The 114,129-nt window shown below is 62.2% G+C and carries 105 protein-coding genes, 2 tRNA genes and 1 pseudogene (1 of these 108 only partly in view); 81 read left to right on the forward strand and 27 right to left on the reverse strand.

Annotation, left to right across the window (positions count from 1 at the left end; translation table 11 throughout):
• Positions 1 to 113 precede the first annotated feature (113 nt).
• From queA to secF, 5 genes are read left to right on the forward strand one after another with little or no spacing between them, the layout of a single operon-like run.
• Positions 114 to 1,160, forward strand: coding sequence for a tRNA preQ1(34) S-adenosylmethionine ribosyltransferase-isomerase QueA (queA, locus tag E4680_RS06690; protein ID WP_135281635.1), 1,047 nt, complete (start codon positions 114 to 116; stop codon positions 1,158 to 1,160).
• Positions 1,157 to 2,272 carry a tRNA guanosine(34) transglycosylase Tgt gene (gene tgt, locus E4680_RS06695; protein ID WP_135281636.1) on the forward strand — a complete coding sequence of 372 codons (1,116 nt, stop codon included), beginning with the start codon at positions 1,157 to 1,159 and terminating at the stop codon, positions 2,270 to 2,272. Before queA ends, tgt begins: the two co-directional genes overlap by 4 nt.
• A gap of 57 nt (positions 2,273 to 2,329) precedes the next feature.
• Positions 2,330 to 2,659, forward strand: coding sequence for a preprotein translocase subunit YajC (gene yajC / locus E4680_RS06700; protein WP_135281637.1), 330 nt, complete (start codon positions 2,330 to 2,332; stop codon positions 2,657 to 2,659).
• A gap of 25 nt (positions 2,660 to 2,684) precedes the next feature.
• Positions 2,685 to 4,535 (forward strand): protein translocase subunit SecD, encoded by a 1,851-nt coding sequence (gene secD / locus E4680_RS06705; RefSeq protein ID WP_135281638.1) that lies wholly within the window; start codon positions 2,685 to 2,687, stop codon positions 4,533 to 4,535.
• Positions 4,536 to 4,546: 11 nt separating this feature from the next.
• Complete coding sequence (gene secF, locus E4680_RS06710; RefSeq protein ID WP_135281639.1) at positions 4,547 to 5,479, forward strand: protein translocase subunit SecF; 933 nt, start codon at positions 4,547 to 4,549, stop codon at positions 5,477 to 5,479.
• Positions 5,480 to 5,543: 64 nt separating this feature from the next.
• Here the strand turns inward: secF and E4680_RS06715 are convergent, their stop codons facing one another.
• The 3 genes from E4680_RS06715 to E4680_RS06725 all read right to left on the reverse strand — a co-directional run bounded on the left by E4680_RS06715 (position 5,544) and on the right by E4680_RS06725 (position 8,423).
• Positions 5,544 to 6,356, reverse strand: a complete 813-nt coding sequence (locus E4680_RS06715; protein ID WP_135281640.1) for an inositol monophosphatase family protein — start codon at positions 6,354 to 6,356, stop codon at positions 5,544 to 5,546.
• Positions 6,357 to 6,572: 216 nt separating this feature from the next.
• Positions 6,573 to 7,103: a single-stranded DNA-binding protein gene (gene ssb, locus E4680_RS06720; RefSeq protein WP_135281641.1), complete on the reverse strand. Its 531-nt coding sequence runs from the start codon at positions 7,101 to 7,103 to the stop codon at positions 6,573 to 6,575.
• A gap of 93 nt (positions 7,104 to 7,196) precedes the next feature.
• Positions 7,197 to 8,423, reverse strand: a complete 1,227-nt coding sequence (locus E4680_RS06725; RefSeq protein WP_135281642.1) for an MFS transporter — start codon at positions 8,421 to 8,423, stop codon at positions 7,197 to 7,199.
• A gap of 71 nt (positions 8,424 to 8,494) precedes the next feature.
• Between E4680_RS06725 and uvrA the strand changes: the two genes are divergently transcribed.
• From uvrA to lnt, 9 genes and pseudogenes are all read left to right on the forward strand, one after another.
• Positions 8,495 to 11,335, forward strand: a complete 2,841-nt coding sequence (gene uvrA / locus E4680_RS06730) for an excinuclease ABC subunit UvrA (protein ID WP_135281643.1) — start codon at positions 8,495 to 8,497, stop codon at positions 11,333 to 11,335.
• 40 nt (positions 11,336 to 11,375) lie between these two features.
• Positions 11,376 to 12,188: pseudogene (locus E4680_RS14465) on the forward strand (SDR family NAD(P)-dependent oxidoreductase).
• A gap of 27 nt (positions 12,189 to 12,215) precedes the next feature.
• Positions 12,216 to 13,694, forward strand: a complete 1,479-nt coding sequence (locus E4680_RS06745) for a mannose-1-phosphate guanylyltransferase/mannose-6-phosphate isomerase (protein WP_240696143.1) — start codon at positions 12,216 to 12,218, stop codon at positions 13,692 to 13,694.
• Between the two features lie 19 nt (positions 13,695 to 13,713).
• Positions 13,714 to 15,087, forward strand: a complete 1,374-nt coding sequence (locus E4680_RS06750) for a phosphohexomutase domain-containing protein (protein ID WP_240696144.1) — start codon at positions 13,714 to 13,716, stop codon at positions 15,085 to 15,087.
• A gap of 40 nt (positions 15,088 to 15,127) precedes the next feature.
• Complete coding sequence (gene miaB, locus E4680_RS06755) at positions 15,128 to 16,471, forward strand: tRNA (N6-isopentenyl adenosine(37)-C2)-methylthiotransferase MiaB (protein ID WP_135281647.1); 1,344 nt, start codon at positions 15,128 to 15,130, stop codon at positions 16,469 to 16,471.
• On the forward strand, positions 16,464 to 17,459 hold the full coding sequence (locus tag E4680_RS06760) for a PhoH family protein (protein WP_135281648.1): 996 nt from the start codon (positions 16,464 to 16,466) through the stop codon (positions 17,457 to 17,459). Before miaB ends, E4680_RS06760 begins: the two co-directional genes overlap by 8 nt.
• Positions 17,446 to 17,970 (forward strand): rRNA maturation RNase YbeY, encoded by a 525-nt coding sequence (ybeY, locus tag E4680_RS06765; RefSeq protein ID WP_135281649.1) that lies wholly within the window; start codon positions 17,446 to 17,448, stop codon positions 17,968 to 17,970. The genes E4680_RS06760 and ybeY overlap by 14 nt, the downstream gene beginning before the upstream one ends.
• Entirely contained in the window at positions 17,957 to 18,838 is an 882-nt protein-coding gene (locus E4680_RS06770; protein WP_135281650.1) for an HlyC/CorC family transporter, read from the forward strand. Before ybeY ends, E4680_RS06770 begins: the two co-directional genes overlap by 14 nt.
• A 52-nt stretch (positions 18,839 to 18,890) precedes the next feature.
• Positions 18,891 to 20,387: an apolipoprotein N-acyltransferase gene (lnt, locus tag E4680_RS06775; RefSeq protein WP_167792415.1), complete on the forward strand. Its 1,497-nt coding sequence runs from the start codon at positions 18,891 to 18,893 to the stop codon at positions 20,385 to 20,387.
• On the opposite strand, the gene E4680_RS06780 is transcribed toward lnt, so the two are convergent.
• Complete coding sequence (locus E4680_RS06780; protein WP_135281652.1) at positions 20,384 to 22,327, reverse strand: FTR1 family protein; 1,944 nt, start codon at positions 22,325 to 22,327, stop codon at positions 20,384 to 20,386. The genes lnt and E4680_RS06780 overlap by 4 nt on opposite strands.
• 364 nt (positions 22,328 to 22,691) lie before the next feature.
• On the opposite strand from E4680_RS06780, the gene E4680_RS06785 reads away from it, so the two are divergent.
• From E4680_RS06785 to sixA, 3 genes are all read left to right on the forward strand, one after another.
• Positions 22,692 to 22,985, forward strand: coding sequence for a hypothetical protein (locus E4680_RS06785; protein ID WP_135281653.1), 294 nt, complete (start codon positions 22,692 to 22,694; stop codon positions 22,983 to 22,985).
• Positions 22,986 to 23,057: 72 nt separating this feature from the next.
• Positions 23,058 to 23,378: a DUF6763 family protein gene (locus E4680_RS14040; RefSeq protein ID WP_167792416.1), complete on the forward strand. Its 321-nt coding sequence runs from the start codon at positions 23,058 to 23,060 to the stop codon at positions 23,376 to 23,378.
• 18 nt (positions 23,379 to 23,396) lie between these two features.
• Entirely contained in the window at positions 23,397 to 23,897 is a 501-nt protein-coding gene (sixA, locus tag E4680_RS06790; protein ID WP_135281654.1) for a phosphohistidine phosphatase SixA, read from the forward strand.
• Between the two features lie 15 nt (positions 23,898 to 23,912).
• Here sixA and E4680_RS06795 read toward each other — a convergent pair whose 3' ends face one another.
• Together E4680_RS06795 and E4680_RS06800 are read right to left on the reverse strand one after the other, a co-directional pair.
• Positions 23,913 to 24,662, reverse strand: a complete 750-nt coding sequence (locus E4680_RS06795) for a ParA family protein (RefSeq protein WP_135281655.1) — start codon at positions 24,660 to 24,662, stop codon at positions 23,913 to 23,915.
• A 20-nt stretch (positions 24,663 to 24,682) separates the two neighbouring features.
• Positions 24,683 to 25,642, reverse strand: coding sequence for a CHAD domain-containing protein (locus tag E4680_RS06800; RefSeq protein WP_135281656.1), 960 nt, complete (start codon positions 25,640 to 25,642; stop codon positions 24,683 to 24,685).
• A gap of 142 nt (positions 25,643 to 25,784) precedes the next feature.
• On the opposite strand from E4680_RS06800, the gene E4680_RS06805 reads away from it, so the two are divergent.
• Positions 25,785 to 27,647, forward strand: coding sequence for a pyruvate kinase (locus tag E4680_RS06805; protein ID WP_135281657.1), 1,863 nt, complete (start codon positions 25,785 to 25,787; stop codon positions 27,645 to 27,647).
• Between the two features lie 43 nt (positions 27,648 to 27,690).
• Here the strand turns inward: E4680_RS06805 and leuA are convergent, their stop codons facing one another.
• From leuA to E4680_RS06845, 8 genes are all read right to left on the reverse strand, one after another.
• Complete coding sequence (leuA, locus tag E4680_RS06810) at positions 27,691 to 29,430, reverse strand: 2-isopropylmalate synthase (protein ID WP_135281658.1); 1,740 nt, start codon at positions 29,428 to 29,430, stop codon at positions 27,691 to 27,693.
• A gap of 253 nt (positions 29,431 to 29,683) precedes the next feature.
• Positions 29,684 to 31,276: an efflux transporter outer membrane subunit gene (locus tag E4680_RS06815; RefSeq protein WP_135281659.1), complete on the reverse strand. Its 1,593-nt coding sequence runs from the start codon at positions 31,274 to 31,276 to the stop codon at positions 29,684 to 29,686.
• A gap of 10 nt (positions 31,277 to 31,286) precedes the next feature.
• Positions 31,287 to 34,385, reverse strand: a complete 3,099-nt coding sequence (locus E4680_RS06820) for an efflux RND transporter permease subunit (RefSeq protein ID WP_135281660.1) — start codon at positions 34,383 to 34,385, stop codon at positions 31,287 to 31,289.
• Positions 34,382 to 37,474, reverse strand: a complete 3,093-nt coding sequence (locus tag E4680_RS06825) for a multidrug efflux RND transporter permease subunit (protein ID WP_135281661.1) — start codon at positions 37,472 to 37,474, stop codon at positions 34,382 to 34,384. The genes E4680_RS06820 and E4680_RS06825 overlap by 4 nt, the downstream gene beginning before the upstream one ends.
• Positions 37,471 to 38,673, reverse strand: coding sequence for an MdtA/MuxA family multidrug efflux RND transporter periplasmic adaptor subunit (locus E4680_RS06830; protein ID WP_135281662.1), 1,203 nt, complete (start codon positions 38,671 to 38,673; stop codon positions 37,471 to 37,473). The genes E4680_RS06825 and E4680_RS06830 overlap by 4 nt, the downstream gene beginning before the upstream one ends.
• Before the next feature lie 215 nt (positions 38,674 to 38,888).
• Complete coding sequence (locus tag E4680_RS14610) at positions 38,889 to 39,191, reverse strand: EF-hand domain-containing protein (RefSeq protein ID WP_422666669.1); 303 nt, start codon at positions 39,189 to 39,191, stop codon at positions 38,889 to 38,891.
• A gap of 112 nt (positions 39,192 to 39,303) precedes the next feature.
• A complete protein-coding gene (gene metH / locus E4680_RS06840) occupies positions 39,304 to 43,089 on the reverse strand; it encodes a methionine synthase (RefSeq protein WP_135281663.1) in 3,786 nt (1,261 codons plus the stop codon).
• A gap of 137 nt (positions 43,090 to 43,226) precedes the next feature.
• On the reverse strand, positions 43,227 to 43,616 hold the full coding sequence (locus E4680_RS06845) for an SCP2 sterol-binding domain-containing protein (RefSeq protein WP_167792417.1): 390 nt from the start codon (positions 43,614 to 43,616) through the stop codon (positions 43,227 to 43,229).
• A 299-nt stretch (positions 43,617 to 43,915) separates the two neighbouring features.
• Here E4680_RS06845 and E4680_RS06850 point away from each other — a divergent pair, with 299 nt between their 5' ends.
• The 7 genes from E4680_RS06850 to E4680_RS06880 are packed head-to-tail and all read left to right on the forward strand — an operon-like array spanning position 43,916 to position 49,447.
• On the forward strand, positions 43,916 to 44,605 hold the full coding sequence (locus E4680_RS06850; protein ID WP_205688792.1) for an MlaA family lipoprotein: 690 nt from the start codon (positions 43,916 to 43,918) through the stop codon (positions 44,603 to 44,605).
• Positions 44,602 to 45,216, forward strand: a complete 615-nt coding sequence (locus E4680_RS06855) for a nucleotidyltransferase family protein (protein ID WP_135281666.1) — start codon at positions 44,602 to 44,604, stop codon at positions 45,214 to 45,216. Before E4680_RS06850 ends, E4680_RS06855 begins: the two co-directional genes overlap by 4 nt.
• The gene (locus E4680_RS06860; RefSeq protein ID WP_135281667.1) at positions 45,209 to 46,003 is read left to right on the forward strand and encodes an XdhC family protein; all 795 of its coding nucleotides are present in this window, start codon (positions 45,209 to 45,211) and stop codon (positions 46,001 to 46,003) included. Before E4680_RS06855 ends, E4680_RS06860 begins: the two co-directional genes overlap by 8 nt.
• On the forward strand, positions 46,000 to 46,971 hold the full coding sequence (locus E4680_RS06865) for an ABC transporter ATP-binding protein (protein ID WP_135281668.1): 972 nt from the start codon (positions 46,000 to 46,002) through the stop codon (positions 46,969 to 46,971). Before E4680_RS06860 ends, E4680_RS06865 begins: the two co-directional genes overlap by 4 nt.
• The gene (locus E4680_RS06870; protein WP_135281669.1) at positions 46,968 to 47,762 is read left to right on the forward strand and encodes an ABC transporter permease; all 795 of its coding nucleotides are present in this window, start codon (positions 46,968 to 46,970) and stop codon (positions 47,760 to 47,762) included. The genes E4680_RS06865 and E4680_RS06870 overlap by 4 nt, the downstream gene beginning before the upstream one ends.
• A gap of 10 nt (positions 47,763 to 47,772) precedes the next feature.
• Entirely contained in the window at positions 47,773 to 48,522 is a 750-nt protein-coding gene (locus tag E4680_RS06875; protein ID WP_135281670.1) for an SDR family NAD(P)-dependent oxidoreductase, read from the forward strand.
• 25 nt (positions 48,523 to 48,547) lie between these two features.
• The gene (locus tag E4680_RS06880) at positions 48,548 to 49,447 is read left to right on the forward strand and encodes an alpha/beta fold hydrolase (RefSeq protein WP_135281671.1); all 900 of its coding nucleotides are present in this window, start codon (positions 48,548 to 48,550) and stop codon (positions 49,445 to 49,447) included.
• A gap of 18 nt (positions 49,448 to 49,465) precedes the next feature.
• Here the strand turns inward: E4680_RS06880 and E4680_RS06885 are convergent, their stop codons facing one another.
• The 3 genes from E4680_RS06885 to E4680_RS06895 form a co-directional block, all read right to left on the reverse strand.
• Complete coding sequence (locus tag E4680_RS06885; RefSeq protein ID WP_135281672.1) at positions 49,466 to 50,467, reverse strand: zinc-dependent alcohol dehydrogenase family protein; 1,002 nt, start codon at positions 50,465 to 50,467, stop codon at positions 49,466 to 49,468.
• A gap of 88 nt (positions 50,468 to 50,555) precedes the next feature.
• Complete coding sequence (gene corA, locus E4680_RS06890; RefSeq protein ID WP_135281673.1) at positions 50,556 to 51,632, reverse strand: magnesium/cobalt transporter CorA; 1,077 nt, start codon at positions 51,630 to 51,632, stop codon at positions 50,556 to 50,558.
• 109 nt (positions 51,633 to 51,741) lie between these two features.
• The gene (locus E4680_RS06895) at positions 51,742 to 52,035 is read right to left on the reverse strand and encodes a hypothetical protein (protein ID WP_135281674.1); all 294 of its coding nucleotides are present in this window, start codon (positions 52,033 to 52,035) and stop codon (positions 51,742 to 51,744) included.
• A gap of 157 nt (positions 52,036 to 52,192) precedes the next feature.
• Here E4680_RS06895 and prfB point away from each other — a divergent pair.
• The 21 genes from prfB (at position 52,193) to E4680_RS07000 (ending at position 69,840) form a co-directional block, all read left to right on the forward strand.
• Positions 52,193 to 53,300 (forward strand): peptide chain release factor 2 gene (gene prfB / locus E4680_RS06900; protein ID WP_135281675.1). Its coding sequence is split into 2 segments (ribosomal slippage): positions 52,193 to 52,276 and positions 52,278 to 53,300, totalling 1,107 coding nucleotides; the frame shifts between segments, so codons are not numbered across the junction.
• A 158-nt stretch (positions 53,301 to 53,458) separates the two neighbouring features.
• Positions 53,459 to 54,961, forward strand: a complete 1,503-nt coding sequence (gene lysS / locus E4680_RS06905) for a lysine--tRNA ligase (protein WP_135281750.1) — start codon at positions 53,459 to 53,461, stop codon at positions 54,959 to 54,961.
• A 112-nt stretch (positions 54,962 to 55,073) separates the two neighbouring features.
• A tRNA-Val gene (locus E4680_RS06910) sits at positions 55,074 to 55,150 on the forward strand.
• Positions 55,151 to 55,230: 80 nt separating this feature from the next.
• Positions 55,231 to 57,144, forward strand: coding sequence for a threonine--tRNA ligase (thrS, locus tag E4680_RS06915; RefSeq protein WP_135281676.1), 1,914 nt, complete (start codon positions 55,231 to 55,233; stop codon positions 57,142 to 57,144).
• Between the two features lie 12 nt (positions 57,145 to 57,156).
• Positions 57,157 to 57,675, forward strand: coding sequence for a translation initiation factor IF-3 (infC, locus tag E4680_RS06920; protein ID WP_135281677.1), 519 nt, complete (start codon positions 57,157 to 57,159; stop codon positions 57,673 to 57,675).
• 42 nt (positions 57,676 to 57,717) lie between these two features.
• Positions 57,718 to 57,915: a 50S ribosomal protein L35 gene (gene rpmI / locus E4680_RS06925; RefSeq protein ID WP_135281678.1), complete on the forward strand. Its 198-nt coding sequence runs from the start codon at positions 57,718 to 57,720 to the stop codon at positions 57,913 to 57,915.
• 18 nt (positions 57,916 to 57,933) lie between these two features.
• The gene (gene rplT / locus E4680_RS06930) at positions 57,934 to 58,293 is read left to right on the forward strand and encodes a 50S ribosomal protein L20 (protein ID WP_135281679.1); all 360 of its coding nucleotides are present in this window, start codon (positions 57,934 to 57,936) and stop codon (positions 58,291 to 58,293) included.
• 73 nt (positions 58,294 to 58,366) lie between these two features.
• The gene (gene pheS, locus E4680_RS06935; RefSeq protein WP_135281680.1) at positions 58,367 to 59,410 is read left to right on the forward strand and encodes a phenylalanine--tRNA ligase subunit alpha; all 1,044 of its coding nucleotides are present in this window, start codon (positions 58,367 to 58,369) and stop codon (positions 59,408 to 59,410) included.
• A 32-nt stretch (positions 59,411 to 59,442) separates the two neighbouring features.
• Positions 59,443 to 61,818 (forward strand): phenylalanine--tRNA ligase subunit beta, encoded by a 2,376-nt coding sequence (gene pheT, locus E4680_RS06940; protein ID WP_135281681.1) that lies wholly within the window; start codon positions 59,443 to 59,445, stop codon positions 61,816 to 61,818.
• A 6-nt stretch (positions 61,819 to 61,824) separates the two neighbouring features.
• Positions 61,825 to 62,124, forward strand: a complete 300-nt coding sequence (locus tag E4680_RS06945) for an integration host factor subunit alpha (protein WP_135281682.1) — start codon at positions 61,825 to 61,827, stop codon at positions 62,122 to 62,124.
• Positions 62,105 to 62,455: a MerR family transcriptional regulator gene (locus E4680_RS06950; protein WP_135281751.1), complete on the forward strand. Its 351-nt coding sequence runs from the start codon at positions 62,105 to 62,107 to the stop codon at positions 62,453 to 62,455. The genes E4680_RS06945 and E4680_RS06950 overlap by 20 nt, the downstream gene beginning before the upstream one ends.
• Before the next feature lie 101 nt (positions 62,456 to 62,556).
• A tRNA-Pro gene (locus tag E4680_RS06955) sits at positions 62,557 to 62,633 on the forward strand.
• A 120-nt stretch (positions 62,634 to 62,753) separates the two neighbouring features.
• Positions 62,754 to 63,668, forward strand: a complete 915-nt coding sequence (locus E4680_RS06960) for an alpha/beta fold hydrolase (protein WP_167792419.1) — start codon at positions 62,754 to 62,756, stop codon at positions 63,666 to 63,668.
• 30 nt (positions 63,669 to 63,698) lie between these two features.
• The gene (locus tag E4680_RS06965) at positions 63,699 to 64,124 is read left to right on the forward strand and encodes a gamma-glutamylcyclotransferase family protein (RefSeq protein ID WP_135281683.1); all 426 of its coding nucleotides are present in this window, start codon (positions 63,699 to 63,701) and stop codon (positions 64,122 to 64,124) included.
• The gene (locus tag E4680_RS06970; RefSeq protein WP_135281684.1) at positions 64,117 to 65,085 is read left to right on the forward strand and encodes an NUDIX hydrolase; all 969 of its coding nucleotides are present in this window, start codon (positions 64,117 to 64,119) and stop codon (positions 65,083 to 65,085) included. The genes E4680_RS06965 and E4680_RS06970 overlap by 8 nt, the downstream gene beginning before the upstream one ends.
• A 94-nt stretch (positions 65,086 to 65,179) precedes the next feature.
• Positions 65,180 to 66,253, forward strand: a complete 1,074-nt coding sequence (gene nadA / locus E4680_RS06975) for a quinolinate synthase NadA (RefSeq protein WP_135281685.1) — start codon at positions 65,180 to 65,182, stop codon at positions 66,251 to 66,253.
• A gap of 116 nt (positions 66,254 to 66,369) precedes the next feature.
• Complete coding sequence (locus E4680_RS14615) at positions 66,370 to 66,588, forward strand: (2Fe-2S)-binding protein (RefSeq protein ID WP_135281686.1); 219 nt, start codon at positions 66,370 to 66,372, stop codon at positions 66,586 to 66,588.
• Between the two features lie 70 nt (positions 66,589 to 66,658).
• Positions 66,659 to 67,123 carry a bacterioferritin gene (gene bfr, locus E4680_RS06985; RefSeq protein ID WP_135281687.1) on the forward strand — a complete coding sequence of 155 codons (465 nt, stop codon included), beginning with the start codon at positions 66,659 to 66,661 and terminating at the stop codon, positions 67,121 to 67,123.
• 144 nt (positions 67,124 to 67,267) lie between these two features.
• Complete coding sequence (locus E4680_RS06990; RefSeq protein ID WP_276605618.1) at positions 67,268 to 67,639, forward strand: PA2779 family protein; 372 nt, start codon at positions 67,268 to 67,270, stop codon at positions 67,637 to 67,639.
• A gap of 248 nt (positions 67,640 to 67,887) precedes the next feature.
• On the forward strand, positions 67,888 to 68,871 hold the full coding sequence (locus tag E4680_RS06995) for a TerC family protein (protein ID WP_135281689.1): 984 nt from the start codon (positions 67,888 to 67,890) through the stop codon (positions 68,869 to 68,871).
• Between the two features lie 36 nt (positions 68,872 to 68,907).
• Positions 68,908 to 69,840 (forward strand): PA2778 family cysteine peptidase, encoded by a 933-nt coding sequence (locus E4680_RS07000; RefSeq protein ID WP_135281690.1) that lies wholly within the window; start codon positions 68,908 to 68,910, stop codon positions 69,838 to 69,840.
• A 126-nt stretch (positions 69,841 to 69,966) separates the two neighbouring features.
• Here E4680_RS07000 and E4680_RS07005 read toward each other — a convergent pair whose 3' ends face one another.
• Positions 69,967 to 71,139 (reverse strand): alkane 1-monooxygenase, encoded by a 1,173-nt coding sequence (locus E4680_RS07005; protein ID WP_135281691.1) that lies wholly within the window; start codon positions 71,137 to 71,139, stop codon positions 69,967 to 69,969.
• Between the two features lie 275 nt (positions 71,140 to 71,414).
• Between E4680_RS07005 and pfkA the strand changes: the two genes are divergently transcribed.
• The 3 genes from pfkA (at position 71,415) to E4680_RS07020 (ending at position 73,675) form a co-directional block, all read left to right on the forward strand.
• Positions 71,415 to 72,407, forward strand: a complete 993-nt coding sequence (gene pfkA / locus E4680_RS07010) for a 6-phosphofructokinase (RefSeq protein WP_205688793.1) — start codon at positions 71,415 to 71,417, stop codon at positions 72,405 to 72,407.
• Positions 72,408 to 72,410: 3 nt separating this feature from the next.
• The gene (gene nfi / locus E4680_RS07015; RefSeq protein ID WP_135281692.1) at positions 72,411 to 73,178 is read left to right on the forward strand and encodes a deoxyribonuclease V; all 768 of its coding nucleotides are present in this window, start codon (positions 72,411 to 72,413) and stop codon (positions 73,176 to 73,178) included.
• A 119-nt stretch (positions 73,179 to 73,297) separates the two neighbouring features.
• On the forward strand, positions 73,298 to 73,675 hold the full coding sequence (locus tag E4680_RS07020) for a phage holin family protein (RefSeq protein WP_135281693.1): 378 nt from the start codon (positions 73,298 to 73,300) through the stop codon (positions 73,673 to 73,675).
• A gap of 63 nt (positions 73,676 to 73,738) precedes the next feature.
• Here the strand turns inward: E4680_RS07020 and thiI are convergent, their stop codons facing one another.
• Positions 73,739 to 75,037 carry a tRNA uracil 4-sulfurtransferase ThiI gene (thiI, locus tag E4680_RS07025; protein WP_135281694.1) on the reverse strand — a complete coding sequence of 433 codons (1,299 nt, stop codon included), beginning with the start codon at positions 75,035 to 75,037 and terminating at the stop codon, positions 73,739 to 73,741.
• A gap of 317 nt (positions 75,038 to 75,354) precedes the next feature.
• Between thiI and E4680_RS07030 the strand changes: the two genes are divergently transcribed.
• From E4680_RS07030 to grxD, 3 genes are all read left to right on the forward strand, one after another.
• The gene (locus tag E4680_RS07030; protein ID WP_135281695.1) at positions 75,355 to 75,555 is read left to right on the forward strand and encodes a CopZ family metallochaperone; all 201 of its coding nucleotides are present in this window, start codon (positions 75,355 to 75,357) and stop codon (positions 75,553 to 75,555) included.
• Positions 75,556 to 75,658: 103 nt separating this feature from the next.
• Positions 75,659 to 77,866, forward strand: a complete 2,208-nt coding sequence (locus E4680_RS07035) for a heavy metal translocating P-type ATPase (protein WP_167792420.1) — start codon at positions 75,659 to 75,661, stop codon at positions 77,864 to 77,866.
• Positions 77,867 to 77,995: 129 nt separating this feature from the next.
• A complete protein-coding gene (gene grxD / locus E4680_RS07040; RefSeq protein ID WP_135281697.1) occupies positions 77,996 to 78,334 on the forward strand; it encodes a Grx4 family monothiol glutaredoxin in 339 nt (112 codons plus the stop codon).
• Here grxD and rnt read toward each other — a convergent pair.
• Complete coding sequence (gene rnt / locus E4680_RS07045) at positions 78,322 to 78,993, reverse strand: ribonuclease T (RefSeq protein WP_135281698.1); 672 nt, start codon at positions 78,991 to 78,993, stop codon at positions 78,322 to 78,324. The genes grxD and rnt overlap by 13 nt on opposite strands.
• Complete coding sequence (gene pyrC, locus E4680_RS07050; protein ID WP_135281699.1) at positions 78,990 to 80,060, reverse strand: dihydroorotase; 1,071 nt, start codon at positions 80,058 to 80,060, stop codon at positions 78,990 to 78,992. Before pyrC ends, rnt begins: the two co-directional genes overlap by 4 nt.
• A 38-nt stretch (positions 80,061 to 80,098) precedes the next feature.
• Here pyrC and E4680_RS07055 point away from each other — a divergent pair, with 38 nt between their 5' ends.
• The 22 genes from E4680_RS07055 (at position 80,099) to hypE (ending at position 100,053) form a co-directional block, all read left to right on the forward strand.
• Positions 80,099 to 80,680, forward strand: coding sequence for a LemA family protein (locus E4680_RS07055; protein WP_205688797.1), 582 nt, complete (start codon positions 80,099 to 80,101; stop codon positions 80,678 to 80,680).
• 6 nt (positions 80,681 to 80,686) lie between these two features.
• A complete protein-coding gene (locus tag E4680_RS07060; RefSeq protein WP_135281700.1) occupies positions 80,687 to 81,556 on the forward strand; it encodes a GIDE domain-containing protein in 870 nt (289 codons plus the stop codon).
• A gap of 139 nt (positions 81,557 to 81,695) precedes the next feature.
• A complete protein-coding gene (locus E4680_RS07065) occupies positions 81,696 to 82,019 on the forward strand; it encodes a HesB/IscA family protein (protein ID WP_135281701.1) in 324 nt (107 codons plus the stop codon).
• 121 nt (positions 82,020 to 82,140) lie between these two features.
• Entirely contained in the window at positions 82,141 to 82,569 is a 429-nt protein-coding gene (gene ndk, locus E4680_RS07070; RefSeq protein WP_135281702.1) for a nucleoside-diphosphate kinase, read from the forward strand.
• Positions 82,570 to 82,602: 33 nt separating this feature from the next.
• Positions 82,603 to 83,694, forward strand: a complete 1,092-nt coding sequence (gene rlmN / locus E4680_RS07075; RefSeq protein ID WP_135281703.1) for a dual-specificity RNA methyltransferase RlmN — start codon at positions 82,603 to 82,605, stop codon at positions 83,692 to 83,694.
• Positions 83,691 to 84,422 (forward strand): type IV pilus biogenesis/stability protein PilW, encoded by a 732-nt coding sequence (gene pilW / locus E4680_RS07080; protein ID WP_135281704.1) that lies wholly within the window; start codon positions 83,691 to 83,693, stop codon positions 84,420 to 84,422. Before rlmN ends, pilW begins: the two co-directional genes overlap by 4 nt.
• On the forward strand, positions 84,403 to 85,380 hold the full coding sequence (locus E4680_RS07085; RefSeq protein WP_167792421.1) for a RodZ domain-containing protein: 978 nt from the start codon (positions 84,403 to 84,405) through the stop codon (positions 85,378 to 85,380). Before pilW ends, E4680_RS07085 begins: the two co-directional genes overlap by 20 nt.
• Before the next feature lie 65 nt (positions 85,381 to 85,445).
• A complete protein-coding gene (gene hisS, locus E4680_RS07090) occupies positions 85,446 to 86,738 on the forward strand; it encodes a histidine--tRNA ligase (protein WP_135281706.1) in 1,293 nt (430 codons plus the stop codon).
• Positions 86,739 to 86,771: 33 nt separating this feature from the next.
• Entirely contained in the window at positions 86,772 to 87,410 is a 639-nt protein-coding gene (locus E4680_RS07095) for a YfgM family protein (RefSeq protein WP_167792422.1), read from the forward strand.
• Entirely contained in the window at positions 87,407 to 88,564 is a 1,158-nt protein-coding gene (bamB, locus tag E4680_RS07100) for an outer membrane protein assembly factor BamB (protein WP_167792423.1), read from the forward strand. The genes E4680_RS07095 and bamB overlap by 4 nt, the downstream gene beginning before the upstream one ends.
• The gene (gene der, locus E4680_RS07105; RefSeq protein ID WP_240696146.1) at positions 88,557 to 89,972 is read left to right on the forward strand and encodes a ribosome biogenesis GTPase Der; all 1,416 of its coding nucleotides are present in this window, start codon (positions 88,557 to 88,559) and stop codon (positions 89,970 to 89,972) included. Before bamB ends, der begins: the two co-directional genes overlap by 8 nt.
• Positions 89,973 to 90,155: 183 nt before the next feature.
• Complete coding sequence (locus E4680_RS07110) at positions 90,156 to 91,310, forward strand: 4Fe-4S dicluster domain-containing protein (RefSeq protein ID WP_135281756.1); 1,155 nt, start codon at positions 90,156 to 90,158, stop codon at positions 91,308 to 91,310.
• Positions 91,297 to 91,746, forward strand: a complete 450-nt coding sequence (locus E4680_RS07115; RefSeq protein ID WP_135281709.1) for a cyclic nucleotide-binding domain-containing protein — start codon at positions 91,297 to 91,299, stop codon at positions 91,744 to 91,746. The genes E4680_RS07110 and E4680_RS07115 overlap by 14 nt, the downstream gene beginning before the upstream one ends.
• On the forward strand, positions 91,739 to 92,599 hold the full coding sequence (locus E4680_RS07120) for an FAD/NAD(P)-binding protein (RefSeq protein WP_135281710.1): 861 nt from the start codon (positions 91,739 to 91,741) through the stop codon (positions 92,597 to 92,599). The genes E4680_RS07115 and E4680_RS07120 overlap by 8 nt, the downstream gene beginning before the upstream one ends.
• A gap of 1 nt (position 92,600) precedes the next feature.
• Complete coding sequence (locus tag E4680_RS07125; protein ID WP_135281711.1) at positions 92,601 to 93,374, forward strand: NADH-quinone oxidoreductase subunit B family protein; 774 nt, start codon at positions 92,601 to 92,603, stop codon at positions 93,372 to 93,374.
• Entirely contained in the window at positions 93,364 to 94,662 is a 1,299-nt protein-coding gene (locus E4680_RS07130) for a Ni/Fe hydrogenase subunit alpha (RefSeq protein ID WP_135281712.1), read from the forward strand. The genes E4680_RS07125 and E4680_RS07130 overlap by 11 nt, the downstream gene beginning before the upstream one ends.
• Entirely contained in the window at positions 94,659 to 95,123 is a 465-nt protein-coding gene (locus tag E4680_RS07135) for a hydrogenase maturation protease (protein WP_135281713.1), read from the forward strand. Before E4680_RS07130 ends, E4680_RS07135 begins: the two co-directional genes overlap by 4 nt.
• A complete protein-coding gene (locus E4680_RS07140) occupies positions 95,116 to 95,376 on the forward strand; it encodes a hydrogenase/urease maturation nickel metallochaperone HypA (protein ID WP_135281714.1) in 261 nt (86 codons plus the stop codon). Before E4680_RS07135 ends, E4680_RS07140 begins: the two co-directional genes overlap by 8 nt.
• An 8-nt stretch (positions 95,377 to 95,384) precedes the next feature.
• Positions 95,385 to 97,673, forward strand: coding sequence for a carbamoyltransferase HypF (gene hypF / locus E4680_RS07145; protein ID WP_167792424.1), 2,289 nt, complete (start codon positions 95,385 to 95,387; stop codon positions 97,671 to 97,673).
• A gap of 3 nt (positions 97,674 to 97,676) precedes the next feature.
• Positions 97,677 to 97,907 (forward strand): HypC/HybG/HupF family hydrogenase formation chaperone, encoded by a 231-nt coding sequence (locus E4680_RS07150; protein WP_135281716.1) that lies wholly within the window; start codon positions 97,677 to 97,679, stop codon positions 97,905 to 97,907.
• Positions 97,904 to 98,998 carry a hydrogenase formation protein HypD gene (gene hypD, locus E4680_RS07155; protein ID WP_135281717.1) on the forward strand — a complete coding sequence of 365 codons (1,095 nt, stop codon included), beginning with the start codon at positions 97,904 to 97,906 and terminating at the stop codon, positions 98,996 to 98,998. Before E4680_RS07150 ends, hypD begins: the two co-directional genes overlap by 4 nt.
• A gap of 38 nt (positions 98,999 to 99,036) precedes the next feature.
• Positions 99,037 to 100,053 carry a hydrogenase expression/formation protein HypE gene (gene hypE / locus E4680_RS07160; protein ID WP_205688803.1) on the forward strand — a complete coding sequence of 339 codons (1,017 nt, stop codon included), beginning with the start codon at positions 99,037 to 99,039 and terminating at the stop codon, positions 100,051 to 100,053.
• A gap of 9 nt (positions 100,054 to 100,062) precedes the next feature.
• Here hypE and E4680_RS07165 read toward each other — a convergent pair whose 3' ends face one another.
• Complete coding sequence (locus E4680_RS07165; protein WP_135281719.1) at positions 100,063 to 101,322, reverse strand: GGDEF domain-containing protein; 1,260 nt, start codon at positions 101,320 to 101,322, stop codon at positions 100,063 to 100,065.
• A 375-nt stretch (positions 101,323 to 101,697) separates the two neighbouring features.
• Between E4680_RS07165 and E4680_RS07170 the strand changes: the two genes are divergently transcribed.
• The 7 genes from E4680_RS07170 to argB all read left to right on the forward strand — a co-directional run bounded on the left by E4680_RS07170 (position 101,698) and on the right by argB (position 108,670).
• Positions 101,698 to 102,540, forward strand: coding sequence for a glycosyltransferase family 2 protein (locus E4680_RS07170; RefSeq protein ID WP_135281720.1), 843 nt, complete (start codon positions 101,698 to 101,700; stop codon positions 102,538 to 102,540).
• Positions 102,533 to 103,321 carry an MBL fold metallo-hydrolase gene (locus tag E4680_RS07175; protein WP_135281721.1) on the forward strand — a complete coding sequence of 263 codons (789 nt, stop codon included), beginning with the start codon at positions 102,533 to 102,535 and terminating at the stop codon, positions 103,319 to 103,321. The genes E4680_RS07170 and E4680_RS07175 overlap by 8 nt, the downstream gene beginning before the upstream one ends.
• 105 nt (positions 103,322 to 103,426) lie before the next feature.
• Positions 103,427 to 103,807, forward strand: coding sequence for a hypothetical protein (locus tag E4680_RS07180; RefSeq protein WP_135281722.1), 381 nt, complete (start codon positions 103,427 to 103,429; stop codon positions 103,805 to 103,807).
• The gene (locus E4680_RS07185; RefSeq protein ID WP_135281723.1) at positions 103,804 to 104,421 is read left to right on the forward strand and encodes a methyltransferase domain-containing protein; all 618 of its coding nucleotides are present in this window, start codon (positions 103,804 to 103,806) and stop codon (positions 104,419 to 104,421) included. The genes E4680_RS07180 and E4680_RS07185 overlap by 4 nt, the downstream gene beginning before the upstream one ends.
• A 13-nt stretch (positions 104,422 to 104,434) precedes the next feature.
• Positions 104,435 to 105,799 carry a phospholipase D-like domain-containing protein gene (locus tag E4680_RS07190; RefSeq protein WP_135281724.1) on the forward strand — a complete coding sequence of 455 codons (1,365 nt, stop codon included), beginning with the start codon at positions 104,435 to 104,437 and terminating at the stop codon, positions 105,797 to 105,799.
• A 74-nt stretch (positions 105,800 to 105,873) separates the two neighbouring features.
• Positions 105,874 to 107,751, forward strand: a complete 1,878-nt coding sequence (ftsH, locus tag E4680_RS07195; protein WP_135281725.1) for an ATP-dependent zinc metalloprotease FtsH — start codon at positions 105,874 to 105,876, stop codon at positions 107,749 to 107,751.
• 40 nt (positions 107,752 to 107,791) lie between these two features.
• A complete protein-coding gene (gene argB, locus E4680_RS07200; RefSeq protein ID WP_205688799.1) occupies positions 107,792 to 108,670 on the forward strand; it encodes an acetylglutamate kinase in 879 nt (292 codons plus the stop codon).
• Here the strand turns inward: argB and E4680_RS07205 are convergent.
• The 5 genes from E4680_RS07205 to glgA form a co-directional block, all read right to left on the reverse strand.
• Positions 108,633 to 109,262 (reverse strand): DUF4124 domain-containing protein, encoded by a 630-nt coding sequence (locus tag E4680_RS07205; RefSeq protein WP_135281726.1) that lies wholly within the window; start codon positions 109,260 to 109,262, stop codon positions 108,633 to 108,635. The genes argB and E4680_RS07205 overlap by 38 nt on opposite strands.
• Positions 109,263 to 109,337: 75 nt before the next feature.
• Positions 109,338 to 109,988 (reverse strand): orotate phosphoribosyltransferase, encoded by a 651-nt coding sequence (gene pyrE, locus E4680_RS07210; RefSeq protein ID WP_135281727.1) that lies wholly within the window; start codon positions 109,986 to 109,988, stop codon positions 109,338 to 109,340.
• Positions 109,989 to 110,088: 100 nt separating this feature from the next.
• Positions 110,089 to 110,880, reverse strand: a complete 792-nt coding sequence (locus E4680_RS07215; RefSeq protein WP_135281728.1) for a M23 family metallopeptidase — start codon at positions 110,878 to 110,880, stop codon at positions 110,089 to 110,091.
• A gap of 88 nt (positions 110,881 to 110,968) precedes the next feature.
• Positions 110,969 to 112,324 (reverse strand): exodeoxyribonuclease VII large subunit, encoded by a 1,356-nt coding sequence (gene xseA, locus E4680_RS07220; RefSeq protein ID WP_135281729.1) that lies wholly within the window; start codon positions 112,322 to 112,324, stop codon positions 110,969 to 110,971.
• Positions 112,325 to 112,873: 549 nt separating this feature from the next.
• On the reverse strand, positions 112,874 to 114,129 hold the 3' portion of the coding sequence (gene glgA, locus E4680_RS07225; protein WP_135281758.1) for a glycogen synthase GlgA. Its footprint extends 205 nt past the window's final position; 1,256 of the gene's 1,461 nt are visible here — the last part of the coding sequence; its start codon lies beyond the right edge, outside the window; it ends in the stop codon at positions 112,874 to 112,876.

Genomic DNA, 114,129 nt, shown 5'->3' on the forward strand with positions numbered 1-114,129 from the left:
GCGTAAATTATCATCTGACCCGGATCAGTCTGGTGCACATTGCAGAAGCGATGACGGCTCCCGTCGCACGATGAGGCTGCGAAGGTCGGGCCGGACTGTTAAGATGCGCCGCCATGCAAGCTGCTGATTTCGACTTCTACCTTCCACCCGAACAGGTCGCACAATCGCCCCTGCCGGATCGCGCCGCTGCCCGGCTACTCTGCCTGGAGGGTACCTCGGGGCATTGGCAGGATCGGCAGATCCGGGATATCCCCGCGCTGCTGTTGCCGGGTGATCTGCTGGTCTTGAACGACACCCGGGTCATTCCGGCCCGACTGTTCGGGACCAAGTCCACCGGCGGTGCGGTTGAGCTTTTGATCGAGCGAGTGATCGATGCGCGGCGGGCCTTTGCGCACGTGCGGGCCAGCAAATTCCCGCGGGCGGGAACGCGCATCGAGCTGACCGGCGGTGGCGCGCTCGTCATCGGCGAACGGCATGACAGCTTGGTCGAGGTGGCCGTCGACGGGGATGAATCGCTGCCCACGCTGCTCGAGCGCGTCGGGCACACGCCCTTGCCGCCCTATATCCAGCGGCCGGATACGGCGATGGACCGCGAGCGCTATCAAACCGTTTTTTCGACCCACCCTGGCGCTGTGGCCGCTCCGACCGCCGGCCTGCATTTCGATCAGGCGCTGTTGGATCAGGTGGTCTCCGCAGGAGTTCGCCTGGGCCGGCTGACGCTCCACGTCGGTGCGGGTACCTTCCAGCCGGTGCGCGCTGAGCAGCTTGCGGAGCACCAACTGCACGCCGAACAAGTTGAAGTCAGTGCCGAACTGTGTGCGCAGATCGCCGAAACTCGTGCCCGCGGCGGGCGGGTGGTCGCGGTGGGGACTACCGTGGTGCGTGCGCTGGAAACCGCTGCGGAATCGGGGGAGTTGCTGCCCTACCGAGGTGAAACCCGGTTATTCATTCATCCGGGGCGCAACTTTCGTTTCAAGGTTGTGGATACCTTGATGACCAATTTCCATCTGCCCCGTTCGACCCTGTTGATGCTGGTCTGTGCATTTGCCGGACGTGAAGCGGTGCTGGCAGCCTATGCTCATGCCGTGATGTCGGGTTACCGGTTCTACAGTTATGGCGATGCAATGTGGATCACGCCGGCGGCCGGGGTGCGCGCATGAAGTTCGAGCTCCTGGGGCAGAGCGGCGCGGCGCGACGTGGACGCGTGACGCTGGCACATGGCCAGGTCGAAACGCCGGCGTTCATGCCAGTTGGGACCTATGGCACGGTCAAGTCGCTCACGCCCGAGGAAGTCGCCGACTGTGGTGCCAAAATCGTCTTGGGCAACACCTTTCACCTCTGGCTGCGCCCGGGTCTTGATGTCATCGCGGCTCATGGAGGTCTGCACGGCTTCATGAACTGGTCGGGACCGATCCTGACCGATTCAGGTGGCTTTCAGGTGTTCAGTCTGGCGGAACTGCGCCGGCTCACCGAGGAGGGCGTGCATTTTCGCTCGCCGATCGATGGCGATGCCGTGTTCCTTAGCCCGGAACGCTCGATGGAGATCCAGCGAGTGCTGAACTCGGACATCGTCATGGTGTTCGACGAATGCACTCCCTATCCGGCCGATCCCGACCAGGCGCGTCGTTCGATGGAACTGTCGTTGCGCTGGGCGGCGCGCAGCCGGGCGGCACACGAGGGAAACCCGAACGCGCTGTTCGGCATCGTGCAGGGCGGCATGTATCCCGATTTGCGGTATGAGTCGCTGCAGGGACTGCAGGCTATCGGCTTCGATGGCTATGCCATTGGCGGCCTGTCGGTAGGGGAGCCTTTGGTCGAGCGACTCGCGGTGCTTGAGGCGTTATTGCCTGAAATGCCGACGGACAGGCCGCGTTATCTGATGGGGGTTGGCACGCCCAGCGATCTGGTCGATGCCGTGGCGCGCGGGGTGGATCTGTTCGATTGCGTGATGCCCACGCGCAATGCCCGCAATGGTCACCTGTTCACGCACGAAGGGGTCGTCCGGATCCGCAATCAGGTTCACCGGCTGGACACCGGGCCGCTCGATCCGTTGTGCGAGTGCATGACCTGTCGCAACTATTCGCGGGCGTATCTGCGTCATCTGGAGCGCAGCCAGGAAATCCTGTTCGCCCGGCTGGCCAGTTATCACAATACCTACTACTACCAGAATTTGATGGCGCGCATGCGCGCCGCCATTGCCGAGCACCGGTTCGACGCCTTCCGGCGCGAATTTGCGGCCCGCGAGGGGCGCATGGCGGCGGCTGTGCCATAATGGCGACCGATTTCGCGCCCCGACCGGGCATTTCCGATCGTTACAGGGACAGGAACTATGAGCTTTTTCATCAATGACGCGTGGGCCCAGCAGGCGCCCCAGGAACCCAGCCTCTGGCTCAATCTGCTACCGCTGGTGGCGCTGTTCGTTGTCTTCTATTTCATCTTGATTCGGCCGCAGACGCAGCGAGCGAAGAAACATCGCGACATGCTCGGTGCATTGAGTCGGGGTGACGAGGTCATGACCACCGGCGGCTTGGCGGGGCGCATCATCGAGATCGGCGAGAGCTTCGTTGACCTCGAGATTGCCGACAAGGTGGTGGTCAAGGTTCAGAAACAGGCCTTGGGTGCGGTGTTGCCCAAAGGTACGCTGAAAAAGAAGTCCTGATCGCACCGGACAAGGTAGGGAATCGATGAATCGCTATTCGTGGTGGAAGAACGCACTCATCCTGCTGGTTTTGGCGGTGTCGTGCCTCTACGCCCTGCCCAATCTGTTTGGTGAGGATCCATCCATTCAGATCACCGGAATCCGGAACATGCCGGTTTCCGAGGATACAGTCGCGACCATCCGCGAGGTTCTGGCCGAAAATGAACTCACGCCACGCAGGATCGAAATACAGGACGGCAAGGTTCTGGTGCGCTATCTGGACGGCGAGACGCAGTTGCTGGCGCGCCGCAAACTGGCAGAGGCGCTGGGTGGCGATTACATCTTGGCGCTGAATCTCGCGCCCCGCACGCCGTCCTGGTTACTGGCGATCGGTGCGCGCCCGATGAATCTGGGTCTGGATTTGCGGGGCGGCGTTCACTTTCTGCTGGAAGTGGACATGGAAGCTGCAATTGGACAGCGGCTCGAGCGCTACGAGGCGGACCTGCGCCGGGGGTTGCGCGAGCTTGGGGTGCGTTACGCGGGGATCGAGCGCCGTGGCGAGGCATTGACGATCACGCTGCGTGACGTCGCGGATCGTGCCACTGCTCTGGAAGGCTTGCGCAAGTCCTATCCCGAGTTGACGGTGAGGGGTTCTGAGGATCGCCCGGATAGCCTGATTCTGCAGTTGACCGAAGCCGATGAGGCGCAGCTGCAGAGTTTTGCCCTGCAACAGAACCTCAACACACTGCGCAATCGCATCAACGAGTTGGGTGTCGCCGAGCCAGTCGTCCAGCAACAGGGGACGGAGCGCATTGTGGTTCAATTGCCCGGCGTACAGGATACAGCGCGGGCAAAGGAGATTCTGGGCGCGACGGCGACGCTGGAATTTCGTCTGGTCGACATGGATGCCGATGCTCGTCAGGCGGCACAGACCGGGCAGGTTCCGCCGGGCAGCAAGCTGTATAAGACCCGTGACGGTCTTCCTGTCCTGCTCAAGCGTGAGGTCATCGTAACCGGGGATCAGCTTGTGGATGCGTCCTCGGGGTTTGACAGCCAGTCGGGTGGTCCGAGTGTGAATGTCACTCTGGACAGCCGGGGGGCTTCGCGCATGGGCGATACCACGCGGATGAACCTGGGGCGCCAGATGGCGGTGGTCTTCGTCGAGAACCGTACCGATCTGCGTAACGAGAACGGTGAAATGGTTCGGGTGCGCCGCACGGTGGAAGAGGTGGTCAGCATTGCCACCATCCAGGGGATTTTCAGCAAGCGTTTCCAAATTACGGGATTGGAACAGCAGGAAGCCCGGGATCTGGCGCTGTTGCTGCGCGCCGGCGCGCTGGCGGCTCCTGTGGACATCGTGGAAGAGCGGACTGTCGGTCCCAGCCTGGGTCAGCAGAACATCGAACAGGGGTGGAACGCGGCATTGCTCGGTTTCTTCCTGGTCGTGGTGGTGATCGGGATCTATTACAAGGTCTTCGGGCTCATTGCCAATCTGGCGTTGATGTTCAATGTGATCATCCTGGTGGCGTTAATGTCGATCCTGCAGGCGACGCTGACCTTGCCGGGTATCGCGGGAATCGTGCTGACCGTCGGCATGGCGGTGGATGCCAACGTGCTCATTTTTGAGCGTATACGGGAAGAGCTGCGCAACGGCAGCACGCCGCAGGCGGCGATCTATTCCGGCTATGAGAAGGCCTTTGCAACCATTGCCGACTCCAACATCACCACCATCATTGCCGCTGCGTTACTGTTCGGGCTGGGTTCGGGTCCCATCCGCGGCTTCGCCGTGACATTGACGCTTGGCATCATGGCTTCGATGTTCACCGCGATTACCGGAACGCGCGCGCTGGTCAACCTGATCTACGGCAACCGTCGCGTCACCCGTCTTTCCATCTAGGAGCGCGTTTCATGGAACTGTTTCCGCCCAATTCCAAAATCGATTTCATGGGTCAGCGCCGGATTTGGTTCGTCGTTTCGGGTCTGCTGATCCTGCTGTCGATCGTGGGTCTTGCGACGCGCGGGCTCAACTTCGGGATCGATTTCACCGGCGGATTGGTTCTGGAAGCGCGCTATCCGGAGGCCGTGAATCTGGAGCATGTCCGCGAACAGCTGGCCCAAGCTGGATTCGCCGATGCCCAGGCGCAGCGTTTCGGAGCCGATCGGGATGTCATGATCCGGTTGCCCCCCCCGGGTAAGGATGTCGATACCAAGCAATTGGGTGAGCGGGTATTGGCCACACTGGCCGCCCGTGATCCGGGTGTGCAACTGCTGCGGGTAGAATACGTCGGGCCGCAAGTGGGAAGTGAATTGGCCAATCAGGGCGGGTTGGCCTTGCTGATCGCGGTGACGGGGATCCTGCTCTACGTCGGGCTTCGATTCGAATTTCGCCTGGCGTCCGGCGCCATCATTGCCCTGGTGCATGATGTCATCATTACCATCGGCGTTATCGCGTGGACCCAGGTGACATTCGATCTGAGCGTGCTGGCAGCGGTTTTGGGGATCATCGGTTATTCGATCAATGACTCCATCGTCATTTTCGACCGAATTCGTGAGAATTTCATCAAGCTTCGCCGATTGACGCCCGTTGAAGTGATCAATGCATCGGTCAATCAGACACTCTCGCGCACGATCATGACCAACCTGACAGTCTTCGTGGTCTTGATGGCGCTGCTGATTCTCGGTGGCGATACCCTAAGGCCATTCTCCATCGCCATGGTCGTGGGTTCGATCGTCGGAACCTATTCAACGATCTATGTTGCCAGCAGCATGGCGCTGCAGATGGGTGTTCGCCGGGAGCATCTTCTGCCCGTTGTCCGGGAAGGTCCCAAGGATCAGCTCTGAGCTGATCCTTGAGAGACCCGCCCCTGTGGTCGGTCATCCGGCTGATGGGGGGTGATCGCCCTGATCACTGACGGGTCGGGGAAGTGAGCGCCTCATTCAGGTGCGGTTGGATTTCGCGCACCAACGCAGCGAACATCCGCGGATTCCCGCATACCAGATTGCCCGACTCCATGAACCCCGAGGGTTCACCAGCCAAGCCCCCGATAATTCCACCGGCTTCCTGGAGCAGCACGATGCCGGCTGCGATGTCCCAGGGCTTGAGTCCGAGCTCCCAATAACCATCCAGCCGCCCACTGGCTACATAGGCCAGATCCAGTGCTGCCGATCCAGCGCGGCGGATGCCGGCTGTCTTGCTGGCAATCGCCTGAAGCATGCCGTAATAGGCATCGGCATGGGTGAAGTCGCGAAATGGCAGACCGGTCCCGATCAGACTGTTCTCGAGTCCCCGGGCACTGCTTACGCGAATGCGCCGGTCGTTCAGGAACGCGCCGGAGCCGCGGGTCGCTGTATAGATTTCTCCGCGACCCGGGTCGTGGATCACGCCATGTTCCAATCGGCCGCGGATCTGGATACCGATGGAGACCGCATAGTGGGGGAGACCATGAATGAAATTCGTGGTGCCGTCGAGAGGATCGATGATCCAGGTAATTTCATGGTCACCGATCTGGCCGCCCTCCTCACCGAGGATGGCGTGGTCGGGATAAGCCTTGTGGATGATCTGGATGATCTCCTCTTCGGCCTGCCGATCGGTCTCCGTCACGAAATCATTGCGCTGCTTGGTGTCGATGGTCAGGGTGTCACGCTGATTGGCAGCCCGCAGGATGATGTCGCCGGCTCGGCGAGCCGCCCGTACCGCGATGTTGAGCAGAGGATGCATGAGACCAGTTCCGCGTGTCGTGATCGATTGAGTGTGGTTCCCGGCGATGCCGGGCGCGCGAGCATAGCAAAGCCGGGCGGACTGGTCACCCCGTCGCCGCACCCCGCCGGTCGATGCAGGCGATGATGGCCCAACGACCCGCCGCTGGGGTGATCAGGGTCTGGCGGCCGGGCGAACACCGCTCGGGGCGCCGCGGTGGTGGGTAGGCCGAGACCCCTAGAACGGAATGTCGTCGTCGATTTCTTGATCCATCGAGCCCGTCGACCGTGCGGAACTCGGCATGTCCCAGTCGTCCTGGGCTGGACGGTGTGTCTGGGCGGTCGAGCCTCGCGCGGACGTGTCGGTACCCCATTCGCTACGCTCGCCGGCATATGCGCCGCCACTTGGACCGCGTCCGCTGCCTTCAGAGCGGCTGTCGAGCATCTGCATTTCGTTTGCCACGACTTCCGTGGTGTACCGGTCGTTGCCGTCCTTGTCTTGCCACTTGCGGGTCTGCAGGCGACCTTCCAGATAGATCTTGGATCCCTTACGTAAATACTGCCCCGCAATCTCGGCGAGTCGGCCGTAGAGCGTCACCCGATGCCATTCGGTTCGCTCCACGCGCTCGCCGCTTTGGCGGTCGTTCCACGATTCGGACGTTGCGATGCGCAGCGAGGCCACCTGCGAGCCGCTGGTGGTGCTCCGCAATTCCGGATCGGCGCCTAGGTTGCCGATGAGGATGACTTTGTTGACGGAACCTTTGGACATCGGCTTTCTCTTGCTCCCGTTCGATGATCATGCGCCGCCCGGCGCCGGCATCGCGTCATTCTAGCATTGGCGGGCGTAGCTGGCAGGTTGGCTTCAGGTTTCCGCCGTCTGCGAGGTCAGGGTTGCGCCGCGACCGTCCTGCATCGACAGGTGGCGTAACGGCCAGCTTAACGCCAGCCAGGCCAGGCAGATCAGGGCGTGCAGTTCAAACAAGGCCGAAGCGCCCCATCGGCTCGCCAGAGTGCCGCCCAATACGCCGCCGGCGAAGGCACCGAGAAACTGGGCCGTGGAATAGACGCCCAGGGCGGCACCCTTGGCATGGACCGGCGCAGCCTGAGAAACCAGGGCGGGTTGGGAGGCTTCCAGCACGTTGAAGCCTGTAAAGAACAGCCACAGCATGAGCAGCAGCACAGCCCAATGGTGCGGTGCCCACAACAAGCCGAATTGGGCGCATCCCAGCAGGACGATGCTCATCAGGAAGATCGGACCCACCGATCCTCGTCCCGTGCGCATGACCAAGGGTGCCATGGCGAGAAAGGCGGCCAGCATGACCGGCAGATACACCTTCCAGTGATCGCCCTGCGCCAGTCCCATCTGGTCATGCAGCAGGATCGGGATGGCGATGAAACTCGCCGTCAGCATCAGATGCAGAAGAAACACGCCGAGATTCAGCCGCCACAACAGTGGATCGATCAAGTGCCGCCAATCTGCTGTCTCGGTGTGCGGCGCCTCGCTGCGCGGTGGCAGGGGCAGGCGCCAGGCGCCAATCAGGGCGATGGCGGTGAGCAGAGCGGTGAGTAGAAAGATGCCGCGCACGCCCATGACCCGGTCCAGCAGAGGGCCAAGGAACAGCGACAGTGAGAACGACGTGCCAATGGTGACACCGATGATCGCCATGGCCTTGGTCCGCTGGCTGGGGCGGGTCAGATCAGCGAGCAGCGCACTCAGTACGGCCGAGATGGCGCCAGCGCCCTGCAGCGCACGTCCAAGAATGATCGTGTCGATCCCTTGTCCCAGCGCGGCGATCAGGCTGCCAACGCCGAACAGCGCGAGTCCGATCAGCAGCATAGGCTTGCGACCGAAACGGTCGGACAAAGTGCCGAAGGGGATTTGCAGCAGCGCCTGGGTGAGCCCGTAGATGCCCAGCGCAAGTCCGAGCTTGAACGGCGTGGCGCCGGGAAGGCCGCGGGCGTAGAGCGCTAGGACCGGCAGCACCATGAAGAGTCCCAGCATGCGCAAGGCGTAGAGGCTTGCAATTTGCAGGCTTGCGGTGCGCTCAGCGCTGTTCATGCGGTCAGGGGGCGCGGGTGTCGAAGGCAAGGGGAGACCTCCTTTGCCCAGTGTTATTGATGGCGGTTATAGTAACAGGTCGGATTCCCAGCGGTGAGCTTATGCAGAACATCCGGATTCGGGGCGCGCGAACGCACAATCTGAAGAATGTGGATCTCGACTTGCCGCGCGATCGTCTGATCTGCATCACTGGCCTGTCGGGTTCCGGCAAATCCTCGCTGGCTTTCGACACCCTCTACGCCGAGGGGCAGCGTCGCTATGTGGAATCGCTGTCCGCCTACGCGCGCCAGTTCCTGTCGCTCATGGACAAGCCCGACGTCGATCACATCGAAGGATTGTCCCCGGCGATCTCCATCGAACAGAAATCGACCTCGCACAATCCCCGCTCCACCGTCGGAACAGTCACCGAAATCTACGATTACCTGCGCCTCCTCTACGCCCGCGCCGGCGTGCCGCGTTGTCCGCAGCACGGCGTGGAACTGGCCGCGCAGACGGTCAGCCAGATGGTGGACCAGGTGCTGGCGTTGCCCGAGGAACTACGCATCATGATCCTTGCGCCACTGGTGCAGGATCGCAAGGGCGAACATAGTCAGGTGTTCGTGGATCTGCGCAATCAGGGGCTGGTCCGGGCGCGCGTGGACGGCTCAATGCATGAGTTAGAGGCGCTTCCGGTCCTCGATCCGAAGCGCAAGCACCGCATCGAGGCGGTGGTGGATCGCCTCCGGGTTCGCCCCGAGGCGCGCCAGCGGCTGGCCGAAAGTTTCGAGACGGCGCTGCGCCTCGGCGACGGCCTGGCGATGCTGGCTTTCATGGACGAACCGGAGCGTGATGAGCAGCTGTTCTCGGCTCGACTGGCCTGCCCGCATTGCGGGTACAGCTTGCAGGAGCTCGAACCCCGCCAGTTTTCGTTCAATAACCCGGCCGGAGCGTGCCCGGAGTGCGACGGCCTCGGCGTCCAGCAATTCTTTGACCCGTCGCGGGTGGTCGCGCACCCCGAACTGAGCCTCGCCGGCGGTGCCGTGCGTGGGTGGGATCGGCGTACTGCCTACTATTTCCAGATGATCCAGTCGCTGGCAACAGCCTATGGCTTCGATGTCGATACCCCGTTTGCGGAGTTGCCGGTCGCGATCCGGGAGGTGATTCTCCACGGCAGCGGTGAGCGGAAGATCGAGTTTCGCTACCTGTCCGAACGCGGCGGCGAGCTGATCCGGCGTCATCCCTTCGAGGGAATCATTCCCAACCTCGAACGTCGCTACCGGGAGACGGATTCAAACCTGATCCGCGAAGAACTGGCCAAGTTCATCAGCGCACGCCCGTGTCCCGGTTGCGGCGGCGCACGGCTCAACCAGGCGGCCCGGCATGTTTTCATCGACGATGTGGCCTTGCCGGAATTGACTGCCTGGTCGGTCAGTCAGACCCAGGCTTTTTTCGCCCGGCTGGATCTGCCCGGACGGCGGGGTGAAATTGCTCAGCGTATCTGCAAGGAGATCGCGCAGCGCCTGGACTTTCTGGTCAACGTGGGGCTGGACTATCTCAGCCTGGATCGGAGTGCCGAGACACTCTCGGGCGGCGAAGCCCAGCGGATCCGGTTGGCCAGCCAGATCGGCGCCGGCCTGGTGGGTGTCATGTATGTGCTCGACGAGCCATCCATCGGCTTGCACCAGCGCGACAACGATCGGTTGCTCAGCACCCTGACCTATCTGCGTGATCTGGGCAACACCGTCATTGTGGTGGAACACGATCAGGATGCCATTCTCACTGCTGATCACGTGGTGGACATGGGGCCCGGCGCCGGTGTGCATGGTGGGCGCGTGGTGGCTGAGGGAACCCCGGCCGAAATTGCGGCCCATCCGGAATCGCTGACGGGACAATATCTGAGTGGGCGCCGGGTCATCGCGATTCCCAAGCCGCGGCGTCAGCCCGACCCTGAGCGCTGGTTGATCCTGCGCGGCGCGCGCGGACACAATCTCAAGAACGTGACCGTGGAGATCCCGGTCGGTCTTTTCACCTGCGTAACCGGAGTCTCCGGCTCCGGCAAATCCACGCTCATCAACGATACCCTGCATGCCGCAGCCGCGCGCCAACTCCAAGGTGCCGGTGCGGTGCCGGCACCTTTCGAAGGGATCGAGGGGCTTGATCAGTTCGATCACGTCATCGATATCGACCAGAGTCCGATCGGCCGCACGCCCCGATCGAATCCGGCCACCTATACCGGTATTTTCACGCCAATCCGCGAGCTGTTCGCCGGCACTCAGGAAGCACGCAGCCGGGGTTACGGACCCGGCCGGTTCAGTTTCAATGTCAAGGGTGGGCGCTGCGAAGCATGTCAAGGCGACGGGGTGATCCGGGTCGAGATGAATTTTCTGCCCGACGTGTATGTCGCCTGTGATGTCTGCAAAGGCCAACGGTATAACCGGGAGACCCTTGAAGTGGTCTACAAGGGACTGAACGTCCATGAGGTTCTGAACCTGACCGTAGAGGATGCGCTGGCTTTTTTCGCGCCTGTGCCGACGGTGGCGCGCAAGCTGCAGACACTGATGGATGTGGGACTGGGTTACATCCGTCTGGGGCAAAGCGCGACGACCCTGTCGGGGGGCGAGGCGCAGCGGGTGAAGCTGTCGCGAGAATTATCGAAGCGGGATACCGGGCGCACGCTGTACATCCTGGACGAGCCCACGACTGGCCTGCATTTCCATGACATCGAGCAATTGCTGGCGGTGCTTCAGCGGCTGTGCGGACATGGCAATACTGTGGTGGTGATCGAGCACAATCTCGATGTCATCAAAACCGCCGACTGGCTGCTTGATCTTGGGCCGGAAGGCGGCAATGGCGGCGGTCAGCTTCTCGCGGCCGGTCCGCCCGAGGCGGTTGCCGACGTTGCCGCTTCACATACCGGGCGCTACTTGAGGCCGCTTCTGCCGGATTTGGCGGGCGCGGCGTAGACCCGGTCTGACGGGTGAGTGTATGGAGGAGCAGGTCGAGATGGAGTACGCCGATTTGCTTATTGTGGTGATCACCGGATGCTCCAGTGGCATTGGTCTGGCGTTGGCGTTTCATCGCCATGGACGCCGCGTCTTTGCCACGGCCCGGCGATCCGAGGATGTCGAACGGCTGAGGCAGCGGGGACTGCCGGCGCTGCCGCTCGAGGTGATCGACGCTGCCAGCCGCGCCGAGTTCTGGTCCGCGTTCGATCGCGAGGCGGACCGCGTCGACCGGCTGATCAACAACGCGGTCTACCGGGCCATGGGCCCCGGCGTCGAGATGCCGGATCAGGAGCTGGCACGTCAGTTCGCAACCAATGTCTTTGCGCCGGTATAACTCGCGCAGGATGCGGTGCCGCGCATGCGAGCCGGGTCGCGTATCGTGAACGCTGGCAGTGTTTCCGGTGTGCTGACCACCCCGTTTGCGGGGGCGTATCGTGCCACGAAATCCGCTTTGCGCAGTCGGTCCGATGCCTTGCGCTTGAAGCTGAGCCCATTCGGAATCCATGTCATTCTCGTTCAGCCCGGCGCCATCCGTTCGAGTTTCGGCGATCACGCAAGCGAGGCCGTGGATCGCGTGTTGAAGGCCGATTCGCGCTATGCTTTCTGCAAGGGGGCGATTTACGGCCGCGCCCGGGCATCGCAGTGCAGCGCGACGCCCACGGCGCATGTTGCCCGGTATTGCTACCGTGCCGTTACGGCCGTTTGCCCCCGCGCGGTGGTGCAGTCGGGAAGGGCAGTGGCGTGCTGCCCGTGTTGGCACGATTGCCGGTGGCATGGCGCGATTGATTGCTGCGCCGACAGTTTGGCTTAAGGTCCGAGTCATCTCTGGAGGTCCCCCATGAGTTCCACCCCAGCCGAGCTTTCAAATCCGCCGCGACCGGCTGTCTCCCGCATGGTGCCCGTCATTCTGTCGGGCGGTTCCGGTACCCGGTTGTGGCCGCTCTCGCGGGAGCAGCTGCCCAAACAGTGCCTGCCGCTGTGCTCGGATGAAACTTTGTTGCAGGAGACGCTACAGCGCTTGACCGGGGTCCCCGAACTGGCGGCGCCGGTTATCGTCTGCAACGACCAGCACCGGTTTCTGGTGGCGGAACAGTTGCGCCAGATCGGCCGCGAACCGGCCAATATCCTGCTCGAACCGGCCGGTCGCAACACCGCCCCCGCCGTGGCGATCGCGGCGCTGGATGCGGCCCGTCATGACCCGGAGGCCTTGCTTCTGGTTTTGCCGGCCGATCATCTCATTCTCGAACCCGAGCGTTTTCGCGAGACCCTGAAATCCGCGCGTATGGCCGCGCAGCAGGGCCATCTGGTGACCTTTGGCATCGTGCCGACTGCGCCGGAAACCGGCTACGGCTACATCCGCGCTGGAGAGTGCGAGGTGGCAACCGACTGGATGCCAGTCGCGGCGTTCGTTGAAAAGCCGGATTACGCCCGGGCCGAGGCCTATGTGCGTCAGGGCGGGTATTACTGGAACAGCGGCATGTTTTTGTTCCAGGCTCGTTGTGTGATTGACGCATTGGCGCAACACGCCCCGGATATTCTGGACGCGGGCCGTGCGGCACTGGATGGCGCCCGGCGCGATCTCGACTTCACCCGGCTGGATGCGGCTGCGTTTCTCGCCTGCCGCGAGGATTCGCTGGATTATGCCGTGATGGAAAAGACCGATCGCGCGGTGGTGGTGCCGCTCGCTGCCGGCTGGAGCGATATCGGCTCCTGGGCCACGCTGCAAGCGGCTGGCAACGCCGACGCGCAGGGCAACGTGGTCCTGGGCGATGTCCTGCTGCAGGACGTCGCCGGCAGCTATGTGCGCGCCGAAGATCGCCTGGTGGCCGCAGTGGGCGTCACGGATCATGTGATCGTGGAAACGGCAGACGCCGTACTGGTCGCTCACAAGGACCGGGCGCAGGACGTGAAAGCCATCGTTTCGCGTCTCAAGGCCGCGCGGCGTGAAGAGGCGCTGTCTCACCGGCGTGTGTATCGCCCATGGGGGTGGTATGAAGGCATCGGAAGCGGGGAGCGATTTCAGGTCAAGCATATCCGCGTACACCCAGGCGCCACGCTGTCGCTGCAGATGCATCACCATCGGGCCGAACACTGGATCGTCGTCAAGGGGACGGCGCGCGTGGTGCGTGGGGAGGAGAGTTTCTTGTTGGGGGAGGACGAGTCGACCTATATCCCGCTGGGGACCGCTCACCGCTTGGAAAATCCGGGCAAGATCCCGCTCGATCTGATCGAGGTACAAACCGGCAGCTATCTGGGCGAAGACGACATCGTCCGTTACGAGGACCGTTACGGGCGTCGCGACGAGACTTCTACTTAAAGCCGATTGAGGAATGGACGTGGCAGAACCGTTGACCTGTTTCAAGGCCTATGATGTGCGCGGGCGCCTGCCCGATCAGCTCAATGACGAGATTGCCTATCGCATTGGCCGGGCGTACGCCGACTATGTCAAGCCGCGTCGCGTGGTGGTGGGGCGCGACATGCGGTTGTCCAGCCCCGCCCTGGCGCAGTCGCTGATGGCAGGATTGATGGCGCAGGGAGTCGATTGCGAAGACATCGGGCTGTGCGGTACCGAAGAGGTCTACTTCGCCACATTCCACGAGCAGGTTGACGGCGGCATTATGGTCACCGCGAGCCACAATCCGCCCGATTACAACGGCCTCAAGTTCGTGCGCGAACAGGCTCGCCCCCTGAGTGGCGACAGCGGCTTGCCGGAAATCCGGGCGCTGGCCGAGGCCGACCGTTTCGAGAGCGCCGCGACGCCCGGGACCACTCGATCGCTGGCAATTCGTCCCGCCTATGTGGCACACCTGCTGAAGTTTATCGATGGCTCGGCGCTCAAGCCGCTGCGCCTGGTCGTCAATGCCGGCAACGGTTGTGCCGGTCCGGTCATTGATGCGCTGGCCGAACATCTGCCGTTCGAATTCATCCGGCTCCATCATGAACCCGATGGCCGCTTTCCGAACGGTGTCCCGAACCCCATCCTGCCAGAGAACCAGGCGGTGACGGCTCAGGCCGTTCGCGAGCACCAGGCCGACATGGGGATCGCCTGGGATGGGGATTTCGACCGTTGTTTTCTCTTCGACAGCGCCGGGCGCTTCATCGAGGGGTATTACATCGTCGGCCTGCTGGGACGCGCCTTTGCCGAGAAGAATCCCGGCGCGCGCATCGTCTACGATCCGCGCATGATCTGGAACACGGTGGAGATGGTCGAGGCCGCGGGGGGGACGCCGGTCCTGAGCAAGGCGGGCCACGCCTTTATCAAGGCCCGCATGCGCAAGGAAGATGCCGTTTATGGCGGAGAGATGAGCGCGCATCACTATTTCCGCGACTTCTCCTACTGCGACAGTGGCATGGTGCCTTGGTTGCTGGTGGCCGAGATGATTTGCAGGACGGGGCGCTCGCTGGCCGATCTGGTGGAGGAGCGCATGGCGCGCTATCCGGCAAGCGGAGAGATCAACCGGACTCTGGTGCAACCTGCCGAGGTCCTGACGGCCGTGGAAAACCACTATGCCCGAGCGGCCAGGACGGTGGACCATACCGATGGCCTGGGAATGGATTTCGGAGATTGGCGTTTCAACCTCCGTCCATCGAATACCGAGCCGGTAGTCCGGCTCAATGTGGAGTCACGGGGCGATCCGACGCTGATGGCCTCCAAGACGCAGGAGGTCCTTGACCTGATCGCGCGTCTGGATGAAGGTGCTTCAGTGTAGAATAAGCGATTCGCAAGAAGCGGATCGGATCAGGGGAGCGATGGGCAAACTTTATATCCAAACCTGGGGCTGCCAGATGAACAGCTATGACTCGGCGCGCATGGCGGACATGCTGGCCGAATCCCATGGCCTGGTATCCACTGACCAGCCGGAAGAGGCTGACGTGCTGCTGCTGAATACGTGCAGTGTGCGCGAAAAGGCGCAAGAGAAGGTATTCTCGCAACTGGGTCGCTGGCGCGAATGGAAAGAGGCGCGCCCTGATCTGCTGATCGGTGTCGGCGGCTGTGTCGCGAGTCAGGAAGGTGAAAACCTGCTGCGCCGGGCACCTTTCGTCGATCTCGTCTTTGGCCCCCAGACCGTCCATCGCCTGCCCGAGATGATTGAGGCGGTGCGGCGTGAACGCACCGCGCGGATCGATGTGTCCTTTCCCGAAATCGAGAAGTTCGACCGCTTGCCGGAGCCTCGAGCCAAGGGACCGGTCGCCTTCGTGTCGATCATGGAGGGGTGCAGCAAGTTCTGCAGCTTCTGCGTGGTGCCCTATACCCGCGGCCAGGAAGTCAGCCGACCGTTCGACGATGTACTGGCCGAGTGCCTGGCGCTTGCGGATCAGGGCGTGCGGGAAATCACCTTGCTCGGCCAGAACGTGAACGCCTATCGTGGCGCCATGGGTGGCTCGGAAACCGCAGATCTGGCGCTGTTGATCCGGTATCTCGCCGAGATCGAGGGGATCGCCCGTATCCGGTTCACCACCTCGCATCCGCTCGAATTCAGCGACCGCCTGATCGATGCCTATGCCGACGTGGACAAGCTCGCCGACTATCTGCATCTGCCGGTGCAGAGCGGATCGGATCGCATTCTGGCCCTTATGAAACGCGGCTATACCACGCTGGAGTACAAGGCACGGCTGCGGCGGCTGCGGGAGATTCGTCCGGGGATTTCGTTGTCGACGGATTTCATCGTCGGCTTTCCGGGGGAAACCGCCGCTGATTTCGAGGCCAGTATGCGCTTGATCGATGCGGTGGGTTTCGATCAGGCGTTCAGCTTCCTCTATAGCGCCAGACCGGGTACGCCGGCTGCTGCGCTGGTCGACGAGACGCCCATGGCGGAGAAGGAGGCGCGGCTCGCTCGGCTGCAGGTAGCCGTGCAGTCCAATGGCCGACGCTATTGTGAGGGATTGTTGGGTACCCTGCAGCACGTCCTGGTGGAAGGACCGTCGGTGAAAAATCCCACGGAGCTTACCGGTCGCATCGATTGCAACCGATGGGTCAATTTTGCCGGCCCGGCGAATTGGATCGGCCAGATGATCCCGGTCCGTATCGTCGCGCTCAAATCCAATTCGCTGCGCGGTGAAGTGTACGACGCCAAGGCGGCGCTGCATGCCTAGAGCCGCGGTGTCCGAGCGGATCGTCCGGGAAGTCAGGCTCGAGCCCGACGATAATCGTCGTCTGGCCCGGCTGTGCGGTCGCTTTGATGAAAATCTGCGCCGGATCGAAGAGCGACTCGGCGTCGAGATTCGCAATCGGGGAAATGATTTCCGGATTCTCGGTGATGCAGCAGGGGCGGTGCGCGCCGAAGGCTTGCTGAAAGAAATGTACCAGTTGGCTGTGGATGATCCCCTGACGCCCGAACAGGTTCACCTGCTGCTGCAGTCCACGGCTTTGACCGCAGCATCCTCGATGGTGGTCTGCGGGCCGGATGCCGTGGCGATTCGCACGCGCCGCGGAATGGTCCGCGGGCGCGGAGCCAATCAGCAGCAGTATCTGCAGGCCATCCTCACCCACGATATCAATTTCGGAATCGGACCGGCCGGAACGGGCAAGACCTATCTGGCTGTCGCTGCCGCTGTCGAAGCGCTGGAGCGGGGCCAGGTTCGGCGCATCATTCTGGTACGACCGGCAGTCGAGGCTGGCGAGCGCCTGGGATTCTTGCCCGGTGACATGGCACAGAAAGTCGACCCTTATCTGCGACCATTGTTCGATGCACTGCAGGACCTGCTTGGGCCCGAAAAAGTCGAACGCCTGATGGAGCGTGGCCAGATCGAAGTCGCGCCGCTTGCCTTCATGCGCGGGCGGACATTGAACGAAGCCTTCATCATTCTCGACGAGGCGCAGAACACCACGATCGAGCAGATGAAGATGTTCTTGACGCGGCTTGGATTCGGCTCGACCACCGTCATCACGGGCGATACCACCCAGGTGGACTTGCCGCGCCAGGTGACCTCGGGCTTGCGTCATGCCGAATCGGTCCTGAATGAGATTACCGGCATCAGCTTTACCTACTTCACCAGCCAGGATGTGGTGCGTCATCCCCTGGTGCAGCGGATCGTCGACGCCTATGCGCGCGGCGTGGATGGCGGCGATGGATCCGTCTGACCATTGGGGCGTGCAATATGCCGTATCGCGGCGGGGGATTCCCGCATCCATCAGTTTCCGTTACTGGATCGATCGTAGCCTCGCGTTTCTCAAGGTGCGTGGCGCCGGGACGGTACGCATCGTCGACGAACAGGAATCCGCTGCGCTCAATCTGGCCTATCGTGGAAAATCCGCTCCGACCAACGTCCTCTCCTTCGTTTTCGAGCCGCCGATCGGCTGGAGTGGGGACTATCTGGGCGACTTGGTCATCTGCGCGCCGGTCGTTCAGCGTGAAGCGCTCGAACAGCGCAAGTCACCGCGCGCCCATTGGGCGCATCTCACGGTTCACGGTGTTCTGCATCTACTCGGGTACGATCATCTGGATCCCCGCGATGCCCAAGAGATGGAGTCCCGTGAAATCCAGATTCTTCAGATGATGGGGTTTGCCGATCCCTATCAGGATTCAGAGGACGCGATGGCCGGTTCTCGATCAACCCTTGCCGAACTCCAGGAAAATCATGTCTTCCAGTGAAGAACGTCCCAGTCCCAACGCTTCCGCCAATCGATCCTGGCGGGAGCGCTTGCTTCACCTGCTGCAGATTGCGCCGAACGATCGTGATGAGTTGCTGCAGATCTTGCGCAAAGGCCAGCAGGGCGGTTTGTTCGATGCCAATACCCTGGGCATGCTGGAGGGCGTGCTTGATGTGACCGAGATGCAGGTCGAGGAGATCATGATTCCGCGGGCGCAGATGGCGGTGGTGCGCCGGGACGACAATCTGGCGACCTTGCTCTCGGAAGTGGTTGTGTCCGGTTTTTCCCGCTATCCGGTAGTCGGCGAGCATCGTGACGAGATCGTCGGTGTTCTGATCGCCAAGGATCTGTTGCGCTATTTCCCCAGCGCACATGGCGAAGCAGCGTTCAACCTGCAGGATATCCTACGACCGGCCAGTTTCGTGCCCGAGGGCAAGCGCCTGAATGTCCTGTTGCGCGAGTTCCAGAGCAGCCGCAGCCATATCGCCATCGTCGTGGATGAATACGGCGGTGTTTCCGGATTGGTCACCATTGAGGACATCCTCGAGCAGATCGTCGGTGAAATCGAAGATGAGCATGATGAACAGGAAGAAGACAATATCCTCCAGCATGGGGAGCATCGTTATCTGGTCAAGGGATTGACCGATCTTGACGAGTTCAATGCGGCGTTGGGTGCCCAGTTTTCTGATGCGGAATTCGATACCGTTGCCGGCTTGCTCATGAATGCGTTCGGCCATTTGCCCCATCGTGGCGAGCGGGTTCGTCTGGGACACTATGAATTCACCGTGGTGCGGGCGGACAATCGCCGGATCCATCTGGTCCAGGTTTGCATCCTTCCCGAGGCGGATGTCCAGTCCGCCAACGCTTGACGATACCCGTTTCGGCGGTACGTACTCCACCCGTCATCGAGGACATCGACGCATGCGCTGGATTCATGAGGAAGGGCTGCGGATGCTGGGTGCGCTGCTGGCGGGTGCGGTGCTGGTCTTCGCGTTCGCTCCGTGGCAATGGTCCGTGTTGGCGCCGATCTGCCTGTGGAGCTTTCTGTTTCTGATCCGCGAACGATCCGTTGGGCAGGCGTTCCGGATCGGCTACGGTTTCGGGCTGGGTCAGTTTGGTCTCGGGATCAGCTGGGTATTCGTGAGTATCCACGAGCACGGCAATGCCGGTCTGTCCTTGGCCTTGCTGTTGACGGCTCTGTTGATCGCCTTTCTAGCTTCGATCCCGGCCTTGGTCGCTGCGGTGACCACGGCGCTGGCCGGTGCTCGGCGCGCGCGCCTGCTGTGGGTGTTTCCTGCCGTATGGATCGGCGGCGAGTGGGTTCGTAGCTGGGTGTTCACCGGCTTTCCCTGGCTGGCTGTCGGCTATACCCAAAGCGACGGCCTCTTGGCTGGCTATGCACCCCTATGGGGTGTTCTGGGGCTGGGCGCGGGGATTGCGTGGACCGCTGCAGCTATGGAATGCCTGCGAACGGCGAACGGTGTGCGGCGGGTGTGGATCGCGGCCACGCTTCTGGTGGTGTGGATCGCCGGTTCCGGATTGCGGTTCGTCCAGTGGACCCACCCCTCCGGACCGCCAATTCCCGTGGCGCTCGTTCAGGGGAATATTCCCCAGGAAAACAAATGGGACGCTCGCCGGGCCGATGAGATACTGGACCGGTATGCCCAACTGACGGAGCCCTTGCTTGGGACCCCGCTCATCGTCTGGCCGGAAGCGGCATTGCCCCATGTCTACCATGAACTGGCCGGGACCTATTTGACGCGATTGCAGATTGCTGCCGCTGCGGCCGGAAGTGAAATTCTTCTCGGGTTGTTGCGCTTCGATCCAGAGCGGCGCGTCTATCTCAACAGCGCCCTGCTATTGGGGCTGGATCGCCAGTTCTACGATAAGCGCCATCTGGTTCCGTTCGGGGAATATTTCCCGGTCCCGGCGTTCATCCGTCACTGGATGCAGGTCCTGGACATGCCGCACAGTGATCTTGGCGCCGGGCCGAGCCATCCTGATCTGATCCGCTTCCAGGAGCTGCCGCTGGGAGTTTTGATCTGCTATGAGGCTGTCTTCGGCAGCGAGGTGATTCGTGACCTGCCGGAGGCGCAGCTTCTGGTGAATGTCAGCAATGACGCATGGTTCGGGCGCAGTTTCGCGCCTCACCAGCACTTTCAGATCGCCCGCATGCGGTCTCTTGAGGCCGGACGGGACCTGCTGCGGGCCACCAATACCGGAATCACGGCGTTGGTCGATGCCACCGGTCGCGTCACCGCGCAGCTGCCGTCCTTCGAGGTTGGCGTCTTGCGCGGGAACGTGCAGCCTCGCCTCGGCGCTACGCCCTATGTACGCTGGGGCGATTGGCCCGTCTTGGCCTGGCTGGGCGCCAGCTTGGTCCTGGCGACCAGCTTGAGGCTGCGCGAGACCCCTTAGTGAGAAGGTGCGGCAGACGGGGACCGGTGGTTATAGAGGATCCCCGCCAACAGGACCATGAGCACCAGCCCTTGTCCGAGCAGGGTCTGCAAAGTCGGATAGATACCCAGGACCGGCAGGTCGATGAAGTCGACCGGTTGCGCATTGATCCAGCCTGCTGCTTGCAACGCGGCGAGACCTTTTCCGGCAAACACGACAGCCAGAACCCCGATCAGCGCGGCACTGAAGCTGAAGAACTGGCGAATCGGGAGACGAACACTGAAGCGGAACAGGGCGACCGCAATGCCGGCCAGCAAGATGGTGGCGATGACCATTCCCGATAGAACAGCAGTATGCTGTCCTTGGCTCCAGAGCGCCCGGTAGAACAGAACGGTTTCAAATGCCTCGCGATAGACCGCAAGGAACGACACCAGTCCGATGGCGCGCAGCCCCCCCCGGTTCATGGCGGCTTGCATCTGTCCGGCGACGTACTGCTGCCAACGACTGGCGTAGCTCTTGTTGTGCAACCAGAGACCGACACCAATCAGAATGACGGCTGCAAGCAGCGCTGTGAGTCCTTCAGTCAGCTCTCGACTGGCGCCGCTGATATCGATGAGATAGGTCGCGGCAAACCAGGTTGCCAGACCCATGACCAAGGCGCCGATCCATCCCGCGTGCAGATACGCCAAGCCCTCACTGCGACCGGATTTTTTCAGAAAGGCAAACATGGCAGCCAGCACCAGAATGGCTTCCAGGCCTTCCCGGAAGAGAATCAGGAAACTTCCGCTGAATGCGGCAGCAACGCTATGTTCATCGGAATGCAGCCGGTTTTCGGCCTGATTCAAGGCCACTTGCAGCCGTTCGACGCGCTGCGTGACGGCATTGACTGTTTCCTCTTCCCGAATGGCATTGCGTAAGGCCATCATATCGGCTTCGATCTGGGCCATCAGCTTTCTGTCGGTTGCTGCCAGAGTCGCCTCGGCAAGCTCAAAACCATCCAGATAGGCCGACAGGGCGGCGCGTGCGGCCTCTTCCCGGTTGCCGCTTCGGTAGGCTTGGTCCGCCGCATCGAGCATCTGACGTGCCGTTGTCAGCGCGCGGTCCTGTCCCGGTGCGAGGAGCGCCGGACGGTCAATCAACGCAGCAAGCAGCGGCATGGCGTGATCGGGGTGGTTGGCCGCCAAGGCTTCGGGCGTCGTCTGCACCAAGGTTCCCATGTCCGGGACGATCCGGCGCATGTCCGGCGTGTCGGCCCAAAGTGCCCTGCCGGCCTGCTTCTGTGTGTCGTCGAAATACAGTTGGCCGATATGGAATACCAGCGCCCAGCGCTCGGCTTCGCTCAAGTGAGTGTAGCTCGCCATTGCGGTGCCCGGCACGCCGAGGCTCACCGTGTTGTAGTAGCTCAACAAGCTACGCTGGCTACGCCGTCCGGCGTCATGGAAATCAGTGGGCGCAGGTGTGAGCCCTTGGGCGGCTGGCCCATCACCTCGCCCGGTGACCCCATGGCATCCCGCGCATTGCTCCTGGTACAGCCGACTGCCCACGGCCGGGTCGGGCACCTTCACCGGGGTGAGTGAAACCGGATACTGGCGCAACAGGTTTTCGGTCATGTCCGCGGTCAAGTTCTGGATGTACGTGCCATCGGCCTTGCGGGCAATGGCCTGTTCCAGTTCTTGCGCGGATTCGATGAGCTGGGCCTTGCCGTCCACCTCCGGAAGATCGTCCAGACGGCGTCGAATATCTGCCGAAAATTCACGTTGTTCGGCGTATTCCGCTGCATTGAGCACCTGACCATCTTGAACGAATTCGGGATAGTCGACTCCGATGTAATCGACCATCTGCAAGATCGGAAGAATCGCTTCCCGGCTCGCAGCCATGACATGGCTTGCCCAGAGGGAAAACACGCAGACAATCGCGAAACGCAGCCGAATCGGCAGTCGGGGAGGGATCCATGGGTTCATGGCGGGCCTGGCCTGGAAACAAAGCGGAAGGTGTCATTAATGTTAAGGAAACTGAGAATCGATTTCAATAAGACGGGAAACTACGGCAGGTCTTTCAGTTATTTCAATGATCATCGACAGTTGGATCATAAAAAAGGCGGGGCACATGACTTTCGCCACACCACGCGACGAAAGGTCTTGCCGGCAAGTCAGCCAAGCCCCATGATTCTGCCAGATCATCAGGCTGGGTGATCGACCGATCCGGGAGCGAAAAATCAACGACAGGTGGTAAATTCCGTCTTGGATCGTTCAAACTAGTGAGGAGGCCGAATTTGTCGGCCTGATCCCAATCATGAATCTCTTATCTCTCTTAAGGAGAATATCGATGACCAAGACCTCCAAGCTGCGCTGGCTGATGATTGCAGGCCTGGTTGCTGTGTTCGGCCTGTCTGCCTGCGACCGCAAAGAGCGGGAGGAAGCCAAGCAGGAGGCTGAGCAGGCCATGGACACCATGGAGCAGAAGGCCGATGAGCTGATGGACAAGGCCAAGGAGCCCTTCCAGGGTCCGGCCGAAGAAGCGGGTGAGCAGATCGACGATGCGACCGGCGCTGCTGGCGAAAAAGCCGAAGAGCTGGGCGAGAAGATCGACGAAACCACTGAAGATATGAAGTCCGAATAACAGGACTTATGCGGCGAAGGGGATCGGTGGGCGCGAAGCCGCCGATCCCGATTTCCAGCGGGGGGAGAGTCAATGGGTGAGCTGGATCCAATCGTCGGGCAATGGTATTTGGACTTGGAGCAGGATGACCGTTTCAAAGTCGTGGCTGTCGACGAACGCGGCGATGAAATCGACATCGAGTATGAAGACGGCGAAACCCGTACCGTGGGTTTCGACGAATGGTACGACCTGGATCTCGACCTGATGGATGATGAGGAAGCCGGATCGGATGAGCCGGTGGACGAGCCTCCAAACGATTTCTATCGTCCCGCGCGCGCTCGACGCTATCGCGAGGAGGACGATGATGAGGACGACGAGGATGATGCCGACCTGGAAGACGATTGGGATGAGTGACGCCATCCGCACACACCGATGATCGTCTATCTGGTCCGCCATGGTATCGCCGAAGATCGTGGGATGGCGATCCCCGACTCGGATCGCGCCCTGACAACTGATGGTATCCGGAAAATGCACCGGATCGTTTCAGGCCTTCAGCGCCTGGACGTTCAACCGGCAGCGATCTGGACCAGTCCTTTGCGGCGGACCCGTGAAACGGCAGAGATACTCGCTGCCGGTCTCGGCGTCAATGCCGTGCGTCTGTGTGATTCGCTGGCGCCGGCGAGTTCACTGGATGCCGTGTGCGCCGGGTTGGCTGGTGCGCCGGATTCGGTGATGGTGGTGGGCCATCAGCCCGATCTGGGCGAGCTGGCATCGCGTCTTTTGTTTGGAGGCCAGCAGGGAGACTCGTTGCCCTTCAAGAAAGGCGCTGTGGCCAAGATCACATGGAAAGACGGCGATCCGACCGGTCGCAGCCGACTGGAATGGTTCCTTACCCCGGCTCAGCTGCGGCTGCTGGGTCGGTCCGGCGGTTGATGCCGGAATTCCCCCTCATACGAGTCGAAGATAGACGCGCAGTTCTTCCCACAACGCCTGGTAGGCGGCCGCCGCGGGACTGTGCGCCGCGAACTGGTTCACCGGGCTTTGATGCTGTCCCATTTGTTCCACCGCCGAGGCGTAGGGCACATAAGCGCTCAGCAGATTGGGTAGCTCCGCGGGTGGAGCTTCCAGCCACTGCCGATGCAGCATGCGGCGTTTATCCACCATCGAGAAAAATGGGAACAGTTGTCCCCGATCAAGCTGCTTCTGCTGTAGAAATTCGCTAACCTGGGAAAACGCCCGGATCGACAGCGGGGTCGGGATCAATGGAACGGCGACCGCATCGGACAAGGCAAACACGTTTTCCGACAGACGCGAAAAGCTGGGCGGGCAATCGAGCACCAGAAGATGGTAGCGGTCGGCCAGTGGACTGACCAGCTTGGCCAGGATTTCCCGTGGCTTGTCGCTCTGTTCGAACAGCAGATCCAGATGGCGGTAGGTGGTATCGGCCGGGATGAGGTCCAGACCTGGCAATTCGGTCGCGCGAACCTGGTTTTCCAGCGCGTTCTTTCCTTTCAGGAGCTTCTTGGCCTTGACCTCAAGGCCCGTGGTATCACGCAGGTACCAGCTGGCAGCGCCCTGGGGATCGAGGTCCCACAGACAGGTGGTCAGGCCGTCCTGTGCGGCGCACCAGGCGAGATTGACAGCGGCGGCGGTTTTTCCCACTCCGCCCTTGAGGTTGTAGAACGCCAGTGTATGCATCGGCTTGCCTCGTGTTCGGGTCAAGATAACGGAGCGGCGGGATCGGGATGGAATGGTAGCCGTCGTTCGCGAGGCGCATCCTCTTCTTCCCACAGGCGCCAGTAATCGGTGATGCGGCGCGTGAACGATCGAGGCCGTTCCGCATAGATCCGGCGACCGAGAGACAAAGCCTCCTGGCGGAGCTGGGCTTGCCGACGGCCAATGGCGCCGAGCAGCCTTTGCTGCTGGGCATCACTGCCCAGTCGGTCTGACCAGGCCAGCATCTGACTGCGCAGCAGCATCAAGTCGTGGTCGTCGCCCAGCAGATCGGACAGCGTCTTGAGCAGACTCTGGCGCTGCTCGAGATAGACCGGCCACGCGCCGGCGATCAGTCGGGTGTGATACCAGTGATCCTTCACACGCTTGCGCCAGTCGTGGAAATGTTCCGCGGTCGGGGCGTTCTGGACGGCGTCCAGCTGGCGCCGACCAGCCCGGTAGGTTCGCTCGAATCCGGAGCAGATGAGGTCGAATCCTGTTTCAGGCACGTCGATCTCGGGCAGGTGGGTCATGTGCTGGTTCAGCGCGGCGCACAAACGCCGAACGATGCTGTCCAACGCATCGGCATCATGGAGATGGTCATGGGCGTTGTCGATCAGGGCCCGATGGAGCGCCTGCCCGGCGCGCGTTTGCAGCGCCTTGGGGTCGACGGCGTCCAGTTTGTCCCAGCACTCCACCAGCGCCTGGGCGTCGCGGGTTCCGGAAAGCTCCCGACCCGCGTCCCGGAACCATTGCCGCATGGCGCCGGCCGGGAAGGTCTCGGTGTCGCTGACCAGCCGCAAAACGGCCCGGATTTCCTTGAAGCGCTTGCGGGCTTCGTGGATGCCTTCGGCCCGGTCGGCGATGGGCGCGGACAGATGCGTGATCGCCTTTTCCATCCGCTCAAGCAGGATATTCCGGAGGGCGCGGGGTGTATGCCGTGGGGCGGGGAATGCAAAGGCCATGTATCCAAAGCGCTCGGCAGGACGGATGAGTATTTCAACTTACCACATCCACCGCAGCAAATTCCCCCAATGAAGGTGCAGTTGTCATTTTCGAATCGTAGAGTAAGGGGCTTGCGCCGGATGCGATCGGGAGATTGCCCTCGTGACAGAACAGATGCATTCATTGACCGTCTCCGCGCAGACGGAACTGCGCGCCTTGCAGGCCGAACTGCAGGACTTGCGTGATCGTGTGGAGCAGGGGGCCCGGCACGATGCAGTGGAATGGTTGAGACCGGACGCCGATCGAGCCCGGGCGAGTGTGATGAATTTGCTGCGCTATCTGCATTTTCGGCGCAGTGATCTGCGTCTACTGCAAAAACGCCTGAGCAATCAGGGTCTGTCATCACTGGGACGTTCGGAAGGCCATCTGCTGCACGATCTCGATCGTGTACTGGCCCTTCTATCCGGCGTTCTGGATGGACAGTGGCACCCGCCCCAGCCCGATTCCGGGCCGTGTATCGATGAGGGGGAGGCTCTGCTCAGCGGCAACACGCAGCATCTGTTCGGGGCACATCGCGACGGCGCGGGTGTTTACATCATGGTAACGCTGCCGTCTAGTGCGGCCGAAGATGGTGAGCTGGTCAGTGCGATGATCCGTTCGGGAATGGACTGCGCTCGCATCAATGGCGCCCATGATGACCCGGTCGTGTGGAATCGCATGATCGAGCAGGTGAGACAGGCCAGTGCGGCGCTGGGTAGACCATGTCGGATCTACATGGATCTTCCGGGGCCCAAGTTGCGTACGGCGCCGGTCCATGCCGCGCCCATATTCGCGATCCATCCGACCCGCGATGCTTCGGGGCGCGTGATTGCGCCGGCTGAAGTCGTGCTTGCATCGGCCCGCACGCCCGAGTCGACCGACCCTGAGATCCTGCCCGTCACGGCCGAAATCTACGACGACCTGAAGGTCGGTGGACGGATCCGTTTTCGCGATACGCGCGGGCGCATGCGGGAGATCGAGATCATCGGTCGCGATCTCGCGGATCGCTGGAAAGGGCGCATCTGGCACACGGCTTATCTGGAACCGGGCATGCCCTGTCGCTGGTGGGGGCCCAGTGCAACGCCGGGTGACCGCCGAGAAGGTTGTTTCGGTCCGTTTCCGGAACGTCCCGGTTTTCTCCTGGTGCATCCACAGGAGCAACTTCTGCTCACGCGCAACAGCCAGCCTGGGATTCCGGCGCAACCCGATGCCCCGGAGCCGCTGGCGAGGATGGGGCGAATCGGCCTCAGCAGTCCTGAAGTGATCGACGACCTCGCGGTTGGACATCGGGTGTTCATCGATGACGGCAAGATTGGCGCCGTCGTGGAGTCGCTCATTCCCGAGGGCGCCGTCTTGCGCATCACGCGGGCCCGCGCCGAAGGGGAGAAGGTCCGGGGTGAGAAGGGGCTCAATTTCCCGGATAGTCTGCTTCGACTCCCTGCGCTCACCGAACAGGATCTGGAAATGCTTGATTTGGCGGCCCATACCGCCGATATCATCGGCTACTCCTTCATCCGCACGGCCGACGACATGGCCACCCTGATGGCCGAGCTGGATCGGCGTGGCAACCGCTCGGTGCCCGTGGTGGCAAAGATCGAAACAGCCCAGGCGGTGCGGAATCTCCCCGAGATCCTGCTCACGACACTCCCCAGACGCCCCGTCGGTGTCATGGTCGCTCGCGGCGATCTGGCGGTGGAGATTGGCCCGGAACGGCTTGCCGAGATCCAAGAGGAGATTCTTTGGCTGTGCGAGGCTGCTCATGTCCCGGTGATCTGGGCTACTCAGGTGCTCGAATCACTGGCCCGCAAGGGCACACCGACCCGCTCGGAAATCACCGATGCGGCTATGGGTGTGCGCGCCGAGTGCGTGATGCTCAACAAGGGACCGTACATCTGCCGCGCCATCGAGACGCTGCGCGACATCATGCAGCGCATGAATGCCCATCAACACAAAAAGACGGCCCGCTTGCGTGCCCTGCATTGGTAAGTCGCCTCGGGACATGCAAGCGGGTTTTCCGGAAAGAGCTTGTTCAGCCGCTACGGCACTGCTGCGGTGTCGGTGGCACTTCCACTGAGCACGCGCCGCGCTGCTGGGCGTGCCGCGCGTAGGCGCTCAGTATCGCCCGTAACGTGGCGGCGGTGGCGTCCTCATCCAGTCCAACTCCATGCCACGAACGGTCATCACCGCCGATCTTGAGTTCGACATAGGCCGCCGCGCGCGCATCCGACCCCGGCCCGATGGCATGCTCGCGGTAGTCAATCACTTCAATCGGTTTGCCGAACCCTTCGGCGAGCGCATGGACGAAGCCATCCACCGGCCCGCGACCGATCCCGGTCACCACCTGATCGAGACCCGCGGCATCGCGCAACACGGCACGCACCCGCCGCAACCGGTCTTGCTGCCCGTGCGACTCCTCGCGGTAGTCGACCAAACTATGGGCCCCGGGAACCGCGAGATAAATGTGCTCGAAAATGGTCCACAGGTCGGCTGTTTTCACTTCCTTTCCAGTCGAATCGGCGATGATCTGAACCTCATTGCGAAACTCGATCTGCAATCGTCGAGGCAGGTCCAGACCGAACTCGCTGGCCATGACATGGGCGATGCCGCCTTTACCGGATTGGCTGTTGATGCGGATCACGGCTTCGTACGTTCGACCGACGTCTCGGGGATCGATGGGCAGGTAAGGAACCTCCCAGGCCGGCGTTTCTGCGGGATCGTTCTCGCGGGCTGCCAAACCCTTTTTGATGGCGTCCTGATGTGAGCCCGAAAACGCCGTGAACACCAGCTCGCCCGCATAGGGATGGCGAGGATGGACTGGAAGCTGGTTGCAGGTCTCGGCGACGCGCACGACCTCGTTGATCCGCGAGAAGTCGAGGTGTGGGTCAATGCCCTGGGTGTAGAGGTTCAACGCCAGGGTGACGATGTCCACGTTGCCCGTGCGTTCACCGTTGCCGAACAAGGTTCCTTCGACGCGGTCGGCACCGGCCAGGACGGCCAGCTCGGCAGCCGCCACAGCGGTTCCCCGATCATTGTGCGGGTGTACCGAGAGGATCACATGGTCTCGGTAGGGCAGTTGGCGATGCATCCATTCGATCTGATCGGCGTACACGTTGGGCGTGGTCATTTCCACCGTCGCCGGAAGGTTGATGATCGCTTCACGACCCGCGTCGGGTTGCCAGATCTCCAGTACGGCGCCGCAGGTCTCGAGGGCGAAGTCGAGCTCGGTTCCGGTGAAGCTTTCGGGCGAGTATTGAAACACCCAATCGGTGTCCGGCTGCCGCGCGGCATGGTCAGCCACCCAGCGGGCGCCCTGTTCGGCGATGCGCCGGATTCCCGCTCGATCCTGCCGGAATACCAGGCGCCGCTGGGCTTCCGACGTCGAGTTGTAGACATGAATGATGGCGCGGCGCACACCTTGCAGTGCCTGGAACGTCCGAGCGATGAGATCCGTGCGCGCCTGGGTCAGGACCTGAATGGTGACATCGGCCGGAATACGATTCTGTTCGATGATTTCCCGTACGAAGTCGAAGTCGGTCTGGGAGGCGGCCGGGAAACCGACCTCGATCTCCTTGAAGCCAATGGCCACGAGCATCTCGAACATCTGGTGCTTGCGCAGGCTGTCCATGGGTTCGATGAGCGCTTGGTTGCCGTCCCGTAAATCGACACTGCACCATTGCGGTGGACGCGTGATTTGCCGGGATGGCCACTGGCGGTCGGCCAGGTTGACGGGACGGATCGGGCAGTATTTCTGATGCGGATGATCAATCATGACGAAATTCCTGGGTGATTGAGGAGAAATGCGCCCAGGGAGCAACGGGGTCGTCGGGCAGGCGCGCGCTAGGCCCGGCGACCGCGTCGCAGTCGCAGCCCGAGAGGGTTTGACCGGAAATGATTCTTCGATGAGAGGAGGGATTTGGAAAACATGTCATCGGCTCGCTGCAAAAGAAAATGGGGTGCCCCAAACGCTTGGGTCACAGTCGCAGCAGAAGGATAGCCGATTGAATGTTGCTCATGGTTCGACCCTATGGGGTTGCGGCATCGTTGTCAAGTCCGAGCACAGAACGGGGCGATTCAGTCGCGGGCGACCAGCTTCCGCCTACGGCCCGGATGAGGGCGATACTGGCATCAAGGCGCTGATTCATGAGCGCGATACTTGTTCGCTCGCTGTCCAGTAAGACGGTCTGCGCCGCGACTACGTTCAGGTAACTCAACAGACCGGCCTTGTACTGATTGGTAACGACGGCTAGAGACTGTCGGGCCAAGTCCTCGGTTTCCCGTTGCGTCGCAGCTTCTGCTTCCAAAACACGCAATGCAATGAGTTGATCCTCGACCTCCTGGAAAGCACTCAGGACTGTGAGCCGGTAGTTGTCGGCAGTCGCGTCCAGAATGGCCGTGGCTTGTTCGACCTGTGATTTGCGCAGACCCCCGTCGAAAATACCCAGGGCCATGCGGGGTCCGATGGACCAGAAGCGATTCGGCAGACTGATCAGGTCGCCAAGGCTGCTGCTTTGGTAACCGCCACTGGCCGAGAGCGTCAGGTTCGGGTAATAGGCGGCCTGGGCGATGCCGATCTGGGCACTGGCAGCCGCGACGCGGCGTTCCGCCGCAGCGATGTCTCGGCGACGTTCCAGTAAGGTGGAAGGCAAGCCGGGCGGAATCACGGGAATCACCGGATCGGTGAGCGGCGCAACAGGAAACCGGTACTGGGCGGGCGCTTTGCCGAGCAGAACCGCGATGGCGTGTTCGAGTTGGGCGCGCTGGATCTGAAGATCGAGCGCTTGGGCCTGGGCCGATTTCAGTTGGGTTTTGGCTTGCAGCACATCGGCGCGGGAGGTCACGCCCGCCTGATAGCGATTTTCGGTCAGTTTGAGCGACTGTTCGTAGGCGGCCACGCCTTGGTGCAGCTTGTCCTGCAAGGTGTCGTTGGTCCGCAGGGTGAAATAGAGCCGTGCCAGTTGCGCCTGCATGCTCAGTCGCATGGCCTGGAGGTCGGCGGCGCTGGCGTCAAGATTGGCTTGATTGGCTTCGACCTGCCGGCGTACGCGCCCCCATAGGTCGATTTCCCAGCTACTGTTCAAGCTGAGATTGTGTTGCGTCCGTGGATCGAACTCGATCGTTGGCGGCTGAATCGCCGGCGGGCGAACCTGCAGGATGCCGAACGGACCGACCCGTTGAGCCGGGAGTTGCACGGGTTGCCGGTTGAGCCCGGTCAGCGGATCGGGAATCTGACTGCGATTCACGTCGGCCGAGGCGCTCAGCGTCGGGAACAGGTTGGCGCGGCTGGCGGCCAGGACTGCCTGGGCCTGGCGGAACTGACTTTCCGCGATGCGGATGTTCAGATTGTTCGCTGCAAGTTCGCGCTGCAAGGCATCAAGCGCATCATCATGGTAAACCCGCCACCAGGGTCCTGGATCGAGAAGGTCGGCCGGTTCGGCCCGCTTCCAGCCCTCATTTTCCTTGTAGACCGCGGGCGTCTCGATGTCGGGTCGAGCATAGTCCGGACCCACGGTGCAGGCGCTGATCAGCGTGGTGCAGATCAGCAGTCCTCCGCACAGCCGCGCCCGCAGCTGGCGGTCAGCGGAGGTGTGGTCGCGGAGGCGGGGCAGTGTCGACATGGCTCGGCCTTCAATCGGTGAATCGGGCCGAACTGCTCCCCAGGCTCCAGCCGCGCTGGGCCCACTGATGCAGACGATCCATGTAGAGGTAAACGATGGGGGTGGTATAGAGCGTCAAGAGCTGACTGAACAGGAGTCCGCCGACGATGGCGATCCCCAGAGGGCGCCGCAGGTCTGCGCCATAGCCGCTGGCGATCGCCAATGGCAGTGCGCCCAGCGTGGCCGCGAGTGTGGTCATCAGAATGGGCCGTAACCGCAGCAATGCTGCTTCGAAGATGGCTTGCTGCGCGCTGAGGCGCGATTCGCGCTGGGTCTGAATGGCCACATCTACCATCATGATGGCGTTTTTCTTCACGATACCGATCAACAGGAACAGACTGATCAAAGCCATCGCGTTGAGTTCCACGCCCGTTGCGAGCAAGGCCAGGAGGGCACCGACGCCGGCGGATGGCAGGGTGGAGAGGATGGTGACGGGGTGGATGAAGCTCTCATAGAGAATGCCGAGCACCACATAGATAGCCAGCAATGCTCCCAGCAGCAGCCAAGGCTCCGAGGACAGGGATTTCTTGAACGCCAGCGCCTCACCCTGAAAACCACCGCGCACGGATGCGGGTGCACCGATCTGGGTCATGGCGCGGCGGATGACCTGCTCGGCATCGCTGAGCGAGATTCCGGGCGCGAGATCGAAGGAAATCGTGGCAGCGGCGAATTGGCCCTGGTGGTTGACGACAATGGGGCCGGTTGTGGTTTCCACATGGCTGAATGCGCTCAAGGGGACCATCGCGCCGGTCTTCGACGGGATATACAATTTCGCCAATGTCGCCGGGTCCCGGGTGTCCTCCGGTGTTGCCGTCATCACGATGAAATATTGATTTCGCTCGGCATAGAGGGTCGAGATCGGACGTTGCCCGAACGCATCATAGAGTGCCGCATCGACACGCGCTGGATCAACGCCGAGCCGGATGGCGGCATCGCGATCGATGACGACTTTGGCATGTAGCCCTCGGGCCTTGAGGTCATTATTGACGTCTACCAGTTCCGGCTGGCGTTTCAAGGCTTCTTCGAGGCGCGGCGACCATTCGTAAAGATCTTCGAGCTGATCGCTTTCGAGGGTGTATTGATAGCGCGAGTTGCTGGGACGCCCACCGGGGCGGATGTCCTGCGGCCCCTGGAGAAATAATGTGGCGCCGGGAATGTCGTTGATCTGGGTGCGCAACCGCTCCATGACCTTGTGTGCCGGCATCTTTCGCTCATCCAAGGGCTTGAGCGAAACGAAGACAAAACCGGTATTGCCTTGCGATTCGCCGCCGATGAAGGACACCACGCTTTCCACCGCCGGATCTGCGCGCAGAATATCGGTGAATTGCTGCTGCTTTTCACGCATCGATTGAAACGACAAGGCCTGCTCGCCGCTGATGTAACCCAGCAGCTTGCCAATGTCGTATTGTGGCATGAGTCCCTTGGGGACGACCACGAAAAGAACGATGTTCAGTGCGAAGGTCGCAAACAACGACATCAGGGTCACGAATGCGTGGCGCAAGGCCCAATCCAGGCTGATCCGATAGACCGTGGTCAGGCGTGCGAACGCACCGTCGAGCCAGCGATATAGGCGCCCGGGCGTGTCGAATGTCTCCTGGCGAAGCAGTCGGGCGCTCATCATCGGTGTCAATGTCAGCGAGACGACCATGGACACAAGAACTGCCAGCGACAGCGTAGCGCCGAATTCCTGAATCAGCCGCCCGATCATTCCACCCATCAGCACGATGGGAAGAAAAACTGCGACCAGCGACAAGGTCATGGACACCACCGTGAAACTGACCTCGCGTGTGCCCTCCAAGGCAGCTTGGAAAGGGGGGCTGCCCTGTTCGAGGTGGCGGATGATGTTCTCCAGGACCACGATTACATCGTCGACGACGAAGCCGGTGGCAATGGTAATGGCCATGAGCGAGAGGTTATCGATGGAGTAGCCCATCAGATAGAGCGCGCCGAAGGTGCCGATTAGTGAAACCGGCAATGCGACAGCGGGAATCAGCGTGGCACGGGCATTGCGCAGGAACAGGAGCACGACGCCGAGTACCAGGAGGGTCGAGATGACGATCGTGATTTCCACTTCATGGAGCGAGGCGCGAATCGTTTCAGACTGATCGAGTTGGATCTCCAGATCGACCCCGCCGGGGACCGATGCCTTCAATTCGGGCAGCAAGTCCTTCACGCGATCGACGGTCTCGATGACGTTGGCGCCCGGTTGTCGGCGCAACATGATCAATACCGCCGGCTTGCCATTGGCCGTGCCGGCATTGCGCACATCCTGGACGGAATCATGAACTTCGGCGATGTTGTGCAGATAGATGGGAGAGCCATCGTCAAAGGCGATGACCAGATCACGGAATTCCTCGGCCGTCCGGGTCTGGTCATTGGCATGGATCAACCAGCTGTTCGCGCCATCGTCCAGAAACCCCTTGGGTCGATTGGCATTGGCACCAGCCAGCGACTGGCGGATTTGCTCGAGGCTGAGGCCATATTGGTTGGCTGCATCAAGGTTGAGTTCGACGCGGATCGCCGGCAAGGCGGAACCGCCCAGCTCCACTTGGCCGATGCCGTAGACCTGGGCAAGTTTCTGAGCCAGCACCGTGGAGGCGGCGTCGTACATCTGCCCAAGACTCAGGATGTCGGATGTGAGTGAAAGAACCAGGATCGGTGAATCGGCCGGATTGGCCTTGCGATAGATCGGATTGGTCGGGAGATTCGCGGGAAGCAGACTGCGTGCCGCATTGATCGCGGCCTGCACATCCCGCGCGGCGCCGTCGATATTCCGGTTGATATCGAACTGAATGATGATGCGTGTGAACCCGATGGAGCTGGCCGAGCTCATTTCTTCGATGCCGGCGATGCGGCCCAGTTGCCGTTCCAGCGGTGTGGCCACGGTGGTCGCCATCGTTTCGGGGCTTGCTCCTGGCAGACGCGCGATCACAACGATGGTCGGAAAGTCGATCTGCGGCATGGGTGCCACGGGCATCAGGAAAAAGCCCAATAAGCCGGACAGCGTGATGGCCACCGTCAGCAGGGTGGTCGCGACCGGCCGATCGATGAAAAATGCTCCCGGGTTCAAGGATTGTTCTCGACCATTGACCGCGCCCTCTGGCCCAGGCGCTCAGCCAGATCGGCAAAGGCGAGGTAGATGACCGGCGTGGTGAAAAGTGTCAGCAACTGACTCAGCACCAGCCCGCCGACCAGCGTGATTCCGAGGGGGTGCCGCAGCTCTGCGCCGACCCCGGTGCTCAGCATCATGGGCAGCGCGCTCAACAACGCCGCCAGAGTGGTCATCAAAATCGGCCTGAACCGCAACAGGCAGGCTTCGAAGATGGCCTCCCGAGGTGGTTTTCCGCCGGTGCGCTCCGCATCCAGGGCAAAGTCCACCATCATGATGGCGTTTTTCTTGACGATGCCGATGAGCAACACGATTCCGATGATGCCGATCACGTCCAGCGGATGGCCGCTGAGCAGCAAGGCCAACAGGGCTCCCACGCCGGCAGACGGCAGGGTAGAGAGGATGGTGATTGGATGGACATAGCTCTCATAGAGCATGCCCAGCACGATATACATGCAGACAATGGCTGCGAGCAGCAGAAATGTCTGGTTGGCCAGCGAGGCGCGAAATGCCAGCGCATCACCCTGAAAGCGTATCTGCAGACTGGCCGGGGGGGCCAGATCGGCGAGTGCCGCTTCAATATCCGAGACGGCTGCGCCCAGGGAAGTCCCCGGCGGCAGGTTGAACGAGACCGTAGCGGCGGGAAACTGACCGAGATGTTCGATCAGGATGGGTGTCGTGCGCTCTTCCACGCGGGCGACCGCGCGCAGTGGTACTTGCACGCCGTTTGGCGAGGGGACATAGATTCGATCCAGTGCCTCGAGACCCCGTTGCAGAATGGGGTCCACTTCCAGCACCACCCGGTATTGATTCGACTGGGTGAAGATGGTGGAGATGATGCGCTGACCGAAGGCGTTGTAAAGCGCATTGTCGATCGCGGCGGCCGTGATGCCGTAGCGTGCAGCGGCGTTTCGGTCAATGGCCAGATAGGCCTGCAAACCCCCGGTTTGCAGGTTGTGATTCACATCGCGCAGGGACGGCAGCGCTTGAAGTCGCTCGGTGATCGGTGTCACCCAATCATACAGCTCCGTGGGATTCGGATCCTGCAGCGTCAGCTGGTATTGGGTACGCGAGACGAGATTCCCGATGCTGAGATCCTGCAAGGGTTGCAGATACAGCGCGATTCCAGAGACGTTCTGCAGTCGCGATTGCAGGCTGCGCATGATCTCTTCCGCATCGGCACTGCGCTCGGCGTGGGGTTTGAGCTGAATCAGTACCCGTCCGCTATTGAGCGTGGGATTGGCGCTGTCCACGCCGATGAAGGAGGTGACGCCTGCCACGGCAGGCTCCTCGAGCAAGGACGCTACCAGGGCCTGCTGACGCGATGCCATCGCTTCGAACGAAATCGACTGTGGCGCTTCGGAGATTCCTTGAATGAGTCCTGTGTCCTGTGAGGGCAGGAATCCCTTGGGGATGAAGACGTACAGCAGGAGCGTGAGCATCAGGGTGACGACGGCCGTGACCTGCATCGGTCGGGGGCGATCCAGCACGCGGGTCAGGATCCGTCCGTACCCGTCAATGATCCGGTCCAGGAAACGGCCTTGCGCCAGTTCCGAATGGCCCCCGACCGGAATGGCGCGCAGCAGGCGCGCGCACATCATGGGCGTGAGTGTGAGCGAGACCACGGCCGAGATCAGGATCGCCACGGCCAGGGTCACCGCGAACTCCCGGAACAACCGACCAATGACATCACCCATGAACAGAAGCGGGATCAGCACTGCGACCAGGGAAACGGTGAGAGAAATGATGGTAAAGGCAATCTGACGCGAGCCTTTGAGCGCCGCTTCCAATGGTGGTTCGCCGGCCTCGAGATAGCGGCTGATGTTCTCGATGACCACGATGGCATCGTCGACCACGAAGCCGGCGGCGATCGTGAGCGCCATCAGGGTCAGATTGTTGACGCTGAATCCGGCCAGGTACATGAAGGCGAATGTCCCGACCAGAGACAGAGGGACCGCGATACTCGGGATGATGGTAGCGGTGAGATTGCGAAGGAAGAGGAAAATGACCATGACGACCAGTGCGACCGCGAGCATGAGCTCGAACTGCACATCGTGCACCGAGGCACGAATGGTGGTGGTCCGATCGGACACCACCGTTAGCGTGACGGCCGCCGGCAGGGAATCCTGCAGCCGCGGCAACAGTTCCTTGATCCGGTCCACCACTTCGATCACATTGGCGCCGGGTTGGCGTTGAATATTGACCAGCACGGCCGGTGTCTTGCCGAACCAGGCGGCCTGCCGGTTGTTTTCGATGTCGCGGACCACATGCGCAACTTGATGGAGGCGGATGGGCGCGCCGCCGCGGTAGGCCACCACCATCTGCGCAAACTGTTCGGTGCTCAGCAGTTGATCATTGGCATCGATGGTATAGGCGCGATCCGGTCCATCGAAGCTTCCTTTCGCCTGATTCACGTTATTGGCACCGACAGCGGTACGGAGATCCTCGAGACTCAGGTTATAGGCCGTGAGCGCACGCGGATCGGCCTGGATGCGGATGGCGGGGCGCTGCCCTCCGCTGAGCCCGACAAGGCCCACGCCGCTGACCTGGGCAAGCTTCTGGGCCAAGCGAGTATCAGCCAGATCCTCGATTTCCGGCAGCGGCAGGTTTGGTGAGGTCAACGCCAGCGTCATGATCGGTGCGTCGGCGGGGTTGATCTTGTTGTAGGTTGGCGGAGCCGGCAGATCGAAAGGCAGAAAGGTGTTGGCTGCATTGATTGCAGCCTGGACCTGCTGTTCGGCGATATCCAGTGTCAATTCAAGCGAAAACTGCAAGGTGATGACAGACGCTCCACCCGAGCTGGTGGAGGTCATCTGACTGAGCCCCGCCATTTGCCCGAGCTGACGTTCCAAGGGCGCGGTCACGGACGACACCATGACTTCGGGGCTGGCACCCGGATAAAGCGTCACGACCTGGATGGTGGGGTACTCGACTTGGGGCAAGGCCGCAAGCGGCAAGAAACGATAGCCCAACAGCCCTGCAATCAATAGGGCAGCCATGATGAGAGAGGTTGCGACCGGACGGAGGATGAACGGACGCGAAGGATTCATGGGGATTGGGAGGCTTCGTCAGCAGGCTGTGATTTTTTGACGATCTCGACGGCTTTTCCTTCGGCGAGCCGTTCTGTTCCGTCGATCACCACCCGTTCACCGATTTGCAGGCCGGCGGTGATCGCCGTCAGGCCACGGTCCCGGGTCGCGGTCTGGATCGGGCGCGCCGTGACCTTTTGGTCTGGCCCCACCACCCACACGTAGGGCCCATCTGCACCCCGCTGGATGGCCGCATCGGGGATCACACGGCTGTCGCGCGCGACTTCGAGCAGCAGCCGGGCGTTGACGAATTGATTGGGGAACAGCTGTTCGTCCCGATTGGGGAATTGAGCCTTGAGGCGCACCATCCCCGTCGTCGCATTGATGCGATTGTCGATGGCCGTTAATTGTCCCTGGCCGAGCGTGGTCGACTGATCACGATTGAAGGCCGTGACCGGCAGGGACGCTTTGCGCAATCGCTCGCGCACGCGGGAGAGGTCATCTTCCGGGATGTCGAAAACAATGGCGATGGGCTGGGTCTGGGTAATGACGGCAAGCCCGTTCGGATCTGCGGCCCGGACCAGGTTGCCGCGGTCGACGGTGCGCAGGCCAATGCGTCCGCCAATCGGTGCGGTAATTCGGGTGTAATCCAGCTGTAGCCGGGCATTCCCAAGCTGGGCATGATCGCCCTGAAGGGCCGCCTGATACTGGCGAACCAGCGCCTGCTGCGTCGAAACCTGTTGTTGGGCAATGGAATCTTCTTTGAGCAGCTGCTCATAGCGGGCCAGATCTTGCTGGGCATTGGCCAGCAACGCTTGATCCCGTGCCAGTTGGGCTTGTGCCTGTTGTAGCTGGATCTGGAATGGTCGCGGGTCGATTTCAGCCAGCAGGGCACCTTCGCGCACCATCTGACCTTCGGCGAAGTGCAATGCGATGAGCTCGCCATCGACACGGCTGCGTACCGTGACCGAATTGAGTGGTGTCACGGTTCCCAGTCCGTTGAGATAGACCTGCAGATCGCTTGATTGCACGGTTGCAACGGATACCGGCACGGGACGATCCACCGCCGCACTCTGGGCCGAAGGTTGTGGTGTCCGAAGCAGCAAGGTCGCGCCGATGGCCAATGCCAACAGGACGACCGACAAGCCGACGCGGCCGCCGGGTATCGGGATCGGTCGCGATGCCCGATTGGAGGGCGCCGACGCGGTGGATCGCTTCATGACGGTTCCTGGTGAAGACTAGAGGAACGGCCGCCTGACAACCGGCTGGGGATGCAGGAGGCCGGGTCGACTGGTCCTCAACATCGGCACCACTCGTGCGCTTCTTGAGGAAAACCGCGGCGCTGTCACACCAAGGCGATTCAGGGAAAATCAAGTCACTCCGGGCCCGACCGGTGTTTTGAGCCACTTGTCACCGGATGGGCGATCTGTCCGGATCAGGGCGTATCCGGAGTAGGGATGGACTTTCGGAAGCCATCCATCATGTTACGCATGTGTTGCTGCGCCTGTTCGCGTTCGGCCTGGTCGATAAAGCCGTCGCTGTTGGCGTCCATCGTGGAAAAGCGCTTGTCGTGCATCGCCATGAATTCAGCCTTGCTGATGCGGCCGTCCTGATCGGTATCGGCCATCTGCAGCATCCGTTGCATCATGCCACTCCCGCGCTCGCCTGGCTGTGCCAAGGCTGCGAATGACAGGCTGGCCAAAAGCGTGATCAACACCATTGTCGTAAGTCGTGACATCGCTTTTCCCTCTCATCGGTATGAACCGCATTCCGGCTGCCGAACAATGCGCCGGGTCTGTCGCCTTGTGAAGATGTCTCCAGAAGGAGACACCTGGTGTCCGGTTGGACTGTCAATCTTCCGGTTCGTATCCCAGATTCGGCGCCAGCCATTTTTCGGCTTCGACGATGCTCCAGCCCTTGCGGCGCGCGTAATCCGCCACTTGATCGCGATCCAGCCGTCCGACGACGAAATACTGTGATTGCGGATGGGAAAAGTACCAGCCGCTGACCGACGCGCCGGGCCACATGGCTTGGCTTTCAGTGAGCGTGATGCCGCACTGCCGTTCCACGTCCAGCAGTGCCCACAGGGTGGCTTTCTCGGTGTGATCGGGACAGGCGGGATAGCCTGGCGCCGGCCGGATTCCGGCGTACTTTTCGGCGATCAGCGCGGTGTTGTCGAGATGTTCGTCCGGTTGATACCCCCAGAATTCCTGGCGTACGCGTTGATGCAGTCGTTCGGCAAAGGCTTCGGCCAGCCGGTCGGCGAGTGACTCGAGCAGGATCGCGCTGTAGTCGTCCAGATTGCGGCGGAACTCGGCGACGCGTTCGGCACATCCCAGTCCAGCCGTGACCGCGAATCCCCCGATGTAGTCGGCGACGCCGCTCGCCTGCGGCGCGATGTAGTCGGCCAGGCTGCGGTTGGGGACGCCTTCGCGGTGTTCCCCCTGCTGGCGCAGGTAGTGCAGTCGGGTGCGGATCTCGGTACGGTTCTCATCGGTGTAGATGACGATATCGTCGTCATCGACCTGATGGGCCGGAAACAGTCCGATGACGCCACTGGCGCGCAGCCAGCGTTCCGCAATCAGTCGGTCCAGCATGGCCTGCGCATCATCCCAGAGGCGCCGAGCAGCTTCGGCGGTGGCGGGGTTGTGCAGCAGATCGGGGTATCGCCCCTTCAGCTCCCAACTGATGAAAAACGGCTGCCAGTCGATAAATTCACGCAATTCTTCGAGGGGATAGTTCTCGAAGACCTTGGTGAACTGGGTGGCGGCATGGCTGTGGTGATCACAGGCCGGGCCCTGACACACATCCTTGGCTTGCTGCAGCAGCATGCGGGGTCGCGGGGGGCGATAGCCTTCCCAGTCGATGAGCGTGCGGCGTTCACGTGCGTCGGCCAGACGGAGGAACTTGTCCTGACGCTCCTTGTTGGCGTGGCGCGCCCGGATCTGTTCGTATTCATCGTGAATGGCACGGATCGTCTGGGGCTTCTGTTCAGCTGAGAGCAATGAGGCGACCACCGGCACCGAGCGCGATGCGTCCTTGACCCAGACCACAGGCCCCGGATAGGCCGGGTCGATTTTGACGGCGGTGTGCGCGCGGGAGGTGGTGGCGCCGCCGATCAAGAGCGGGAGGTCGAATTCCTGGCGCGCCATTTCCCGCGCCAGCGTGACCATTTCGTCCAGTGAGGGGGTGATCAATCCCGAAAGTCCGATGATATCGGCCTGCTCGGTCCGGGCGGCCTCCAGAATCTTTTGGCCCGGAACCATCACGCCAAGATCGATGACCTCGTAGTTATTGCATTGCAGGACCACCCCGACGATGTTCTTGCCGATATCGTGCACGTCGCCCTTCACGGTTGCCAGAACGATCTTGCCGTTGGACCGCACGGCCTCACCGGGTTGCCGTTCTGCTTCGATGTAGGGGATGAGGTAGGCCACCGCCTTTTTCATCACCCGCGCCGACTTGACCACCTGGGGAAGAAACATCTTGCCCGCACCGAACAGGTCGCCGACGACATTCATGCCCGCCATCAGCGGGCCTTCGATCACCTCGATCGGCCGGCCGCCGCGTGCCGCGATCTCCGCGCGCAGTTCCTCGGTGTCGGCCTCGACGAAGCTGTCGATTCCCTTGACCAGCGCATGGGTGATGCGCTCGCTCACGGGCAGGGTGCGCCAGGCTTGATCTTCGGTTTCCTGGACCTGTCCGGTACTGCGGAAGCGTTCGGCGATTTCCAGCAAGCGCTCGGTGGCATCGTCCCGGCGGTTGAGGACGACGTCCTCGATGCGTTCACGCAGCTCCGGATCGATCTGATCGTAAACCACCAGGGCGCCGGCGTTGACGATGCCCATATCCATGCCGGCGCGGATGGCGTGATAGAGGAATACGGCATGGATGGCTTCACGCACGGCATTGTTGCCGCGGAAGGAGAACGAGACGTTGGAGACGCCGCCGGAGACAAGTGCCCCGGGGAGGTTGGTCTTGATCCACCGCGTGGCTTCGATGAAGTCCACGCCGTAGTTGTTGTGTTCCGCAATGCCGGTCGCGATCGCGAAGATGTTGGGGTCGAAAATGATGTCCTCGGCGGGAAAACCCACCTGCTCGACCAGGATGCGGTAAGCCCGCGCGCAGATCTCCTGGCGGCGTGCCAGCGTATCGGCCTGTCCTTGTTCGTCGAAAGCCATCACCACGATGGCCGCCCCGTATTTGCGGCACAGCCGGGCTTCGCGAATGAATTTCGCCTCGCCTTCCTTCATGGAAATGGAATTGACGATGGGCTTTCCCTGAACACACTGCAATCCAGCCTCGATGACCTCCCACTTCGAGGAATCGATCATGATCGGTACCCGGGCGATGTCCGGTTCGGCAGCGATCAGGTTGAGAAACTGACGCATGGCGGCCACGCCATCGAGCATGCCCTCGTCCATGTTCACGTCAATGATCTGGGCGCCGGCTTCGACCTGTTGCAAGGCAACGGCCAGGGCGGTCGCATAGTCGCCGGACTTGACCAGTTCGCGGAAGCGCGCCGAACCGGTGACGTTGGTGCGTTCGCCGACGTTGACGAATAGCATCTGGGGTGTGATGTTGAACGGTTCGAGGCCGGACAAGCGGCAAGCCGGGTCTGGTCGAGCGACGGACCGCGGTGCTCTGCTGGCGACGGTTTCGGCGATGGCCTGGATGTGCTCGGGTGTCGTGCCGCAGCAGCCGCCGACCAGATTCACCAGCCCGGCATCGGCGAACTCGGCCAGGATGCCGGCGGTGTCCTCCGGCTTTTCGTCGTATTCCCCGAAGGCATTGGGCAGGCCGGCGTTGGGGTAGCAGGAGACGTAGCAATCGGCCAGACGCGAGAGCTCGGCAATGTAGGGGCGCATGTCGCGGCCGCCGAGCGCACAGTTGAGGCCGATGGCCAAGGGTTGGGCGTGCCGAACGCTGTTCCAGAAGGCTTCGGTGGTTTGGCCGGACAGGGTGCGGCCGGAAGCATCGGTAATGGTGCCGGAGATGATCACCGGCCAGCGTTCCCCCAGTTCCTCGAACAGCGTTTCACACGCAAAGATCGCAGCCTTGGCATTGAGGGTGTCGAATATGGTCTCGATGAGCAGCAGATCGGCGCCGCCGGCAATCAATCCCCGCCCCTGCTCCAGATAGGCGGCCACCAGCTCATTGAAGCTGACGTTGCGAAATCCGGCGTCGTTGACATCCGGGCTGATGCTGGCAGTGCGGTTGGTGGGGCCCATGGCGCCAGCGACGAAGCGTGGTCGGTCAGGCGTCGAACAGGCATCTGCCGCCTCACGCGCAAGGGTGGCAGCAGCAACGTTCAGCTCATACGCCAATGCTTCCATGCCGTAGTCATGCAGCGCGACAGTGGTCGAGTTGAACGTGTTGGTCTCGATGATATCCGCGCCCGCCTCAAGGTAGGCCCGATGGATGTCACGAATGATGTCTGGTTGGGTCAGGACCAGCAGGTCATTGTTCCCCTTCACGTCCTGCGGCCAATCTTCGAAACGGGCCCCTCGGTAATGGTGCTCTTCCAGCTTGTGGCGCTGGATCATGGTTCCTGTGGCGCCATCGATCACCAGTATGCGACGGGAAAATGCGTCGAGCAGCTGTGTCCGGCGATGGGGGGATGCGGTTTCGGGCATGGATCCGTCCTGGTGTCGCGGCGGGAAGGGCACCGATCTGCGGGTGCATGGCAGGGCTTCTATTCTACAAAAGGAAAAGGCCCAGCGGGGATCGCCCGCCGGGCCTTTTTCAGAATAAGCCGCAGCAGGGCGGCTTATTACATCAGCATGCCTTCGGGCATCACGTTCTGCAGCTGCATGGCGATGGACATGTCGCCTTCGATCTGGATGCGGCCAGACATGAACAGCTGCTGGGGGTTGGCGGTGCGATCGATCATCAGCTCGCGCCAGGTGGCTTCGTCGGTGACCAGGGTCATCTCGGCATCGTCCACGCCGGGCTTGATTTCGATGTCGCCACCCTTGATGTGGAAGGAATAGGCGGCGTCGGCGTCGGTGATGTTGAAGCCGATCACGGTGGAGAAATCGCCGGCCTTGTCACGGGCTTCCTGCTTCTTGTCTTCGGGCAGGGCAGCGATCTGCTCGGGGATGAACTTCTCGAAGAAGTCCTTCGGGCTGATATCGGAAGGGGGAGTAGGACGATCGGCCATTTTCATCTCCTTAAAAGGAATCAACAAGATCCATTTGGTAGTTTACGATCCAGCGCTCGCTGGATGCGCAATAGCCTAGTGAAGCCCCATTGAAACTGCAAGACGCTTGGAGCCCTGTGTTGACGGGGCATCGGCTCAGGTCGTGAGGTGTCCCCTCCGCCGCAGAACGATTCTGCTAGGATAACCGCCATTCACCCCGGGCTTCGCCCGATTGGCGGGGGTTTTTCGGAGGGTTTGTCATGCGGTGGTCCCGTCATCTGGCCACGATTGGATTTGCGACATGTTTGGCTATGTCTGGAATGGTGGGCCCGCTTCATGCGTCCGAGCAGGATCCGCTGGAGCGGATCAACCGGGTTACGTATCGCTTCAACGAAAAGGCCGATGAATGGGTGCTGCGACCGGTCGCGGTGACCTACGATCGCTATACGCCCACCCCGATGCGGCAGGGGATCGGCAATTTCTTCAGCAACCTGCGCGAACCGCGATACTTCGTGAACAACGTGTTACAGGGCAAACCCGATCGGGCATTGATCGATCTCGGCCGTTTCGTACTGAACAGCACGTTCGGCTTCCTCGGGGTATTCGATCTGGCGACCCATTGGGCCGGCTGGTCGCAAAGCGATGAGGATTTCGGCCAGACCCTGGGCTACTGGGGACTGCCGCAGGGGTGGTACGTGGTGGTTCCGCTCTATGGGGGAACCACGATCCGGGACGGGGTCGGTGCGATTGCCGACTGGCAACTGAACCTGATCGAGACGGTGGACGACGAGGCGCTCGAATGGGGGCTGCTGGCCCTGGATGTGGTCGATATTCGGGCCGGGTTTCTGGATGCCGATCAGACGCTCAAGACGGTCTATGATCCTTACAGCTTCGTTCGCGATGCCTATTTCCAGCGCCGGCTGGCCAAGGTCTACGACGGTAATCCGCCGACGCCGAAGCTGGAAGCGCCGGACAATGGTGACGTGCTTCCGCCCTGGGAAAGCGATTGAATCAGGACCCCGTTGATGGTGTCGGAATTCTGCTCGCTGCTGGACGATCGGTTCGTATGCAGGGACGGGACAAACGCTGGCTGCCGGTGGGCAAGGTACCGATGGCGCTTCGTGTCGCCCAGGCCTTTGCCGCAGTGCCGTTCGGTCGCCGTCTGGCTGTGGTGCGTCCGGATGATACCGCGCTGGTGCAGGAATTCGCTCGATCGGGTTTTGAAAGTCTCATCAACCCCGATCCAGATCGGGGGCGCTGTTCGTCCTTGGCTTGCGCCTGGTCAGCTCTTTCCGAGGCTGCGCCGGTGATGGTTTCGGTTGCCGATCTGCCGGAATTGACGGCAGGGCTGCTGCAGGATCTCTGGCGGCGTTTTGGTGAGATGGATCCAGAGGCGATTCTTATCCCGCGCTACCAGGGACAATGGGGGCATCCCCGCTGCCTGGGCCGGCCCCATGTCGCTGCACTGATGGCGCATGGTGGCCGCGAATCGGTCCCGGTCTATCTCGCAAAAAACCCGCAGGTCATCCAATTTTGGGATGTAAAGGACCCGGCGGTGGTTCGCGACGTGGACACGCCCGATGTCTACGACGCACTGTGCAGGCGGCAGCCCAATGCCTGACTGGTTGACCGCGCTGGTGACGCAGACCGGCACGCGCCAAGCCTGCGCCGTGGCCACGGTGGTTTCCATCGAGGGGTCGGTGTCGGCGCACGTGGGCGCCAAGGCCGTGTTCGACAACCACGGCCGATTGCTGGCCGGCTGGGTGGGCGGCGGATGCGCCCAGGGACGTGTGGCCGAGGCGGCTGTTGAGACACTGAAGGACGGGCAGGGCCGATTGTTGGCTTTGGACCTGCGCAGTGAAGTGTTGGGTGTGGGCATGCCTTGTGGGGGTGAGATGACCGTTTTCGTCGACCCGATTCGACCGTCGCCGATGCTTTGGATCATCGGCGACGGTCCGTTGGCCGAATCGCTGTGCACCCAGGCGGCCCAGGTCGGATTCACCGTGAGCGTGCTGGACGTGCGCGCCGAGCCATCGCGATTTCCGGCTGCGTTCAACGTCGTGAACGATGATCCGGCCTATGCTCGCTTGAAGGAGGCCGATGCGCAGGACTACCTGATCATCGCGACCCAGCACAAGGGCGATCATCTCATCCTGCGTGAAGTTCTGGCACGCTCTTTCGCCTATGTGGGGTTGATTGCCAGCCGTCATCGGGCTGGGCTGATGCGGGACGATCTGATGCAGTCCGGCCTTTCCCCCGCTCGATGGGCGCACCTGCGGGCACCGGCCGGATTGGACCTGGGCGCACGCATGCCGGCCGAAATCGCCACGGCGGTCATTGCCGAACTGCTCGCTGTGCGCAATGGGCATTCGGGCCAGCCGCGATCGATCATCAAGTCAGACCTATGAGCAATCGCATTGTGGACAACGCCCAACCGGCGCTGGTTATCGAGCACTTGACCAAAACCTACGCCAATGGCGTACAGGCGCTCCGGGACGTCAGTTTGACGGTCGCGGCCGGCGATTTCTTCGCCCTGCTGGGCCCGAATGGTGCGGGCAAATCCACGCTGATCGGGATCTTGAGCGCGCTGGTGAACAAAACCAGTGGGCGGGTGTGTGTATTCGGGCACGATTCCGACCGTGATCTGGAGGCCGTCAAGCGGTGTCTGGGCGTGGTGCCCCAGGAGTTCAACTGCAACGGCTTTGAAACGGTCTTCCACGTGCTGCTCAATCAGGCGGGCTACTACGGCGTGCCACGTCCAGTCGCGGAACGCAACGCGGCGCACTATCTCAAGGAACTCGGCCTATGGGATAAGCGGCATGCGGTCGTGCGAAGCCTTTCGGGCGGGATGAAGCGGCGTCTCATGATTGCGCGTGCGCTGGTCCACGAGCCGCGCCTGCTGATTCTCGATGAACCGACCGCCGGCGTGGACATCGAGCTGCGCCGCGGGATGTGGACGTTCCTGCAGGAACTGAACGCCCAAGGGGTCACCATCATCCTGACGACGCACTATCTGGAAGAAGCCGAACAGCTGTGTCGCAACATCGCCATCATCGATCAGGGCCGGATCATCGCCCACACGGCGATGCACGCCCTGCTGGCGCGTCTGGGGACCGAAACGCTGGTATTGACACTGGCCGAGCCGGTGCATGTGCTGCCGGCCAGCGGCGATTTCCCGCTGCGGCTGAAGGACAGCCATACCCTGGAAGTGGATGTGCGCGCCGAGCAGGATCTCAACAGTTTGTTCGCCTGGCTGGATTCCCGGGGGATTTGCGTGCGATTCATGCGCAACAAGGCCAATCGGCTGGAAGAACTCTTCGTTCAATTGACCGGCGCAAACGCCGGGACCGGTGCGCGGATGGGGGCGCGGGCATGAACGGTGCGGCGGCCCCCCGGCGACTGGCCCGGCATGCGATTGCCTTCGAGACCATCTTCCGCAAGGAGGCCCGACGTTTTCTGCGTATCTGGCCGCAGACCCTGGTGCCGCCGGCGATTACCATGACGCTCTATTTCGTTATTTTTGGCAACCTCATCGGCCGGCGTATCGGGACCATGGGCGGGCATGATTACCTCGATTACATCGTGCCGGGATTGATCATGATGTCGGTCATCACCAGCGCGTATGCGAACGTGGTGAGTTCGTTCTTCGGCGCCAAATTTCAGCGCTTCGTCGAGGAATTGCTGGTGGCGCCGGTGCCGGGTTACGTGATTCTGGCCGGATTCGTGGCCGGGGGTATGGTCCGCGCCATGCTGGTGGCGGGTCTGGTTACGGGCGTTTCGCTGTTTTTCACCGACCTGCGTATCGCTCATCCGCTGGTCACGCTGAGCGTGATGCTGCTCACCGCGGCGCTGCTCGCAGTCGCGGGCTTCATCAATGCGCTCTACGCCAAAACCTTCGACGATATCTCGATCGTGCCGACCTTCGTGCTCACGCCGTTGACCTACCTCGGCGGCGTGTTCTATTCCATCGATCTGCTGCCCGCGTTCTGGCAGACCCTTTCCCGGTTCAATCCCATCCTCTATCTGGTCAATGCCTTTCGTTTCGGCATGCTCGGGGATGCCGATATTTCGCTGGCTGTCGCCTACGGCATGATGTTGCTTGCGCTCGCGATTGCGGTAGGTTGGGCGCTATGGCTGTTGAATCGGGGCTTCGGTCTGCGCAGCTGAGGGTGAACGGATGGAAACGGTGATTGTGACGGGCGGTTCTTCCGGGATCGGTCGTGCCTTATGCGCGGCATTGGCGCAGCGCGGTTTTGCGGTGTTGGCCGTGGCGCGGCGAGCCTCGGCATTGCAGAGCCTGGTGGAGGCGTTTCCCGGCGTGATCCAGGCGGTTGTCGCCGATGTCGCGACCCCGGAAGGACGCGACGCGGTTGCAGCCGCGCTCGGACCGGACCAACCGCTGCGGTTTCTGGTCCACAATGCGGGCACACTTGAGCCGATCGGCCCTTTGACCGATCTCAGCGTGAACGCGTTGCGGGCGCATTTCGCTGTGAACCTGGAAGCGCCGCTCTTTCTCAGCCAGCGGCTTTTGCCGCGACTCAGCGGCGGGCGTATCCTGCATGTTTCCTCGGGCGCGGCGCACCATGCCTATGCCGGCTGGGGACCGTATTGCATGAGTAAGGCAGCCTTGCACATGCTCTATCAAACTTGGCGCGAGGAGCTGGCAGACCGAGCGATCCGGGTGGGCAGCGCTCGGCCCGGTGTCGTGGACACGGCGATGCAATCGCTGATCCGGTCGACGCCGGCAGCGCGCTTTCCCCGTGTCGATCGCTTCGAGCGACTCCATCGTGACGGCCAGTTGCGCCGTCCCGAGGACGTGGCACGTTTCCTGGCCTGGCTGCTGCTGGCCTTGGAGGACACGGCGTTCGACGCCGCCGAATGGGACATCGGCGAATGCGAGGATCGCTGGCGCGCATTTATACAGTGACAGGCCCGTTCATCAGGGAGGATGAATGACGGTGGAGATCCTGGATACCGACTCGGCGGAACGGGTCGATGTTTTCGAGACCGACGATGGGCTGCGGCTGTCCATCGGACGCTGGGGCGCGCCGCAGCGTGGAAGTGTGATCCTGTTGCATGGTGGCGGTCAGACCCGCCATGCGTGGGGGGCGAGTGCGGCGCGGTTAGCCGATGCCGGTTGGGAGGCGCTCGCCCTTGATCTGCGCGGGCACGGGGACTCGGACTGGTCCTCCGGCGGCGACTATGCCCTGAGCCGCATGGCTCGGGATGTCGAAGGAATTGCCCGAACGCTGCCCGGTCGACCGGTGATCGTCGGTGCTTCCATGGGCGGCATGACCGCGCTCTATGCCCTCGGCCGAATGAACACCGAGCTGGCCCATGCGCTGGTGCTGGTGGATGTCGTGCCGCGCATGGAGGGTTCCGGCGTGCGCCGCATCGTGCAGTTCATGCAGGCGCATCCAAATGGATTCGCGACTCTGGAAGAGGCCGCCGATGCGGTGGCCGCCTACCGCGGCCAAGGTCGGGAGCGCCCGGCCGATCTGGCCGGTTTGCGTAAAAACCTGCGGCAACGCGCCGATGGGCGCTGGTACTGGCATTGGGATCCGCGAATCCTGCAGCCGCGTGACGCCCAGGCCATGGCCGATTACATGGGCTTGTTCGAGGCGGCCCGGGCGATCCGGGCTCCAACGCTGCTGGTACGGGGGCAGCGCAGCGATGTAGTGAGCGCCAAGGGTGTGGCGGAATTCCTGGAGCTGGTCCCGCACGCCGAGTTCGTCGATGTGGCCGGCGCGGGTCACATGGTGGCCGGGGACGACAACGACGCGTTCAGTGCCGCCATCATCGACTTTCTGGCACGGCATCCGTTGCCGGGGGAAGCGCCCCGGGCCAGGTGACGGCCCACAATCCCGGTGTCAGGGTGCCGAATCGGCGTCCGGCGGAACCAACACCGCCGCGCCGGTCAAGTCGCCGCGGCGCAATGCGTCGAGCGCGGCATTGGCCTGATCGAGGGGAAAGCAGCGAGTCTCGGTCCGGATTGGAATCTTGGGCGCCAGGGCAAGGAATTCACGCGCATCGGCGCGGGTCAGATTGGCCACCGAACGCACCACCCGTTCGCCCCAGAGCAGGGTGTAGGGAAAGCGCGGAATGTCGCTCATGTGGATGCCGCCGCAGACGACGGTCCCACCCTTGCGCACGGCGGCGAGCGCTCGCGGCACCAGTTCACCGATCGGCGCGAACAGAATGGCGGCGTCGAGCGGGTGGGGCGGTGGCCGGTCCGAATCTCCGGTCCAGGCTGCGCCGAGACTGCGCGCAAATGCTTGGGCTGCGGCATCGCCCGGCCGGGTGAAGGCGTAAACCTCGCGATTTTCATGATGTGCCAGCTGGATCACGATATGCGCGGCGGCACCGAAGCCATACAGACCCAGCCGTCGTCCGGGCCCGGCCAGCCGCAGACTGCGATAGCCGATGAGTCCCGCGCAGAGCAGAGGAGCGGCTTCGGCGTCGGTGTAGGCTTCAGGCAGCGGGAAACAGTAGCGTGCATCGGCCAGAACCCGGTCGGCGTAGCCGCCGTCGCGCTGATAGCCGGTGAAGCGCGCCGCATCACAAAGGTTTTCCTGGCCGGTTCGGCAGCATTCGCAGATGCCGCAGGTCCATCCCAGCCACGGCACACCCAGGCGCATCCCGACCGGGAGCGAGACGCCGGATCCGCAGCACAGGACGCGCCCCACGATTTCGTGACCCGGAACGATAGGGGTCGGGACATCGGGCAGTTCGCCATCGACGACGTGCAGGTCGGTACGACACACTGCGCAGGCTTGCACGGCCAGCAGTACTTCTCCCGGGCCGGGCGTCGGATCGGGTCTCTGGACGGCTTCGAGCCGCTGGCCAATTGCTGTCAAGGTCATCGCGTACATGGGACGCTCCCGGCAGAATCATCCGGTGAGTGCCGGGATGTTTCCGGCGCATCGGCGCTTGTCTGGGGCCGGCGGTGATCGGCTGCGATCACTTGAGCCAGCCATAACGCCGGAACAGGGCCAGCATGCCCACGGCGATCGCGACCATCGCCAGCAGCACGACGGGATAGCCGTAGGGGGTGCGAATCTCCGGCATGGCCCACCAGCTGTGTTCGTTGGCGACGAAATTCATGCCGTAGATGCCTGCAATCAGGGTGAGCGGCATGAAGATGGTCGTGATGACGGTCAACACGCGCATGATGTCGTTCAAGCGATGGCTCATGCTGGAAAGGTACACGTCGATCAGGGATGCCGTAATGTCCCGGTAGCTCTCGATGAGATCGATGATCTGGACCGCGTGGTCATGCGTATCGCGCAGATAACTGTGTGTCTCGGATTGCAGGAACGCCAGGTCAGCGCGCATCAGCTGGGCGATGAGATCCCGCGCCGGCCACAGTTGCCGTCGAAGCAGGATGAGTTCGCGCTTGATGGTATGCAGTTTGCCGAGCATGTCGCGATGCGGCCGTTCGAGCAGCTCGATTTCCAACGCCTCGATCGTCTCGCCCAGCGCTTCGAGCACAGGATAGGCATGGTCCACGATGGTGTCGATCAATGCGTACAGCAGAAAGTCCGCGCCGCGCTGGCGCAGCCGTCCACCGCCGTTTTCCAGGCGCTTGCGGACCTCGGCGAAAGGGTCCGTCGCACCTTCGCAGATGCTGATTACGAAGTCAGCGCCCAGAAACAGGTTGATGTCGACGATATGCAACTCGCCGTTGACGAGTTCCGGCATGCCGAGTACGACGAAGAGGTTTTCCTCATAGGGGTCGAGCTTGGGACGCTGGCCGGTATTGGCCACATCCTCCAAGGCCAGAGGGTGAAGCCCAAAATGGCTGCCCAGTTCGTCGAGTTGGCGCGGATCCGGGGTCCCTTGGAAATGGATCCAAAGTTGTTCTCCGAGAGTGGGCACTGGAAGCGCTTTCGGATGACGCAGGGGAAGCGAGCGGGTTTTTCGCGCGTCGTAGAGGATGGCCGTGGCCTGTGCTGCGCCCTCGCGTCCGGCATGTGCGGCGAGTGTTCCCGGCGCAGTCCCGGGGCGGTGATACCGCTTTTTGAACAATCGGGCCATGGTGTTCCCTGCGTCCTCCCTTCTGGCGACCTCATGGATCCGGTAGGCCGACACCGCTCGATGGATGCAGCCGCTGGGCCTGCGCGACGGCGTGGGGCGGTCTGGCGGTTCAGATGGGCTGGATGGCTTTGCGCAACGGTGGATTCGTCACCGCATCGTAACGATGCTGGCCGTCGTCCTTGGCTCGTTCTTCGTAGTCAGCGATGTTGCGTTGCTGCGCCATGAGTTCATCGGCTTCGCGCTTGGTAATCCGGCCTTCGCGCACGCCTTGTTCAATGCGATCCATCTGCTGGGATTGGCGGCGATCGGCGCGGTTGGTATCGTCGGATCCTGCCCAGGCCGGGTTGATGATCAAGCCCAATGCCCGGGCCGCCAGCAGTTTTGCGGGAGTGTCTGTCGACATGGACGGGTTCCTCGACGTTCTGGGTAAGCGGGGGTTCCCGCCTGGGATTCCACGGCGCTCGCGCGAGCGCCGGCGTCCTGTCGGGTGGATTTGCCCGTGATGTGCAATCCAAACGGTATAATACGCTCTTTTTTCAAAAGAGCCCGCCGAGGAAGCCATGGCCGATCTGACCGATTTCAACCTGCCCCGCCAGGACCTGCAAGATCTCAAAAGCCGTTTGAACGACCTTCGGGGGTATCTTTGACTATGCAGAGAAAAAGGACCGGCTGACCGAGGTCGAGCGCGAACTCGAGGTTCCGGAGGTCTGGAACGACGCTGAGCGCGCCCGCAAGCTGGGGCGTGAGCGGGCCGACCTGTTCGAGGTGGTCGATGGTCTGGAACGGCTGACGGCGGGGATCGACGATGCGCTTGAGCTGCTGGAGCTGGCGCGTGAGGAACAGGACGAGGCGGCGCTCGCCGGCATTGCCGAGGATGTGGCGCGCTACCGTCGCGAGGTCGAACAGCTGGAATTTCGCCGCATGTTTTCCGGTGAGCTCGACGGCGCCAATTGTTTCGTCGACATCCAGGCCGGTTCGGGCGGTACCGAAGCGCAGGACTGGGGCGAGATGCTGCTGCGCATGTATCTGCGCTGGGCGGAAAAGCGTGGATTCAAGGCGGAGCTGCTGGAAGTATCGGCAGGCGAAGTGGCGGGCATCAAGAGCGCGACCTTCCGTGTGGAAGGGAGTTATGCCTACGGCTGGCTGCGCACCGAAACCGGCGTGCACCGGCTGGTTCGCAAGTCACCGTTCGATTCCGGCAATCGCCGCCACACCTCGTTCTCCGCCGTGTTCGTTTCCCCTGAGGTGGACGACAACATCGAGATCGACATCAATCCGGCCGACCTGCGGACCGACGTGTACCGGGCCAGCGGCGCCGGTGGTCAGCACGTCAACAAGACCGAATCGGCGGTACGCATCACACACATGCCGACCGGCATCGTCGCCGCCTGTCAGACCGAGCGTTCGCAGCATCAGAACCGCGATCGTGCGATGACCATGCTCAAGGCCAAGCTCTACGAGGTCGAACTGCAAAAGCGGACAGCAGAAAAACAGGCGCTGGAGGACAACAAGTCCGACATCGGCTGGGGCCATCAGATCCGTTCCTACGTACTCGATCAATCACGCATCAAGGATTTGCGTACTGGCGTGGAGATTGCCAACACTCAGGCCGTCCTGGACGGTGATCTCGATCCGTTCATCGAGGCTAGCTTAAAGAGCGGCCTGTGATTCGTCGGGCGCGCTGCGTGTGTATAGGATGATGTTTTTTTACGGGATACCCAGCCGATGCGGCCGTTCCCGCCCGTTTTCAGGAAGTTGTAGTGATGGCCGAAGAACGTCCCGCCAAAACCGTTTCCCTCGAAGGCCACAGCATCAAGTCGCCCGAGATGGAGCCGCAGACGACGATTGCTGATGCCGAGGAAAACGCGCTCATCGCCCTGCGGCGCGAAAAGCTCGCGCGCCTGCGGCAAACGGGGGCGGCATTTCCCAACGATTTTCGCCGCAATGCGCTGGCCGATGACTTGCATGCTCGCTACGGCGGCCTGGATGACGAGGCGCTTGACGCAAACCCGGTGGTGGTCAGCGTTGCCGGGCGACTCGTGGCCCGCCGTGTGATGGGCAAGGCTAGTTTCGGCAGCCTGCAGGACATGAGTGGCCGTATCCAGTTATTCATTCAGCGCGATGCGCTCGGTGAGGCGGTCTACGGCGAGTTCAAGGGGTGGGATGTCGGCGACATCGTGGGCGCGGTCGGCACCCTCTTCAAGACCCGCACCGGCGAGCTGTCGGTGCGGGTCACCGAACTGCGCCTCCTGACGAAATCGCTGCGACCGTTGCCGGAAAAATGGCATGGACTACAGGATCAGGAAACCCGCTACCGGCAGCGGTACCTTGATCTCATCGCCAACCCGGATTCGGCGTCCCGCTTCCGCGTGCGCAGTCGCATCATCCAGCATATTCGCCGCTTTTTCGATGAGCGGGGCTTTCTGGAGGTCGAAACGCCGATGATGCAGCCCATTCCGGGAGGGGCCACGGCAAGGCCGTTCCAGACGCATCATCACGCCCTCGACATGCCGTTGTATTTGCGGATCGCGCCGGAGCTCTATCTCAAGCGCCTGGTGGTGGGCGGTTTCGAACGGGTCTATGAGATCAACCGCAATTTCCGCAACGAAGGCGTTTCTACGCGACACAATCCCGAATTCACCATGTTGGAGTTCTATCAGGCCTATGCGGACTATCGCGACCTGATGGCGCTGACCGAGACACTGCTGCGGGGACTTGCACAGGACATTGTCGGTGGCCTGAGTCTCCGTTATCAGGGCATGGCACTGGATCTGGGCATGCCGTTCGAGCGGCTCAGCGTCATCGAGGCGGTGGCGCGACACAATCCGACGCTGGATGCGGACCGATTGCGTGAGCGCAACTATCTGGCCGAGGTGTGTAAGGCGCGGGGAATCAAGGTGGAGTCCAGCGCCGGCTGGGGTAAATTGCTGACCGAGCTGTTCGAGGCGACGGTTGAGCACCAGCTGATCCAGCCTACCTTCATTACCCACTATCCGGCGGAGGTATCTCCGCTGGCGCGAGTCAGTGACAACGATCCTGAACTCACCGATCGGTTCGAATTTTTTGTCACTGGTCGCGAGATCGCCAATGGGTTCTCGGAACTGAATGATGCCGAAGACCAGGCGGAGCGGTTTCAGGCGCAGGTCGCCCGTAAGGATTCGGGGGATGATGAGGCCATGTACTTCGATGCCGACTATATTGTGGCGTTGGAGCATGGCTTGGCGCCTACGGCCGGCGAGGGGATCGGCATCGATCGTTTGGTGATGCTGTTCACCGATGCAGCGTCGATTCGCGATGTACTCCTGTTCCCGCACATGCGGGCACGCTAGTTGCCAAGATTGTCGGTGGCGACCCGTTGCCTGTGGCGGGTCACTGAATCTTCGATCGATGTAGGGCTTGCCCAATGACCAGATTGCCGATAGAATTCGTGGCCTTCGATACAGGCGCGTAGCTCAGCTGGTTAGAGCACCACCTTGACATGGTGGGGGTCGTTGGTTCGAGTCCAATCGCGCCTACCATATTGATATTCATGGCCTTTTTCAGGTCCTCCCCAGCCATGTGGCCTTTCGTGTGGGCCACCACTGAGACAAGGCCACGCATGCCGACAGTTACCCTTCCCGATGGCAGCCAGCGTCACTACGACGCCGCGCCCACGCTTGCCCAGATCGCCGCAGATATCGGCCCCGGTTTGGCGAAAGCCGCCGTGGCGGGTCGGATCGACGGCCGCGAGGTCGATTTGTGCGTGACCGTTGACCGCGATGCCCGGATCGAACTCATCACGGAGAAGGATCCCGCCGGCATCGATGTGGTGCGACATTCATGTGCCCATCTTCTTGGGCAAGCGGTCAAACAATTGTATCCAGAGGCCAAGATGGCCATCGGGCCCGTCATCGAGGACGGGTTCTATTACGATATCGATTATGTGCGCCCCTTTACGCCGGACGATCTGGATCGCATCGAGGAGCGCATGAAAGCGCTCGCGGCGCATCGCTATGATGTGATTCGCAAGCCAGTGCCGCGCGATGAAGCGATTCGCGTGTTCCAGGAGCGCAACGAGCCGTACAAAGTCGAGATTCTCGGCGGCGTGCCGGCCGACGAGCAGGTTGCGCTGTACGTCCACGAAGAATACATCGACATGTGCCGCGGACCGCATGTGCCCAACATCGGCTTTCTGCGCGCTTTCAAGCTGACCAAGCTAGCCGGCGCCTATTGGCGGGGCGATGCGCAAAATCGCCAGTTGCAGCGCATTTACGGAACGTCCTGGCCCGACCGGAAATCGCTGGATCTGTATCTCAAGCGCCTCGAGGAAGCCGAAAAGCGGGATCACCGGCGCATCGGCAAGGCGCTGGATCTGTTTCATCTCCAAGAAGAAGCACCGGGGATGGTGTTCTGGCATGACAAGGGCTGGCGGATCTATACCCTGATCCAGGACTACATCCGCGACCTGTTGCGTCGCAACGGCTATCAGGAAGTCCATACGCCGCAGGTGGTGGATCGCAGCCTGTGGGAGCGTTCCGGGCACTGGGAGAAATTCAAGGATGCCATGTTCACGACGCTTTCCGAGGAGCGTGAATATGCCATCAAGCCCATGAACTGCCCCTGTCATGTACAGATCTTCAACCATGGCCTGCGCAGTTATCGTGAATTGCCCCTGCGTATGGCGGAGTTCGGTGCCTGCCATCGCAACGAACCGTCCGGAGCCTTGCACGGTCTGATGCGAGTGCGTCATTTCGTTCAGGACGATGCCCATATCTTTTGTACCGAAGACCAGGTCCAGGATGAGGTGGCCGCGTTCATCGATCTGGTCTTTCAGGTCTACCGCGCCTTCGGTTTCGAGGACGTGACGATCGCGCTTTCAACGCGTCCCGAGGCGCGAGTCGGCAGCGATGCTCAGTGGGATCGGGCCGAATCGGCCTTGGCCAGTGCCCTGTCGAGCAAGGGGCTGGCGTATCGTGTGCAGCCGGGCGAGGGCGCGTTCTACGGACCCAAAATCGAATTTGCGCTCAAGGATTGTCTGGGGCGAGTGTGGCAGTTGGGCACGATTCAGCTCGACTTCTCCATGCCGGAGCGACTTGGCGCCGAGTACGTAGCCGAGGACAATTCCCGTCGCGTCCCGGTGATGTTGCACCGCGCCATTTTGGGTTCGCTCGAGCGCTTTATCGGTATTTTGATCGAACACCACGCCGGGGCGTTGCCGGTCTGGCTGGCCCCCGTGCAGGCCGTCGTGATGAATATCACCGATCGCACCAAATCCTATGCGGCGGAGGTCGCGCAAGCCTTGTCAAATCAGGGTGTTCGGGCAGAAGTCGACTTGAGGAATGAGAAGATTGGCTTTAAAATTCGCGAGCACACAATTCAGAAGATTCCCTATCTGCTCGTCGTGGGCGATCGGGAATTGGACGCTGGAACCATTGCCGTACGCACCCGGACCGGGGAAGACTTGGGGGTCATGACGCTTGCCGAACTCGTGCAGCGTCTCCCGTCAGGTCCGGAATCCATGGCGTCGCACTAGGAGGACTGAAATATCGCTGCGGAAAAACTAGCTCGGCGCAATGAAGAAATTACAGCGCCGCGGGTTCGCGTCATTGACGCGGCCGGAGACCAGATCGGAATTCTGATTCGTCGTGAAGCTCTGCAACTTGCCCATGACAGTGGGCTCGACTTGGTTGAGGTTTCACCGAACGCTGAGCCGCCAGTCTGCCGTATTATGGATTATGGCAAGTTCTCATTTGAGAAAAACAAATCTCAGCAGGCGGCCAAGCGCAAGCAAAAGCTGACTCAGATCAAGGAAATCAAGTTTCGTCCGGGAACGGACGAAGGGGACTACCAGGTCAAGCTGCGCAACCTGATTCGGTTCCTCGAAGATGGCGATAAAGCCAAAGTGACCCTGCGTTTTCGGGGTCGGGAAATGCAGCACCAGGACTTGGGTCGAGGGTTGCTCGACCGCCTCCGCACCGATCTCGCAGAACACGCTGTCGTGGAGCAGGATGCGCGAATGGAAGGCCGTCTCATGGTGATGATGCTGGCCCCGAAGAAGAAGTAACGCAGACGATGCATCAGCGTATGCACAATCGCGGAGTACATTATGCCCAAGCTCAAGACTAACCGTGGCGCGGCCAAGCGATTTGCCCGCACCGGCGGAGGCGGCTTCAAGCGAGGCCACGCCTACAAGAACCATATCCTCACCAAGAAATCGCGGAAGCGGAAGCGCGATTTGCGGCCCCATGTCCAGGTAACGGCATCGGATGTCGGCGCCTTGAACCGCTTGTTGCCCTATTTGTGATGCCGCGAGGATATTGATATGCCCAGAGTGAAACGGGGCGTCACGGCCAGCGCCCGGCACCGCAAGGTGCTCAACAAGGCCAAAGGTTATTACGGTGCCCGCAGCCGCGTTTACCGCGTCGCGAAGCAGGCCGTCATCAAGGCCGGACAATATGCCTATCGTGACCGGCGCGTGCGCAAGCGCGACTTCCGCGGCCTGTGGATCGTCCGCATCAATGCCGCAGCCCGTGAATGTGGCTTGTCCTATAGCCGGATGATTCACGGCCTGCACACGGCGGGCATTGAGGTCGATCGCAAGGTCCTGGCCGATCTGGCTGTGAATGACAAGGCTGGTTTTGCCAAGCTGGCTGAGCAGGCCAAGGCCGGTTTGACAGCCTGATCATGCCGGACCCGTGAGGTCCTCTCGATCCGGGCAAGGGGAAAGCGGCTAATGGCTTTCCCCTTTGTCATTCATGACCCATGAAAGCGAAGAGGTGATTGTGGGCGATCTCAACCCGTTTGTGGAATCCGCTCTGGCGGATCTGCGCAAAGCCCGTGATGTGGTGGAACTCGATCAGATCCGTGTGCGCCTGCTGGGCCGCAAGGGAGAGTTGACCGCACAGCTCAAGGCCTTGGGAGATCTTCCGCCAGAGGAGCGCGCGGCAGCGGGCCAGCGGATCAACGTCGACAAGGATCGGTTTCAGCAGGCGTACCGTGAATGCCGGGAGGTGTTGGAACGTGATGCGCTGGCGAAACAGCTGGCTGCCGAACAGATCGATGTGACCTTGCCGGGGGTCGGCATGCCGCGTGGCGGCCGCCACCCGGTGACGCGGACGCTGGAGCGGATCGCGGCATTGTTTTGTTCGATGGGATTCTCGGTGAGCGAAGGGCCCGAAATCGAGACCGAGCATTACAACTTCACGGCGCTCAATATCCCTGAACAGCATCCCGCGCGCGCCATGCATGATACGTTCTACGTGGAGTCCGGGCTGTTGCTGCGAACGCACACTTCGCCGGTTCAGATTCGCGCCATGGAGCGACAGTCGCCGCCTTTGCACCTGATTGCGCCGGGACGCGTATACCGGTGTGATTCTGATTTGACGCACACGCCGATGTTCCATCAGGTGGAAGGTCTGGTGGTTCATGAGCAGGCCAGCTTCAACGAGTTGTATGGCGTACTACAGGATTTTCTGCAGGCTTTTTTCGAGCGTTCCTTGTCGGTTCGGTTCCGGCCGTCCTACTTTCCCTTCACCGAGCCCTCGGCGGAGGTCGATATCGAATGCGTGATGTGCAATGGCGATGGCTGCCGGGTGTGCAAACAGACCGGTTGGTTGGAAGTCTTGGGTTGCGGCATGGTGCATCCTGCCGTCTTCGGACACGTCGGAATCGATGCTGAGCGTTTTACCGGGTATGCCTTCGGGATGGGCGTGGAGCGGCTGGCCATGCTTCGTTATGGAATCAATGACCTGAGATTGTTTTTTGAAAGCGATCTGAGGTTCTTGCGGCAATTCGCCTGACTTCGCTCAGGTTCGCTATGAATGGGTGATGGATGCGTTTCGGAGATGACTGGCTGAAAGAATGGGTGCGCCCGGTCCCCCCGGTTCAGGCGCTGGCGCATACACTGACCATGGGCGGTCTTGAGGTCGATAGCATCGAGCCGGCAGCACCGGGGTTTCAGCAGGTGGTGGTCGCTCGCATCGTGCGGGTAACGCCGCATCCTCAGGCCGATCGCTTGAAGGTGTGCGAGATCGATGATGGGCGCGGCGAAATGCTGCAGGTGGTCTGTGGGGCCGCCAATGCGCGTGAAGAACTGCGGGTCCCGTTGGCACGGGTCGGTGCATCGCTGCCGGGCGATCTGGTGATCAAGGCTGCACGCCTTCGGGGTGTGGAATCCTTCGGGATGCTGTGTTCAGCGCGGGAACTGGGGCTGGCGGAGAGCGCGGATGGCCTGCTGGAATTGCCCGCCGATGCACCGATCGGAAAAGATGTGCGGGCCTATCTGGATCTCGATGCGCATGTCCTGGACATCGATCTGACGCCCAACCGGGGCGATTGCTTGAGTGTGTTGGGCGTCGCCCGTGAAGTGGCCGCGTTGACCGGCGCGCAGTTGGCCGAGCCGGATCTGGTCGGTGCGCCGGTGGGGAATCCAGACGCCACGCAAGCGGTGGTCGTGACCGACGTCGAGGCCTGTCCGGTCTATTTGGGTCGTGTTGTGGACGGGTTCGATCCTCAGGCGCAGACGCCTCTATGGATGCGCGAGCGGCTGCGGCGCGCGGGTTTGCGTAGCCTCGGACCCATGGTGGATGTCACCAACTATGTACTGCTCGAACTCGGGCAACCGCTGCATGCCTTCGATCTGGACCGGATCAGCGGGCATCTTCAGGTGCGCTGGGCCAAGGTCGGGGAAAGTCTTCGACTGCTTACCGGCCCGGAGATCATTCTGAATACGGATGAGCTGGTCATTGCCGATGAGGACGGAGCGGTTGCCCTGGCCGGAATCATGGGAGGTAGCCGGAGCGCCGTGACGGATGAGACGACCCGGGTATTTCTGGAGTGTGCCCATTTCGCGCCGAACGCTGTGGCGGGGCGTGCGCGACGGCATGGTTTGCATACCGAGGCTTCCCAGCGTTACGAGCGGGGTGTTGATCCGACGCTGCAGCGGCGCGCGTTGGAGCGTGCCACCGAGCTGCTGTTGCAGATGGCGGGGGGGCGTGCGGGGCCGGTGATCTGTGCGCATGAAGCGGCGTTTACGGCAATGCCGATCACGCTGCGTCATGCCCGTGTGGAGCGCTTGTTGGGCAGCTCGTTTCCCCGGGAGCAGATCGAAGCGCTGCTGGATCGATTGAACATGAGCTGGCAGCGCGTCGATTCCGGTTGGGATGTGTGTGCTCCTGCCTATCGATTCGACATTAAGATCGAAGTGGATCTTATTGAAGAACTGATTCGTTTGCGGGGTTACGATGCATTGGAAGCGCGTGCGCCCCGCTTCACGCTGAAGCCAATTGCGGCGCCGGAGATCGGGTTGACCGCTGCACGTGTCCGCCATGTTCTGGCGGAGCGGGGCTATCACGAAGCCATTACCTACAGTTTTGTGGATCCCGCGATTCAGTCGGCATTCTTGGGAGACGAGCGGCCCATCGACTTGATCAATCCACTGTCCCGTGATCTCTCCCAGATGCGGACCACCCTCTGGCCGGGGCTGGTCCAGGCATTCAGGAGCAATCTGAAGCGTCAGAGCGAGCGGGTGCGGATCTTCGAAGTCGGCAAAGTGTTTCGTCGAACGGACAGCGGAATCGTCCAGCGCGACCGATTTGCGGGCTTGGTTCATGGACCGACGCTTTCAGAGCAATGGCAGGGCGGCACGCGATCCAATGCGGGCTTCTTTGAGGTCAAGGGAGATCTCGAGGCCTTGGTGGCGATTTCCCGCCTGCCGTCCTTGAGCGCTTCGGTCGATACCCATCCGGCGCTCCACCCCGGAAAGAGTGCACGGTTGACTGTGGCGGGAACCCCGGTCGGCTGGCTGGGAGAACTCCATCCGGCTCTATCGGCTGGATTGGATCTGCCGGCCGGTGTGCTCGTGTTCGAGTGGGATCTGGAAGCCAATCCGCCAGCGATTCCGCTTCATTTTACAGCACTCTCGCGATTCCCGACCGTTCGCCGGGATCTGTCGCTGGTAATTCCCGATGCCGTGCCAGTCGGCGAGTTGACTCGACTCATTCGCGAGGCCGGTGGCGCGTGGTTGAAAGAGTGCATACTGTTCGACGTCTATCGCGGACCCGGTCTAGAAGAAGGATCAAAAAGCGCTGCTTTCGGGTTGATTTTTCAAGATGACGAGCGCACTCTTGAGGACCGCGATGTTGACGAGGTGATCAATGTGATCGTTCGTCATCTGGAACTCAAGGCAGGCGCCCGGATCAGGGAGTAACTATTCATGGCATTGACCAAGGCTGCGATGGCCGAACGTCTGTTCACAGAACTGGGGCTTAACAAGCGGGAAGCAAAGGACATGGTTGACCTGTTTTTCGAAACGGTCCGCCAGTGTTTGGAGCGGGGCGAACAGGTTAAGCTCTCTGGTTTCGGGAATTTCGAGTTGCGGGACAAAGGGGAGCGCCCAGGCCGCAATCCCAAGACGGGCGAGGAAATTCCGATTTCCGCGCGGCGGGTGGTGACCTTCCGTCCGGGCCAGAATCTGCGCGCACGGGTGCATGCGTATGTTGGAAAGCGGCAATAACGACGAGCTGCCTCCGATTCCGGGCAAGCGCTATTTCACCATTGGTGAGGTCAGTGAGCTGTGTGCGGTCAAGCCGCATGTGCTTCGGTATTGGGAGCAGGAATTCGACGAGCTCAGCCCCTCCAAACGGCGCGGCAATCGCCGCTATTATCAGCGCAGTGATGTGCTGCTGATTCGCCAGATCCGCGACCTGCTTTACTATCAGGGATTCACCATCAGTGGGGCGCGCCAGAAACTCGCCAGCCCCGTTGCCGATTCCGATCAGCGGCGCGAGCGCATTCGGGAACTGCGTGTTGAACTCGAGGAAGTGCTGCAGTTTCTGCGCAGTTGATTTTGGTGAAAAGCGCTTCCCAGATACATCCAATGCAGGTATGATTGCGCCCTCGCCGAGGCAGGCTTCGAGACTCGAAGCAGTGTCTCACGGCGTAACGTCGGGGCGTAGCGCAGTTTGGTAGCGCACCAGCATGGGGTGCTGGGGGTCGCAGGTTCAAATCCTGCCGCCCCGACCATCTTCCCCAGTCGCGGTTAAGCACACCGTGGCATGGCTTTTCCATCCCGCATCCTCTACCACGCCATTGCCCTGTGACTCGCCGACAGGCGGTTTTTTCAGGCTGCAGAGGTTGGTTGGCATGGAACAGGAAATCACGCAGGCGCCGGACTGGTTCGTCCGGGCGGTTCAGACCCCTTATCGCGAGCGGCGAATCGAAGTGGAAGGTTGTCCCATCCACTATCTGACATGGGGTGAAACCGGCAAGCCCGGCCTGCTCCTGGTTCATGGCGGTGGCGCACATGCCCATTGGTGGGATTTCATCGCGCCGTTTTTCATTGATCGCTATTCCGTCTGTGCGGTTGACCTGAGCGGCATGGGAGACAGCGGCCATCGCGATCAGTATTCCGGTGATCTGTTTGCCAAGGAATTGATGAGCGTCTGCGAAGATGCGGGCTTCGGCGCCAATACCGTCATCGCCGGGCATAGTTTCGGCGGCCTGGCCACTTTGAAGGCCGGCCTGCACTATGCCAATCGGCTGTCCGGAATCGTGGTGTGCGATTCGGCGATTTTCCCCCCAGGCTTCAGCCCCGGAAACGACATGCGCTCGTCGCCCTTCAAAGAAAAGAAGACCGTATATCCCGACTTCGAGTCAGCCGTCGCCCGCTTCAAGCTGGTTCCCCCGCAGCCCTGCGCCAATCGCTATATCCTGGACTATATCGCCCGGCATTCGTTGATGGCCGTGGAGGGCGGATGGACTTGGAAATTCGACATGCGCTTCCTGCAAAAGACGATCTACGATGATCTGGCGATGGAAGTGAAGCAGCTGAAGATCCCGGCAGCCATGCTTTATGGCGAAAAAAGTATGTTGTTCGGCAAGTTCATGTTGGAAAATACCCGCAAGTGGTATGCCGACGACGTGCCGTTCATTTGCCTGCCCAAGGCACGCCATCATCTGTTCCTGGATGAGCCGCTCGATTTTGTCGATACGCTGGCGGGCATCATCGATCCATGGACCGGGGTGCCCGCTGCAACTCCGGCGAAGCGCTTGCCCTGACGGCAGGCGAGCCGGTCGATTCGGTATCCCATGCGTCGTCCTGCGCTATTTGTATATGGCACCCTGCGTCGCGGCGAGCCTGCCCAGCACTTGCTGGCCGGCGCCGACTACCTGGGGGCCGTAGTCATCTCCCGCCGGTTTGATCTGCGCGCGTTGGCACGCTACCCGATGGCTTGGTCACCGGGGCGTCATGCGGTGGCGGGAGAATGTTACCGCGTTTCACCATTGACGCTGCGTCGCGTGGATCGCTTTGAGCAGATTCCCTGGGCGTATCGTCGTCGCCTGATTCGAACCCTTCTGGGATGGGCTTGGATCTATCTGGGCCATGACGGGGCAGATCTGCCGAGACGCGGACGCCGGTTGCCCCACGGACTGTGGCGGTCCGTTCCCCGCACCCATGAGGGACGACGGGTTTGCCGCACTGGCTTGGCGGCTGCGCGGAGGTACCGTGATTGAGCTGTCTCCGGTGACATCCGAGGGTGCCGATGCGCTTCGGGTCGATCTGTGCGCCATGATCCTCGCCGTGACAGCTGGCGTGCCGCGCATACTGACCATTCAAACCCCGGATTCGGCGCTGGCCGAACAGCCCCTGTTGCATGCACTGCCTTGGGGGCCGCTGGATCCACGAACCGACCGCACCCTGGAGCGGACCTTGCGCAGTTGGGTGGCGCGCCAGTCACGACTGTCGCTGGGTTATGTCGAGCAGCTCTATACCTTCGACGAAGGACGCGCCGGAGAAGGACTGCGGCGCATCAGTGTGGCATACCTGGCCTTGATGCAGGAGCAGGCTATTGCGCAGCCCGGTGCAAACTGGCGGGATGTGTACGCCTTTTTTCCGTGGGAAGACTGGCGTGATGGACGTCCGGCGGTCATCGACGAGCAATTGATTCCGGCACTTCAGCATTGGTTGACTGGTCTGCCTGATCCGATCCAGATCGAACGCGAGCGCGAGCGGATGGATATCCATTTCGGACTGAACGGCGCCCCCTGGGTGCCTGAACGGGTCTTGGAGCGTTACGAGTTGCTCTACCAGGCCGCTCTGGTGCCCGAATGCGGCACCACCGGTGGTCATCCCGCCTTGGGAATGCCCATGGCATTGAATCACCGGCGCGTGGTGGCCACGGCGATGAGTCGTCTGCGCGGCAAGATCCAATATCGGCCGGTCGTTTTCGAGTTGTTACCCGCGCGTTTCACCCTGTGGCAGTTACAGCAGGTGGTGGAGGCGTTGACCGGGATGAGTCTGCACAAGCAGAACTTCCGGCGTCTGGTCGAGCAGGGGGGGCTGGTGGCCAGTACCGGAGAACTGGCCTACGACACCGGAGGTCGCCCCGCGCAATTGTTCCGCTTTCGCAGACGGGTATTGCGCGAGCGTCCGACTCCCGGAGTGGGGTTGCCGGGCGGGTTTCGTGACAGTTGACACCCTTTATGCTCAACTCTAGTATAAGGAGCTAACGAACGACAGAGGAACGCGAAGGCCCCGTTCGCGATGGAGCTTTCGTCGAGGAACAGCCATGAACCGACTCACACCCCATGATTCTTCGGCCGTGCCGACATTGGATGCGACTCAGCGCAAGGCATTGGAACCCATCTATGCCCGCATGCAGCATGTGGTACCCGAAGTCGAGTGGGCCGTGCACGCGCCCTATGTTGCGGCGATCAACCGGCTCAAGCGGGAGCGCAACGCGGTCATTCTCGCCCATAACTATCAGACCCCCGAAGTGTTCTACGGGATTGCCGATTACACCGGGGATTCGCTGGGTCTGGCGCAGCATGCGGCGCACACCGACGCTGATGTGATCGTCCAGTGCGGCGTTCATTTCATGGCCGAGACCTCCAAGGTGTTGAGCCCGGGAAAGACCGTGCTGATCCCTGATACCGAAGCGGGCTGCTCACTGGCTGATTCGATCACACCGGCCGATATTGCGTTGTTGCGCAAGCGCTATCCCGGCGTGCCGGTCGTGACGTATGTGAATACATCGGCGGCCGTCAAGGCAGCTTCTGATATCTGCTGCACCTCGGCCAATGCCGTAGAAGTGGTCGAATCGCTCGGGACCGACCGGGTGATTTTCCTGCCGGATCAGTATCTGGGACGCTGGGTCGCGTCCAAGACCGATGTGCAGGTCATCCTCTGGCAGGGGGCGTGCGAGGTGCACGAGCGCTTTACCGGCCCACAGCTGCGTGAATATCGCCAGCGCCACCCCGGCATCCACATCATCGCCCATCCCGAATGTCCGCCGGATGTCCTGGACGAAGCGGACTATGTGGGGTCCACTACGGGTATGGTGCGCCATATCGAGGAAGCCGGTGCCTCCCGGGTGGTCATGGTCACTGAGTGCTCCATGAGCGACAACGTGGCGGTGCAGTTTCCGAGCGTGGAATTCATTCGTCCCTGCAATCTGTGCCCGCACATGAAACGCATTACGCTGCCCAAGGTGCTGCATGCGCTGCAGACCCTGTCCCCGGCCGTCGAGGTGGATCCCGAGGTCGCCGCGGGTGCGCGTCTTGCCGTGGAACGGATGCTGGCCGTCGGGCGTGGACAGGAGAACGGTCCGGCGCTCATGCCGCGTCAGGCTGCGGTTGGCTGAAGCACAACGGGATAGCGGGTTGCGGCTCGCGTCTCGTCCGCAATTGACAACGATTCTTATTCGCTGCATATTATCCTTCAGTTGCTCATCATTTGAGTGATTGGAGGAACCGAGCCATGTACGTCTGTGTTTGTCGTGCTGTCACCAACCGGGATCTTGCGGAGGCAATGGCCCAGGGGCATCAGACCTTGCCCGCTCTGCAATCGACGCTGGGTGTTGCGACCGGATGCGGCCGCTGTCGCGGTCATGTCTGCCAGATGCTTGAGCGTGCATCCGACATGCCCTTCGCACCGATGACGACCACGACGGATCGCTGTGCTGTTTCCGCAGGCTGACGCGTAACCCTACCGGGGCGACCTCGCTTTCGATTAAGATTGCGAGGTAGATATTCCTCGGAGCGTTGTCATGAAAGGTCATCCTCAGGCCATCGAGTGGCTCAATCGAATCCTCGAAAATGAGCTCACCGCCATCAACCAGTACTTCCTGCATGCACGCATGTGCAAAAACTGGGGATATGAAAGCCTCGGCAAGAAGATCTATGCCGAGTCGATCGACGAGATGAAGCACGCCGATGTCCTGATCGAGCGAATTCTGTTTCTCGAAGGCCTGCCCAATCTTCAGTCGCTCGGCAAGCTGATGATTGGCGAATCGGTTCGCGAGGTGCTGCGCTGCGATCTGGAACTGGAGCGTATTGCCCATCCAGCCCTCAAGGACGCGATTGCCTTCATGGAAGGCATCGGCGACTACATCAGCCGGGAAGTACTTGAAGACATCCTCGAAAGCGAGGAAGAGCACATCGACTGGCTCGAAACCCAGCTCCATCTGATGGACGAGCTGGGCGATCCCAACTATCTTCAGTCAGCGGTTTAACGCCGTCCGTAATCGACAGAGATCCGGCGGACGAGGATGAATCGTTCGCAGATTCGAGTTGTACGCCGCTAAAGCACAATCAGCCAGAATGAAAGGAGCGACGAGATGCTTGGATGGATACGAAAGGGTATGGTTTGGGGGGTGATGGCCCCATTTTTGATAATGACCTTGGCAGTTCCAGCGGCTCATGCCACGGCCGTGGTGACCACCGCACAGGCCATGGCGCAATCCGGTATTGAACAGACACGCTCGGAAAGAGCACGCATCCAAGGTTTTCTGGCCCGGGAAGACGTGGTGAAACAATTGGTTCGACTGGGTGTCAGTCCTGCCGATGCCCAGTCTCGTGTTGCGGCCTTGACCGACGCCGAGATCGCCCGGATTGATCAGCACATCGAACAGTTGCCGGCCGGAGGCAACTCACTGATCGGCGCACTGGTATTCATCTTCGTTCTGTTGTTGATCACCGATATTCTGGGACTCACCAAAGTATTCCCATTTACCCGCTCGGTGCGGTAGAGCGATCCCGATCCTGCCGGCACGAGGCGGTTGACGGACTTCGTCCAACGCGATAGTGTGCCAGCTGAAGGGGAGTAGCTTCTCGTCAAGGTATCGTCATTACGATGACCCATCCGGTACCTTGGGCAACCCGATAAGGGTTGCAAGCAAGACCTTCGCCAGTCAGGCGAAGGCTCCCATGGCGAATCATGGACCCCGATCCTGACCGGATCGGGGTTTTTTTATGATTCGACGGGGAGCAACGTGGCATGGAAACCGTGGGAAATATGTGGCTTTGGGCAGGTTTTTTCGCATTCGCCCTCGCCATGATCGGTATGGATCTTTTTCTGCTGGGTGGCCGCAAGGCACACAAGGTCTCGCTGCGTGAGGCTGGCGCGTGGTCTGTCGCTTGGGTGACCCTGGCGCTCCTGTTCTGCGCGGGATTCTGGTGGTATCTCGACGGCGCCATGGGGCGCGATATCGCGAACCAGAAAGCCACGGAATTCCTGACTGGTTACCTCATCGAGAAGTCGCTCGCGGTCGACAACATCTTTGTCTGGCTCATGCTGTTCAGCTACTTCGCTATCCCGGCCGAGTATCAGCGACGGGTTTTGCTCTTTGGTGTCCTCGGCGCCATCGTTATGCGCACAGTGATGATTCTTCTGGGGGCTTGGCTGCTGGCCCGTTTTCACTGGATTCTGTACGTGTTTGGCGCCTTTTTGCTATTCACGGGCTTCAAGATGGCATTTTTCGCCGAGCACGAGCCCAATCTCGAAAAGAACCCCATGCTTCGCTGGATGCGCGGACATTTGCGGATCACGGATAAACTCGAGGGTGAGTCGTTCTGGGTCATGAAGAATGGCATGCGGTGGTTTACGCCGCTGTTCGTGGTGCTGGTGCTGGTAGAGATCACTGATCTTATCTTTGCAGTCGACAGCATCCCGGCCATTTTTGCCGTCACCTCCGATCCCTTCATCGTGCTGACCTCGAACATCTTCGCTATTCTGGGTCTGCGTGCGATGTATTTCCTTTTGGCTGATTTTGCCGGCCGCTTCAGTTTGCTGAAATATGGCCTGGCGGCTGTGCTGATTTTCATCGGTGCCAAGATGCTGTTGCTCGATGTGTACAAGATTCCTGTTTCGTGGTCTCTCATGGTGGTCGCCGTCTTGATTGTCTCGTCCGTGCTGGCGAGTCTATGGATCACCCGTAATCGACCGCAGCTGGCGCACCCGGCGGCGCGTGATCCGGGATGATGTTATGAAGCAGGTTGCCGGCGAGCCGAAAAGGGCATGAGAAAGAAAGTGATACGACTCGCCGCAGTGCTGGCGGCACTCATCCTCCTCAAGGGTTGTACGCTGACCGTTCCGGCACTGGATCGGCCGACTGAGAGGATGCCGGTTCAGGAATTGACTGATGTCCCATTTTTCCCTCAGCGGGACTACGAATGTGGTCCAGCCGCCTTGGCGGAAGTCCTGACCTACAGCGGAATCGCGCGATCGCCGGATGACCTGGTGGCGCAGGTTTATCTGCCGGGTCGGCAGGGCAGCCTGCAGGCTGAGATGATCGCAGCGGCTCGGCGTCACGGGCGCTTGATCTATCCCGTGAAGACGCCTCGGGAAATGCAAGACCAGCTGCAGGCTGGCTGGCCGGTGCTGGTATTTCAGAATCTGGGATTGCCGCAATATCCACGGTGGCATTATGCCGTTCTGGTGGGCTGGGAACCCGGTCGCAATGTGATCTTGCGGTCGGGGACGACTCGTCGGGCCGTGCTCAACGAGGCGACCTTTCTGCGGACCTGGGAGTGGGGCGGCGCGTGGGCGCAGGTGGTGCTGGCGCCGGGCCAGCTGCCAGCCCGGGCAGATCCAGACCGGTACCTGGCGGCAGCGTGGAATCTGGAGTCGATCGGACAGACCGACGCGGCGCTGAGCGCCTATCAGGCGGCCACCCGCCGCTGGCCGGCGGATGATCTGACCTGGCTTGCCTGGTCGAATCTACTACTCGATGCCCAGGGCGCGGCTGCTGCGCTCGATGCGATCACCCAAGGGCTGCGCCACAATCCGGACAGCGATGCGCTTCGGTTGAACAAGGCGGGAATTCTTCTGGCACTGGGCCAACCGGCGGATGCTCTGCCGATCGCTCGGGAAATTGCGTCGCGCGATGGGGTCTGGCGAGAGCAGGCGGCAGGCTTGCTGCGCCGCATTGAGGCCGGTGATGGCGCGTGAGCCGGATTGACTGGCGAGGTGGGGGGTTGCCGTTTGGTTGAGTCGGTGTCTGTTGGCGTGCAGGAAAAAGGTGGGCCATCCTTGGCCCGATAATCTCATCCATTAGCCCCCTTCGAAGGGATGGGATTACCCTGCGGCGAGCGTCGTGCGCCGCAGTTCCGCGATATCGCTCAGGGCGTTTTCCTTCTGCGCAATTTCCCGCTCCGCCGGTGAGGCTTGCTTGGCGTCCCACTCCAGAAGCAGCGGGGTAATCATCCGGCGCCACAGGGGCGGGCAAAGGGCGGCCAGAAAGGTTCCGGCATAGCCATGGGGCATTTCGGGTGCGTCCGGGTAGGGCTTGAGCACCCAGAACGGCAGGTCGCCCTGCTCGTGATGCGCGGAGTGGCGGGTCAGCGAGTAGAGCACGAAGCTCGACATGCGCTTGTTGGTATTCCAGGAATGCCGCGGCTGGACCGGCTCATCGGGAACGCGCACCAGACCGAAGTGTTCCATGTAGTTGGCTACTTCTAGCGTGAGCTTGCCGACCAAGGCCGTTGCCAAGAATACCGCGACACCGAGCCAGCCGGCGGCAGCGAAGAAAATGCCGGCCAGCGCAAGCACCATGGCATAACCACGCAGCATCGAATTATCGACGGACAGTACCGGCTTGCCGATCTTGCGCAGACGGTCGATTTCGAAACGCCAAGCCGCCACATGCTCATGCCAGATGGCGCCCGGAACCCACAGCCAGAAGTTGGTGTCCTTGCGCCGGGCCGTTGCCGGGTCACCAATCGTCGCGACACGAGCGTGGTGGTTATATACATGCTCCACAGCGAAATCCGGATTGGCGCTGAACGCCAGCATCCAGCGTCCCAGAATCATGTCGCGCCGGCTCCAGGTCCGATGCGTGAGCTCATGACCTACATTGGTTCCGGCTGCGGCGATCAGCACCCCCAACACGACGATGGTGCCCAGGATACTGGCCAGTCCGGTCTGCGCGCGTGCAGCGAAGACATCAAAGCCGGTCATGTTTTGGATGGCCGTACCGATGCCGAGGAAGTCGCCGCTGCCGAGCATCCAGGCTTGTGCCAGGCTACCGGCGGCCAATAGGGGCAATACCAGGTACAGCAGAGCATTGAGAATGCCGGGATGGGCATACTCGGGTTCATCCAGGTAGTCGCCCATGAAGTGATCGCCGAGGAACAGAAAGGCGCCGGCGACGGCCCCCGTCACGAGAATCCAGGGACCCCCTGCGAAGATGCTGACGATGACGGCCAGCAAGGTGAGATGCATCAGTGTGTAGCGTAAATATTTGATCATATGGTCTTCTCCAAGTGCACAACCGAGCCTCTGGGTTGCCAAGAAATGCGTATTCGCCGCACTCTGACGAGCGGTTCGAGTTCAGTGTGACGGAACTGCGGCATAGAAGTATTGACGCCAGTCATGAAAATTATGAATGGCGACATGAGGCGAAGTGGATTTCCGCCGTGGGGCGAAATGCTGGCCCGAAGGGAAGGCCACGGCGTATTCTTGAACCCAATAAATGTTTCCCATGTTCGACGCGCCAATATCTGTGATCAGCCGGGAGCCACACCATGAGTTCGAATTCAGCAGTGAAGCCGATCCAGCGCATTGCGGTCATGACCAGCGGTGGCGATTCGCCGGGCATGAACGCGGCGATCCGAGCCGTGGTCCGGTATGCACTCCATCATGGGATCGAAGTGATGGGCATCCAGCGTGGATTCTTCGGCCTGGTGAATGATGATCTGATTGCGCTCGGACCCCGTGAGGTCGGCGGCAAGATCCAGGAGGGTGGAACCTTTCTGCGCAGCGCGCGCCTGCCGGAATTCAAGCAGACCGAGGTTCAGCAGCGCGCCTTGGAGGTGCTGGCGCGTCGGCGCATCGGTGGCCTGGTCGTCATCGGCGGAGATGGCTCGCTGGCCGGCGCCACCGCCCTGCATCAACAGGGCTTTCCGGTGGTCGGAATCCCGGCCAGCATCGACAACGATATCGTGGGAACCGACGCCACCATTGGCATGGATACGGCGTTGAATACCATTCTGGAAGCGGTGGATCGCCTGCGCGATACCGCCAGCAGTCACGGGCGCATCTTCATCGTCGAGGCCATGGGCCGGCATTGTGGCTATCTCGCCCTGATGGCGGGCTATACCGGCGGCGCCGAGGTGATCCACATTCCCGAGCTGCCGCTGGAACTCGAGGAGATCCTTGCCACGGTCGAGCAGGCCTGGATCCGCGAGAAGGCGCACGTCATCGTGATGGTGGCTGAAGGCGCAGCCCATTCCTTCAGTGAGATTGCTGCGTACATCGAAGAGAAGCACAAGGGTTTCGAATGCCGCGTGACCCAGCTCGGCCACGTGCAGCGCGGCGGGCGACCCACGCATTTCGACCGTCTGTTGGCCAGCCGCTTGGGTGTCAAGGCTGTCGAGTGTCTGCGTGCGGGACAGACCGGTACCATGGTGGGCCTGCAGGGCACGCAACTGGTGGCCGTTCCGCTGGCCGATGTGGTGGGTCACAACAAGCAGGCACCGGCCGAGGAGTACCAGATCATTCGCATCCTCGCGCAGTAGGGCATGTCTTCTCTTCCGCGCGTCCCGTTGCCCTGGCCGGATGAGCTGACCCCGGCCGCCGCGCGCGCGTTACAGAAACAGTGGCGCGGCCGGGTTCAGCGGCACGGGCGCGTCGATGGCATTCGCTGGATCGCCGGCGTGGATGTGGCATTTCCGGCACAGGGGAGCCGGTCGCGTGGCGCCGCAGTGCTCTTTCGGTATCCGGATCTGGTTCCGGTGGCCGGGAGCCTTGCCGAGCTGCCGACCCGGTTTCCCTACGTGCCGGGGCTGCTGTCGTTTCGCGAATTGCCAGCGCTGCTGGCTGCGCTGTCCGGTTTGCCGCAGGTGCCCGATATGATCCTGGTCGACGGCCAGGGGATCGCTCACCCCCGGCGCCTGGGTGTGGCCAGCCACCTGGGCGTGCTCCTGGATCGACCGACCATCGGTGTGGCCAAGTCGGTACTTTGTGGCCGCTATGCCGAACCGGATCGAGCATCTGGCAGTCAGTCGCCGCTCGTTCATGACGGTGAGGTCATCGGGACCGTGCTGCGCACGCGGCAGAACGTTCGGCCGGTCATCGTCTCCTGTGGCCATCGAGTGGGCCTGACCGAAGCCGTTGCATTGGTCCAGTCGTGCTCGCGGGGCTATCGCCTGCCGGAACCGACTCGGCTGGCGGACAAACTGGCCGGTGCCAACCCTGGCCCTTGGCCACTTGGCGAAGGCGTGCCGATTCGGTGCGAATCGACAGTGGATGTTGCGGGCGCGGCTCAGGCGCCCGTTCCGATACGTTGAAAGCCCGCATTCCCGAAAACGTCATCGTTCAGTATCACGCTGACGGGAACGAACGACTGCGCCGACTTTCAAATGAGCAACATGCTTTTGCGGGATCGATGACGAAAGGAGTCTTGAGTATGCCTGGTTTTCTGATTCGTTTGTTTGTCACTGCGCTGGCATTGGGGATCGCTTCTGCGATCGTCCCCGGTATCCAGATCAGTGGATTCTGGACGCTCCTGGGCGCCGCTTTCCTGCTGGGATTGGCCAATGCCATCATCCGGCCGATTTTGGTCATCCTGACCTTGCCGATCACCTTGCTGACACTGGGCTTGTTTCTGTGGGTGATCAATGCCGCCATGCTGGGATTGGTTGCCGCCGTCATGGAAGACTTCACGATCAGCGGATTTTTCCCAGCCATGCTGGCGGCGCTGGTGGTGAGTCTGGTGAGCTGGATGGCATCCTGGTATGTCGGCCCTGCCGGTCGGATCGAGGTGTATACGGCGCAGGGGCGGTGATGGGGTGAACCCGGAGCGATCCGATCGCCTCCGACGCATGCTCCGCCGGCTGCCGAATGCCGGTTAACCCCCGTCGGAATCACCCGGCGCATCGATCCTGCGACCGCAGTCGTAGGTGAGCACGGTTTGTTGATCCAGGGTGCGCTGGATGAGCGCTGGGTAATCCGGGATCAGTTCCTGTTCCAGCGCCGCCAGATGCTTGGCCCGCGAGCGTGTGCGCGGGTTGCGGCTCAGCAGGGCGCAGCAGTCCTTGTACGGCGCCAGGGAAAGCGCGTAGGTGCCCAGCCGCCGCGCCAAGTTGATGATTTCCTGTTTGTCGTCGGCGATCAGGGGCCGCAGGATGGGCATGTCCGTCGCCTGTGAGGTGCTCACCAGGTTTTCCAGTGTCTGCGAGGCGACTTGGCCCAGGCTGTCGCCCGAAACCATGGCGCGCGCCCGAATCTGCCAGGCAAGTGCGGCACCGGCGCGGGCGAGAAAGCGACGGAACAGCAGTAAGCCATAGCCATCCGCATCGCCGGGAATCGCGAGGTCGAAGTGCGTATAGGGCAGCACGAACAGCCGGCAACGCTGGGCGTAGCGGCTGATCTGCTGCGCCAGGGCGGCGACCGGCGTCTCTTCGATCTGTTGCTGGACCAGATGGCTCGGCGTCATGTGCAAGAGATCGACCGTGCAACCGCGCTTGGCCATCAGACAGGCGGCCACGGGCGAGTCGATGCCACCAGACAGAAGCGCCAGCACATGGCCGGCGCTACCGAGTGGCAATCCGCCCAGCCCGGCTTGTGTGCCGATATGGCAGTAAAGGCCGTCCCGCAGGATGTCGACGTGAAAGGTCCGCGCCGGCGTGGTGAGATCGACCCGTTTCCAGGGCGTGTTCAACGCGATTGCGCTTCCCAGTTCCCGCTCCAGTTGGGTCGAAGGAAGCGGGAATTTCTTGTAGGCGCGGTTAACGCGAACGGCGAATCCAGCTCCGGGGGGCGGTGCATCGGCCGCTAGCGCGATTAGTGCGCGCCCCAGCCAGACGCGACCCGCCTCGGGGTCCAGGGCGCTGACTCCGGCATGAAACGCCGGGGCGAAGTTGACGATGCCCGGCACCTCGCGCAACAGGGCAGTGATGTTCGACATGGGTATGGTTTGCGCGGGCGGGAGGCGCACGCAGAGCCGGTCATGGCGCAGTTCGACTGTCGCATCGACGTCGGCCATGCGCAGGCGATGATGCAGCGTGCGCTGCAAGCTCTGCTCGAACTGGATGCGGTTACGGCCTTTGAGCGCGACTTCCCCGTAATGCACGAGAATGCGTCGTTCGAATGGGCTGGCCAGATCAAAGGGATCGGCGACGGCAGGGGCGGGTGACGGAATGGACATGGGCAGGCACTCGGATACGAAAGACGGGATCGTGGGGCAGTACTGGACTGTGCGCGCCTACCGGGCGTCGGCGGAGCGGTTGCCTGGCGGTGAGCCGCGCAGGTGTCAGGGTGGCATTTTTTCAACGAAGGCCGGCGCGCATTATTGCACACACGCTTGCACAGCGCGGACGCGCCGGCATCGCGTCGGGTTGGGCTTGGCGAGATGGTCGGTCAAGATCGACACTCGTCATGAAAAGGATTACGGTCCAAGCCACGAATTCATGAGGCTGGGCAGTTGCCGTTCTGCTCGGAATGCAGCGTAGATGTGAGGATGTCATGGTAGTTCTCAAAATCGATGGGATGACCTGCGGTCATTGTGTGAAGGCCGTTTCCAGCGCGCTGGAACAGATCCCCGGCGTGCGTGCCGTGCGGGTGGACCTGGAGCGTGGCCAGGCCGAGATCGACGGCTCAGCCGAGCTGGCGCAGCTGATCGAGGCGGTTCGCGAGGAAGGATACGACGTCCAGCCGGTTTCCTGAGGCGATGGGAAGGTCCACCGACCCCCGGTCTGGAATCGCGGGTTTTGCTAGCAGCGCTTCACCGCCGCACATGGTGATCACCACCCGGTTCGAGGTTGGTGGCATGACCTGCGCTGCCTGTGTCCGCCGGGTCGAAAAGGCGCTTGAGCGACTCGAGGGTGTCGAGTCCGCACGCGTCAATCTGGCGACTCATCAAGCGACTGTGGACTACCAACCAGCGGGGCAGACCCCTGAAGATCTGGTCGAGGCCATTGCGCGCGCGGGCTATGAGGCCCATGTCTTCGAGCCCCGAACCGGCTCGGGGTCGAGGCCGGTTCCGGCAGGGGCACCGCAAGAGCAATGGCGCCAACCGCTGATTCTGGCGCTTGCCTTCACGGTACCGCTGGTGCTGCTGTCCATGGGCCGGATGCTGCCGGGGATGCATGCGTGGACCGCCGCGCGATTGGATGAGCAGGGATGGCAGCTGCTCGAGTGGGTACTCGCGACGCCCGTGGTGTTCTGGGCCGGACGACGGTTTCATCGCAGTGGTCTGCGCGAGCTGCGTCATGGCAGTCCGGGCATGCACAGTCTGGTGATGATCGGCGCCTTGGCTGCCTATGGGTATTCGCTCGTCGCATTGATTGCACCCGGCGTGTTCCCGCCCGGTTCAGCAACGACCTATTTCGAGGCTGCGGCTGTCATCATCACGCTCGTCATCCTCGGGCGTGGCATGGAGGCGCGCGCTCGCGGTCGGGCGTCCATGGCCATCGCCAAACTGCTTCGCTTGCAGGCCACGACTACCCGTCGATGGACATCCGGTGACTGGCAGGAGGTCGGCATCGACGCGGTGCGTCCGGGCGACCGGTTGCTGGTTCGCCCCGGGGAACGCATTCCCACCGATGCCGTCGTTGTGGACGGCCGCAGCTACGTCGATGAATCCATGGTGACCGGGGAGCCAATTCCGGTGGCCAAGGACGTGGGCGCTGAGCTGATCGGCGGAACCATCAACCGGGATGGGACCTTGACCGTGGCGGCCGTGCGGGTTGGCGCCGATACGACGCTGGCGCGGATTGTCCGAATGGTCGCCGAGGCGCAGGCCGACAAACCGCCTATCCAACAACTCGCCGACCGTATCGCCGGGGTGTTCGTGCCCATTGTGCTGGCACTTTCGGCACTCACCTTTGTGGTCTGGCTGCTGATCGGACCGGATCCTGCGCTCAGCTACGCCTTCACCACGGCCGTGAGCGTGTTGCTCATCGCCTGTCCCTGCGCCATGGGTCTGGCCACGCCGACAGCCATCCTGGTGGCATCTGGGCGCGGGAGCGATCTCGGGATCCTGTTTCGTCGCGGCAGTGCACTGGATTTGCTGGCCGAAGTGGATCTGGTGCTGTTCGATAAGACCGGCACGCTCACCGAAGGGCGCCCGGAGGTGGCCACGCTGAAGGCGCGCAGCGGTGACGCGGCGCTGCTGAGCCGGGCCGCCGCCGTCGAGGCGATGAGCGAACACCCGATCGCCGAGGCAGTGGTGCGTGCGGCGCAGACGCGTGGCCTGTCTTGGCCCGTGGCAAGCGACATTCAGGTGGCAGTCGGGCTGGGCGTCCGCGGCATGGTCGGCGGTGCCGAGGTTGCCGTGGGTGCGCCGCGATACATGGCGCAGCTGGATTGCGAAACCAGCGACTTCACGGCCGCGCTGCAGACCATCGCAGCGGCGGCGCAGACCCCCGTCTGTATCGCGATCAATGGCGTGGTTCAGGGTGTTCTGGGGGTCGCGGACCGGCCGCGAGACGGGGCTACCGAAATGGTTGCGGCATTGCGTGCAATGGGACTGTCGGTCGGTATGGTCACGGGCGATCAGCAAGCGACGGCGCAAGCCATCGCCGGGCGTCTGGGAATCGACCGGATCCACGCGGAGGTGCTGCCGACCGGCAAGGGGGAGGCGGTAGATTCACTCCAGAAGCAGGGACTGCGCGTGGCCTTCGTTGGCGATGGGATCAACGATGCACCCGCACTGGCGCGGGCCGATGTCGGCATCGCCATGGGTACCGGGACGGATATCGCCATCGAGACCGGCGGGGTGGTGTTGATGCGCAGCGATCCGCGCGGGGTGGCTCAGGCGATTGCGCTGGCCCGCCGGACCCGTCGGACCATCCAGCTCAACTTCGTATGGGCTTATGGCTACAACTTGCTGCTGATCCCGGTGGCTGCTGGTGCGTTGTATCCTCTGGCCGGGTTATTGATGAATCCGATGTTGGCGGCCGGGGCAATGAGCCTGTCGAGTGTTCTGGTGGTTTTCAATTCCCTGCGTTTGCAACGCTTTCGTCCTGATCGTTGAAGCGGTCGAGCTGCCCTTTCATCGGTGGCGCGATGAATGGCGTCCCGCTGCGGTTGTGATACGCTGTTGGAGCCGTGTCGTGGTGCCCCGTAATGTCCCCGCACCACAGAGTTTCAAGGAGTTATTGTGATGAACGATGCATTGGTCGGCCAAATCCAGGCCCTGCTCAAGTCGCATCCTGTGCTGCTTTTCATGAAAGGCACGCCGGATTTTCCGCAGTGCGGGTTTTCCGCCAAGGTCAGCGGTATCCTCAAGGAGTGCAAGGCTCCGTTCGCCTCGGTGAACATTCTGGAAGAGCCCGAGCTGCGGGAAGGACTGAAGGTTTATGCCAATTGGCCGACGTTCCCCCAGCTCTACATCGATGGCGAACTGATCGGTGGCTGTGATATCACCATGGGCCTGTACCAGAGTGGCGAACTGAAGCAGATGATCGATGCGGCAGGCGCCCAGGCGACTCAGTCCGCCTGAGCCTCTGCATCAGTGCCGGCTGGTTCGCTGGCATTCAGGATGTTTTGTTCATAAACGCCACGGAAGGCGTTTACCACCTGGCAGAAGAGCTCGGCGGTGCGTGTTGCGTCGTATCCCGCCGAATGGGCCGACACTTGGTCGAAGGGCAAGCCCGCCATCAGCGCTGCCCGGCGCAGCACGGTCTGGCCATAGGCCACTCCGGCAAGGGTCGCCGTATCGAAGCAGCTGAACGGGTGAAACGGATTACGCTTCACGCCGCAGCGAGTCACGGCCGCATTCAAAAACCCCAGATCAAAATGGGCGTTGTGCCCCACCAGTATGGCGCGATGGCAGCCTGCGTCCCGCATATGGCGCCGAACCTCGCCAAAGATACGTCGCAGTGCCTCGACTTCGGCAAGGGCGGGGCGCAACGGGTGGTAGGGATCGATCCCGTTCACGGCAAGCGCGGCCGCCTCGATGTTCGCCCCGGGGAATGGTTGAACATGGAAGGACTGCACCGAACCGGGTTGAAGCAGATCATCCGCGTCGAGTACCAAGGGCACCGCGGCGATTTCCAGCAGAGCATCGGTCGCGGCATTGAAGCCGCCCGTTTCGACATCCACCACCACGGGGAGAAAACCGCGGAAGCGTCGCGCCATGGGTTGATCGACGGAACTCATGCGGTCGATTCCTGCCCATTGCCGGGCTTTGGCGTCGGGGCGACGCGCCAGCGGAGGCGTTCTCCCGCGCGAAGGGGGACCAGTTCGCTCGATCCAAGTGGGTAACTGGCCGGAACAGACCAGTCCTCGCGGATCAGCGTGATGCGTTCCGCGTTGCGCGGCAAGCCGTAAAAGTCGGCGCCATGGAACGCGGCGAAGCCTTCGAGCCGATCCAGCCGTCCCATCTGCTCGAAGGCTTCGGCATACAGCGGCAGGGCGAGCGGTGCCGAGTAGATGCCTGCGCAGCCGCAAGCGCTTTCCTTCGCGCTGCGTGCGTGAGGCGCGCTGTCGGTACCGAGAAAGAATCGGGGGTCGCCCGATGTCGCTGCGTCCAGAACGGCGGCGCGGTGCCGCTCTGCCTTGAGGACCGGCAGGCAGTAGTAGTGAGGCCGCAGCCCACCTTGGAACAGGGCGTTGCGGTTATAGAGCAAATGCTGCGGCGTGATGGTTGCGGCAAGGCCCGTGGCGCGGCTGCGCACGAAGGCCACCGCCTGGGCCGTCGTGATGTGTTCGAACACCACCCGCAAGGTCGGCAGGCGCGAGAGGACCGGTTCGAGCGCAGTATCGATGAACCGCGCTTCCCGATCGAAGACATCGACATCCGGGTCGGTCACCTCGCCATGGACCAGCAGCGGCAGTCCGGTTTCGGCCAACACCTCAAGCGCAGGGAAAATGCGGTCGATATGACGAACACCCGCGTCGCTGTGGGTGGTTGCGCCGGCTGGGTAGAGCTTGACCCCGTGGATGAAGTCCGTATGCGCCGCCAGACGCAGTTCCTCGCCGGTTGTCGCTTCGGTCAGGTAGAGCGTCATCAATGGTGTGAAGCCGGCGCCCGGCGGACAGGCGGCTCTGATGCGGTCTCGGTAGGCGGCAGCCTGCGCGACGGTGGTGACGGGCGGCTGCAGGTTGGGCATGACGATTGCCCGGGCGAAGACCGCTGCGGTGGCCGGCAGCACACGGGCCATCACGACGTCGTCGCGCAGGTGCAGGTGCCAGTCGTCGGGGCGTGTCAGGGTCAGTTCATGCATGGGCACAGATCGGTTGCATGCCGGGAGGAATGATACATATGGATTCGCAGCTGTTCTGGATGATGCTGGCGGGGATTGCGCTGGCGGGAATTATCTATGCCATCGTCCTCTATAACAACCTGATCCGGCTTAAGCACAATGTGTCCAAGGCCTGGTCCAACATCGACGTGGTACTGCGCCAGCGGCACGAAGAGCTTCCCAAACTGGTGGAAGCCTGCCGTCGATATATGCGCCACGAGCAGGAAACCTTGGAACAGGTGGTCCGTGCCCGCGCGGCGGTCGGTCAGGCGCGCGAGCAACGCGACATGGCAGCGCTGGGCAGCGCCGAGTCGAGTCTGCGTGCGGGCCTCGGGCAGCTCTTTGCCGTGGCCGAACAGTACCCCGAGTTGCGCGCCGACCGGGCATTTCGCCATTTGCACGATCGGATCAGCGGCTTGGAAGACACGATTGCTGACCGCCGCGAATTTCATAATGAGTCGGTGAATCGCAATAACATCCGGATCGAAACCTTTCCGGATGTGATACTCGCGCGGCTGTTCGGGTTCGAGGCCGCGGAACTGCTCCGGTTCGAATCCGAACACACCCGGGATGTTGCGCTGCGACCGCTGTTCGATCCTTGAAACGCCATGACCGACCCGCAACTCTGGGGCCTTGCGGCCGCCTTGATCATCGGCGGGTTCAGCCTCTGGTTCGGCAGCCTGCGCCGCCTACGCTGGGTGCGGGATACCCCCACATCGCGCGTTCGCTCAGCCGCTCAGGGGATCGTTGAACTGGTGGGCCATGTACGACCCTTGCCGGGTGAACTCCTGGTCTCGCCGATGAGTGCACAACCCGCGGTCTGGTGGGAATGCAGTGTCTCGCGGCGTGATGAGGGCCGCGCCGGGCGGCGGCGATGGACACGGGTTGCGCAGCGCCGGAGCGATGCCGGTTTTCTGTTGGACGACGGGTCCGGGGTATGCACCATTCAGCCCGATGGCGCGCGGGTCATGGCGCAAACCCGGGTGTGGTACGGATCGACACCTTGGCCGCGGCCGGGCTCACGCGACGTGCGCTGGCGCTGGTTGCGCCCAGCGCCCTATCGCTATACCGAAAAGCTGTTGCCGGTGGGGCAGAAAATCTACGTATTGGGGGAGTTCAAAACCTGTCGGGCGAGCGATGGCGCCACGGCACAATCCACCTTCAAGCGTTTGATGGCAGAATGGAAGCAGGACCAGACCGGGTTGCACGCGCGTTTCGATCGCAATGGTGATGGCCGAATCGACATGGCGGAGTGGGAAATGGCCCGCGATGCGGCGCGCCGCGAGGTCGAGGTGGCGCAAGCGCGGTTGTCGCGCCAGCCGGCGATGAATCGGGTGGTGGCGCCAGCCGATGGGTCTCCCTATCTGTTGTCGGTGAAATCCGGTGAAGACCTGATTCGCCGGGGCCGTCTGGCGGCGCTGTCTGGATTGATTTTGGCACTGCTGGGGTTTGCCCTGTTGGCACAGGCCCTTCGCTAGCTAGGGCTGGTCTGGGCCGTCGCATGCGATCGGTGCTTCGCCGCGCATGGCGGTACTGGGGGTGTGGAACTTCACGAGCGGCGCGTGGCCACACGATAGTGATTGTCCCGATTTGAACGAAATGATGAGGATTCCGGAGATGTCCATTGTTCTGACCGAAGCGGCCGCGGACCAAGTGCGGCGACAGCTGCAGCGGCGCGGCGCCGGGTTCGGCTTGCGGGTGAGCCTCAAGCGAACCGGTTGTTCCGGATGGGCCTATGTGGTGGATTACGCGGATGCGGTTGAAGTGAATGATGAGGTGTTCGAGCAGCACGGCGTGAACGTCGTTGTCGATCGTGACCTTCTGCCGCGGCTGGAGGGCATGTCGCTCGATTATGCTCGCGAGGGGTTGCATGCCGCTTTCAAGTTTCACAACCCCAATGTCAAGGAAAGCTGCGGCTGCGGCGAAAGTGTCAGTTTCTGAATGCTTGGCCGGTGGAAGCGAGAAAGCTAAACTAGCGCCCCACGTGTGACTGGACCGTATCATGCTGTTTACGGTCTTTATCATCGTTCCCGCTTTTTTCAACACCGCCGGAGAAGTTTGAATGCCCGTCGAACGCACCCTGTCCATCATCAAGCCTGACGCTGTCGCCAAGAATGTCGTGGGGCAGATCTATAGCCGTTTCGAGCAGGCCGGACTGCGCATCGTTGCGGCACGCATGATGCAGCTAAGCCAGCAGCAGGCCGAGGGGTTCTATGCCGTTCACCGCGAGCGTCCGTTCTTCAAGGATCTGGTCAGCTTCATGGTGTCCGGTCCGGTCATGGTTCAGGTTCTGGAAGGCGACGATGCCATCGCCAAGAACCGCTCGCTGATGGGTGCCACGGATCCGAAGAAGGCCGATCCCGGTACGATCCGCGCCGATTTTGCCGATAGCATCGACGCCAACGCCGTCCACGGCTCCGATGGCGCGGAGACCGCCGCTGCGGAAATTCGCTACTTCTTCAGTGACCTGGAGCTGTGTCCGCGCTCCTGATGGCGGGCAGCGTGCGGGTGCGGGAGGTGCGGGATGTCGGATAGAACCGCCTTGTTCGGTCTGGACCGGGATGGACTGACCGCCTTTTTCGTGGCGCTCGGCGAAAAGCCCTTCCGCGCCCAGCAGCTCATGCAGTGGATCCACCAGCGCGGCGAGGCCGATTTTGACGCCATGAGCAACCTGGCCAAGCCGCTGCGTCGGCGCTTGGCCGAGGTCGGGGATGTCCATCCTCCGGAGGTTCTGGTCGATCAGCAATCGGCCGATGGCACGCGCAAATGGCTCCTGCGCGTCGACGGTGGCAATGCCATCGAAACGGTCTTCATTCCCGAACAGAACCGGGGGACCTTATGCGTGTCTTCCCAGGTTGGTTGCGCAATGGCTTGCACCTTCTGCGCAACTGGCCATCAGGGGTTCAATCGCAACCTTTCGACGGCGGAAATCATCGGGCAGGTCTGGGTCGCCAACCGGGCGCTCGGCTACACGCCCGATGGTGAGCGTATCATCAGCAATGTGGTGCTGATGGGGATGGGGGAGCCGCTGCTCAATCTGCCCGCGGTGGTGCCGGCACTGAACATCATGCTCGACGACATGGGCTATGGCCTGTCCAAGCGTCGTGTCACTGTCAGCACCTCGGGAATCGTGCCGGCGATCGACCGGCTCAAGGCGCAATGTGATGTAGCCTTGGCGGTGTCCCTGCACGCACCCGATGACGCCCTGCGCGACGAGTTGGTGCCGATCAATCGCAAGTATCCGATCGCCGATCTGATGGCGGCCTGCCGGCGCTACATGTCGGGTAAAAGTGCGCGCAGTCACATCACCTTCGAATACGTGATGCTCGACGGCATCAACGACACACCCGCTCATGCCGACCGGCTTGCCGGCCTTCTGGCGGACGTTCCGGCCAAGATCAACCTGATTCCGTTCAATCCGTTTCCCGGAACATCGTATCGCCGCTCCTCGCCGGCAGCCGTGAGCCGATTCCAGGAATTGCTGCTCAATCGCGGGTACATCGTGACGGTGCGGCGGACGCGCGGCGATGACATCGATGCAGCCTGCGGCCAACTGGCCGGACAGGTGCACAACCGCCTGCGCCGCCTGGATGTGCGCCCGGAGATTCGCGCATGAGTGGCGTTCGCGTATGGGTCATGATGATCGTCACGGCCATGGTCATCGTGGGCTGTTCGGCAAAGGCGCCGCCCCGCGGCAACGAAGCCGACGCCCTGCATTACAGCCTACGACTGGGATACGGCTATCTCGAGAACGGGCAGTATTCCGTGGCGCTGGAGAAGTTCGAGCGGGCCTTGGAGCTCGACCGTCAGTCTTCCGAGGCTTATCTGGGGATGGCTGAAACCTATGCGCGTCTCGCCCAGTATGAAAAGGCGGACGTGAACTACCGGCGGGCCATTGCCTTGGCCAAGAGCGCGGGCGCGGCGCACAACAACTATGGCGCATTCCTGTGCGCCCAGGGCAAGCTGCGCGCGGCAGAATCGGAGTTTCTCGCTGCGATTGCCGATCCCGCCTATTCGACGCCGGCATTTGCCTATACCAATGCCGCCGTCTGTCTGCGCAAACTGCCTGATCTTTCCAAGGCCCGCGCCTATCTGGATCAGGCAACCCGGGCGGATCCGCGATTCGCGCCGGCCTGGTTCGAACTCTCGAGCCTGGCCATGGAGCAGGGGCGGACGGCAATGGCTCGCGACCATCTGGAACGGTATCACCAACTGGTCGCCCCGAACCGCGAATCATTGAAATTGGCGTATCGGATCGAATCCGCACTCGGCAATACCGAGATTGCTGGTCGCTTGGCCGCGAGGCTGAAAAAGGATTATGGCGATGACGTTTTCCTCCCCTGACGCTCCTGGGAATGACAAGCCGGACGGCGCTGTCGGTTTCGGCGCGATATTGCGGGCTGGCCGCGAGGCCCGGGGTCTGGATGCGCTGCACGTCGCCGATGCGCTGCGTCTGTCGCCTCGAATGGTGGAAGCCATCGAGGCGGAAGATCTGGAGCAACTGCCGCCGCCGTTGTTCGTTAAAGGTTATCTGCGCAGTTACGCTGCGTTGGTCGAAATTGACGAAGGCGCTGTGTTGCAGGATTTCGAGCGCCGTATCCCCGATCGGCAAGCTGCGCAGCCGCTTCCCCCGCACCGGCGGCAGGCGATCGATTTGAACGACGTGAAGCGTGGGCGTCAACTGGCATCGGTGATTCTGGTCTTGGTCCTCCTGGGCGGAGCGACCTTCTGGTGGATGCAGCCCGCTTCGGACGTCGATATCGGGGACTCTTCGGGACAAACCGATACGGCGATCCGTCCGGTGGAATCACCGGACGGATCGCCGGCCGTGGATTCGTCTCTCGATTCCCTCGAGCCGTCGTCAGGGGAATCCGCCGCGTCAGCCATCGACTCCGCCCTGGACTCACCCACCAGCGTGACCGCCCCAGACGGGCCACAAAATGAGCCCCCCAGTGCGCTCGAAGCGACCCGGCCCACCCCGATTCCGCCGGCTGACCCTGTTCCTCTCACGGCATCCGCTGAGCTGGCGCCGGCTTTCGAGGCTGACGCGAGCACCGCCGTGCTCAAACTTCGTTATCAGGATGACTGTTGGACGGAAGTGCGTGATGCACGGGGGCGTCAGTTGGTTTATCGCTTGGCCAAGGCCGGCAGTGAACAGGAAGTGCGCGGGACGCCACCGTTCTCGGTCTATCTCGGCTATGCCCCCGGAGTTTCGGTCGAAGTTGACGGGACGCCCGTCGCGATGTCTGCGATCGTGGGCAATTCGACCGTGGCGCGATTCAAGCTGGATCGGCCGCAATGACGACGCCCTGCTGCGCCAGCCGCGCTGTTTGACCACAACCCGATCGCGAATTTCAGGAGTTCACTTTGACCGCCTTGACCGCCGTGCGCGGCATGAACGATATCCTGCCGACCCAAACGCCTCGATGGCGTGATCTGGAGACGGCCGCTGCCGGTTTGCTGCTTGCCCGAGGGTATCAGGAAATCCGCCTGCCCGTCGTGGAACGCACCGCCTTGTTCCAGCACTCCATCGGCGAAGTCACCGATATCGTCGAAAAGGAAATGTACACCTTCATCGACCGGGGCGGAGACAGTCTCAGCCTGCGCCCGGAGGGGACGGCCGGTTGCGTACGCGCGATGATCGAAAACGGCCTGCTGGCGCAGGAAGGTGCGTCCCATCGAGTTTGGTATGCGGGTCCCATGTTTCGCCACGAACGTCCCCAGAAAGGGCGCTACCGGCAGTTCCATCAAATCGGGGTGGAAGCCTTTGGCATGCCCGGACCGGATGTGGACGCCGAGCAGATCGTGTTGTGTGCCAGGCTTTGGGAAACACTGGGCATTTCCGCGGTCGTTTTACAGATCAACAGCTTGGGTACGCCAGCAAGCCGCTTGGCCTATCGCGAGCGCCTGATCGGCTACTTCAGTCGCTATAAAGGCGATCTCGACGAGGACAGTCGTCGCCGGCTTCACACCAATCCGCTCCGGATTCTGGACAGCAAGAATCCTGTTCTCGCTGAGCTGATCGCGGCGGCACCGAGCCTGCCGGACAGTCTGGATGCAGCTTCGCGCGTGCACTTTGACGGGCTATGCGAACTGTTGGACGGTGCCAAGGTGGCCTACGTCCACAACCCGCGTTTGGTCCGCGGCCTGGATTATTACACCCATACGGTGTTCGAGTGGGTGACCGATCGGTTGGGGGCGCAGGATGCGGTGTGCTCCGGCGGCCGCTATGACGGTCTGGTCTCTCGATTGGGTGGCCGTGAGACCGCTGCAGTCGGCTTTGCCTTGGGCGTCGAACGGGTCGTGGCGCTGCTGGAGGAAAGCGGTCATGAGCCGTCGTCCGCCGCGCCGGACTGCTATCTGGTTTGGGCGGGTGAGGGGTTGGCGGCGCCGGCATTGCAGCTCGCAGAGGAGCTGCGGCGCATCAAGGGTGCGCGCGTGATGCAGCACTGTGGTGGCGGCAGCTTCAAGGCCCAGCTCAAGCGGGCCGACCGCAGCGGTGCTCGCTTTGCCGTGATTCTGGGAGAGCAAGAATGGGCGGATCGTCGCGTGCAGGTCAAGCCGTTGCGGGAGAATCTGCCGCAATACAGTATCCCGTTGACGGAACTTGCGCCCTGGCTGGTCGGTCAGGGGATCGGCGACGGTCTGGCATCCGAGTGATCAATCACCACTTTTCGGCAAGGAGCAGCGGTTTTGGCGCAGCAGTATGACGACGATGATTTAGATCGGCTCAAGCACTGGTGGCAGGATTACGGGAATTATCTGCTTGCGGGTCTTGTCTTCGGCTTGGCGCTGGTTCTGGGTTGGCGATTCTATCAGGGCAACCAAACCACCAAATCGATCAAGGCCGCCGAGTATTATGAGCAGTTGAACATCGCCCTCGAGCGAGGTGATGTGGCGTCTGTCCAGTCGCTGGAACAAACCTTGAAGGAGCGGTTTCCCCGTTCTCCTTATGCCGTTCTGGCGGAACTCATGCTAGCCCGGCAGGCCGTGGATCAGGGCGATTTGGATGCTGCGCGTCAGGCCTTGCAGAAAGCGGTCGATATGGCCGAGCAGGCGCCGCTTGGCGCATTGTCGAGGGTCCGTCTGGCGCAGGTCCAGCTGGCACAGCAGATGCCGGAAGCGGCCCTGGATACGTTGCAGGAATTTGACGACGCGTCTTCTTTCCGTCCACTGGTGGAGGAGTTGAAGGGGGATGCGTTGCGCGCGCTTGGGCGCCTGGATGAGGCACGACAGGCTTACCAGGCGGGTCTGCGGGCGGCTGAGGCCGCTGAACTGGATGCGCGTCTCATTGAACTGAAGCTGAATGATCTGGGAGGGGATGCATCGTGAAAGCGCGTTTCGGGTTGATCATCGCGCTGAGCATCGGCCTGGCCGGATGCAATGCCTTGGGTGGGCGCCGCCAAACGGTCGATCTGCCGGCGCCCTTGCCGGAGATCGCGGAAGCACAGTCGGTCCGATGGCTCTGGGATGTCGATGTCGGCGGGAAAAGTGGAGAACGATTCCCTTATTTGGCGCCATCCACCGGTGATGGCCGAATCTACGCTGCCAGCGCGGATGGTCGGGTCATTGCGGTCGATCCCGGGAAAGGGGAGCAGGTGTGGCGGGTGAAGACCAAAACCCGTATCGCGGCTGGCCCGACCTGGGTCGCGGACACGTTGCTGGTGGGAACCCTGGACGGCGAGGTTCTCGCACTGGCAGCTGGTGACGGCGAAGTCCGCTGGCGTCGGCAGATGAGCAGTGAAGTACTGGCCGCACCGCGCGCCGATCAAGGGGTGGTGGTGGTCCGGACCCTGGATGGGCGCGTCACCGGTCTGAACCTTGAGGATGGTTCGACACGATGGGTCTACGAGAGTACGGTCCCGGCACTCACACTGCGTGGCACGGGGGCCCCCCTGCTGGAAAACGGCTTCGCCATGGTGGGGTTGGATAATGGCAAGGTGATCGCGTTGCGGCTCACCGACGGACGTCTGGTGTGGGAGGAGACGGTGGCCTTGCCGACCGGGCGTTCCGAGGTGGAGCGACTGGTCGATATCGATGGTGATCCCGCGCTTCTGGCAGGTGGACTGTTTGTGACGACCTTCCAAGGCAAGATCGCTGGCTTCGATCTGCGTTCCGGACGGCGCGTTTGGGAGCGGGAAGCCTCGTCTTATCAGAGTCTCGCTGCGAGCCGTGAGGAAATCTACGAGGTGGATGATCAGTCGCGGGTCAGTGCGCTCGACCTTCAATCCGGAGATCGGCTGTGGAATCAGGACGCGCTGCGCTATCGTGTGCTGACGGCGCCCGTGATTGTCGGTGGTCATGTCGTCGTGGCCGATGCTGAGGGCTATGTGTTCTGGCTGGATCGGGAAACCGGTCGCGTGGTGGCCGAAGAGCGTGTCGATCGCAAGGGAATCAGTGCCATGCCACTGGTGACCGGCGGGAACACCGTCGTGGTACAAGGCCGAAGCGGCCGGCTAGCGGCATTAAGTATCGCTCGTGAGTAACGTGTCGCTGGCCTCATTGCCGGTTGTCGTTTTGCTGGGGCGCCCCAATGTCGGCAAGTCGACCTTGTTCAATCGGCTCACCCGCAGCCGTGACGCTCTGGTAGCGGATTTCCCTGGCCTGACCCGCGATCGTCAGTATGGTTATGGCCGGATTGGGCCGGTACCTTACCTGGCTGTCGATACCGGTGGTTTGTCGGGAGATACCGAAGGGCTTGATGCGCTGAGTGCATTGCAGGCCCATCAGGCCCTGGACGAGGCGGACGCGATTCTGTTTCTGGTGGATGCCCGGGATGGTCTGAGCGCCCAGGATGAGATCCTGGCGCAGCGGGTGCGTCGTGCCGGCAAGCCCGTATTTCTGGTTGCCAACAAGAGTGAAGGATTATCGGAAGGCAACGTTGACGCCGATTTCGCTTCGTTGGGGCTGGGGTCGGTCCATGCCGTGTCCGCAGCCCACGGGCAGGGCGTCGCAACGCTCATGGAGACCGTTGCCACGGTTTTGCCGTCGGCCGTTGCGCCGGAGCGCAAGTCTTCGGATACCGCGATTCGGGTTGCGGTGGTGGGGCGCCCCAATGTGGGCAAGTCGACCCTCATCAACCGCGTCCTTGGCGAGAACCGACTGGTGGCTTCGGAGATTCCCGGCACCACCCGGGATGCCATCGCCGTACCGTTTACACGAGCCGATCAGGACTATGTCCTGGTCGATACGGCTGGTGTGCGGCGGCGTGCCCGTGTGGATCAGCCGATCGAGAAATTCAGCATCGTCAAAACGCTGCAAGCGATCGATGCGGCTGACGTGGTGCTGTTTCTGTTTGATGGACGTGAAGGGGTCACCGAACAGGACGCCAGTCTGCTGGGTTTGGTCATCGAACGCGGGCGGGCGGTGGTTCTGGCCGTCAACAAATGGGACGGGCTTTCACCGGGGGCCCGGGAGCGCATCCGGGAGGAATTGCTGCGGCGCTTGCCATTTGCTGATTTTGCGCAGACCCATTTCATTTCCGCTCTGCGCGGCTCTGGAATCGGCGGCATCTTTACGTCCATCAAGGCGGCGCATGCCGCAGGTTCGGCAGATCTGTCCACGCCGCAGCTGACCCGGCTGTTGCAGGAAGCCACCACTGTGCATCAACCGCCGCTGGTGCGTGGAAGACGAATCAAGCTGCGCTATGCCCACCAAGGCGGTCGCCAGCCGCCGGTTATCGTTGTTCACGGCAATCAAACTGAAAATATTCCAGATGCTTACAGGAGATTCCTGGTCAACTTCTTTAGAAAATCGCTCCAATTGGCAGGTACGCCGATGCGCATCGAATTCAAATCCGGAGAAAATCCCTACGAAGGGGTCCGTAACCAGTTGAGTGTGCGGCAGATCAACAAGCGGCGGCGCATGATAAAGCACTACAAGAAGCTCGGATAAGTATCTAAATACTTTTTATTCACCGGCAAACCCCCTTCCCACCTACCCAGGCATGTTAGGCTTGGGCATGGCTTGATCCGCCTTGGGCGCAATTGATCTGAATCAAGTCAGTGGTCTCGATGGATCGCCACAATGACCTTCGTGGACGGTAGCCAGAACGGGGAGGTGGATGTGCCTGAAGCCATGCTGGATCTCCCTGGACTCGAGCGTTTGCTGGACAATCTGATGTCCGCCGGGCATGCCGTGGTGGGCCCCACGGTTCGCGACGGCGTCATTGTGTATGACACGTTGACGGGGGTCGAGTCGCTGCCGAGGGGATGGCATGACGAGCAGAGACCCGGCTACTACAGACTCCATCATCGCATCGACGAGAACCGCCTGTTCGATCACACGGTCGGGCCGCACAGCTGGAAACGGTTTACCCATCCGGCCACCGAATCCCAGGTTCGCATCTCCCGCACGCCGGACGGCCGGCTCCATTTCGAATCCCTTGTCAAAAATCCACCGCCGACGGCGTTGATCGGGGTACGACCCTGTGAACTGGCAGCGCTGTCGGTGCAGGATCGCGTTTTGGCGGATGCCGAGCACGCCGATGCAAGCTATCAGCGACGCCGTGCGGCCATGTTTGTCGTAGCCGTGCAGTGCGGCCGAGCGGGGGGAACCTGTTTCTGCGCGGACATGGGCACCGGTCCACGCGCCACGACCGGGTTCGATCTGGCACTGACCGAGCTGGTCTCATCCGCGGGTACCGTGCGCTGGCATGTCGAAGCCGGTTCGGCGCGGGGTGCGGAATTGCTTGGCCAGCTTCCGGCAACGCCTGCGCAGCCTTCGGACCGGCAAGCCGCCGAGCAGGTCTGGGCCGGGACGCGCGACCAGATGGCGACGCGCATGCCGGCCCAGGGTGTGCGCGAATTGCTCTATCAGAAGCTCGATGATCCACACTGGGAAAGCCTGGAATCGCGCTGTCTGGCCTGCGGCAACTGTACGGCGGTGTGTCCAACCTGCTACTGCACCCGCGTGGTGGATGCGGTGGATCCAGTGGGCGGAACCGCGGAGCGCCGCCAGGAATGGGAATCGTGTTTCAATCCGGAGTTTTCCCATTTACCGGGCGGCAGTGTGCGAGGCAGCATCGCGTCGCGTTACCGGCAGTGGATCACCCACAAGCTCGCCAGCTGGCACGATCAGTTCGGCAGTTCAGGATGCGTAGGGTGCGGGCGTTGCATCAGTTGGTGTCCGGTCGGGATCGACATCACGGCGGAAGTGGCGGCCCTGCGTGCCACGCCGGCGCAGACCCACGGCGTCACGGCGCCTTCGGAGAGTGATCATGGATCTTGTTGATCAGCTGGCGAGCCACGCATTCTGCGCCGGCATGGCGCCCCAGGTCCGTGCATCGCTGGCAGCCTGTGGCCGCGAAGAAGCGTTCGAACCCGGTGACTTTCTACTGCGGCAAAACGCGGTGGCGGCGACGTTCTACCTGATTCTGGACGGGCAGGTTGAAATCAAGATCGCCGATGCTCCGGTCGGGCACGCACCGCTGGAGACGCTGGGAAAAGGCGACGCGGTGGGCTGGTCCTGGTTCTTGCCGCCGCATCGCTGGCATTTCGACGCCGTCGCCCGTGTTCCCACCCGCGTGCTGGCCTTTGATGCTGACTGTCTGCGCCAGGCAATGCAGGCGGACAGCGCGGTCGGCTATGCCGTCACGCGCGGCCTGCTCGAGGTCGTCGTCCAGCGCCTGCAGGCAGCCCGCATGCAGCTCTCGGACCTTTATGGCTAATCAGGTGGCCGATTGCAGCCAGTCCAATGCCGCATTGGTGCCGGCGGCGTGGCGCATCGTGTCCCGCCGCGATGAAACCCCCGATGGGAGCGTGTTCACCTGGGAAATCCGTCCTGAAACAGGCGCGGTTCCGGCCTACCGGCCCGGACAGTTCAACATGCTCTATGCCTTCGGCGTGGGCGAGGTGCCGATCTCGATCAGCGGGAACGGGGCCGAATCCGGGACGCTGATGCACACCATGCGCGCAGTGGGGCGGGTCACGCGGGCCATGCAGACCTTGCGCGAGGGCGACACCATCGGCGTGCGTGGACCCTTCGGCACGGCTTGGCCCGTGGAAACCGCCCTCGGGCGCGATCTGGTCTTGGTCGCGGGTGGCATTGGTCTTGCGCCATTGCGTCCCGTGGTGTGCTACGCCATGCGAAACCCGCTGGCTTTCCAGCGCGTGTTTCTGCTGATCGGCTGCCGCGATCCACAAAGCGAGCTGTTCCGGGACGATGTGATTGCCTGGTCGCGCCGTCCGCATCTGCAGGTCGAGGTGACGGTCGATCGTGGCGGGCCGGCCTGGCGCGGCCACGTCGGGGTGGTGACCAAGCGGGTGCAGCGCGCCGATTTCGATTCGGCCAGCGCGATAGCCTTGCTCTGCGGCCCGGAACCGATGATGCGTTTCGCTGTGCTGGCCTTGCAGCAACGCGGTGTCGGCGATGAGCGAATCTTCGTCTCGATGGAGCGCAACATGCAGTGTGGCGTTGGCACCTGCGGGCATTGTCAGTGGGGCCGCTACATCCTGTGCCGCGACGGCCCGGTGCTGCGCTACGACGAGGTGGCTGACATTTTCGACGTGCGGGAGCTGTGACATGGCGGTGTTGCCCCGGTTGGCGGTCTGGAAATTCGCATCCTGCGACGGGTGCCAGCTGAGCCTGCTCGATTGCGAAGACGAACTCCTGTCGCTGGGTGAGCAGGTTCAGTTCGCCAATTTTCCGGAAGCGTCCAGCGACATCCAGCCTGGCCCCTACGACATTTCGCTGGTGGAAGGGTCGGTGTGCACGCCCCATGATGCCGCACGTATCCAGCAGGTGCGGCAGCAATCCCGCATTCTGGTCACCATCGGTGCCTGCGCCACGGCCGGCGGCATCCAGGCGCTGCGCAATTTCGACGATGAAGCGGCCTACCGCCAGGCGGTGTATGCCCATCCTGAATACATCCACAGCCTGGCCACGGCGACGCCGATTGCCGAGCACGTCCCCGTGGATTTCGAACTGCGCGGCTGTCCTGTCCGTAAGGAGCAGTTGCTGGAGGTTTTGGGCGCTCTGCTGCGCGGCCACGCCCCACGGCTGACCCAGGGCAGCGTCTGTGAGTCCTGCAAGGCGGCCGGTCATCCCTGCGTTTTGGTTGCGCACGGGACGGCTTGCCTGGGCCCGGTGACACAGACCGGCTGCGGGGCTTTGTGTCCGGCGGTGGGGCGCGGCTGCTATGGCTGTTTCGGTCCGCGCGAACAGGCCAATACCCAGGCCTTGAGCGCGCAACTCGCGGCGCTGGGCCAAACCGGCCCCGCCCTCAAACGCCTGTACCGAACCTTCAACGCCGCAGCGCCGGCCTTCGAAGCGGAGAGTCATCGCCATGAATCCTGAAAGCCGCACCCTGCGGGTGGATTATCTGGCGCGTGTGGAAGGCGAGGGCGCCTTGCATCTGGATATCGAGGGTGGCCGGGTGACGCGAGCAGAGCTCGCAATCTTCGAGCCGCCGCGCTATTTCGAAGCCTTGTTGCGGGGACGGGATTTCCGCGAGACCCCCGACATCACCGCGCGTATCTGCGGCATCTGTCCCGTGGCTTACCAGATGAGCGCCTGCCAGGCGATGGAGGATGCCTGCGGGGTGGTGCTGCCGCCGCCGGTCCTTGATCTGCGCCGGTTGCTGTATTGCGGTGAATGGCTCGAGAGCCATGGATTGCATGTCCATCTGCTGCATCTGCCCGATTTTCTCGGCTTTCCTGACGCCGTCCAGATGGCTCGGGTCCACCCCGAGGCGGTGCGGCGCGGGCTGCGGCTCAAGAAGCTGGGCAACAGCCTCATTGAGATCGTGGGTGGGCGCGCCATCCATCCGGTGAATGTACGGGTGGGGGGGTTCTATCGAGCGCCGGCGCTTGAAGCCCTGCGCGCGCTCTTGCCGGAACTGGACTGGGCGATCGATGCGGCCGAGGAAACCGTGCGCTTCGTCGCCGGCCTGGATTTTCCGGATCTCCAGATGGATTACGAATTTTTTTCCCTCGTGCATCCGGATGAATATCCCATCTACAGCGGGCGCCTTGCATCGAGTTGCGGTGCCGAGTGGGCTGTGGCCGATTTTTCCGATGCCCTGCGCGAAGGTCAGGTGCCTCATTCGACGGCCCTGCAAAGCGTCCGGCCCGATGGCACGCCGGTTCTGCTCGGCCCCATGGCCCGCTATGTGCTGAATCGCGAGCGCTTGACGCCGCGCGCCCGTGCGGCCGCGGCGGACGCTGGACTGGACCAGGGCTACTGCAATCCCTACCGGGCGATTATCGCGAGGGCGGTCGAAATCCTGTTTGCCTGTGAAGAGGCCAGGCGATTGATCGAGGGCTATCGGCCGTTTGAACCAGCCGCGGTGACGGTGACGCCGCAGGCCGGGGAAGGCCATGGTGCGACCGAGGCGCCACGCGGGACGCTCTATCATCACTATCGCATCCGGGATGACGGCCGCATCGAATACGCGCGCATCGTGCCGCCCACGGCGGTCAATCAGGCGCGTATCGAAGCGGACTTGGTGACCTTGGCGCAAACGCATCTGCATCTGGATGACGACGGCTTGCGAGCCCTGTGTGAGCAGGCGATCCGCAGCTACGACCCCTGTATTTCCTGTGCCACCCACTTCCTCAAACTCGACATCCGCCGGCAACCATGAGCGGCGCGCTGGTCGTCGGCCTGGGGACGCCGGACCGCAGGGACGACGGGGTCGGTCTGATCGTGGTGGAACGGCTGCAGGAGGATGTGCCGGCGGGGGTGGTCATCCGCTCCCTGCCGCGTCAGGCGCTGGATCTGCTGAGTCTGTGGGCCCACTTCGAGCGGGTCTGGGTTGTGGATGCGATCCAGTCCGGCGCACCGGCGGGCACCTGTCACCGGGTGCAGCCGCCGCTTCCGGCCAGTGCATTCGGGCGCGGCGCGCATTCCACTCATGGCCTGGGGCTGGCCGAAAGCATTGCCCTGGCGGAAAGTCTGGACGTTCTGCCGGCGCATCTGGTCGTCTACGGAATCGAGGCGGGCTCCGTGACGCCGGGTGAGGGCCTGACGCCGCCGGTGGCCGCAGCGGTCCCGAAGCTCGTGGCGCAGTTGCGTCAGGAACTCAAGGAGATCCTTCATGCATGAATCAGGATTGATCACCGCCCTGTTGCGGCAGGTCGAGGCGCAGGCCCGGGCTGCATCGGCCAGCCGGGTGGTGGGCATCGAGCTCTGGGTCGGTGCGCTCTGTGGCTTTTCCGAGGCGCATCTGCGGGAGCATTTCGCGCATGAGGCGCAAGGGTCGCTGGCCGAGAATGCAATGCTGAGTGTGGCATGCTCCGAGGACATCACCCATCCCGATGCCGCTCATCTGATGCTCCGGTCCATCGAGATTCGCTGATTCGCCCGATGCATGAGCGCGTCCGTCGGCTGCGTCTGATTTGCCGGGGTCACGTGCAGGGCGTGGGACTGCGTCCCTATGTCTATCGCCGCGCGACCGAACTTGCCCTGGGCGGCTGGGTCGTCAACAGCGCCGGCGAGGTGCGCATCGAAGTTCAGGGAAGCGTATCGGCGATGGCGGCTTTTCTGCGCGACCTGAGGCGTATCCCCCCGCCGGCGCGCATCGATGTGATGATCCGGCAAGCGCGGCCGCTGGAGGCGGCGGCGCCGTTTCGGATTCATTCCAGCGCGGCGGATGACCCTGCCGGCATGGTGATCGCGCCGGATCTGGCCACCTGTCCGGCCTGCCGGGCGGAGCTGTTCGATCCCACCGCCCGCCGTTACCGTTATCCGTTCACCACCTGTAGCCAGTGCGGGCCACGCTGGTCGATCCTGCGACGACTGCCGTTCGATCGGGATCATACCGTCATGGCAGGTTTTCCGCTCTGTGCCCAGTGCCGGGCCGAATATGAGAACCCCGCCGACCGGCGCTTCCATGCCCAGACCCTGGCTTGTCCGGCGTGTGGTCCCGCGCTCACCTGGCATCAGTCCGATGGCGCCATCAGCGCGCGCGGTGGGGACGCGCTGGACCTGGCCGTTGCCGCGCTGCGCCAGGGGCAGATCGTGGCCGTCAAGGGCATCGGCGGCTTTCATCTGTTGACCGATGCGCGGGATGAAGCCGCGGTGGCGCGTTTGCGCGTGCTCAAGGCACGACCGACCAAGCCCTTGGCCGTGCTGTTTCCGGATCTCGACCAGGCCGGCCGCAGTGGTCATATCGGTGCGACAGAGGCGGCCATTCTGACCTCGGCCGCCGCGCCAATCGTGCTGCTCGCGCGGCGAGAGGATGACCCGCTCGGCCGCGCGCTTGCCCCCGGGCTCGATCATCTCGGCGCCCTTTTGCCGTACAGCCCCCTGCACCACCTGCTGATGGCGGCTCTGGGTTTTCCGGTGGTGGCGACCAGCGCCAATCGCAAGGGTGCGCCGCTGTGTTTCGAGAACGGCGAGGCCTTGCGCGAATTATCGGGACTGGCCGATGGCTTTCTGCTGCACGATCGAGCCATTCTGCGGCCAGTTGAAGACAGCGTGGTGCAGGTGTTCGCGCATGAGGCGCTGAGGCTGCGCCTGGGCCGCGGCGATGTTCCCGTGACGTTGACTCTGCCGCGTGCGGCCAGGCCGGTGCTCGGCGTCGGCGGGCAATGGAAGAATACTGTGGCGCTCACGGTCAAGGATCGCCTCGTGATTGGCGGCTATCGCGGCGATCTGGACCATCCCCAGGCGCAAGCGGCCTGGGCGCAGGAATGCGCGACGCTGCCGGCGCTGTTCGGCGCGTTACCCCGCACATGGGCCTGCGACGCGCATCCCGATTACGTCCCCACCCGCGAGGCAAGCCGCCTGGCCATGGGAGGCGGATTCGGCGTTTCGTCGGTTCAGCATCATCATGCCCATCTGGCCGCGGCCATCGTGGAGGGGCGCTGCACTGAACCGCTGCTGGGGGTGGTATGGGACGGTACAGGGCTGGGTTCCGACGGAACGATCTGGGGTGGAGAACTGCTGGCCTGGGAGGCGGGCCAAGTGCGGCGCATCGGTGCGCTGCTTCCCTTCGCCTTGCCCGGGGGTGATGCAGCCGTGCGGGATCCACGCCGCTCGGCCCTGGGTGTTCTAGCCGCGCTCGGCGAACCGCTGGATGGTCCCTTGGCGCGCAGCCTGGGCTACGATGCACAGAGTCTGCACGTCCTGACGCGGATGTTGGAGACCGGCGCCGGCTGCGTCACAACGACCAGCGCCGGGCGACTGTTCGACGCCGTGGCCGCATTGCTGGGCCACCGGGCGCCGGTGAGCTACGAGGGGGAGGCTGCGATGACCTTGGAGGCCTTGGCGCGTCGCCACCCCGAGATGCTGAACCCGTATCTGGTTTCCGGTGTCACGACCGACAACACGTCGGGTTGGATCCGCATGGACTGGCGAGGCGTGCTTGTTGCGGTACTGGCCGAGCAGCAGGCGGGTCGGCCCGCCGGGCACATTGCCGCGCGTTGGCATGCCACGCTTGCTGCGCTGCTTGCGCAGGCCGTGGCCGAGCGACGCGAGCGGGCGGTGGTGCTGACCGGGGGCTGTTTTCAGAACACGCTGCTGCTCGGACAGGCGGTTCAATTATTGCGTGCGCAGGGGCGGGGTGTGTTCTGGCCCCGCCGCCTGCCGGTCAATGACGGCAGTCTGGCGGCGGGGCAGGCGGCTGTGGTCGCGGGCGTTTGGGGAGGATAGGGCATGTGTCTGGCGATTGCGGGGCGGTTGCTGAGCGAGGATGGCGAGGACGCGCTGTTTCGGACCGGGCGGGTCGATTTCGGTGGCGTGGTCAAGGCCGTGAATCTCGCCTGCGTGCCGGAGGCCGAGGTCGGGGATCTGTTGCTGGTCCACGCGGGTCTGGCGATCGGCCGGATCGACCCGGATCGATCCCGGCCGCTGGACCGGAACGTGTCGGGCACGGAGGGCGTATGAACGCCGCGGGTGTGGAAGCCGATGCGATCCGACGCGCGGTGGAGGACATTGCCCATCGGGTGAGCCGCCCCTGGACGCTGATGGAGGTTTGCGGCGGGCAAACCCATGCCATCCTGCGCCATGGCCTCGATCGTTTGCTGGAGCCACTGGGCATTGAACTCCTGCATGGTCCGGGTTGTCCGGTCTGTGTCACGCCGGCTGCGCAGATCGATCAGGCCATTGTGCTGTCGCGCATGCCCGGCGTGGTGTTGTGCTCGTTCGGCGATATGTTGCGCGTGCCGGGCACTACCGAAGACCTCTCCATGGCCCGAGCGCGCGGCGGCCGGGTGCAGGTGGTCTACTCACCGTTGGACGCGGTGCGGCTGGCCGAGGCCAGCCCGAAGGACCAGGTGGTGTTCTTTGCCGTGGGGTTCGAAACGACCGCGCCAGCTACCGCCTTGGCCGTGCGTCAGGCGCAGGCGCTGGGGCTCGACAACTTTTCGTTGCTGGTGGCGCATGTGCGCGTGCCGCCGGCGGTGGAAGTTCTGTTGGCCGCGCCGGATTGCCGCATCCAAGGGCTGCTTGCCGCGGGTCACGTCTGTACGGTGATGGGCTTGAACGAGTATGCCCCTTTGGTAGCGCGATTCGGCGTGCCGATCGTCGCAACCGGATTCGAGCCGCTCGACCTTCTCGAAGGTGTGTCGTGCATCATCCGCCAGCTTGAAGCCAGCCAGGCGCGGCTCGAAAATGCCTATGGGCGCGCCGTGGCCGAGACGGGGCAGACGGCCGCCCGGGATCTGGTGGAAGCCGTGTTCGAACCGGCGACGCGCCCGTGGCGTGGATTGCCCCCCATCCCTGGCGGAGCATGGGTCCTGCGGCCGTCCTGGCAGTCCTTCGATGCGTATCGTCGGTTTGCGCCCGGCGTTCCGGCCGAGCCGGCGCAGACCGAATGTCTGGCCGGGGCGGTTCTGACCGGCCGGATCCAGCCGATCGAATGTCCGGCCTATGGTCACCGCTGCACGCCGGAGCGTCCGCTGGGTGCGCCCATGGTGTCCGCCGAAGGCGCGTGCGCGGCCTACTTCCAATACCGCGCGCCGGAGGGAAACGCATGAAGTCCGATCCGCCCGCGACCGCTGGGCTGTTGTGCCCCATGCCCGTGTCAGCGGTTGGCGAGATCCGCATGGCCCACGGCGGCGGTGGCCGCATGAGCCAGGATTTGCTGGAACGGGTCATCCTGCCGCGCCTTGGCCGGCGCGCTGCCGAGCTGCACGATGCGGCGGTACTGGCGCCGCAGGCCGGTTCCTGGGCAGTGGCGACCGATGCCTTCGTGGTCCGGCCGCTGTTCTTTCCCGGAGGTGATATCGGCTCCTTGGCCGTGTATGGGACAGTCAATGATCTGTTGATGGCGGGTGCCCAGCCCGTGGCGCTGACGCTATCGCTGATTCTCGAGGAAGGACTTCCCCTCGAGGTACTGGAGCGCGTGCTGGACAGCGTTCGGGACGCCAGCCGGCGCTGCGGGATTCATGTGGTGGCCGGGGATACCAAGGTCGTGGGGCGGGGTGAGGCCGACGGTCTGTATCTGACCATGACCGGCTTGGGCCGCGTCGTGCCGGGATACGCGCCGCATCCGCGCCATGTTCGCGCTGGTGACCGGATTCTCGTATCCGGCGATCTGGGGCGGCATGGGCTCGCGATTCTCAACGCGCGGGAGGCCTTGGGCTTTGAAGGTGATCTGAATAGTGATTGCGCGCCATTGAGCGAACCGGTCGAAGCACTGATGGCCGCGGTCGATGCCGCTGATCTGCGGGTGATGCGCGATGTGACCCGTGGCGGATTGTCCGCGGTATTGCATGAGATCGCCGCGGCGGCGGGTTTGTCGTTCCAGATCACGGAGGCAGCGATTCCGGTCGACGCCCCGGTCCGGGCGGCTTGCGCCTTGTTGGGCCTGGACCCGTTGCAGCTGGCTTGCGAAGGGCGCTTCATCGCGATCGTATCGCCGCAGTGCGAGGCAGCTGCGCTGGCAGCGCTCCGCGGCTGCACATCGAGCGTCGGTGCGGTGCGCATCGGTCGAGTGGTTGCCGGTTCGGGTGTTTGCCTGGAAGATCCGCTGGGGATGCGGCGACCCATGCTGTGGGGAAGCGGCGAGATGCTGCCGCGGATCTGTTGATGATGCCGGTCAGCCAGAGACCTGGGCTTGCTGAGCGTAAAAGCGCTGTTTGTCGGCGTACATCCGCTGATCGGCGAGGATCATCAACTGTTCAGGATCGGTTTCGTCGCTGCAGGCGATCCCGATGCTCAGGGTAATGAGCAGTTCTTGGCCGGCGTTCAACTTGAGCGGTTGCCCATCGACCTGATCCCGAATGCGTGCGGCGAGGCGCTGCGCCTGATCGCCTTTGCTTCCCGGGCAAATGATGGCGAATTCGTCGCCACCGATCCGGCAGACGATGTCTTCCGAGCGGCACGTCATTTTGAGTCGTTGAGCGACTCGGATGATGATTTGATCCCCGACACGATGCCCGTGGCCATCATTTGCCGGTTTCAGGCCATTGATGTCGATCATCAGCAGTGAGAAATCCAAAGCTGCGCTTTGTCGTTTGCCCTCTTGGTGTTGGCGAAGCGCCTTTTGGAAATAGGATCGGTTGTAGATCCCCGTGAGTCCGTCGGTGTTGGCCAGCTGGATCAGTTCCAGTCGCAACAGATGATTTTCCACGGCAGCGGCGAGTTGGTCGCGGAACAGCTCAATGGTCCTGCGTGAGTGTTCCGGCAGGCTTGAGCCTTTGATCAGCAGGTGCCCGATGGTCTGATCTTGCCGGTTCCAGAGTGGAAACAGCGCCCATTGCCATGACGATTCTCCGCTCGACGATGCCGCAAGCCGTTCGAAAAGCCGCTCAGGCTGGCCATCCACCAGAAGTTGGCTCTCGGTTAGCAAGAGACGCTGTTCGGCTTCGGAAAATCCCGGTGCCACCAGATGTCGGACCAGATGACGGCGACGCCCGTAGAGCAGCAGGCCAAAATGATGCGCTGGAAACAACTGCTGCAATTGCTGGATGGTCCCTTCCAGGAGATCGAGCAGGTCTTCTTTCTGCTGAATGAGCAGGCTCGCGTCGAGCAGCACGCGCAGGATGTCGCGTTGACGCTCACTATCTGCGCGGCTGCGCGCCGCGACGGCTTGCTGTTCGATCAGCAGATAGGCGATCGAGAGGAACAGCCACATCAGGGGCAGTGCGAGTGCCGTTGACGTTCCGAACGCGGCGATGAAGATACCCGACACCAGCCGGCCTTCCGCCAGATAGTAAAACATCGGGGCAAGGCCAACGGCTGCAGCTACCACGAAGCCGTAGATCCCGACGGCCAGCAACCATCTTGGCTGATTGAACAGCCAGCGCTGCAGCCGGAGCAGGACGCCGGAGGAAGTCGGTGGTCGTAGTTGCTTCATGATCCCCTGGACTCAACCCTGAATGGATATTCGATCTTTAATCGGCCGCTCGTTAATTTTCTTGAATTCTTCGCGAATTGGCGAGCGCAATTGGAAACCGGTACGATGATTGCTTTTGTTAATCCTAGGCGCTTTTTTCTTAATACTCCTATTTACAGGGTTCGTTCGCCTGAGTTAGTTTATATAACTCGCCAAGCTGACCATGTAAGCGCCAAGCCCGGTTGGTGGTAAGGTGCGGTCAAGTGCGTGAATTGCGAGGAGATTGATAATATAAATAGATGCCCGGGCCTGCCCCGGGCTTTTTTTGCCAGTGTCAAATTTCCTTCGCGTTCGCCCGCTAAGCTGTGCGGCATAGTTCGCCGCGGAACGTTGACGATGGCCGAAATTTCCGTTCTCACCCCTGCCTTCGCCGCCCAGCGGCGCTTGCCGTCCAGCATCGCCCGTATCCTGGATCAGGATTTCGAGGACTGGGAGATGCTGATCGTCAGCGATGATGGCGTCGACTACCAGTCGATCCTGGCGCGTGAGGGAATCGCCGATCCGCGCTTGCGTTTTCTTCAGACCGCCGTCCGGGGCAGCGGCCCGAACGTCGCGCGCAATTTGGCCTTGCATGCGGCGCGCGGGCGCTTCATTGCACCGCTTGATCCGGATGATCTGTGCGATCCCAGGCGCTTGGGCTGCTTGCGTGCGCTTGCGGCTGATCATGGGATGGCGGGGGACAATCTCCACGTAATCGACGAGGCCGGCAGCCGGCCAGGTCACCTCGTGTTTCCGCTCGATCCGCCGCTGCATTTTCTGACCATTGACGATCTGTACGGAATTCCAGTGCCGCTGTCGTTCGTCTTTCACCGCTCGCTCGTTGCCGGCGGATGGGATGAGGATATGGGTCCCGGCAGCGATATTCTGTTCACGCTGCGAGCCATGGAACGGGTGGAGCGTGCGGTCATCTACAGCGAGCCCATGCATGAATACCGGTTTCGTCCCGGATCGATCGGGCACGGGTTCGATACCACGGAGGGCGCCGAAACCGCCTACCGCTGTTGTCTGCAGCGCTTGCGCGAAGGCGATCTGGGCTTCCGGAGTCATCGCTTCCGCGAAGCGGTGGCGCGCTTGCTCTGGCACAAGCGGCGATTGAACCGGGCCTACCGCCGGGCCATCCATCAGGGATTTTCCGGCAGTTTTCTGCATTTTCTGGGGCTCTGGGAAAACCATGCGTGAGGCCGGGTGGCAGGCCCGCTTCCTGGGTGTGGGCGCGGCGGGATTCCCGGCGCCCTCGAGCGCGGCATGGGTGCTGGAGCGGCACGAGGCGGCCCTGTTGCTCGTCGATTGCGGCCCCGAAATCCCCGAGGCCTACCATCGGCAGTATGGCCATTGGCCGTGCGCGCTCTATCTGACCCATACCCATTACGACCACATCGGTGGACTGGAATCGCTCTTTTTTGCCCTGCGGTTCGCTGATCCGCCGCCGCCGCTGTGTCGCTTGTTCGTTCCCGCACCGCTGGTCGGAATGTTGCAGCAGCGCGTTGCCGATTACCCGGGCACCCTGGCCGAGGGCATGGCCAACTTCTGGGATGTGTTTCAGCTCATTCCGGTCAGCGCTGGCTTTTGGCATCGAAATCTGGCGTTCCGAGTCTTTCCAGCTCGGCATCATCTTCCCGGATCGGCGTTCGGGCTGGCCTTGCCGGGCGTGTTCTGGTTTAGCGGCGACAGCCGGCCTATTCCGGAGCAAGCCATTGCGCATGCCGGTCAGGGGGAAGTGTTGCTGCACGACTGTCGTCTGATCGGCAATCCCTCTCACAGCGGCATCGACGATCTGGATCGAGAATACCCGCTGGCCCTGCGCGAACGCATGTGCCTCTACCACTACCAGGACGCCCGCGCGGCGATCCAACTCGAGGCTAGCGGATATCGGGCGGCCCGGCCGGCGCAGCCGATCGCACTGGCCGACCCTCTGCAACCAGCATTCGCTCCCCATTCGCTAGCGATCCTGAACCGTTGAGCCCTGCGATCCCGGTCTATCCGCTCCTACCCCGCACACCGTTTGCTCGGATCGCTTGCGACAGCCTTTGGGCGCAGTTAGTCTCGGGGTAAGGAGACCGGAACAATGGTATGGGACAACCGCTATTTCTGGGGCGACCTCATCGCCGATAGTCTGGTGGGCGGCGCGGCAGCGGTGGCCGGATGGTGGCTCGCCGGCAGTGGCTATCCGATCGTGGTCGTGTTCGGCTTGGCCTTTCTGATGGGTGGAATCGGCGGCATGCTGCTCAACATGCTGGTGTTTTCGCATTGGCTTGGCGCCATGGAGACCATGTTCTCTACGCTGCTCGGCGGCGCACTGGGGGGTGTGGTCGGTGCAGCCATGGCCGAGGCTGGATGGATCGGCGCTGGGGTCGCGGGCGTCGGCGCCGGTGTGCTCGTGTTCGCAGCCCTGGCCGTGCTGCAGGCCCGCATTTCGGCTCGAGCCCGGCGAGGCAACTGGTCATGAGTGACACACAGCAGACCCAGCGCAAATGGGACCGCGCCGCACCCCGTTACGATCTCATGGTGGCCGGCGGTCAAGAACGACGCTGGGCGCGGGCGAAGCAGGCGCTCTACAGCACCATGGGCGATGGACCGATCCTGTTCGTGGCCCTCGGAACGGGACTCGACATTACCCACTTCCCACCGGGGCGGGACATTGTTGCACTGGATATCAGCCCGGCGATGCTGAAACGTGCGGCGCCGCGTATTGCGGCCTATTCCGGCCATCTGCGTGCCGATGTGATGGATGTGCGAGCCTTGAACTTCCCCGATGGTCACTTTGACCAGGTGTTTACGGCCTGTACTTTCTGTTCGGTCCCCGACCCGGTGCGCGGCTTGAAGGAGCTGTACCGGGTCCTGCGACCGGGTGGCACGCTGGGCATGTTCGAGCACACCGGAAGCCGCTATTTTCCCTTCAATGTCCTGCTCGATGCACTCACCCCTCTCAGTCGTCTGGTCGGGCCGGATCTGAACCGCGATACGGTGGGCAACGTACTGCGCGCGGGTTTCACTGTGGAGTTGGTCGAACCACTCTATCTCGACATCGTCAAGACGATACGTGCCCGCAAGCCCCGCTGAATCTGGGTGCTGCATGCGCCCCGACGGGCGGGCGGGCTTCGCCGGTCCTCCGCGGCCGGTCGGCGAGCTACAGGTACTGACCGATGTAACCTGGCACGATGCGACCGGGCGACGCCATGCCGAGCAAGCGATTTTCGATGCCCAATTGGCCATGATCCGCGCTGCCAGACGCCTGATCGTGGCCGATCTGTTCCTGTTCAACCCATGGCGAGGGGCGGCGACAGGGGTGTTCCAGGCGCGCTGCCAGGCCTTGACCGAAGCACTGGTGGCCCAGCGCCGCCGCCATCCCGAGCTGCGCGTGGTGCTGATCACCGACCCGATCAATACGGCCTACGGCGCCGAATGGCCCGATCATTTCCGGCAATTGCAGGCGGCTGGTGTGACACTCGTAATTACGCCGCTGAAATACCTCGCCGACAGCAATCCAGCCTGGTCCGGGCTGTGGCGCGGCGCGCTGCGGCATTTCGGGTTGGATGGTCGGGGACGCTTGCCGCATCCGTTCGGCGAGGGCGAGGTGGGGTTCGGAACCTATTTCAGATTGCTGCACTTCAAGGCCAATCATCGCAAGACACTGATCAGTGATGAGGGCGACCGGTGGCTTGGGCTGATTTCATCGGCCAACCCGCATGACGCCAGCTGCTGGCATCACAATCTGGCGCTGCGTTTCGACGGCCCGGCTGTGGCGGATTTGATGGCGACCGAAAATCAGGTCTTGGCGCTGGCCGGAGAAGCGCCGATCGATGTGCCGGCGCTGCCCGCGGAACCCGTCTCCATCGGGATCTTGGCGCCGGCGCTCCAGGTGGCGGTGCTGACCGAAGCCGGGATCCGGGATCGGGTCCTGGCCGAATTACAGAAACTCAGGTCAGGCGACCGTGTCATGCTGGCAATGTTCTACCTTGCCCATCGTCCGATCGTCCGCGCTTTGATTGCAGCGCATCGGCGCGGCGCTGAGGTGCGAATTCTGCTGGATGCAAATCACGATGCCTTCGGGCATCGCAAGGACGGCTTGCCCAATCGGCAGGTGGCCTGGGAGCTGGATCGGGCGGGCATTGCCGTGCGCTGGTTCAAGACCCAGGGCGAGCAGGCTCATGGCAAATGGCTGTTGATTCGGCGTGCCGACGGCGGCGGCTGCCTGGTGAGCGGTTCGGCCAACTTCACACGCCGCAATCTGGATGGCTTCAATCTCGAAACCGATCTCGTGGTGACCGGACCGGCGGCGCACTCGGTTTTCCAGTCGGTCGGAACCTTATTCGAACGGCAGTGGCGCAATGAAGACGGTATCGAGTTTAGCCTGGCCTATGGCGTGTTCGCCGAACGGCGGCTGCTGAAATACTTGCGCTACCGGTTCATGGAATTCTCGGGCTGGAGTACATTCTGAGACGGCTCGTCCAGTACGGGACGCTGGACGCGCAACCTCTCCACCCGCGCGGCGACACGGGAGTGGCTAAGGCAATGGACAAGACCCTGCGATTTCATCTGATCTACTTTTTCTTTGCCTTGATTGCGTTGCTGCTGATGCGGGATGTCTGGCAGCAGGTCGAGCAGGTCGAGACCATCGACTACAGCGTGTTCCAGTCCTACCTCGAGTCGGGCGAGATCGAGGAGGTGACGGTGAAGGGGCAATATCTGACCGGCATCCTGCGCCAGCCAACCGAGTCGGGACGCACGCAGTTCGTAACCACGCGGGTCGAACCGGCGCTGGCCGATGAGCTTTTGAAATCTGGGGTGCGCTTTCGCGGTACCGCAGACAATCCCTGGGTCCGTGAGGTGCTGTCCTGGATCGTACCCATCAGCCTTCTGGTGCTGTTCTGGTCGTTTTTGCTGCGACGGATGGGGCAGGGCCAGAGCGGCTTGATGGCCATCGGTCGCAGCAAGGCCAAAGTCTATGTGGAAAGCAATACGCGGGTGAGCTTCGAAGATGTGGCCGGCGTGGACGAGGCCAAGGAAGAGTTGCGCGAGATTGTGACGTTCCTGAAGCAACCCGCCGGCTACGGCAAGCTCGGCGCGCGCATTCCCAAGGGAATCCTGCTGGTGGGGCCGCCGGGGACTGGCAAGACGCTGTTGGCCCGGGCCTTGGCCGGGGAAGCGCAGGTGCCGTTCTTTTCCATCAGCGGGTCGGAGTTTGTGGAGCTGTTTGTCGGTGTCGGCGCAGCGCGGGTGCGGGATCTGTTCGAACAGGCCCGTAAGTCTGCGCCCGCCATCATCTTCATTGACGAGCTCGATGCGCTGGGTCGCGCGCGCGGCGCCTTTCCCGGTGCCGGCGGACATGATGAACGCGAGCAGACACTCAACCAGTTGCTGGCGGAAATGGATGGATTCGATCCGTCGGGCGGACTGGTTCTGGTGGCGGCGACCAATCGCCCGGAGATTCTTGATCCCGCGCTACTGCGGGCGGGGCGTTTCGATCGGCAGATTCTGGTGGACCGCCCAGACAAACGGGGGCGGGTGCAGATCCTCCAGGTGCATCTGAAGAAAATCCGCCTGGCGTCGGGCCTCGATCCCGAACAGATCGCCAGCCTGACCACCGGATTTTCCGGTGCCGATCTGGCCAATCTGGTTAACGAAGCCGCCCTGTTCGCGACCCGCCGGGGTGCGGAGGCAGTGACCATGGATGATTTCACCGCAGCGGTGGAACGAATCGTGGCGGGCCTGGAAAAGCGCAATCGGCTACTCAATCCGCGCGAACGCGAGATCGTCGCACACCATGAGATGGGTCATGCATTCATCGCCCTGGGATTGGGTGGGAGCGAGCGGGTGCACAAGGTTTCGATCATTCCCCGCGGGGTCGGCGCGCTGGGCTACACCATCCAGCGGCCCACTGAGGATCGCTTTTTGATGAGTCGTGGTGAACTGGAAAACAAGATTGCCGTCCTGCTGGGTGGGCGCGCGGCCGAAGTGTTGATATTCAATGAATTGTCGACAGGCGCTGCGGATGATCTGGTCAAGGCCACCGATATCGCGCGCAACATGGTGATTCGTTACGGCATGGACACGGCGCTTGGCCATGTGGCCTATGCCGCTGAACAGCCCCGTTTTCTGGAAGGGACTGGCGAAATGCCGACCCGATTGCCGGTGAGCGAGCAAACGGCAGAGCGGATCGACGAAGCGGTCCAGCGCATCATGGCCCAGTCTTTCGAGCGCGCCAGCGCGTTTCTGCAGCGCAACCGCTCACTCCTGGAAGCCGCGGCGCAGGAATTGCTGCGCCGTGAAACGCTGGATGAAGCGCACCTCAGCGAATGGGCGCGACAACTGGTACGGGCTGAGCCTGGTGTGGCAACGGCGTCTTCGCCGCTTGCCGGCTCGATGCAGGCCGGCGGGGAGCGATCCTGATTGCCTATAATGTCCCGTTTTCAGCTGCGGAGCTCATCGGATGGCTTTGGACCCTCAAGCTGCCATGAATGTCGCCCGGGTCCTGACCGAGGCGCTGCCCTATATTCGCCGTTTCGCCGGCAAGACCGTTGTGATCAAGTACGGCGGCAATGCCATGGTGGACGAGACCCTCAAGAACGGCTTCGCGCGCGATATCGCGCTGATGAAACTGGTCGGCATCAACCCGGTGGTGGTGCACGGGGGAGGGCCGCAGATCGGTCAACTTCTGGCCCGAATCGGCAAGGAGTCCCGGTTTGTCGACGGCATGCGAGTGACCGATGCTGAGACCATGGATGTCGTCGAGATGGTGCTCGGCGGCCTGGTCAACAAGCAGATCGTCGATCTGATCAACCGCCACGGTGGCCGCGCGGTTGGTTTGTCAGGCAAGGACGCGGGACTGATCCGCGCGCGGCGCATGACGCTGCGCGATGCAGCGGACGATGTAGTGGACATCGGTCAGGTGGGCGAGGTTGCGCACATCGATCCGGGCATCGTGACCCTGCTCGACCAGGCGGATTTTATCCCGGTGATTGCGCCGATCGGGGTGGGTGAGGACGGCTGCGCGTATAACATCAACGCTGATCTCGTCGCAGGCAAGGTGGCGGAGGTAATCGGAGCCGAGAAGCTCATGCTCCTGACCAATACTGCCGGCGTTCTGGATCGGGACGGCCGCTTGCTCACCGGGCTTTCGCCGGAGCAGGTAGCCAGGCTCATTGACGACGGCACCATCCATGGCGGGATGCTGCCCAAGATCGCCTGCGCGCTGTCAGCGGTCCGCAATGGCGTGCGTGCCTCGCACATCGTGGATGGGCGCGTGGAACATGCCGTACTGCTCGAGCTGTTTACGGATGCGGGCGTGGGGACCCTGATTCGGGGTTGACCGACTCCGGGGATCCGGCCGTCTCGCTGGAGACGAGCGCCCGATAGGCTTTCAGATCGGCCGCATAGACGGCCCGGGTGTGAGTCATGTCCGTCTGGCGCTCTGCGATGGCTCGGTCATGGGCATCCAGATCTGCCTTGACCCGCCGGATCTGTGCTTGCAGCAAGGGTGGCGCTGCTTTGCCCGATTCCGCAAAGGTGCGCTGTCGGGTTTTCAGCGCCGCCAGTTGAGCGGTCAGGCTGGCACGCTGGTCTTGGAGAAAGGCCAGACTGGCCTTGAGGTCTTCGATCCGTTGGTCCCTCAGGGCGCTGATTTCCGCTTCCGACGCATACAGCCGGCGCAGTCGATCGGCTTCCCGCGCCTGCGCCTGACGCGCAGCCAGATCATTCGGATCCGGAATCTCTGGTGGCGCGACCTCGCGGATCGGTAGCCCCCTGGCGTTCAGGGCGCGGTAGCTAGTCTGATCAGGCGGAAGCCGGTCACTGACATGGACCCGGCCTTGGTCGTCGACCCAGCGATACAGTTCTGTAGCACCAACCGAGACGCTGCTCACCAGGCACATCAAGACCCAGTGCCAGCTGCCATTTGCCATATCGGCCTCCGCGTCCCCTCATGGACACGGTAGCGACCGCTTCGGCAGAGACTTGAGTTGATTTCCGGACGCGCTTCAGGCGGCGGCTGGATCGCCATAGCGTTCGCGGTAGGCGGTCACGGCGCGACGGATGGTGTCATCCCCCTGCCCGAACAAGTAACTTTCGATGTCGCTCAAGGTGGCGATGCTGATGACTGCGAGGTCCAGGGTTTCGGTCACTTCCCGCACCGCTGAGCGCTCTCCCGTGCCTTTTTCCTGACGGTCCAGGCAGATCAAGACTCCGACTGGAGTGGCGCCGGCATTGCGGATCAACTCGACGGATTCACGCACGGCGGTTCCAGCGGTCATCACATCGTCGACGATCAGGATCCGCCCCTTCAGGGGTGCGCCGACCACGACACCGCCCTCGCCGTGATCCTTGGCTTCCTTGCGGTTGAAGGCCCAGGGCACGTCCCGCTCAAAATCGCGCGCCAACGCGATCGCTGTGGCTGCAGCCAGCGGAATCCCCTTGTAGGCGGGGCCGAACAGCATATCGAAGCCGATTCCCGCCTCCGTCACGGCAGTGGCGTAGAAATGCCCCAATGCCGAAAGCGCCGCGCCGGTCTGGAATTGGCCGGCATTGAAGAAATACGGGCTGATTCTGCCCGACTTGAGCGTGAACTCGCCAAAGCGAAGCGCGCCATGGCCGATGGCAAAACGCACGAAATCCTGGCGGCATTGGGACATGGAATCCTCATGGGGTGGATTCGACACAGGGAGGGCATGATAGCAGTGATCGCGGATCAGGGCCGTGGCGCAGTGTGGCTCGCACGGCCTGATCTCTGTTTCAGGGCTGGGCGGCTGTTTCGGCTGCAAGGAAAAGAGCGGGGTCGACCAAGTTGCCATTGAGGGCTACACCCCAATGCAGATGGGCACCGGTAGCTCTGCCGGTTCGTCCAACCTGACCCAGCAGCTGGCCGGGCTGAAGGGACTCGCCTTTTTGCACCGCGAAGCTGCTGAGGTGACAGTACATCGACACCAGCCCTCCACCATGATCCACGAAGACGGTCTTGCCGTTGAAGTAGAAGTCGCCGATGTCGATCACGATGCCGGCGGCAGGTGTCTGAATCGGCGTGCCTTCCGCTGCGGCGATATCGAGGCCGCTGTGTGGCTTGCGAGGCTTGCCATTGAACAGGCGACGCAATCCGAAGGGGCTCGAAGTTGGTCCGGCCGCCGGTTGCGCCAGCGGCCAGGGAAAATCACCAGAGGTCGGGCGGTAATAGGTCAGCGCCGCGCGGATACGAGACTGTTCCTGGCGAACCCGCTCCAGTGTCGCCACATCCAGATCGACCATCTTGGGCGGGACGGTCAGTTTCTGGGTCGGATAGTGTTTGTCCTCGACCGTAAACGCTAGATGTCGAACGTGACCTTCGGCATCTTGCCAGTTGAGCTGATGTGGGCCTGGCTTGGCGTCGAGCCCAAGACCTACGAGCGCCACGGCACGATCGTCTTCATGGATCAGCCAGATCGGGTAATCCTCATAGGACGCCGATTGCGCATCGGGCGGGAGCGTCAAGACCGCGATCCCACCGGGTGTCGGCGTCGAAGGCATCAATGCCCAGGCAGTGGGGGCTAACATCAGCAGCACTCCGGCGAACAAGGCGATGCGCGACCGAATGGATGCAAAAGCGGACTGAGCGGGGATTCGGCAATACATTGATGACGGCTCACAGGTCGGTGGAAGTTTCGACGAGGCAGGTCAGCAGACCCTGGTGCAGATGGACTTGAACCTGGCTGCCGGGGCAGGCCTGCGCTGCGGCATGAACCACAGCGCCATCGGGCAGCCGTTTGACGATGGCATAGCCACGTTCCAGGGTTCCCAATGGGCTGACCGAGCCGAGTGCCCGGCTCAAGTTGGCCAACTGGCTTGCCTGATGGGCCAATCTCCCGGCCATGCTGCGGTCGAGCGCTTGGCGCAGGTGCTGCAGCTGTTCCCGCCCGCGGCGCAGGCGCAGGAGCGGCCGTTCCGCCCACAAGCGGGCTTGCTGCACGGTGAGGCGCTGCGTTGTGCGATCGAGTCGATAGCGCATAGCCCGATGCAGCCGGCTCTCCAGTTCATCCAGCGCCTGCCGTTGGTGCTCCAGACGACGTTCCGGGTGGCATTGGCCCAGCCGATGGCTCAGCTGTTGGATGCGGAGCCGGTCCCGATCCAGCCGCTGGTGAGTCAGATGCGCCAGCCGCGCTTCCGATTGACGAAAGCGGCGCATCAGATCCGTCCCATCGGGCACCACGCTTTCCGCCGCCGCCGACGGCGTGGGTGCACGCAGATCAGAGACGAAATCGGCAATGGTGAAGTCGATTTCATGACCCACGCCGGTCACGATCGGCAGCGGAAAGGCATTGATGGCGCGAGCGACCTCCTCGAGATTGAACGCCCAGAGATCTTCGAGGGAGCCGCCGCCCCGAGCAAGGATGAGGACATCGATTTCGCGGCGCACACCGGCGAGTTCCAGCGCCCGAATGATCTGTGGCGCAGCATCGACGCCCTGGACTGCGACCGGATACAGCACCACTCGCGCTGCCGGATAACGACGGTTCAAGACATGCAGAATATCGCGCAGTGCGGCACCGGTGGGTGAGGTGATCACACCAATGGTGTGCGGATGGGTCGGCAGCGGGCGCTTGCGGCTCGCCTCGAAAAGTCCTTCTGCTGCGAGCCTGGCCTTGAGCGCTTCGAACGCCATGCGCAGCGCGCCTTCCCCAGCCGGCTGCATCTGGTCGGCGATGAGCTGAAACTCGCCGCGGTTCTCGTACAGGCTGACTTGAGCCCGGAGCTGTACCTGGAGTCCATTGTCCGGACGCAGTGACAGTCCCTGATTTCGATTGCGAAACATCGCGCAGCGGACCTGCGCATGGGCATCTTTGAGTGTGAAATACCAGTGACCCGAGGCTGCCCGGGTAAAATTGGAAAGCTCGCCCATGACCCATAAAGGGGGAAAACCGCTTTCCAGAATTTGCCGGGCTTCCCGATTGAGCTGGGAAACACTGTAGACCGCTTGTGAGACATCGGTGCGAGCAGGCATCCGGCTATCATAGCCACCGGGGGTCGGGTCGCGCCAGCGTTGATCTGCGAATCAGCGCTTCCAATCCGCGCACATGGACTGGCATTCCCCGCGCCATGGACAGTTCTCCGCTCGGCACGAGTAGCGGGCTTCCGTTCCGAAACACGGGCCAAACCCAATCTTTCGCTGAATACCCCATACCTCCCATCGCCGGTCGGAAAAATCCCGCCCGCCATGCAATTCGATAACACGTTCCTGATAGAGCCGGCCGAATTGGGAGTCCTGTCTCATTGCATGTCTCCTGACTGCGGGGTTGGGGCTATAGCGGCAAGGCTTTGAAAATCTTTAAAAGGAAAACGGCCAATGGTCATGCAAGAAATGTTGACGAATGGCACGTGTGTCCTTGAGATCGATACAGCGCTTTAAAGTTCACTTGCGCGGATCAGCAAATGTCATCGGCTCATCAACTCTATGGGAATGCCCAAGCGGCTGAAAGCGTCTTCTTTTGTTGTCACAAAACTGCATAATTCAGGCCAATAAGCGCGTCACTCAACTTCGTCCGTCTCGGTGTCAATTCGATGAGCCACGCCGCAGTAATTGCTGATAGATGGTGTGGTAGAGGCGGGCACTGTTGGTCCAGCTAAAATCCTGTGCCATGGCGGCGTGCACCAGTTTGTGCCATTGGTCCTTTTGCTTGTAATAATTCAGGGCGCGCCGCACGGTATCGAGCAGCGAAGACGCCGTGGCCGGAGCGAACTGGAATCCGGTGGCGGTTCCTGCGGCGAGCGTCGCAGGTGTGGTGTCTATGACGCTGTCCGCCAGTCCCCCGCAACGGTGGACGATGGGCGGCGTGCCGTATCGCAGACTGTAGAGCTGATTCAGGCCGCATGGTTCGAAGCGCGATGGCATGAGGAACAGGTCGCAGCCGGCCTCGATGCGATGGGCCAGCCTTTCATCGAAACCGATTCGGCAGGCGACATATCCCGGCAGTTGCGCGCACGCCTGTTGAAGGCGTGCTTCCAGTTCAGGCATCCCGGATCCCAGAAATGCCAGCTGGACGGGCAAGCGAACGAGTTCGGGCAGGATGTCCAGAATCAGATCGATTCCCTTTTGCGGAACCAGCCTGGCGATGAATCCCAACAGAGGGATATCAGCCTGAACCGTCAGGCCCATTTCGGCTTGAAGGGCGCGTTTGATCGCGGCTTTTCCGGTCAGATCGTCGGCATCGTAGTGCGCGGGGAGGTGTGGATCGCCGACAGGATCCCAGAGCGCGGTATCGATGCCATTGAGCACCCCATGCAGGACGGCCCGGCGGTGCCGGAGCAGTCCATCAAGCCCTTCGCCCAAGGCTGGGGTCTGGATTTCCTCGGCGTAGGTGGGGCTGACGGTGCTCAGCGCATCGGCAAAGACCAGCCCTCCCTTGATCAGGCTCGTCTGGCCGTAGAATTCGAGTGCATCGGCATGATGGAGCCAGAACGGCAAACCCAGTTCATTCAGGATCCCGGGCGGGAAATCGCCGCGATATTGCAGATTGTGAATGGTGAACAGCACCGGCTGCGCCACACGTTCGAGCAACATCCATACGGGGATCAAGCCCGTCTGCCAGTCATTGGCGTGGACGAGGTCAGGTTTCCAGGACAGACCAGCTCGGCCGGCGGCGAGGCGCGCTGCGACGCGGCAAAGCCGGTTGAAGCGTTGCGCGTTGTCGGGCCAGTCGCGTCCCCCCTCATCCAGATAGGGGTTGCCGGGCCGGTCGCTGAAGCCGGGGCTGTCCAGTAACCAAACCGGCACACCGAGGACCTTGGCGGGCAAGATGTGCAGCTGGC

It is taken from the genome of Candidatus Macondimonas diazotrophica (genome assembly GCF_004684205.1).
Classification (GTDB): domain Bacteria; phylum Pseudomonadota; class Gammaproteobacteria; order UBA5335; family UBA5335; genus Macondimonas; species Macondimonas diazotrophica.

Excerpts from the sequence above, each read along its gene's own strand:
- queA (WP_135281635.1), top strand. The coding sequence starts at position 114 with ATGCAAGCTGCTGATTTCGACTTCTACCTTCCACCCGAACAGGTCGCA.
- tgt (WP_135281636.1), top strand. The coding sequence starts at position 1,157 with ATGAAGTTCGAGCTCCTGGGGCAGAGCGGCGCGGCGCGACGTGGACGC.
- yajC (WP_135281637.1), top strand. The coding sequence starts at position 2,330 with ATGAGCTTTTTCATCAATGACGCGTGGGCCCAGCAGGCGCCCCAGGAA.
- secD (WP_135281638.1), top strand. The coding sequence starts at position 2,685 with ATGAATCGCTATTCGTGGTGGAAGAACGCACTCATCCTGCTGGTTTTG.
- secF (WP_135281639.1), top strand. The coding sequence starts at position 4,547 with ATGGAACTGTTTCCGCCCAATTCCAAAATCGATTTCATGGGTCAGCGC.
- E4680_RS06715 (WP_135281640.1), bottom strand. The coding sequence starts at position 6,356 with ATGCATCCTCTGCTCAACATCGCGGTACGGGCGGCTCGCCGAGCCGGC.
- ssb (WP_135281641.1), bottom strand. The coding sequence starts at position 7,103 with ATGTCCAAAGGTTCCGTCAACAAAGTCATCCTCATCGGCAACCTAGGC.
- uvrA (WP_135281643.1), top strand. The coding sequence starts at position 8,495 with ATGCAGAACATCCGGATTCGGGGCGCGCGAACGCACAATCTGAAGAAT.
- E4680_RS06745 (WP_240696143.1), top strand. The coding sequence starts at position 12,216 with ATGAGTTCCACCCCAGCCGAGCTTTCAAATCCGCCGCGACCGGCTGTC.
- miaB (WP_135281647.1), top strand. The coding sequence starts at position 15,128 with ATGGGCAAACTTTATATCCAAACCTGGGGCTGCCAGATGAACAGCTAT.
- E4680_RS06760 (WP_135281648.1), top strand. The coding sequence starts at position 16,464 with ATGCCTAGAGCCGCGGTGTCCGAGCGGATCGTCCGGGAAGTCAGGCTC.
- ybeY (WP_135281649.1), top strand. The coding sequence starts at position 17,446 with ATGGATCCGTCTGACCATTGGGGCGTGCAATATGCCGTATCGCGGCGG.
- E4680_RS06770 (WP_135281650.1), top strand. The coding sequence starts at position 17,957 with ATGTCTTCCAGTGAAGAACGTCCCAGTCCCAACGCTTCCGCCAATCGA.
- lnt (WP_167792415.1), top strand. The coding sequence starts at position 18,891 with ATGCGCTGGATTCATGAGGAAGGGCTGCGGATGCTGGGTGCGCTGCTG.
- E4680_RS06780 (WP_135281652.1), bottom strand. The coding sequence starts at position 22,327 with ATGAACCCATGGATCCCTCCCCGACTGCCGATTCGGCTGCGTTTCGCG.
- E4680_RS06785 (WP_135281653.1), top strand. The coding sequence starts at position 22,692 with ATGACCAAGACCTCCAAGCTGCGCTGGCTGATGATTGCAGGCCTGGTT.
- E4680_RS14040 (WP_167792416.1), top strand. The coding sequence starts at position 23,058 with ATGGGTGAGCTGGATCCAATCGTCGGGCAATGGTATTTGGACTTGGAG.
- sixA (WP_135281654.1), top strand. The coding sequence starts at position 23,397 with ATGATCGTCTATCTGGTCCGCCATGGTATCGCCGAAGATCGTGGGATG.
- E4680_RS06795 (WP_135281655.1), bottom strand. The coding sequence starts at position 24,662 with ATGCATACACTGGCGTTCTACAACCTCAAGGGCGGAGTGGGAAAAACC.
- E4680_RS06800 (WP_135281656.1), bottom strand. The coding sequence starts at position 25,642 with ATGGCCTTTGCATTCCCCGCCCCACGGCATACACCCCGCGCCCTCCGG.
- leuA (WP_135281658.1), bottom strand. The coding sequence starts at position 29,430 with ATGATTGATCATCCGCATCAGAAATACTGCCCGATCCGTCCCGTCAAC.
- E4680_RS06815 (WP_135281659.1), bottom strand. The coding sequence starts at position 31,276 with ATGTCGACACTGCCCCGCCTCCGCGACCACACCTCCGCTGACCGCCAG.
- E4680_RS06825 (WP_135281661.1), bottom strand. The coding sequence starts at position 37,474 with ATGAATCCTTCGCGTCCGTTCATCCTCCGTCCGGTCGCAACCTCTCTC.
- E4680_RS06830 (WP_135281662.1), bottom strand. The coding sequence starts at position 38,673 with ATGAAGCGATCCACCGCGTCGGCGCCCTCCAATCGGGCATCGCGACCG.
- E4680_RS14610 (WP_422666669.1), bottom strand. The coding sequence starts at position 39,191 with ATGTCACGACTTACGACAATGGTGTTGATCACGCTTTTGGCCAGCCTG.
- metH (WP_135281663.1), bottom strand. The coding sequence starts at position 43,089 with ATGCCCGAAACCGCATCCCCCCATCGCCGGACACAGCTGCTCGACGCA.
- E4680_RS06845 (WP_167792417.1), bottom strand. The coding sequence starts at position 43,616 with ATGGCCGATCGTCCTACTCCCCCTTCCGATATCAGCCCGAAGGACTTC.
- E4680_RS06850 (WP_205688792.1), top strand. The coding sequence starts at position 43,916 with ATGGTGGGCCCGCTTCATGCGTCCGAGCAGGATCCGCTGGAGCGGATC.
- E4680_RS06860 (WP_135281667.1), top strand. The coding sequence starts at position 45,209 with ATGCCTGACTGGTTGACCGCGCTGGTGACGCAGACCGGCACGCGCCAA.
- E4680_RS06865 (WP_135281668.1), top strand. The coding sequence starts at position 46,000 with ATGAGCAATCGCATTGTGGACAACGCCCAACCGGCGCTGGTTATCGAG.
- E4680_RS06870 (WP_135281669.1), top strand. The coding sequence starts at position 46,968 with ATGAACGGTGCGGCGGCCCCCCGGCGACTGGCCCGGCATGCGATTGCC.
- E4680_RS06875 (WP_135281670.1), top strand. The coding sequence starts at position 47,773 with ATGGAAACGGTGATTGTGACGGGCGGTTCTTCCGGGATCGGTCGTGCC.
- E4680_RS06880 (WP_135281671.1), top strand. The coding sequence starts at position 48,548 with ATGACGGTGGAGATCCTGGATACCGACTCGGCGGAACGGGTCGATGTT.
- E4680_RS06885 (WP_135281672.1), bottom strand. The coding sequence starts at position 50,467 with ATGTACGCGATGACCTTGACAGCAATTGGCCAGCGGCTCGAAGCCGTC.
- corA (WP_135281673.1), bottom strand. The coding sequence starts at position 51,632 with ATGGCCCGATTGTTCAAAAAGCGGTATCACCGCCCCGGGACTGCGCCG.
- E4680_RS06895 (WP_135281674.1), bottom strand. The coding sequence starts at position 52,035 with ATGTCGACAGACACTCCCGCAAAACTGCTGGCGGCCCGGGCATTGGGC.
- lysS (WP_135281750.1), top strand. The coding sequence starts at position 53,459 with ATGGAGCCGCAGACGACGATTGCTGATGCCGAGGAAAACGCGCTCATC.
- thrS (WP_135281676.1), top strand. The coding sequence starts at position 55,231 with ATGCCGACAGTTACCCTTCCCGATGGCAGCCAGCGTCACTACGACGCC.
- rpmI (WP_135281678.1), top strand. The coding sequence starts at position 57,718 with ATGCCCAAGCTCAAGACTAACCGTGGCGCGGCCAAGCGATTTGCCCGC.
- rplT (WP_135281679.1), top strand. The coding sequence starts at position 57,934 with ATGCCCAGAGTGAAACGGGGCGTCACGGCCAGCGCCCGGCACCGCAAG.
- pheS (WP_135281680.1), top strand. The coding sequence starts at position 58,367 with ATGACCCATGAAAGCGAAGAGGTGATTGTGGGCGATCTCAACCCGTTT.
- pheT (WP_135281681.1), top strand. The coding sequence starts at position 59,443 with ATGCGTTTCGGAGATGACTGGCTGAAAGAATGGGTGCGCCCGGTCCCC.
- E4680_RS06945 (WP_135281682.1), top strand. The coding sequence starts at position 61,825 with ATGGCATTGACCAAGGCTGCGATGGCCGAACGTCTGTTCACAGAACTG.
- E4680_RS06950 (WP_135281751.1), top strand. The coding sequence starts at position 62,105 with ATGTTGGAAAGCGGCAATAACGACGAGCTGCCTCCGATTCCGGGCAAG.
- E4680_RS06960 (WP_167792419.1), top strand. The coding sequence starts at position 62,754 with ATGGAACAGGAAATCACGCAGGCGCCGGACTGGTTCGTCCGGGCGGTT.
- E4680_RS06965 (WP_135281683.1), top strand. The coding sequence starts at position 63,699 with ATGCGTCGTCCTGCGCTATTTGTATATGGCACCCTGCGTCGCGGCGAG.
- nadA (WP_135281685.1), top strand. The coding sequence starts at position 65,180 with ATGAACCGACTCACACCCCATGATTCTTCGGCCGTGCCGACATTGGAT.
- E4680_RS14615 (WP_135281686.1), top strand. The coding sequence starts at position 66,370 with ATGTACGTCTGTGTTTGTCGTGCTGTCACCAACCGGGATCTTGCGGAG.
- bfr (WP_135281687.1), top strand. The coding sequence starts at position 66,659 with ATGAAAGGTCATCCTCAGGCCATCGAGTGGCTCAATCGAATCCTCGAA.
- E4680_RS06990 (WP_276605618.1), top strand. The coding sequence starts at position 67,268 with ATGGCCCCATTTTTGATAATGACCTTGGCAGTTCCAGCGGCTCATGCC.
- E4680_RS06995 (WP_135281689.1), top strand. The coding sequence starts at position 67,888 with ATGGAAACCGTGGGAAATATGTGGCTTTGGGCAGGTTTTTTCGCATTC.
- E4680_RS07000 (WP_135281690.1), top strand. The coding sequence starts at position 68,908 with ATGAGAAAGAAAGTGATACGACTCGCCGCAGTGCTGGCGGCACTCATC.
- E4680_RS07005 (WP_135281691.1), bottom strand. The coding sequence starts at position 71,139 with ATGATCAAATATTTACGCTACACACTGATGCATCTCACCTTGCTGGCC.
- pfkA (WP_205688793.1), top strand. The coding sequence starts at position 71,415 with ATGAGTTCGAATTCAGCAGTGAAGCCGATCCAGCGCATTGCGGTCATG.
- nfi (WP_135281692.1), top strand. The coding sequence starts at position 72,411 with ATGTCTTCTCTTCCGCGCGTCCCGTTGCCCTGGCCGGATGAGCTGACC.
- E4680_RS07020 (WP_135281693.1), top strand. The coding sequence starts at position 73,298 with ATGCCTGGTTTTCTGATTCGTTTGTTTGTCACTGCGCTGGCATTGGGG.
- thiI (WP_135281694.1), bottom strand. The coding sequence starts at position 75,037 with ATGTCCATTCCGTCACCCGCCCCTGCCGTCGCCGATCCCTTTGATCTG.
- E4680_RS07030 (WP_135281695.1), top strand. The coding sequence starts at position 75,355 with ATGGTAGTTCTCAAAATCGATGGGATGACCTGCGGTCATTGTGTGAAG.
- E4680_RS07035 (WP_167792420.1), top strand. The coding sequence starts at position 75,659 with ATGACCTGCGCTGCCTGTGTCCGCCGGGTCGAAAAGGCGCTTGAGCGA.
- grxD (WP_135281697.1), top strand. The coding sequence starts at position 77,996 with ATGAACGATGCATTGGTCGGCCAAATCCAGGCCCTGCTCAAGTCGCAT.
- rnt (WP_135281698.1), bottom strand. The coding sequence starts at position 78,993 with ATGAGTTCCGTCGATCAACCCATGGCGCGACGCTTCCGCGGTTTTCTC.
- pyrC (WP_135281699.1), bottom strand. The coding sequence starts at position 80,060 with ATGCATGAACTGACCCTGACACGCCCCGACGACTGGCACCTGCACCTG.
- E4680_RS07055 (WP_205688797.1), top strand. The coding sequence starts at position 80,099 with ATGGATTCGCAGCTGTTCTGGATGATGCTGGCGGGGATTGCGCTGGCG.
- E4680_RS07060 (WP_135281700.1), top strand. The coding sequence starts at position 80,687 with ATGACCGACCCGCAACTCTGGGGCCTTGCGGCCGCCTTGATCATCGGC.
- E4680_RS07065 (WP_135281701.1), top strand. The coding sequence starts at position 81,696 with ATGTCCATTGTTCTGACCGAAGCGGCCGCGGACCAAGTGCGGCGACAG.
- ndk (WP_135281702.1), top strand. The coding sequence starts at position 82,141 with ATGCCCGTCGAACGCACCCTGTCCATCATCAAGCCTGACGCTGTCGCC.
- rlmN (WP_135281703.1), top strand. The coding sequence starts at position 82,603 with ATGTCGGATAGAACCGCCTTGTTCGGTCTGGACCGGGATGGACTGACC.
- pilW (WP_135281704.1), top strand. The coding sequence starts at position 83,691 with ATGAGTGGCGTTCGCGTATGGGTCATGATGATCGTCACGGCCATGGTC.
- E4680_RS07085 (WP_167792421.1), top strand. The coding sequence starts at position 84,403 with ATGACGTTTTCCTCCCCTGACGCTCCTGGGAATGACAAGCCGGACGGC.
- E4680_RS07110 (WP_135281756.1), top strand. The coding sequence starts at position 90,156 with ATGCTGGATCTCCCTGGACTCGAGCGTTTGCTGGACAATCTGATGTCC.
- E4680_RS07115 (WP_135281709.1), top strand. The coding sequence starts at position 91,297 with ATGGATCTTGTTGATCAGCTGGCGAGCCACGCATTCTGCGCCGGCATG.
- E4680_RS07120 (WP_135281710.1), top strand. The coding sequence starts at position 91,739 with ATGGCTAATCAGGTGGCCGATTGCAGCCAGTCCAATGCCGCATTGGTG.
- E4680_RS07125 (WP_135281711.1), top strand. The coding sequence starts at position 92,601 with ATGGCGGTGTTGCCCCGGTTGGCGGTCTGGAAATTCGCATCCTGCGAC.
- E4680_RS07130 (WP_135281712.1), top strand. The coding sequence starts at position 93,364 with ATGAATCCTGAAAGCCGCACCCTGCGGGTGGATTATCTGGCGCGTGTG.
- E4680_RS07135 (WP_135281713.1), top strand. The coding sequence starts at position 94,659 with ATGAGCGGCGCGCTGGTCGTCGGCCTGGGGACGCCGGACCGCAGGGAC.
- E4680_RS07140 (WP_135281714.1), top strand. The coding sequence starts at position 95,116 with ATGCATGAATCAGGATTGATCACCGCCCTGTTGCGGCAGGTCGAGGCG.
- hypF (WP_167792424.1), top strand. The coding sequence starts at position 95,385 with ATGCATGAGCGCGTCCGTCGGCTGCGTCTGATTTGCCGGGGTCACGTG.
- E4680_RS07150 (WP_135281716.1), top strand. The coding sequence starts at position 97,677 with ATGTGTCTGGCGATTGCGGGGCGGTTGCTGAGCGAGGATGGCGAGGAC.
- hypD (WP_135281717.1), top strand. The coding sequence starts at position 97,904 with ATGAACGCCGCGGGTGTGGAAGCCGATGCGATCCGACGCGCGGTGGAG.
- hypE (WP_205688803.1), top strand. The coding sequence starts at position 99,037 with ATGCCCGTGTCAGCGGTTGGCGAGATCCGCATGGCCCACGGCGGCGGT.
- E4680_RS07165 (WP_135281719.1), bottom strand. The coding sequence starts at position 101,322 with ATGAAGCAACTACGACCACCGACTTCCTCCGGCGTCCTGCTCCGGCTG.
- E4680_RS07170 (WP_135281720.1), top strand. The coding sequence starts at position 101,698 with ATGGCCGAAATTTCCGTTCTCACCCCTGCCTTCGCCGCCCAGCGGCGC.
- E4680_RS07175 (WP_135281721.1), top strand. The coding sequence starts at position 102,533 with ATGCGTGAGGCCGGGTGGCAGGCCCGCTTCCTGGGTGTGGGCGCGGCG.
- E4680_RS07180 (WP_135281722.1), top strand. The coding sequence starts at position 103,427 with ATGGTATGGGACAACCGCTATTTCTGGGGCGACCTCATCGCCGATAGT.
- E4680_RS07185 (WP_135281723.1), top strand. The coding sequence starts at position 103,804 with ATGAGTGACACACAGCAGACCCAGCGCAAATGGGACCGCGCCGCACCC.
- E4680_RS07190 (WP_135281724.1), top strand. The coding sequence starts at position 104,435 with ATGCGCCCCGACGGGCGGGCGGGCTTCGCCGGTCCTCCGCGGCCGGTC.
- ftsH (WP_135281725.1), top strand. The coding sequence starts at position 105,874 with ATGGACAAGACCCTGCGATTTCATCTGATCTACTTTTTCTTTGCCTTG.
- argB (WP_205688799.1), top strand. The coding sequence starts at position 107,792 with ATGGCTTTGGACCCTCAAGCTGCCATGAATGTCGCCCGGGTCCTGACC.
- E4680_RS07205 (WP_135281726.1), bottom strand. The coding sequence starts at position 109,262 with ATGGCAAATGGCAGCTGGCACTGGGTCTTGATGTGCCTGGTGAGCAGC.
- pyrE (WP_135281727.1), bottom strand. The coding sequence starts at position 109,988 with ATGTCCCAATGCCGCCAGGATTTCGTGCGTTTTGCCATCGGCCATGGC.
- E4680_RS07215 (WP_135281728.1), bottom strand. The coding sequence starts at position 110,880 with ATGTTAGCCCCCACTGCCTGGGCATTGATGCCTTCGACGCCGACACCC.
- xseA (WP_135281729.1), bottom strand. The coding sequence starts at position 112,324 with ATGCCTGCTCGCACCGATGTCTCACAAGCGGTCTACAGTGTTTCCCAG.